General features: G+C 42.2%; 110 protein-coding genes, 10 tRNA genes and 2 other annotated features (1 of these 122 running past the window's edge). Of the genes, 17 read left to right on the top strand and 103 right to left on the bottom strand.

The features are described 5' to 3' along the window. From EAI95_RS04080 to EAI95_RS04195, 23 genes are all read right to left on the bottom strand, one after another. A protein-coding gene (locus EAI95_RS04080; protein WP_048715517.1) for an NTF2 fold immunity protein crosses the window boundary here: on the bottom strand, positions 1-101 show its 5' end (the start). It extends 298 nt beyond the left edge of the window; only the first 101 of its 399 coding nucleotides appear in the window; its start codon is at positions 99-101; the stop codon falls past the left edge of the window. Positions 102-179: 78 nt separating this feature from the next. Further along, positions 180-920, bottom strand: coding sequence for a hypothetical protein (locus EAI95_RS04085; protein ID WP_129822269.1), 741 nt, complete (start codon positions 918-920; stop codon positions 180-182). A 162-nt stretch (positions 921-1,082) separates the two neighbouring features. Continuing rightward, positions 1,083-1,778: an SMI1/KNR4 family protein gene (locus EAI95_RS04090; RefSeq protein WP_129822270.1), complete on the bottom strand. Its 696-nt coding sequence runs from the start codon at positions 1,776-1,778 to the stop codon at positions 1,083-1,085. Positions 1,779-1,805: 27 nt separating this feature from the next. Next, positions 1,806-2,369: a hypothetical protein gene (locus EAI95_RS04095; RefSeq protein WP_048715511.1), complete on the bottom strand. Its 564-nt coding sequence runs from the start codon at positions 2,367-2,369 to the stop codon at positions 1,806-1,808. A 54-nt stretch (positions 2,370-2,423) separates the two neighbouring features. Next, positions 2,424-2,708 (bottom strand): hypothetical protein, encoded by a 285-nt coding sequence (locus EAI95_RS04100; protein ID WP_061563717.1) that lies wholly within the window; start codon positions 2,706-2,708, stop codon positions 2,424-2,426. 98 nt (positions 2,709-2,806) lie between these two features. Further along, positions 2,807-3,247, bottom strand: coding sequence for a hypothetical protein (locus tag EAI95_RS04105; protein WP_048715509.1), 441 nt, complete (start codon positions 3,245-3,247; stop codon positions 2,807-2,809). Positions 3,248-3,260: 13 nt separating this feature from the next. Further along, positions 3,261-3,974 carry a hypothetical protein gene (locus EAI95_RS04110; RefSeq protein WP_129822271.1) on the bottom strand — a complete coding sequence of 238 codons (714 nt, stop codon included), beginning with the start codon at positions 3,972-3,974 and terminating at the stop codon, positions 3,261-3,263. 164 nt (positions 3,975-4,138) lie between these two features. After that, positions 4,139-4,528: an Imm50 family immunity protein gene (locus tag EAI95_RS04115; protein ID WP_129822272.1), complete on the bottom strand. Its 390-nt coding sequence runs from the start codon at positions 4,526-4,528 to the stop codon at positions 4,139-4,141. A 97-nt stretch (positions 4,529-4,625) separates the two neighbouring features. Continuing rightward, entirely contained in the window at positions 4,626-5,252 is a 627-nt protein-coding gene (locus EAI95_RS04120; protein WP_048715503.1) for a hypothetical protein, read from the bottom strand. A gap of 1 nt (position 5,253) precedes the next feature. Further along, the gene (locus tag EAI95_RS04125; RefSeq protein WP_048715501.1) at positions 5,254-5,781 is read right to left on the bottom strand and encodes an Imm26 family immunity protein; all 528 of its coding nucleotides are present in this window, start codon (positions 5,779-5,781) and stop codon (positions 5,254-5,256) included. Positions 5,782-5,790: 9 nt separating this feature from the next. Further along, on the bottom strand, positions 5,791-6,351 hold the full coding sequence (locus tag EAI95_RS04130; RefSeq protein ID WP_129822273.1) for an immunity protein: 561 nt from the start codon (positions 6,349-6,351) through the stop codon (positions 5,791-5,793). Further along, on the bottom strand, positions 6,348-6,755 hold the full coding sequence (locus EAI95_RS04135) for a hypothetical protein (protein ID WP_129822274.1): 408 nt from the start codon (positions 6,753-6,755) through the stop codon (positions 6,348-6,350). The genes EAI95_RS04130 and EAI95_RS04135 overlap by 4 nt, the downstream gene beginning before the upstream one ends. Before the next feature lie 334 nt (positions 6,756-7,089). Further along, positions 7,090-7,800 carry a hypothetical protein gene (locus EAI95_RS04145; protein ID WP_070673807.1) on the bottom strand — a complete coding sequence of 237 codons (711 nt, stop codon included), beginning with the start codon at positions 7,798-7,800 and terminating at the stop codon, positions 7,090-7,092. A gap of 107 nt (positions 7,801-7,907) precedes the next feature. Further along, entirely contained in the window at positions 7,908-8,402 is a 495-nt protein-coding gene (locus tag EAI95_RS04150) for a hypothetical protein (protein WP_129822275.1), read from the bottom strand. Between the two features lie 297 nt (positions 8,403-8,699). Beyond that, complete coding sequence (locus tag EAI95_RS04155; protein WP_173018602.1) at positions 8,700-9,515, bottom strand: pentapeptide repeat-containing protein; 816 nt, start codon at positions 9,513-9,515, stop codon at positions 8,700-8,702. 78 nt (positions 9,516-9,593) lie between these two features. Next, on the bottom strand, positions 9,594-9,965 hold the full coding sequence (locus EAI95_RS04160) for an Imm51 family immunity protein (protein WP_129822277.1): 372 nt from the start codon (positions 9,963-9,965) through the stop codon (positions 9,594-9,596). A 58-nt stretch (positions 9,966-10,023) separates the two neighbouring features. Then, positions 10,024-10,365, bottom strand: coding sequence for a hypothetical protein (locus EAI95_RS04165; RefSeq protein ID WP_129822278.1), 342 nt, complete (start codon positions 10,363-10,365; stop codon positions 10,024-10,026). A gap of 18 nt (positions 10,366-10,383) precedes the next feature. Beyond that, positions 10,384-10,803, bottom strand: a complete 420-nt coding sequence (locus tag EAI95_RS04170; RefSeq protein ID WP_129822279.1) for an SMI1/KNR4 family protein — start codon at positions 10,801-10,803, stop codon at positions 10,384-10,386. Between the two features lie 177 nt (positions 10,804-10,980). After that, positions 10,981-11,679 (bottom strand): 3-oxoacyl-ACP reductase, encoded by a 699-nt coding sequence (locus tag EAI95_RS04175; RefSeq protein WP_129822280.1) that lies wholly within the window; start codon positions 11,677-11,679, stop codon positions 10,981-10,983. Continuing rightward, on the bottom strand, positions 11,672-11,908 hold the full coding sequence (locus EAI95_RS04180) for a DUF2829 domain-containing protein (RefSeq protein WP_000141913.1): 237 nt from the start codon (positions 11,906-11,908) through the stop codon (positions 11,672-11,674). The genes EAI95_RS04175 and EAI95_RS04180 overlap by 8 nt, the downstream gene beginning before the upstream one ends. 100 nt (positions 11,909-12,008) lie before the next feature. Then, entirely contained in the window at positions 12,009-12,839 is an 831-nt protein-coding gene (locus EAI95_RS04185) for a hypothetical protein (protein WP_129822281.1), read from the bottom strand. Next, positions 12,817-13,635 carry a hypothetical protein gene (locus EAI95_RS04190; protein WP_129822282.1) on the bottom strand — a complete coding sequence of 273 codons (819 nt, stop codon included), beginning with the start codon at positions 13,633-13,635 and terminating at the stop codon, positions 12,817-12,819. Before EAI95_RS04190 ends, EAI95_RS04185 begins: the two co-directional genes overlap by 23 nt. Then, complete coding sequence (locus tag EAI95_RS04195; RefSeq protein WP_129822283.1) at positions 13,632-13,958, bottom strand: PadR family transcriptional regulator; 327 nt, start codon at positions 13,956-13,958, stop codon at positions 13,632-13,634. The genes EAI95_RS04190 and EAI95_RS04195 overlap by 4 nt, the downstream gene beginning before the upstream one ends. A 235-nt stretch (positions 13,959-14,193) precedes the next feature. Here EAI95_RS04195 and EAI95_RS04200 point away from each other — a divergent pair, with 235 nt between their 5' ends. Then, complete coding sequence (locus EAI95_RS04200; RefSeq protein ID WP_129822284.1) at positions 14,194-16,158, top strand: peptide ABC transporter substrate-binding protein; 1,965 nt, start codon at positions 14,194-14,196, stop codon at positions 16,156-16,158. Between the two features lie 322 nt (positions 16,159-16,480). Here EAI95_RS04200 and EAI95_RS04205 read toward each other — a convergent pair whose 3' ends face one another. The 3 genes from EAI95_RS04205 to EAI95_RS04215 all read right to left on the bottom strand — a co-directional run bounded on the left by EAI95_RS04205 (position 16,481) and on the right by EAI95_RS04215 (position 19,684). Beyond that, on the bottom strand, positions 16,481-18,490 hold the full coding sequence (locus EAI95_RS04205; protein WP_129822285.1) for an FtsX-like permease family protein: 2,010 nt from the start codon (positions 18,488-18,490) through the stop codon (positions 16,481-16,483). Continuing rightward, on the bottom strand, positions 18,483-19,250 hold the full coding sequence (locus EAI95_RS04210) for an ABC transporter ATP-binding protein (protein ID WP_129822286.1): 768 nt from the start codon (positions 19,248-19,250) through the stop codon (positions 18,483-18,485). The genes EAI95_RS04205 and EAI95_RS04210 overlap by 8 nt, the downstream gene beginning before the upstream one ends. Positions 19,251-19,426: 176 nt before the next feature. Continuing rightward, a complete protein-coding gene (locus EAI95_RS04215; protein ID WP_048789737.1) occupies positions 19,427-19,684 on the bottom strand; it encodes a SemiSWEET family transporter in 258 nt (85 codons plus the stop codon). 286 nt (positions 19,685-19,970) lie between these two features. On the opposite strand from EAI95_RS04215, the gene EAI95_RS04220 reads away from it, so the two are divergent. Further along, on the top strand, positions 19,971-20,234 hold the full coding sequence (locus EAI95_RS04220) for a SemiSWEET family transporter (protein ID WP_003012241.1): 264 nt from the start codon (positions 19,971-19,973) through the stop codon (positions 20,232-20,234). Positions 20,235-20,601: 367 nt separating this feature from the next. On the opposite strand, the gene EAI95_RS04225 is transcribed toward EAI95_RS04220, so the two are convergent. The 5 genes from EAI95_RS04225 to EAI95_RS04240 all read right to left on the bottom strand — a co-directional run bounded on the left by EAI95_RS04225 (position 20,602) and on the right by EAI95_RS04240 (position 25,292). Continuing rightward, positions 20,602-22,587: an ABC transporter permease gene (locus tag EAI95_RS04225; RefSeq protein ID WP_129822287.1), complete on the bottom strand. Its 1,986-nt coding sequence runs from the start codon at positions 22,585-22,587 to the stop codon at positions 20,602-20,604. Then, complete coding sequence (locus tag EAI95_RS04230) at positions 22,588-23,346, bottom strand: ABC transporter ATP-binding protein (RefSeq protein WP_125329676.1); 759 nt, start codon at positions 23,344-23,346, stop codon at positions 22,588-22,590. It lies immediately after the preceding gene. A gap of 15 nt (positions 23,347-23,361) precedes the next feature. After that, the gene (locus EAI95_RS10090; protein WP_257721762.1) at positions 23,362-23,490 is read right to left on the bottom strand and encodes a hypothetical protein; all 129 of its coding nucleotides are present in this window, start codon (positions 23,488-23,490) and stop codon (positions 23,362-23,364) included. A gap of 157 nt (positions 23,491-23,647) precedes the next feature. Next, positions 23,648-24,622, bottom strand: coding sequence for a sensor histidine kinase (locus EAI95_RS04235; RefSeq protein ID WP_129822288.1), 975 nt, complete (start codon positions 24,620-24,622; stop codon positions 23,648-23,650). Continuing rightward, positions 24,615-25,292, bottom strand: coding sequence for a response regulator transcription factor (locus EAI95_RS04240; RefSeq protein ID WP_006596753.1), 678 nt, complete (start codon positions 25,290-25,292; stop codon positions 24,615-24,617). The genes EAI95_RS04235 and EAI95_RS04240 overlap by 8 nt, the downstream gene beginning before the upstream one ends. Positions 25,293-25,475: 183 nt before the next feature. On the opposite strand from EAI95_RS04240, the gene EAI95_RS04245 reads away from it, so the two are divergent. Continuing rightward, positions 25,476-26,660 (top strand): DUF2974 domain-containing protein, encoded by a 1,185-nt coding sequence (locus EAI95_RS04245; protein ID WP_129822289.1) that lies wholly within the window; start codon positions 25,476-25,478, stop codon positions 26,658-26,660. A gap of 413 nt (positions 26,661-27,073) precedes the next feature. On the opposite strand, the gene EAI95_RS04250 is transcribed toward EAI95_RS04245, so the two are convergent. After that, the gene (locus tag EAI95_RS04250) at positions 27,074-28,342 is read right to left on the bottom strand and encodes a DUF6287 domain-containing protein (RefSeq protein ID WP_129822290.1); all 1,269 of its coding nucleotides are present in this window, start codon (positions 28,340-28,342) and stop codon (positions 27,074-27,076) included. 175 nt (positions 28,343-28,517) lie between these two features. On the opposite strand from EAI95_RS04250, the gene EAI95_RS04255 reads away from it, so the two are divergent. Together EAI95_RS04255 and EAI95_RS04260 are read left to right on the top strand one after the other, a co-directional pair. Continuing rightward, positions 28,518-29,039, top strand: a complete 522-nt coding sequence (locus EAI95_RS04255; protein ID WP_129822291.1) for a DUF2975 domain-containing protein — start codon at positions 28,518-28,520, stop codon at positions 29,037-29,039. 10 nt (positions 29,040-29,049) lie between these two features. Continuing rightward, the gene (locus EAI95_RS04260) at positions 29,050-29,256 is read left to right on the top strand and encodes a helix-turn-helix transcriptional regulator (RefSeq protein WP_003006064.1); all 207 of its coding nucleotides are present in this window, start codon (positions 29,050-29,052) and stop codon (positions 29,254-29,256) included. A gap of 216 nt (positions 29,257-29,472) precedes the next feature. On the opposite strand, the gene metG is transcribed toward EAI95_RS04260, so the two are convergent. The 16 genes from metG to EAI95_RS04345 all read right to left on the bottom strand — a co-directional run bounded on the left by metG (position 29,473) and on the right by EAI95_RS04345 (position 43,572). Further along, positions 29,473-31,464, bottom strand: a complete 1,992-nt coding sequence (metG, locus tag EAI95_RS04265; protein WP_129822292.1) for a methionine--tRNA ligase — start codon at positions 31,462-31,464, stop codon at positions 29,473-29,475. A 264-nt stretch (positions 31,465-31,728) separates the two neighbouring features. Continuing rightward, positions 31,729-32,421: a phosphoglycerate mutase gene (locus tag EAI95_RS04270; protein WP_003012031.1), complete on the bottom strand. Its 693-nt coding sequence runs from the start codon at positions 32,419-32,421 to the stop codon at positions 31,729-31,731. A gap of 259 nt (positions 32,422-32,680) precedes the next feature. Continuing rightward, positions 32,681-33,142 carry a Fur family transcriptional regulator gene (locus EAI95_RS04275; RefSeq protein ID WP_023022509.1) on the bottom strand — a complete coding sequence of 154 codons (462 nt, stop codon included), beginning with the start codon at positions 33,140-33,142 and terminating at the stop codon, positions 32,681-32,683. A gap of 277 nt (positions 33,143-33,419) precedes the next feature. Beyond that, on the bottom strand, positions 33,420-33,575 hold the full coding sequence (locus EAI95_RS09965) for a hypothetical protein (RefSeq protein WP_023022508.1): 156 nt from the start codon (positions 33,573-33,575) through the stop codon (positions 33,420-33,422). A gap of 119 nt (positions 33,576-33,694) precedes the next feature. Continuing rightward, complete coding sequence (locus tag EAI95_RS04285) at positions 33,695-33,970, bottom strand: HU family DNA-binding protein (RefSeq protein ID WP_006596762.1); 276 nt, start codon at positions 33,968-33,970, stop codon at positions 33,695-33,697. Between the two features lie 134 nt (positions 33,971-34,104). Further along, positions 34,105-34,938, bottom strand: coding sequence for a DegV family protein (locus EAI95_RS04290; RefSeq protein ID WP_129822293.1), 834 nt, complete (start codon positions 34,936-34,938; stop codon positions 34,105-34,107). Positions 34,939-35,021: 83 nt separating this feature from the next. Further along, on the bottom strand, positions 35,022-35,753 hold the full coding sequence (locus EAI95_RS04295; protein WP_129822294.1) for a metallophosphoesterase: 732 nt from the start codon (positions 35,751-35,753) through the stop codon (positions 35,022-35,024). 16 nt (positions 35,754-35,769) lie between these two features. Beyond that, on the bottom strand, positions 35,770-37,434 hold the full coding sequence (gene recN, locus EAI95_RS04300; protein ID WP_129822295.1) for a DNA repair protein RecN: 1,665 nt from the start codon (positions 37,432-37,434) through the stop codon (positions 35,770-35,772). Positions 37,435-37,441: 7 nt separating this feature from the next. Then, positions 37,442-37,873, bottom strand: a complete 432-nt coding sequence (locus EAI95_RS04305) for an arginine repressor (RefSeq protein WP_023022501.1) — start codon at positions 37,871-37,873, stop codon at positions 37,442-37,444. Continuing rightward, positions 37,866-38,681: a TlyA family RNA methyltransferase gene (locus tag EAI95_RS04310; RefSeq protein ID WP_023022499.1), complete on the bottom strand. Its 816-nt coding sequence runs from the start codon at positions 38,679-38,681 to the stop codon at positions 37,866-37,868. The genes EAI95_RS04305 and EAI95_RS04310 overlap by 8 nt, the downstream gene beginning before the upstream one ends. Then, positions 38,662-39,549 (bottom strand): polyprenyl synthetase family protein, encoded by an 888-nt coding sequence (locus EAI95_RS04315; RefSeq protein WP_023022497.1) that lies wholly within the window; start codon positions 39,547-39,549, stop codon positions 38,662-38,664. The genes EAI95_RS04310 and EAI95_RS04315 overlap by 20 nt, the downstream gene beginning before the upstream one ends. Continuing rightward, the gene (locus EAI95_RS04320) at positions 39,546-39,758 is read right to left on the bottom strand and encodes an exodeoxyribonuclease VII small subunit (RefSeq protein WP_023022495.1); all 213 of its coding nucleotides are present in this window, start codon (positions 39,756-39,758) and stop codon (positions 39,546-39,548) included. Before EAI95_RS04320 ends, EAI95_RS04315 begins: the two co-directional genes overlap by 4 nt. Next, complete coding sequence (xseA, locus tag EAI95_RS04325) at positions 39,736-41,076, bottom strand: exodeoxyribonuclease VII large subunit (protein ID WP_023022493.1); 1,341 nt, start codon at positions 41,074-41,076, stop codon at positions 39,736-39,738. The genes EAI95_RS04320 and xseA overlap by 23 nt, the downstream gene beginning before the upstream one ends. A gap of 124 nt (positions 41,077-41,200) precedes the next feature. Beyond that, a complete protein-coding gene (locus EAI95_RS04330; RefSeq protein ID WP_023022491.1) occupies positions 41,201-42,043 on the bottom strand; it encodes an NAD(P)H-hydrate dehydratase in 843 nt (280 codons plus the stop codon). A 133-nt stretch (positions 42,044-42,176) separates the two neighbouring features. Beyond that, on the bottom strand, positions 42,177-43,031 hold the full coding sequence (locus EAI95_RS04335) for a bifunctional methylenetetrahydrofolate dehydrogenase/methenyltetrahydrofolate cyclohydrolase (protein WP_023022489.1): 855 nt from the start codon (positions 43,029-43,031) through the stop codon (positions 42,177-42,179). Between the two features lie 310 nt (positions 43,032-43,341). After that, on the bottom strand, positions 43,342-43,572 hold the full coding sequence (locus tag EAI95_RS04345) for a DUF1797 family protein (RefSeq protein ID WP_006596773.1): 231 nt from the start codon (positions 43,570-43,572) through the stop codon (positions 43,342-43,344). Between the two features lie 229 nt (positions 43,573-43,801). On the opposite strand from EAI95_RS04345, the gene EAI95_RS04350 reads away from it, so the two are divergent. The 3 genes from EAI95_RS04350 to EAI95_RS04365 all read left to right on the top strand — a co-directional run bounded on the left by EAI95_RS04350 (position 43,802) and on the right by EAI95_RS04365 (position 47,149). Then, a complete protein-coding gene (locus tag EAI95_RS04350) occupies positions 43,802-46,069 on the top strand; it encodes an ATP-dependent Clp protease ATP-binding subunit (protein WP_129822296.1) in 2,268 nt (755 codons plus the stop codon). Positions 46,070-46,329: 260 nt separating this feature from the next. Continuing rightward, entirely contained in the window at positions 46,330-46,779 is a 450-nt protein-coding gene (locus tag EAI95_RS04360; RefSeq protein WP_006596775.1) for an NUDIX hydrolase, read from the top strand. Positions 46,780-46,846: 67 nt separating this feature from the next. After that, positions 46,847-47,149, top strand: coding sequence for a DUF1827 family protein (locus tag EAI95_RS04365; RefSeq protein ID WP_006596776.1), 303 nt, complete (start codon positions 46,847-46,849; stop codon positions 47,147-47,149). An 80-nt stretch (positions 47,150-47,229) separates the two neighbouring features. On the opposite strand, the gene EAI95_RS04370 is transcribed toward EAI95_RS04365, so the two are convergent. From EAI95_RS04370 to typA, 14 genes are all read right to left on the bottom strand, one after another. Continuing rightward, positions 47,230-47,664 (bottom strand): GNAT family N-acetyltransferase, encoded by a 435-nt coding sequence (locus tag EAI95_RS04370; protein WP_123159423.1) that lies wholly within the window; start codon positions 47,662-47,664, stop codon positions 47,230-47,232. A gap of 216 nt (positions 47,665-47,880) precedes the next feature. Continuing rightward, a complete protein-coding gene (gene ileS, locus EAI95_RS04375) occupies positions 47,881-50,673 on the bottom strand; it encodes an isoleucine--tRNA ligase (RefSeq protein ID WP_123159424.1) in 2,793 nt (930 codons plus the stop codon). A 51-nt stretch (positions 50,674-50,724) separates the two neighbouring features. Then, positions 50,725-50,941, bottom strand: a binding site (T-box leader). Then, positions 50,932-51,777, bottom strand: coding sequence for a DivIVA domain-containing protein (locus EAI95_RS04380; RefSeq protein ID WP_123159425.1), 846 nt, complete (start codon positions 51,775-51,777; stop codon positions 50,932-50,934). It overlaps the preceding feature by 10 nt. Before the next feature lie 9 nt (positions 51,778-51,786). Continuing rightward, a complete protein-coding gene (locus EAI95_RS04385) occupies positions 51,787-52,575 on the bottom strand; it encodes a YlmH/Sll1252 family protein (protein WP_129822297.1) in 789 nt (262 codons plus the stop codon). Then, on the bottom strand, positions 52,572-52,832 hold the full coding sequence (locus tag EAI95_RS04390) for a YggT family protein (protein ID WP_006596781.1): 261 nt from the start codon (positions 52,830-52,832) through the stop codon (positions 52,572-52,574). The genes EAI95_RS04385 and EAI95_RS04390 overlap by 4 nt, the downstream gene beginning before the upstream one ends. A 1-nt stretch (position 52,833) precedes the next feature. Continuing rightward, a complete protein-coding gene (locus EAI95_RS04395) occupies positions 52,834-53,463 on the bottom strand; it encodes a cell division protein SepF (protein ID WP_023022475.1) in 630 nt (209 codons plus the stop codon). Positions 53,464-53,472: 9 nt separating this feature from the next. Further along, positions 53,473-54,141: a YggS family pyridoxal phosphate-dependent enzyme gene (locus EAI95_RS04400; protein ID WP_042507438.1), complete on the bottom strand. Its 669-nt coding sequence runs from the start codon at positions 54,139-54,141 to the stop codon at positions 53,473-53,475. A gap of 2 nt (positions 54,142-54,143) precedes the next feature. Further along, entirely contained in the window at positions 54,144-55,421 is a 1,278-nt protein-coding gene (gene ftsZ / locus EAI95_RS04405; RefSeq protein ID WP_129822298.1) for a cell division protein FtsZ, read from the bottom strand. A gap of 15 nt (positions 55,422-55,436) precedes the next feature. Further along, positions 55,437-56,789 (bottom strand): cell division protein FtsA, encoded by a 1,353-nt coding sequence (gene ftsA / locus EAI95_RS04410; protein WP_023026449.1) that lies wholly within the window; start codon positions 56,787-56,789, stop codon positions 55,437-55,439. 140 nt (positions 56,790-56,929) lie between these two features. Beyond that, positions 56,930-58,147, bottom strand: a complete 1,218-nt coding sequence (locus tag EAI95_RS04415) for an FtsQ-type POTRA domain-containing protein (protein WP_023026448.1) — start codon at positions 58,145-58,147, stop codon at positions 56,930-56,932. Next, positions 58,144-59,214, bottom strand: a complete 1,071-nt coding sequence (locus EAI95_RS04420) for a UDP-N-acetylglucosamine--N-acetylmuramyl-(pentapeptide) pyrophosphoryl-undecaprenol N-acetylglucosamine transferase (protein WP_129822299.1) — start codon at positions 59,212-59,214, stop codon at positions 58,144-58,146. Before EAI95_RS04420 ends, EAI95_RS04415 begins: the two co-directional genes overlap by 4 nt. Position 59,215: 1 nt before the next feature. Beyond that, positions 59,216-60,568: a UDP-N-acetylmuramoyl-L-alanine--D-glutamate ligase gene (murD, locus tag EAI95_RS04425; protein ID WP_023022461.1), complete on the bottom strand. Its 1,353-nt coding sequence runs from the start codon at positions 60,566-60,568 to the stop codon at positions 59,216-59,218. A gap of 178 nt (positions 60,569-60,746) precedes the next feature. Next, on the bottom strand, positions 60,747-61,013 hold the full coding sequence (locus EAI95_RS04430) for a DUF3165 family protein (protein ID WP_023026447.1): 267 nt from the start codon (positions 61,011-61,013) through the stop codon (positions 60,747-60,749). 22 nt (positions 61,014-61,035) lie between these two features. Further along, positions 61,036-62,883 (bottom strand): translational GTPase TypA, encoded by a 1,848-nt coding sequence (gene typA, locus EAI95_RS04435; protein ID WP_129822300.1) that lies wholly within the window; start codon positions 62,881-62,883, stop codon positions 61,036-61,038. 237 nt (positions 62,884-63,120) lie between these two features. On the opposite strand from typA, the gene EAI95_RS04440 reads away from it, so the two are divergent. Then, positions 63,121-63,843 carry a 16S rRNA pseudouridine(516) synthase gene (locus tag EAI95_RS04440; RefSeq protein WP_129822301.1) on the top strand — a complete coding sequence of 241 codons (723 nt, stop codon included), beginning with the start codon at positions 63,121-63,123 and terminating at the stop codon, positions 63,841-63,843. Positions 63,844-63,881: 38 nt separating this feature from the next. On the opposite strand, the gene EAI95_RS04445 is transcribed toward EAI95_RS04440, so the two are convergent. From EAI95_RS04445 to EAI95_RS04460, 4 genes are all read right to left on the bottom strand, one after another. Further along, complete coding sequence (locus EAI95_RS04445) at positions 63,882-64,115, bottom strand: hypothetical protein (RefSeq protein WP_129822302.1); 234 nt, start codon at positions 64,113-64,115, stop codon at positions 63,882-63,884. Between the two features lie 75 nt (positions 64,116-64,190). Then, positions 64,191-64,535 carry a rhodanese-like domain-containing protein gene (locus EAI95_RS04450; protein ID WP_048715847.1) on the bottom strand — a complete coding sequence of 115 codons (345 nt, stop codon included), beginning with the start codon at positions 64,533-64,535 and terminating at the stop codon, positions 64,191-64,193. Between the two features lie 38 nt (positions 64,536-64,573). Beyond that, entirely contained in the window at positions 64,574-64,792 is a 219-nt protein-coding gene (locus EAI95_RS04455) for a YqgQ family protein (protein WP_006596794.1), read from the bottom strand. A gap of 123 nt (positions 64,793-64,915) precedes the next feature. Beyond that, positions 64,916-65,443 (bottom strand): Dps family protein, encoded by a 528-nt coding sequence (locus EAI95_RS04460; protein ID WP_006596795.1) that lies wholly within the window; start codon positions 65,441-65,443, stop codon positions 64,916-64,918. Positions 65,444-65,596: 153 nt separating this feature from the next. Between EAI95_RS04460 and EAI95_RS04465 the strand changes: the two genes are divergently transcribed. After that, entirely contained in the window at positions 65,597-66,256 is a 660-nt protein-coding gene (locus EAI95_RS04465) for an A24 family peptidase (protein WP_129822303.1), read from the top strand. 6 nt (positions 66,257-66,262) lie between these two features. Here the strand turns inward: EAI95_RS04465 and trpB are convergent, their stop codons facing one another. From trpB to rsmD, 13 genes are all read right to left on the bottom strand, one after another. After that, positions 66,263-67,450, bottom strand: a complete 1,188-nt coding sequence (trpB, locus tag EAI95_RS04470) for a tryptophan synthase subunit beta (protein WP_048715800.1) — start codon at positions 67,448-67,450, stop codon at positions 66,263-66,265. 120 nt (positions 67,451-67,570) lie between these two features. After that, positions 67,571-67,806 (bottom strand) — a binding site (T-box leader). Between the two features lie 77 nt (positions 67,807-67,883). Then, positions 67,884-68,417 (bottom strand): VanZ family protein, encoded by a 534-nt coding sequence (locus tag EAI95_RS04475; RefSeq protein ID WP_173018603.1) that lies wholly within the window; start codon positions 68,415-68,417, stop codon positions 67,884-67,886. Continuing rightward, positions 68,395-69,483 (bottom strand): 23S rRNA (adenine(2503)-C(2))-methyltransferase RlmN, encoded by a 1,089-nt coding sequence (rlmN, locus tag EAI95_RS04480; protein WP_006596799.1) that lies wholly within the window; start codon positions 69,481-69,483, stop codon positions 68,395-68,397. Before rlmN ends, EAI95_RS04475 begins: the two co-directional genes overlap by 23 nt. A gap of 18 nt (positions 69,484-69,501) precedes the next feature. Further along, positions 69,502-70,080: a YutD-like domain-containing protein gene (locus EAI95_RS04485; RefSeq protein ID WP_129822304.1), complete on the bottom strand. Its 579-nt coding sequence runs from the start codon at positions 70,078-70,080 to the stop codon at positions 69,502-69,504. 400 nt (positions 70,081-70,480) lie between these two features. Beyond that, positions 70,481-72,199: a sensor histidine kinase gene (locus EAI95_RS04490; protein WP_129822305.1), complete on the bottom strand. Its 1,719-nt coding sequence runs from the start codon at positions 72,197-72,199 to the stop codon at positions 70,481-70,483. After that, positions 72,196-72,930, bottom strand: coding sequence for a response regulator (locus EAI95_RS04495; protein WP_129822354.1), 735 nt, complete (start codon positions 72,928-72,930; stop codon positions 72,196-72,198). The genes EAI95_RS04490 and EAI95_RS04495 overlap by 4 nt, the downstream gene beginning before the upstream one ends. 58 nt (positions 72,931-72,988) lie before the next feature. Continuing rightward, entirely contained in the window at positions 72,989-74,110 is a 1,122-nt protein-coding gene (msrB, locus tag EAI95_RS04500) for a peptide-methionine (R)-S-oxide reductase MsrB (RefSeq protein ID WP_129822306.1), read from the bottom strand. Positions 74,111-74,122: 12 nt separating this feature from the next. After that, positions 74,123-74,683 (bottom strand): redoxin domain-containing protein, encoded by a 561-nt coding sequence (locus EAI95_RS04505; protein WP_129822307.1) that lies wholly within the window; start codon positions 74,681-74,683, stop codon positions 74,123-74,125. 65 nt (positions 74,684-74,748) lie between these two features. Further along, the gene (locus EAI95_RS04510) at positions 74,749-75,054 is read right to left on the bottom strand and encodes a hypothetical protein (RefSeq protein WP_129822308.1); all 306 of its coding nucleotides are present in this window, start codon (positions 75,052-75,054) and stop codon (positions 74,749-74,751) included. Positions 75,055-75,080: 26 nt separating this feature from the next. After that, on the bottom strand, positions 75,081-75,791 hold the full coding sequence (gene ccdA2 / locus EAI95_RS04515) for a thiol-disulfide oxidoreductase-associated membrane protein CcdA2 (RefSeq protein ID WP_129822309.1): 711 nt from the start codon (positions 75,789-75,791) through the stop codon (positions 75,081-75,083). Between the two features lie 162 nt (positions 75,792-75,953). Next, positions 75,954-76,988: a SepM family pheromone-processing serine protease gene (locus EAI95_RS04520; RefSeq protein WP_193775107.1), complete on the bottom strand. Its 1,035-nt coding sequence runs from the start codon at positions 76,986-76,988 to the stop codon at positions 75,954-75,956. A gap of 77 nt (positions 76,989-77,065) precedes the next feature. Continuing rightward, positions 77,066-77,539 (bottom strand): pantetheine-phosphate adenylyltransferase, encoded by a 474-nt coding sequence (gene coaD, locus EAI95_RS04525; RefSeq protein ID WP_129822311.1) that lies wholly within the window; start codon positions 77,537-77,539, stop codon positions 77,066-77,068. Continuing rightward, complete coding sequence (gene rsmD / locus EAI95_RS04530) at positions 77,529-78,068, bottom strand: 16S rRNA (guanine(966)-N(2))-methyltransferase RsmD (protein ID WP_129822312.1); 540 nt, start codon at positions 78,066-78,068, stop codon at positions 77,529-77,531. Before rsmD ends, coaD begins: the two co-directional genes overlap by 11 nt. 182 nt (positions 78,069-78,250) lie before the next feature. On the opposite strand from rsmD, the gene EAI95_RS04535 reads away from it, so the two are divergent. From EAI95_RS04535 to EAI95_RS04550, 4 genes are read left to right on the top strand one after another with little or no spacing between them, the layout of a single operon-like run. Then, entirely contained in the window at positions 78,251-78,928 is a 678-nt protein-coding gene (locus tag EAI95_RS04535) for an XRE family transcriptional regulator (RefSeq protein ID WP_129822313.1), read from the top strand. Positions 78,929-78,930: 2 nt separating this feature from the next. Then, positions 78,931-80,343 (top strand): Y-family DNA polymerase, encoded by a 1,413-nt coding sequence (locus EAI95_RS04540; protein WP_129822314.1) that lies wholly within the window; start codon positions 78,931-78,933, stop codon positions 80,341-80,343. Beyond that, positions 80,340-80,711, top strand: a complete 372-nt coding sequence (locus tag EAI95_RS04545) for a hypothetical protein (RefSeq protein ID WP_129822315.1) — start codon at positions 80,340-80,342, stop codon at positions 80,709-80,711. The genes EAI95_RS04540 and EAI95_RS04545 overlap by 4 nt, the downstream gene beginning before the upstream one ends. After that, positions 80,692-80,997: a DUF5960 family protein gene (locus tag EAI95_RS04550; protein ID WP_123160002.1), complete on the top strand. Its 306-nt coding sequence runs from the start codon at positions 80,692-80,694 to the stop codon at positions 80,995-80,997. Before EAI95_RS04545 ends, EAI95_RS04550 begins: the two co-directional genes overlap by 20 nt. A 20-nt stretch (positions 80,998-81,017) precedes the next feature. On the opposite strand, the gene EAI95_RS04555 is transcribed toward EAI95_RS04550, so the two are convergent. From EAI95_RS04555 to rlmD, 14 genes are all read right to left on the bottom strand, one after another. Beyond that, positions 81,018-82,607, bottom strand: a complete 1,590-nt coding sequence (locus tag EAI95_RS04555) for a hypothetical protein (protein WP_129822316.1) — start codon at positions 82,605-82,607, stop codon at positions 81,018-81,020. A gap of 77 nt (positions 82,608-82,684) precedes the next feature. Then, a complete protein-coding gene (locus tag EAI95_RS04560; RefSeq protein WP_129822317.1) occupies positions 82,685-83,905 on the bottom strand; it encodes a DNA cytosine methyltransferase in 1,221 nt (406 codons plus the stop codon). Positions 83,906-83,933: 28 nt separating this feature from the next. Further along, entirely contained in the window at positions 83,934-84,332 is a 399-nt protein-coding gene (locus EAI95_RS04565; protein ID WP_129822318.1) for a hypothetical protein, read from the bottom strand. Between the two features lies 1 nt (position 84,333). Further along, on the bottom strand, positions 84,334-86,226 hold the full coding sequence (locus tag EAI95_RS04570) for an ATP-binding protein (protein ID WP_129822319.1): 1,893 nt from the start codon (positions 86,224-86,226) through the stop codon (positions 84,334-84,336). Next, positions 86,216-87,274 (bottom strand): DNA cytosine methyltransferase, encoded by a 1,059-nt coding sequence (locus tag EAI95_RS04575; RefSeq protein WP_129822320.1) that lies wholly within the window; start codon positions 87,272-87,274, stop codon positions 86,216-86,218. Before EAI95_RS04575 ends, EAI95_RS04570 begins: the two co-directional genes overlap by 11 nt. 102 nt (positions 87,275-87,376) lie before the next feature. After that, positions 87,377-90,028 carry a valine--tRNA ligase gene (locus EAI95_RS04580; RefSeq protein WP_129822321.1) on the bottom strand — a complete coding sequence of 884 codons (2,652 nt, stop codon included), beginning with the start codon at positions 90,026-90,028 and terminating at the stop codon, positions 87,377-87,379. Between the two features lie 18 nt (positions 90,029-90,046). Beyond that, positions 90,047-91,378, bottom strand: coding sequence for a hypothetical protein (locus tag EAI95_RS04585; RefSeq protein WP_129822322.1), 1,332 nt, complete (start codon positions 91,376-91,378; stop codon positions 90,047-90,049). A gap of 46 nt (positions 91,379-91,424) precedes the next feature. Continuing rightward, on the bottom strand, positions 91,425-91,991 hold the full coding sequence (locus EAI95_RS04590; protein WP_193775103.1) for a GNAT family protein: 567 nt from the start codon (positions 91,989-91,991) through the stop codon (positions 91,425-91,427). 258 nt (positions 91,992-92,249) lie between these two features. After that, on the bottom strand, positions 92,250-92,597 hold the full coding sequence (locus tag EAI95_RS04595) for a helix-hairpin-helix domain-containing protein (RefSeq protein ID WP_129822323.1): 348 nt from the start codon (positions 92,595-92,597) through the stop codon (positions 92,250-92,252). Positions 92,598-92,778: 181 nt separating this feature from the next. Further along, positions 92,779-93,033, bottom strand: coding sequence for a DUF1912 family protein (locus EAI95_RS04600; protein WP_006596820.1), 255 nt, complete (start codon positions 93,031-93,033; stop codon positions 92,779-92,781). A gap of 2 nt (positions 93,034-93,035) precedes the next feature. Continuing rightward, a complete protein-coding gene (locus EAI95_RS04605; RefSeq protein ID WP_129822324.1) occupies positions 93,036-94,382 on the bottom strand; it encodes a DUF438 domain-containing protein in 1,347 nt (448 codons plus the stop codon). Next, positions 94,382-94,615 (bottom strand): DUF1858 domain-containing protein, encoded by a 234-nt coding sequence (locus tag EAI95_RS04610; protein ID WP_006596822.1) that lies wholly within the window; start codon positions 94,613-94,615, stop codon positions 94,382-94,384. The genes EAI95_RS04605 and EAI95_RS04610 overlap by 1 nt, the downstream gene beginning before the upstream one ends. 43 nt (positions 94,616-94,658) lie before the next feature. Then, positions 94,659-95,111, bottom strand: a complete 453-nt coding sequence (locus tag EAI95_RS04615; RefSeq protein WP_129822325.1) for a cytidine deaminase — start codon at positions 95,109-95,111, stop codon at positions 94,659-94,661. Positions 95,112-95,128: 17 nt separating this feature from the next. Next, positions 95,129-96,484 carry a 23S rRNA (uracil(1939)-C(5))-methyltransferase RlmD gene (gene rlmD / locus EAI95_RS04620; RefSeq protein WP_129822326.1) on the bottom strand — a complete coding sequence of 452 codons (1,356 nt, stop codon included), beginning with the start codon at positions 96,482-96,484 and terminating at the stop codon, positions 95,129-95,131. Positions 96,485-96,641: 157 nt separating this feature from the next. Between rlmD and recX the strand changes: the two genes are divergently transcribed. From recX to EAI95_RS04635, 3 genes are all read left to right on the top strand, one after another. Beyond that, on the top strand, positions 96,642-97,418 hold the full coding sequence (recX, locus tag EAI95_RS04625; protein WP_129822327.1) for a recombination regulator RecX: 777 nt from the start codon (positions 96,642-96,644) through the stop codon (positions 97,416-97,418). 87 nt (positions 97,419-97,505) lie between these two features. Continuing rightward, on the top strand, positions 97,506-98,039 hold the full coding sequence (locus EAI95_RS04630; protein WP_129822328.1) for a DUF402 domain-containing protein: 534 nt from the start codon (positions 97,506-97,508) through the stop codon (positions 98,037-98,039). Positions 98,040-98,138: 99 nt separating this feature from the next. Then, a complete protein-coding gene (locus tag EAI95_RS04635; protein ID WP_048690403.1) occupies positions 98,139-98,456 on the top strand; it encodes a DUF960 domain-containing protein in 318 nt (105 codons plus the stop codon). A 67-nt stretch (positions 98,457-98,523) separates the two neighbouring features. Here the strand turns inward: EAI95_RS04635 and EAI95_RS04640 are convergent. From EAI95_RS04640 to EAI95_RS04685, 10 genes are all read right to left on the bottom strand, one after another. Then, positions 98,524-98,597 (bottom strand) — tRNA-Pro (locus EAI95_RS04640). Between the two features lie 19 nt (positions 98,598-98,616). After that, a tRNA-Arg gene (locus tag EAI95_RS04645) sits at positions 98,617-98,690 on the bottom strand. 36 nt (positions 98,691-98,726) lie between these two features. Continuing rightward, a tRNA-Arg gene (locus EAI95_RS04650) sits at positions 98,727-98,800 on the bottom strand. A gap of 21 nt (positions 98,801-98,821) precedes the next feature. Next, positions 98,822-98,907, bottom strand: a tRNA-Leu gene (locus EAI95_RS04655). Between the two features lie 7 nt (positions 98,908-98,914). Further along, a tRNA-Gly gene (locus EAI95_RS04660) sits at positions 98,915-98,986 on the bottom strand. Between the two features lie 23 nt (positions 98,987-99,009). After that, positions 99,010-99,082, bottom strand: a tRNA-Thr gene (locus EAI95_RS04665). A 17-nt stretch (positions 99,083-99,099) separates the two neighbouring features. Continuing rightward, a tRNA-Leu gene (locus EAI95_RS04670) sits at positions 99,100-99,181 on the bottom strand. Between the two features lie 5 nt (positions 99,182-99,186). After that, positions 99,187-99,259 (bottom strand) — tRNA-Lys (locus EAI95_RS04675). A 31-nt stretch (positions 99,260-99,290) separates the two neighbouring features. After that, positions 99,291-99,363 (bottom strand) — tRNA-Asp (locus EAI95_RS04680). Between the two features lie 2 nt (positions 99,364-99,365). Continuing rightward, a tRNA-Val gene (locus EAI95_RS04685) sits at positions 99,366-99,438 on the bottom strand. Positions 99,439-99,642: the final 204 nt, after the last annotated feature.

Consider the following 99,642-nt stretch of genomic DNA (forward strand, 5'->3'; position numbering starts at 1 on the left):
TCGGCTTGCTTTCTTAGGCTTCTAGTGGCTTTTCTCTCCCAAGAATACATGGCCTGCATAAACTGGAGGAAGGTTTCTTTTGCTAGATTCGTATAGCTCATATTTCCTCCTACTTAAACAACGGGACTAATAGTTTATTCTGAAAACATAGGTTATAAAAAGCTGTATTGAAGTCGTTTTTAACCCTCTCGCATGCAAACATGTGGTAACTCGCTTCTAAGAAGATCCCTTTGCTTTTGATTTGTTCTTCCCGTTGTTAAAAATCGAAGATGTTTCAGACTCTTCAGGTAGCTAACTGTTGATGCGTAGTTAAAAATATACGTATCGACAAAATCTAAAAAACGGAGCTCACTAGATGGATGGATAAAATCCAATTCTGGTAATTTTTTATTTGACGTAAATGAAAGATAGAGTAACTGATTTAAATCCCTTATAAAATCAAAGTCCGGAAACTTTACACCATAATCAAAGTGCAGATAACGCATGCCAGTATGAAAAGAAATGTTCTCTATTGTTTCCAAATTTGTCATGGAAGATATCCCTAGAGCTTTCACACAATCATTCTGGGGTAAGATGATCTTTCTTACTTTTCTAGCCCCAACTATTAAAATCTTTTCTACTTGTTCATATTTTGAAAAGTCTAGCACATCAGATTTACTTCCCATCAAGTAAATCACCCTCGTATTGCTAGGTAAAGAAAGCTGGTTAAAATCTACATCTTTTAGCATATCCTCTGGGTTTTCGACAATGTATTTTTGTCTTAATAAGCGATTGATATTGATGAATTCTTTATAAGTCAATGTTTCATCCAATAATGGTGCAATCTCTTCAATAGAATGCAGAGGCTCCATTGCCATTAGATTCTCTCTTTCGGAAAATCCTTTTTTAATGATCTCTAAATATTTATCTAAACTGGTCATCATTCACCTCTTTGCATGAATAAAATGCTTCGTTTTCTATTTTCAACCTAAATCATTTTACAATGACACCCTGACTAGAAGACTAAATCATCGCTTGTCGCCAAAAGGTTAAAATCACGAATCTTCAGAGTATTTTTTCTAAATAAACTATATCCTGCTTGCTCAATCTCGATCAAAAATGACCTTGACTCTGGCTCTACCCGAAGCGTCTAGATATTGCTCTAGTTTCGTAATAGACTCCTCTGAATCAGACAATTGAACAAACAAATCCCCATTGATGGTCATGACATCCTTTGTCGGTAAAAGCATGAGATTTTCAACACTTGGATCATTCACTATCATTAAGGAAGGGGAATAAATACAGCTTCTGGAGAGGTCTAGATTTCCAAATCGTTCCCTAGCAGAAACAAAAATAGATTCCATCCCACCTTGGGCTTTCAGAACAAATTCCCTCTCAAAAAACGCTTCAAAACTGTCGTAGATCTCGATAACATCCATAGTAATCCCATCTAAATAATAAACTTGATGACTTTGAATGTTCCCATCCTTCAATCTATAAGCGAATTGATCTCCAATTGCAGACATACCAAAAAGATAGTAGTCTGATACATAATCTCTCCAGACGTCTTTCCATACCTCATCCGAATTCCAGGAATCTAGCGTAATAGCTTGAGTAGAATCCGTCCCAAACAAGCGATAATAGCCACCATAAAACTCCAAGCCATTGGTCATGGAGAGCAAATCCAGGTGAGCTTGAGGAAACTGTCTGGCTTTGAGTTTTTCTAGTTCAAAAGCTGAGGCCCCACTTTCTTGTATGACCAGATCCTCACAACATTTTAAAAAATTCTTCATTTTCATTTGCTTCTCATCTCTTCATCTTTGGCTTTAGCCAAGCATAAATTCAATAAAGTCTTTTCGATAGGCTTCAGGAAGTTGCTCCTCGATAATAGCCATGATTCCTGTTAAAAAACCTTCTTTATAGTCCGACAAGTCCTCATCAATGTAGATGTCATTCTCAAACTTGGTGATTTCTAGCTTTTTCATCTGACTATAAGTAGACAAGAAAGTAGATAAAGAGGGGCTTAAGCAATAGAGCTTGGAATTCCCAGGAATCTTGCCAAATACAGGACTAAGCTCGCTAGTTAGATCACAAAAAATTGGCTCATCCCCCATCATGTGAGCAAAAACCACATAACTCTCTTTCCAGCTAGCATCCTGCCATCCTTCTGATGCAGCTTCACATAGAGGGAGAGGAATTAGAGCAAGATCATAGGGAGCTCCTCTAAAATAAGCTTCTTCCTCAAAGCTCAAATGTTGGTAGAACTCTTTCAATTGACCAGACAAATCTGGCTTTTCGACATGGAGACAGTCACTAGTAAATACAAGCTCTCCTAAGCCCTTGTTTCTATGATAGACTTCTACGAATTCCTTTAACAAATTGAGTATCATTATTGGACTCCTCTCACATTTTTGGGATTATATTTGGCTATTTTCAACTGACGATTACGTATCATTCTGACCGCTAGCGACAGCCTGAGCCCATATTCGTTCAAATTCCTCTTGACTAATCTTGATGGAGTCTGATAGATCCAACTCATCTTTCCGACCATCATAGAGTAGAAACCCTACTTCTGGAACATAATCCTGTAGGCAAGAGGAAGCATAAGAGTGCCCATTCAAAACGTTAATTTGTCGACTTGCACGCTGACCAGTAAACTCTGTATAAATAACTCCTAGACCCGACATAAACTCACTATTGCCATAATAATAATATTCTTTTTCACACATTAGAATCTTCCTTTACCATTTGTCTCTCCAAGAATGGCATTCTTTCCTCTCTGTCTCTTTCATCGACTAATTCTATGTTCATTTTCAATTTATAGAATTTACCGGTTCTTAGCCTTATTCTCCAAGACTCTCACTTCTACTTTATCCTCCGCTAAATGGAGATCCAATACTTTTTCCTGGTCTTTAAAGAATAGCGTCAAGTCTCTGGTAGAAATTTCACTAAAATAAGAGGGCAAAAATTCATCCAGAGACTCCATTTGAAACAAGACATAAATCGGTGAAAATTCCCAAAAAACTAGGATAAACTGCCTGCTATTGCCAACTAGACTTTGAATTAACCTACTTAAATCTTGAGTAGTGTGGGCAACAGGAAACTCATAAAGGCAAGGAAGTGGAGAGTCTATAGGATTCAACTCCCCAGCATACCAAGCAATTTCTTTAGGTTTATCGGTCAGAAAATGGACATCCTTTATCCCCTTCAAACTCTTGATTCGTCTTTTCACTTTTAACAAGGATAATTTCTTTTTTAAGTCACTCATTGTTTGTGCTCCATCATTCTGAAACAGAAATTTTGCTCACAACCTCATTCTCTTTATCCAGCAGATACAGGAAGTTACTTTTTGCTTCCAGTTTACCAAGCTTAGCCCCATAATCCATCTCATGAGCAGCGCAGGATTGAATCAACTGACGGATTCTCTTATCCTTTTGCTCTATCTTCCAAAACAAATCCACCTTATCCAGCTGATGCTCCACTTGAATGGAAAAGATCGTGGATTGGATCTTCTTCCTTTTCCACTCCCAGCTATTTTCATAATCGTTTTTCTCTATTTCATTGACTACATCATCTATCAAGGAGTATGGAATAGAGAGCTCCTGAAACACGCGCTTTACCCCTTTTAACAAGGCCTCTAAGAGCAGCTTTTTCTGTTCCAATGGACTCGAGCTTTCATAGCTAGAAAAATCAAATAAGACCTGAACAGTATAGACGCCAAGTAGGTTCATGATAGCTGGATTGCTAATCGTATCTACACATTCTACGATGATTTTCCAACAATCCTGGGTTATAACTGGTTTGAAAAGCCGTTCTACCATAGAGGTCATACATTTGGATTCATATACGAACGCTCTTCGAAGGTCTTTCCAATTCTGTCGATAGTCCTTAATTCTAGCTTCCTCGTAAGTTAGCCCAGCTGAGTCCATCAGCTCCTCAATCCTCTGTTGATTTTCCACATAGGGCTTATCTAATTCAAAATACTGTAACTTCATATTCGTGGTCTCGTAGTTTTTTTCTTGTAGAAAGGTCTAGCCTTAGGTCAAGGTCTAATATTTGTGCTCTTCCTTCACTTTTTCCCATAGTCGTGGTGTCCCTCCTAGCAATGGAGGATTGTTTGATCATCCAGAATCTCCGCAAATAAGCTAAGAATACATCTTTAAGTATCAATCTTCACAGGACCAATCTCAGCAATTCTAACTAGGTCAGAAGAACCCGATAACATCACATCATTTTGGTTTATAAAATTGAATTCAACCTTATTCTCTAAAAAGAGCAGTTCCAGTTGTCCCTTAACCTTATGAATCCCCTTAGAATAAAAATGGATTTCATCTAAATAAAAAAACTCTAAATTAATTTTTATGGCATTAAATGCACTTTTCTGCCACTTTTCAGGGAAGTCAGTTGGTAAATCATATACATAAAGGACAAGATCTAATTTGTAATCGTAACATAATACAGTATCAAGAAATACATTATTCAAGTCCAAATCACCATCAAACAAATGAATAATCTTTTCCTTCCCCACTACTTTTTCAAACCATTTCACAGTATGAACTCCTTTTTAAAAATGAATATAAGTCTTCTTTTTAAGATTCATTGTTTCCCTCTTTAAGGAAGTGACAGTTTCTCTCTTTAAGTAGATTTTAGAATAGACTAACTCTTCTGCCGTCCTTTCCTTTTGTAACGTCATTGATTAAGTCCTTGACGATAGATATATCGAACTGACGAGAAAAGTCAACAATTTTCTGACGATTCTGTTCTGGATAAAGATATGATGCAGCCAAAATAAATAAAAATGGATTTGTGACTTGACCAATATGCTCAAGGTATTTAGGCTGAGTCACATGAGACATAATTTTGTTAAAATCGTCATCTTTCAGAACAATCTTTCTCTGATATATCGCTGCACAAGCTCCTGCAGCTTGAGATGAGTTATTCGATTCCAAAGACTCATAGACAAAAGATAAGTTCTCTGTTTCTAAATTTTCTAGATAAGCAATCGCTACTGCTAGAGAGCGATAGGTTACAGGGGTTGGAATGTCTCTCAGCAGTAATGACTTCAGATAGGGGACTTCTTCTGTGCAATCCGTTGCAGCCATGGCGTAGAGCAAGTACATTTGTGATTCCCACGATCTAGTCTTTTCCATCTCCCCTTCCAAGGCCTGATGCAAGAATGGTCCATATCCTTTTAGTCTGCCCTTTAAAATTTTTTTCGCTGCCTTTTTTACCAAGGGCGTTCGTCCTGAAGTCAACTCATCTACATAGTCCATCTCAAACTCCTTTATTTCCTCTGCTTGCCAGTTCTTCTTCCAAGATTCTGTTATAAACTATACTTCCGACACAGGCTTCCCAGTCCAGCTCCTCAACTTCTTCCCTAGAAAAAATCTTAGGTTCCCGCCTACCATCTAGCCAGACCTTCCCAAAGTGAAGACCATTTGGGTCTCCCCACTTAAAGGCTAAATCTTTAAAAGGGCTTGGATCAAAATCCGCTTGGTGACCAATTATCTGCCAAGACCATACTGGACTTCGATCAAACAAGGTGTAGGAATCTGCAATGATGGGCTTACCCATAAATTGAGCACGAATTAGCTCCTCAACTGTTATAGTAGGCCTTGCTTGAAAGATATCGAAAAATTGAATGACATGACCAACGTTCACTTTTCCAAGGATTTGACCAAATACAAACATTTCCTCCGAAAATTGATAGCAAAAAATATCACCAATTTTAATAAATCGAAGTTTTGTTCGTGGCTTTTCATTCCACTCTCGAATCTTTATCTGGGGCAATCTTTTCTCCATAATTAATTCCTACTGCTCTTTATTTAAGATATGAAAGAGATCATCTCTTAGAACGATTCCATCATCTTCTATCAAATAGGCCATGTGCTCCCAGAAGGGCAATTCTTGTTCAAGGGACTTTTCCAAGGCAAGTACTTGAGCCTTCAAGTTTGCTGCAATCTCTTCGACTTCATCTTGCTCAATCTCATAAAACTTTACTTTCAAAAGAAAGATACTTGATAGAAAGAGCGAATAAGAGGAAACAAAAGTATGTAAGGAAGAATTGACATAAACCCTCGCTTCTTGAAAAACTTCCCCTCCTTCTTGATTGCAAAGTAAAAAGATTTGCTCCTCTCCTCCAATCACAAAAAATCCTAAAAAACACTGGCCAAAAAGCCTATAACTCTCTTGATTTTTCCTTAGTTCGACTAGTTCGTCACCTGATTTAACAAAAGAAAATCCCATTTTAGAATAATCCTCTAAATATGCCAAAAGGTTGAAACGGACCTCATCCAGACGAAATGGTTTCTCTTCTGTAGATACCAGACAAAAGCCGTGCTCCTTCACTAATTCATCAATAGTAACTGTCATTTTTCTATCCGATCTCCTAGGTTCTTTTCACCCAATTTTTTTATCTTCCAAAGCTTAATAGCCGCATCTTTTCGGAGTCCTATAAAGAGGCTTGCTAAGGTTACTGCTTCCTCTTTTTTATAGACCTGAGAGCTGATACTGGCCCATCCATCTTGCAGGCATTCAATTTTTAAATAGAAATCTCGTTCTTGTCCAAGCTTCCCTGTTACGTCATCTATTTCATAAGAAGCAGATAGCAAAGAAACTGAGACAAAGTCTCCCGGTCTTCGATACATCCGCATAACGGATTCTTTCTGATTGATAGAGTGGATATCCTCTTTTGTTTCAGCCCTATCACTGTCCGATAGGATCACCCAATCCCCATCATCCTCTGATGAACAAAAACGCCATTCTTTCTCAACCATATCCTGCTCCATCTTCTAGTGCTTCTCTTGTTATCGACTACACTTAGTAGTACGCGACTTCCCCTAAACCATATTCTAAAATTTCAAGACTATTGAGGGAGAATTTAAGTCCTCTACCATGCTCCGAATCCTCTCTCAATCCAAATTCCAATCCGAAAATTTGGTCTCCATCTCTTTGTTCAGACAAGATAAAAATGGAAAGGAGTCTAGCGTGTAATAGACCTGGAAATTCCTCCTGAATTTTTGCCAAAGTTGTGGAATACCATACTGATGATTGATCCAGTAGATGATCGAGAATATCATAAAATAGAAAAAACTGTTCTTATTGAATTCCTCATGTAGCATAATATTCAAACTCCTCAAACAACTCAAGCATATTTATTTTCTCTATTGTTCGATACTTCTTCGGAATTTTTTTACAGTTTGTCTCAAACCATTCAAAATAAGCATTTTTCCATCTAGTAAACTGTTCCATTGCAACACGGCCTTTAGCCTTTTCTGGCACTTCCATTGCCCAAGACACATAGAGATCAAGATAAGCTGGTATTGTCATTCTATCTGGTTGCCAATCACTCAATCCTGCCTCATCTTCAAAAGCGATTTCAATGTATTCTAGCAAAGCTTCAAAATATACATCGATTGCTAGTGCAATATAGATTTTTCTTTCTGGGAAATCTAAATAAGCTAGCTGTTTAAAACCTATCTCATAACCCTTCGGAGTATTTCTAAAAAAGAAATACTTCAAAATAACATCTAAAGTTTTTGCAAGTGTTTCTGACTGAATAGTATGACCATCAACATAGTTTCTTAATAGTTCTTGCCACTCATCATTCATTTCTTGCGTAAATTTATGTTGCTCTGTGGGGAAACGTGCTAAATCAATAGCCAGAATAAACATATGTCCCAACATCTCTTCCTCTAGCAGATTTGTTAGAGCCAATTCTTCCATTTGTTTACTTATGGTTTTCAATGCTCTTGAGTAAATACAATTATGAGCAAACGTTGCACTATCATTATCAAAAGGGGATATTCCGTATTTTGCCATTTTTATTTTCCTTGAATTTCAGCTAAGACTTCTCAATAATCTTAATACCTCTATACTGCTTTTCTATTGAATTGATTTCCACAATCAGATTATCATTACAATAGAAATCAATCATCCAAACGTGTATTTACATTTGCCTCTATCCAATCTAATACTCTAGGATCGGACTCTTTATATTTTTTTCCATAGATAAGAGCAAAAACTTCTAGCGAATCATAAACTGGCTGTAGAGGATATTCCTCCTTATACTTCTTGCTTGGCATTTGTCTGCAATTCTCATCTCGATACATTAGGTTATAGTTTCCAACATTTCGAAGTAGTAACTGATCCTCTTCCTCAAGGATAGGCCTATAACCTAATTTTTCCCATAATCCCCATTTCATAAAATAAGTACTTGAATAAATCGCTTTTTTTGTGTCAAATTCAATACTATCTATATCTATATCTTCAAGATTTATTGCTTCCTTTGATAACACATAAGCGCACAATCCTTTAGTTTCGTAACTTAAATAGATTAAATGACAAGCAAAACATGGATCCGATTGATAAGGAGGTGTTAATAGGAAAACCTCTCCTTCAGTTAATTTGATTCTTTCTTTCATCAAAGGTTCCTCTCTCAGATTTTCTCAGTACTAGTTTCCATATCCATTCTTCTTGTATAAAACTAGACTTTTTCTTTCTCAATCGCCTAGCTTTAGACTAGGGGAAATCATGTCATTCTTTCAGCATGTATTATCTCTTAATGAACGAGCTAACTAAATCTATTTTCACTTCAGATAAGAAATAAGCTGGGCTATTCCACTATCATCACATGTTTCGACAATCAGACTTTTCAATTCCATAAATTCTCAGTCATATAAAAGAGGATTACCATTATCCACTTTGGTACCAAAGCCTTCCTAGTGGTTATCCCATTCAAGACCCAAGCACCTAGACACATCCTCAAAATAATCATCCCAGGCCCATTTGTAATCTTTGCGACTCATCAAGTAATCCACATACTTTTCATTCATCCAACTCTCTGTATGGATAGAAAGGGCTCGCCTTTTTCTATCATCTTGGATTGTTGCTATTTTTTCCTGAACCTTCTTTGATCGTTCACTCAGGTTTTTTATATAGAGAATATCTGGATCCGAAGGACGAATGGTCTCCGTCAAATCACACCTTGTAAACTCAACAAAACTGAGCTGAGCCTCTGATAGATCTGCATACAACTTTTCTACTTTCTTTGTTTTCGACCCAAAGGTACATTCAGACAGTTTTCCAACAATTTTATTCTGCTGAAATTCTGGTAGGGGAAAGAAAATATCGTGCATCCTACACTTTTTAAAGAGACAATCTCTCATCTCGCTGACATTCACCAAAAGAGGACGCTTCATCTGACAAGAAAGGAAGGTAGACGATAGAATGTGACTGTCATAAAATAAAGTTCCATTTAAATTGCAGCTTTTGAAAGTACAGTTTCGAATAACTGTATGATTTTTAAAGCCGATATCCCTCAAATCACAGTTTTCAAAAACGACATTCTCAAAGATACAATTTTCAAATATGACTCGTGAACTTTCTAGTATTCCGATACTTGTATCCTTAAAGTGCTGATTACGAATAAAACGAGTTCTGCTTGCTTCCTTTATTAGATTTTCAATCGATAGCTTCTCACTGCTGTTTAGGATGATCTGGCCATCCCTTATGATAATCCCATCTTTCTCAACCATATCCTGCTCCATCTTTTAAATGTTCTCTTTAATCGGTTGTCTCTTTTATAACTCCTAAAATTTGGAGAGTTTTTTAGGTTAATCCAACTCTGCTCGACTGAACAAGTCTTTCATAGCTTCGATATCATCGCAAAATTCTTTAAATCCTAAAGCGAATTTAGCCAAGGCGTCCACCTTGGAAGAATAGGCACAAAACATACTTCCTTCTGGATCAAAGTCGATATCTTTGCTTAATTCAGGCATTTTTTCCTCCCGAAATACCAAAGCTAGGGATGCCCAATCGTAGCCATTCCCTTCGGACCCTTCGTCTTCTCGAGTATCAAACACTTCCTGTCTGTATTTTCCATCAGGGTAATAAATGAGTGATCCTCGGACCTTTTGAGGATCCTCGTCAAAGACTAGTAAGGTAAAAGGGGCAATTATTTCATTTATTTTTTCGTAATCCATCATTTTTTAACTCCTTATGGAACGCGTTTATTGGTAACAGGACTCCATAAATCTAGTAGATCTACTCAGCATCAAAAGGCATAAAGCTATCATGCTGCTGATAATAATTTAAAGCCTTGACCAAGTCTTGGGGACTTGCATTTGGTTTTTCCTCAAGTGCGACTGCAAGAACATCAATCAACTGCTCTCCATAGTAGACTAGTTGCAGATCTTGCTCCGCTACATCCGTCGGGTAAACATCAGAGTCTTCCACGACATCCGGATAATCGGATACCCAGTAGAGTCTAGCTAGTTCCAGTTCTCCATCATCCTTGCCATAGAGGCAAAAATCATCTGAAGATAATTGGTCCGCTATGACCTGCTCGATTATCTGCTCTAGTGAAAGTTCTTGGTATTTTCGCATCCCTTCTCCTTTTTAATCTCACTCTTCAACAAAAGAGTTCAAAAATTCCTCAAAAGAAGCCCATTGACCGTAGATCTCAGCTGTTTCTTCTAAGACATAGAAATAAACCTTGCCATAATCCTCTGCCCTTAGAGAAAGAGCATAGTTGCCAGAACCAGGATCATAGGCGAAATGAAGAAGGTCTGCCGCCTTAAATCCCGCAGGAACCACCTCATCGTCAAACCAGGTAAGAGACTTCCTCATCTCCTCCAGTGAATCAAAGGAATTAAAAGGAAAGAGGTGACGGTCATCGTGGACACCCCTTACTTGGGGCTGGCCACCATTGTACTTGAGATAAAAATCCTTCATGGCTTCCGGCAATTTCTTTCCAAGAATCTCCTCAAATTGTAAAAAATCTTCGCTTGAAATCGCTGGATTTGTGTCTGTCAATACTAGCATTCCGTCTCCTTTTGAGTATCTCTTCCCAAAGGCTTTTTTTTATTTGACCTCCATATTACAGGTCCCTTTTAGGCTATCATACCATAAGATTCCCTTTCCATAAAGCTAAAATAGAAAATGAGCCCAGCGGTTCTACTAGACTCATTTCATTCTTATCTTTTTTGCTTATTTCAGCCCTTACTTCAAACTCCAACCACCATCAATCGTGAGGATCTGTCCTTGCATGGCAGATGCCTTCCCACTGGCCAAAAAGAGGCTGACTTCTGCCACTTCCTCTGGCTCAATCCAGCGCTTGATGGGCGTCTCACTGGCTACCCAGTCTGCTAGGCCTCCTGGTTCAAAGTCCGCTGCAGTCATGCCTGTTTTGACGGCTCCAGGAGCAATGCCAAAGACTTGAATGCCAGATTCTGCATAATCCAGGGCCAACTGCTTGGTAAAGCCCGCTAGGGCATGCTTGGAGGAGGTATAAGCGTGACCGCCTCCACCAGCTAGGCTAGAAGCAATGGAGCACATGTTGATGACGGTCCCTTGCTTCTTCTCCAACATCTGAGTCAGATAATGCCGTGTCAGCTCTACCGGAGTCACATAGTTGATCTCAAAGATCTCCTGAATCTCCTGAGCGCTTTGCTCAAGAAGGGGTTTGTAGTCATCCAATACCCCTGCCGTATTGCACAAGATGTCGACCTTAGGACACCAGTCAAAAATCGGCGTCAAATCCAAGGTCAAATCCCGCTGCAAGAAGTGAAACTCACCTGGCAACTGGGGATCAGCACCCTGGTCTACCCCATAAACCTGGTAGCCCTTTTCTAAAAAGAGACGAGCTTGAGCCAGACCAATCCCGGAGCTAACGCCTGTAATCAAGACCCCTTTAGTCATGAACTTCCACCCAGTCTGTCGCTAAGACATCACAAGGGGTTGGACTCCACATGGAAAATCCTTCGCCTTCACCAGATACGTTAATGAGAAAATAAGGCGTCACTTCAAGGGCAACCCCGTTTTGCTCGATGGTATCGAAAAGCTGGACATAGTTCTCAGCACCGCCCCAACCAGTTCGCACATATTTCTTTTTTGCCTTTAGTCCAGGCAAGATTTCTTCAAATGTCATCATCTTCTCCTTTGATCCATACTCCCTTTCATTATAACAAAAATCATGCTTGCCCGTTGTTTTCCAACAGCAAAAGGGGAGTTTCCTCCCCCTTTTCACTCTATTCACCATTTTCTGTCTTGTTCTTTTTCAAGGTGCGAATCGTGAACCAATAGTAAATCATCAATCCTATAACAATGATTACTGTAGGTAGGATCATAGTCATGGTAGAATTCTGAATCCCTTGTGCCAAAGTCCAGCGATGCAAGAATCCCACTACTAAAAAGGCTAAAATAGGAAAGACAAAAGCTCGGCCAATTTCTTCTTTCCATTGCCACAGAATGAGGACGCCACTAGCCCCTGTTATCAGGAGAGTATCCCATGGATTCGGTACCGTCAACCAGGCAAAAGCTGGCAAGAAACGGACCCCAACTATTTCACTGATAAAATAGATCCCCAGAACGAGAACGACTGCTACATAGATTGCTTTTTTTGACTTCTCTTCTGCAAAAATGAGGCGACGAAGGAGATAGAATAGTAACCCAACGGCTAAAATACCCAAAATACTATCCGTTAGATAGACGAGGGGCTTGAGAACCAGGACTGCTTGCGAAGCAAAATCACTTAAGAGGCGATAAAAAATCACAATTCCCGAGACAATCGCCCCATACTTCAGAACAGACCGCGTAGATTCTTTAGGCATATTTTCTATGATTTGGTCTGACATTCCCTTGGGATCCTGTCCAAAATAGTCCTTGGCTGTCAATCCATTACCGCTTGCTTGTGAAAAGTCTAGCGCCAGATTATAGATCTGCTCTCTTAAAGCTTTCTCTTCATATAAGAAGCCGGCAAAATTGAAATAATCCCAGAGATCTTGGAAATAAGCTTGGTCCTCCTGGCTAAAGGTTTGAACCAAAGACTGCGTTTCTTCATAATAAATAGCTGATGTCATGATGTTTCCCCTTCCTTTGGAGACGAAATACAATGAAGGACAAGACTAGTCCTATTAGAGGGAGTAGCCAGCGTAATAAATTAGCAGTTCCTGGATTCACAAAGCGAACACAGCATCCAGTTACAAAGAAAGTCACTCCCATGACCAGTAGGCTAACAGCAAGCCGTCCCTGATTTCTATAGGTCATGATCGTAAATCCAAGAAGAACCAGAAAAGCCAGAACAATCGCCCAACCATCTGGCAAAAGGATACTTCGATTCAGACTCAAATGGTCAGAAAACACGCGCTCTATCCTAGGAGACAGGATCAAACTAATCACACTGATAACAAGAGCCCAAGGCCACTTGATTTCCCCATAGCTCTGTTTGGACCAAAGCCACATCATAAATTGACTGTACACAAAGAAAATGAATAGATCTAGCAAATATGTTAAAGGAGCAATCACCAGTGGCAGCATCCAGGCAAAATCCATTACAAACCGCATGCCAACGAAAATCGTTCCAAGAATCAAGAATAACCCCACATAAGAACCTAGCCTGCGTCTAGGTAACTCCGAGAGAACTTGGTCCATCATGGCCCTTGGGTCCTTTCCGTAATAATCCATTGCACCAATCCCGTCTCGCTCAGCAACCTTTAAATCGCAAACCATATTGTAGAGCTGTTCACCCAGTAGCTCATCATCATAAAAATAGGACTTCACTCCAATATAAGCTATCATTTTTTTCATATAAGCTTGATTGTCCTTATTTAGGTGCATCAATTCGGCTGACATTTTTTCTGTATAATCTTCGATCATGCTTCCCCCTCCTTTTTCACGCGTTCTACTTTAATGACCAGATCCTGCCACTGGTTCCAAAATTCCTCTAAGCGCTCTCTTCCTTCCATGGTTAGAGAGAAATATTTGCGATCAGGTCCATCCGGAGAGGGCCTCATCTCTCCTACGATGACTCCCTGCTTCTCTAGTTTCTGAAGCAAGGGATAAATGGTCCCCGCAACGATCTTATCGAAGCCGGTTTCCTTGAGACTTTGGATCAATTCATAGCCATAAATAGATTTTTTTGAAATAATTTCTAAAACACAACCTTCCAGGACACCCTTGAGCAATTGCGACTCTTTCATCCTGCTCCCCCTTTCTATACCGCCTCTTTTTGGCTAGTTTGTTTTACATACTAGTCCTTTCACTATTAGTATACTCCTCCTTAACTAGTTTGTAAAGCATAATAGTTAAAAATACTGCATGAAACTTGATAAATCCGAGCATTATGACTAAATATACAATTAATTTCAAAAAAAATTTGCTTTTTACCGGAAAAGGTGTATAATAATACAAAATCTTTATTAAAGGAGATAAGTGATGAAAAAATCTAAACTAGCTTTCCTTGCAGGTGTCACGGTTGCTTCAGCCCTGTTCCTTGCTTCTTGTGGATCATCTGCAAAGTCTTCTCAGACAAACACTTTTTCATACGTGTATAGCACTGATCCAGACTCTTTGAACTACCTCCTTTCAAACCGTTCAACAACAAGTGATGTCACAACTAACTTAGTAGATGGACTTTTTGAAAACGACCAATACGGTAACTTGGTCCCTGCTTTAGCAGAAGATTGGTCTGTTTCTAAGGATGGATTGACTTATACTTACAAACTTCGTAAAGATGCAAAATGGTATGACTCAGAAGGGAACGAATATGCAGACGTCACTGCACAGGACTTCGTCACTTCTCTGAAATACGTAGCGGACAACAAGTCAGATGCCCTCTACTTGGTTCAAAACTCAGTAGCCGGCCTGGATGACTATGTCACTGGTAAAAATACGGACTTCTCTAAAGTTGGAGTAAAAGCCGTTGACGACCATACCCTTCAATACACCTTGGCTCAACCTGAGTCTTTCTGGAATTCTAAATTGACAACTTCGACCATGATGCCCGTCAATGAAAAATTCCTCAAGTCTGCAGGTAAAGACTTTGGTAGCGTCAAACCTTCTGGAATCCTCTACAACGGTCCTTACTACTTGAAATCCTTCACTTCAAAATCGTTAATGGAGTTCACTAAGAACGAGAACTACTACGACAAAGACAATGTGAAGATCGATGATATCAAATTGACCTACTTCGATGGTTCTGACCAAGACTACCTAGCTCGTAACTTTTCTGATGGAAACTTGACCACTGCGCGTCTCTTCCCAACGAGCTCAACCTTCAGTACCATTGAGAAAAAATTCAAGGACAATATCGTTTATTCACCGCAAGATGCGACTGTCTACTATGTCTACTTCAACGTAAACCGTCAAAACTACGGTCATACTGAGAAGACAACAGACGACCAGAAGAACCAAACCAAAACAGCTCTTCAAAACAAAAACTTCCGTCAAGCCATCAACTTTGCCCTTGATCGTACTTCTCTAAGTGCCCAATCAAACGGGAAAGATGGGGCTAGCAAAACCCTTCGTACGCTTCTTGTACCTCCAACATTTGTGCAAGTAGACAACAAAGACTTCGGTACTGTTGTTGAAGAAAAACTTGCTGCAACAGGAGATGATTGGAAGGATGTCAGCCTAGCTGATGCGCAAGATAGCATGTTCAATACGGACAAGGCTAAAGCACAATTTGCTAAAGCCAAAGAAGAGCTCCAAGCGCAAGGTGTTCAATTCCCAATCCACATCGACTACGTGGTTGACCAGTCTTCTGCTAGCATTGTGCAACAAGCTGATTCAATGAAAGACTCCATCGAAAAAACATTAGGAAAAGAAAATGTTGTCGTGGATGTTCAGAAATTGTCTACGGAAGATGCGGACAATGCAACCTACTTCGCTCAAAGTCCTGATCAAAAAGACTTTGATATGGATATCGCTGGTTGGGGACCTGACTTCCAAGATCCATCAACTTACTTGGATATCTTCAATCCAGTCGATGGTTCAGCCTTAGCAGGTATGGGAATCAATCCGGCAACTGACCAAGCCCTAATTGAAAAACTAGGTTTGAACGAGTACAAACAACTATTGGATGATGCCAATGCAGAACAATTGGATACCAAAACTCGTTATGAAAAATATGCTGTTGCTCAAGCTTGGTTGACAGACAATGCCTTTGCACTTCCTGTCTACTCTAAAGGTGCTGTTCCTTCTATCACGAAGATTAAACCATTTACAAAAGCCTTCTCCTTGATCGGTATCAAAGACGGTTCTAGCTACTACAAGTACATGGAACTACAAAGTGATACAGTCACAACTGCCGATTACGACAAAGCTTATAAGAATTGGTTGAAAGAAAAAGAAGAATCAAACAAAAAAGCACAAGAAGAACTTGCAAAACACGTGAAATAATCACGATAAAAACACCGGGGATGTAATCCTCGGTGTTTTAAAATGTAGACAACTTGTTCCTTTATATAGAACAAGTTAGGAACACATAAATAATTAAGATAATACATCCAATTAGCTCATTCAAGCATACACTGAAACTTTCCGCCGTGAGAAAAGTGCTAGAAACATTCTTGTTTCTAGCACTCGGGAGTTTTGAAACGTTAGGTTCAAAACTAAGTCATGGAACTTCCTAGAAGTTCGCTGATGTCCGTACTCACCTAAAGAAAGTTTCAAGGTGAGCTTTATCTACACCTATTTTCCTAAGCTTCCATCGTATCGAACGCTACCGCACAACAATCTTCCGATAACTTCTAGAAGTCAGAAGAAAGACGAGGACATAAGAGATGAAAAAGACAGCGCAGATGGAAAGAGTTGTTTGAAGGACCAGTCCCGCATTGGTCGCTCCTAAGATGGCAACGATCTTTGCAATCATCTTGTAGGCCACTCCTAGGTATAGGAAGGAGAAGAATAATGGAAGGAAGAAGACAGTGAGAATCTGTTTGCGAATGGTGGTGCCGGTTTGCTTTTGGTCCAATCCTACTTGTTGCAAGATCACAAAATTATCCCGATCCTCATGACCCTCTGAAATCTGTTTGTAGTAAATGACGAGTACTGTAGCTAATAGAAAGATGACCGATAGGAAAATCCCAATAAAGAGGAGAGTCCCTGCTGTTTCACGCCACTCCTTCTCTATGCTGTATCGTTCAAATCCACCAAAGAAAGTCGCACCATATTGACTCATTTTGTCTGTCGAATAAAGGTCTTTGATCAAGCCACTGATGAAATCTTGATTCTCTTTATCTTTTGCAGTAATAGCGAATTCCAAATTTTTATCAACTTTTAGTCCCAGTTGGTTCAAGTCAGGGAGGACAAGGTACAAACCCATTTGATGTTGAAACAGGTCGGATTGAGGGAGTTTTCCTTGGATAAAATTGGAGTCTAGTTTTTGTTTAATCGTGAAGGTCTTCCCATTGATTTCTAATTGCGAATCTAATTTTCCTGGATACTGATACCCATAGGCTAGGATTTCATTTTCCCCAAGCTCAACTTTTTGACCCGTCAGTTGCTCGTAAGTCGCCTGATCAAAAAAGTAGACTGTTCCCTCTGTCTTCATCTCCATCTCCTGACCAGCTTCTTGATAGGACTGTTCATAAACCTCTAAGCTCCTTCCATCAATCTTTCGAATTTCAGCCGACCAGTATGTTGTCTGTGCCACCTGATAATCTGATAGATTTGTCGCATCGGCTGTTTTCTTAATTTGAGCTTGAACATCCTTGATAACTGGTTCTGTCTCAGCATCTGAAGGCATATGCCCCACACTAATCATGTAATCAGAAGGGTAAACAGTATCTAGGTAGTTCTGTCCTCCAATAAAGATATTGAGGGACCCGGTTAAGGTGACCAAGACCATGGTGGAAAGAATACTAATGGTCGCAAGACCCGCTGCATTTTTTCGCATCCGTGCTATCAAGTTGGAGACAGATATAAAATTCTCTGGCTTGTAATAGTAGGATTTCCGACCTTTGAGAAATCTTAAGAAGGTAATAGATCCTGCGTTGAATAAAAGATAAGTCGCCAGAATGACTAAGATGACAGCAATAAAGAATCCTTGAACCGCTGCAACTGGACGCTCAACGGTTAGCGCTATATAAAACGCAATTCCTAAGAGCCCAAGTCCTAAAAGAGTTTGGACCAGCAAGAAGCGTCCCTTCTTCTCTCCTGCTTTTTTCTGTTGCATGAGGTGGAGGGAACTGTAGCGCAAGAGGCGGAAAGAATTCAACAAGAGAATGAGGCCAAAAGCTAAGGCTAACCCAAGTAAAGTGTTAAGAACAGCCCCTATCTGGAAGGTTGATTGAATGACGACTGGTAGCCCCATACATTTTAGGAGCAAGGCAAAAATCAGGCGATCAAATAAGAGCCCCAAACCCAGTCCTACTCCAACTGTGAGAACATAGAAGAAGAGCAATTCCCATAAGGTCATGATGAGGAGATGCTTCTTCTCCATTCCCAGAACACTGTACAAGCCCAGTTCTTTGGAACGATTTTTCATGACAAAGCCATTGGCATAAGCCACCAAAATGATGACGACCAGCTGGACGACGAAACTACCAAAACCAAGAACAGTTCTCGCCGCCCCCCCTCCGTAAGAATCCTCTAAATGAGGGGTAGATGACAAGGCGATAAAACTATAAAGGATCATGGTCGTTAAAATGACAGCCAGGGCAAAGGGGTAATAGAGTTTGCGATTTTGTTTGAGGTTGGAAAGAGCTAATTTACTTGTTAATTTAAACATCACGATCCTCCTTTCCCGCCATGATCGTCAAGGTATCCGAGATTTCTTGGAACATCTGACGCTCTGTTTTTTCCCCACGGAAAATCTGGTTGTAAAGAATCCCGTCCTTGATAAAGAGCACGCGCTTGGCCCGAGCTGCTGCTGCGGTTGAGTGGGTCACCATGAGAATAGTTTGCCCCATGCTATTGATGTCTTCAAAGACGTCGAGCAACGCAGCAGATGATTTGGAATCTAGCGCCCCTGTTGGCTCATCCGCAAGGAGGATTTCTGGCGAGGTGATGATAGCCCGTGCTACGGCTACCCGTTGTTTTTGCCCACCAGAGATTTCGTAGGGATATTTTTCAAGCAGTTGGTGGATGCCCAATTCCCGACTGACGCTATCGACCTTACTCATCATTTCCTTGACCGGTCTGCGAGAAAGGACCAGAGGGAGAAGGATATTGTCCTTGACAGACAAGGTATCAAGCAAATTGAAATCTTGAAAGACAAAGCCTAGTTTTTCCCTACGGAAGCTCGACGCGTCCTTGTTCTTGATGGTCGAGGTGTCCATGCCATTGAGGTAGACCCGTCCTTCGGTCGGCTGATCCAGCATGGCTAGGATATTGAGAAGGGTCGATTTACCGGATCCTGATTCCCCCATGATAGCGACATACTCCCCCTTCTCCACGGTAAAATGGATATCCTTTAAGGCTTCAACCTGAGTTCCTTGAAAGCGGGTTTTGTAAATTTTTTTCACATGTTGTACATCTAATAAGGCCATTTTCATTCTCCATTTCTATCCGGTTATATGATTGACATCCATAAAACTTTTTTACACCTCTATTGTAACGATTTGGAGAGAGATCTACAATAAGCTAACCTTTCATTTTGAGCCTGATTTCTTACATTTCTGTAAGGTATAAAAAAACTAGCTTCCTTGCGGGAGCTAGTTCCTTCTTATAAAGCTGTGATGGCTGTGATCAAACCAAAGATGATCCCTGGTGCATTGGCTGCAGCAAGTGGGATATCACGTTCTTTTTTAAAGAGTCCGTAATAGACCCAAAGGCTACAGTTGATAGCGGCAACTAAAGGTTGAACAAAGTTTCCTTTGTGACCTGAGAGGTTATCCATGATTTGTGGGAAGTAAGATACATACATCATGACAGACATAAAGGTCGCAACCCAACCAAGAATTTTCATTTGTTTATCATTCATTTTGAAACTACCATTTCCTTTTCTTTTTTAAAGTATGCACTATTCTAGCGCTTGCCCTCTTAAAATTCAAGTGCTTTTTTCAAATGTTACCGAACTGTAAAGTGTCACAATCTTGTGATTTTGCAGGAAGATGGATTTCTCTTCGAGAGAGTCTTCTCTCTAGTAATTATTTTAGACACTTTGTCTAATTTTTTTGCAAATGTGATCGTTTTCATTTTGCGTAGCATGCAAATTAATTGCATTTTCTTCCTACTTATGCTATTTTGATACACAGAGGTAAAATTTTATGAATAAACAAAAAATCAACCAAATCGTTGGCTCGATCGGTGCCTTTATTGGGATTATCGTTTTCATTGCCTACATCCCACAAATTATTGCTAATTTACAGGGAAATAAGGCCCAACCTTTCCAACCCTTGTCAGCTGCTATTTCTTGCTTGATCTGGGTTATTTATGGTTGGACAAAGGAACCTAAAAAAGACTGGATTTTGATTATTCCGAATTCGGCAGGTGTCATCCTAGGGGGATTGACTTTCCTTACATCACTTTAATAGAAAGCGAACAAAGACTGAACTCTACGGGTTCAGTCTTTTTTGTGTATCCCTTTGAAAAACAAAAACAATCGCAGTCGGTTTTCGTACAAAAAAGCCCGCTATGAGCAAGCTAAAAAAATTGACAATTCTTTTCTTTGAATAACCTATGCTGGATTATTGTGCAAAAATATCCAAATAATATCTGATTATTATTAGAGTATATTGAAACTTTCCGCTGTGAGAAAAGTGCCTGAAATAATCATGTTTCAGGCACTCGGAATTATTGAGACTTTAGGCTCAATAATTAGTCATGGAACTTCTTCGAAGTTCGCTGACGTCCGTACTCACCTAAGGAAAGTTTCTAATTTAATTTGAGTTTCTTTTCCTAAATCTGCACAATCTTACGATAACTCCGAGAGGTGATCCAAAAGACGATTAGGTAGGTGATGAGAAAGACAGCACAGACGCTGAAGGTGACGACGAGGACTTGGCCACTATTGATGACACCGAGCACTTTGAGAATGAGGCGAATCATATGGTAGGCAAAGGCCAGGTGGACAAAGGCAAAGATGAGGGGAAGGAAGAAGACGGTCCGCACTTGACGGTTGATGGTCCGTTTGACCTCGTGTTCATCGAGTCCCACCTGTTGGAGAATGACGAAGCGGTCACGGTCTTCATAGCCTTCAGAAATTTGCTTGTAGTAGATGACGATGACCGTTCCGACCATAAAGATCAATGACAAGAAAATACCGATAAAGAAGATACCACCAAAGAGGCTATTCAATTCTGCCACATCATTGGCCCGGTTCCCCCCATAGACAAATGTTCCTTGGCCCTGTTGGCTACTCAATTCATCGATCATCTTGTCATAACTAGCTGCCAGCTTGAGTTGCTGGTCTTCACCGACATTGACATTGAATCCACCATAGATATTGGTATAGATGGCAAGATTTGGAAATTGGGCGATAAAGGCTGAGAGATCTGGCACGATTAGGTAATTGAAATCCTCCGTCAGCATGTTATACATGTTGGGCAAGTGATCCGTGATAAAATCCTTGGTCACTTCTTCCTTTACTTGGAAGTCTTGGCCATTGATAGTAAACTGCTTTTGGCCTTTGAGAGCCTCGTTATGAGCAAAGAGGATAACTTGGTTGCCAGTCAGATCGGCCTCTTCTCCTGTCATCTGCTCATAGCTAGCTGCGTCAAAGACCATAAAGACGGTTTTGGGAGTGACGCTGCGTTCGTCAGCTGGATAGACCGTAAAGTCTGTGCCCTTTTGGGATTTGATTCCAAAGTTGGCATAGGTCATCAGGTCACGATTCTTGATCTCAAGCTGGTGCTCAGAAGCAAATTCATCAAATTTCTGATTGATTTGCTCCAGGTCTACCCCTTTTCCTTGGACAGAGAAATCATGAGGAGCCATAATTTTCTTGACCATTTCGCCACCAACATAGATGTTGGTCGCAGCAGAGATGGTCACTAGCACCATGGTCGAGAGGATGGCAATAGTCGCAAGTCCCACTGCATTTTTCTTCATGCGATAGATGAGATTAGAGACCGAGATCATATTGTTGGGTTGGTAATAATAGCCCTTCTTTTTCTTAAGCAGGTGCAAGAAGACGGTGATCCCAGCATTAAAGAGCAGGTAGGTTCCGATCATGACCAAGACAACCGCTAGAAAGAAAATCACAATCGCAGACAATGGGTCTTTGACTGACAAAGCCAGGTAGTAGCCAAAACCAAGAGAAACTAAACCCAGGATGGTTTGGGGCCACAAGAAGCGGGATTTCTTTTCACCACTGGCCTTCTCACGCGTCAACTGCAGGGCATTCAAACGGAGAATCCGCCAAGCGTTGAGAAAGACCAAGAGGGCAAAGATGAGACCAAAGGTGACAAAGACCAAGACCACAATCCCAGGTTGGAAGGTGGATACTAGCTGGACCTTCATCTTCATGAGTTTCAAGAGAAAGGCAAAGATCAGCTTGTCAAAGAGAGCCCCAATCAAGACACCAGCTGAGATAGTCACAAAGCCAAACATCAAGAGTTCCTTGAAGATCATGCTGATGAGATGGCGTTTTTCAAGGCCAAGCATGCTGTAGATCCCCAGCTCCTTGGAGCGGTTTTTCATGACGAAGCTATTGGCATAGAGCACAATGATGGCCCCCGCAGCGTTGACCACAAACAGTCCCAAGCCTAGGGTGAAGAGTATAGAAGAGCCCCCACGAAGCTCGTGAATATGGGGATTAAAGGTCAGGGAGTCAAAGAGGTAGGCGATTGTCACTGCGAGAATGACTGCAATCGCAAAGGGATAATAGAGCTTGCGGTTCTTGATCAGATTGGAGCAAGCTAATTTAGTGGTTAATCGAAACATCTACTCCACCTCACTTGCCATGACCGTCAGGGTATCCGAGATTTCTTGGAACATCTGACGCTCTGTCTTTTCTCCGCGGAAGATCTGGTTGTAGAGAATTCCATCCTTGATAAAAAGCACGCGCTTGGCCCGAGCTGCCGCTGCGGTTGAGTGGGTCACCATGAGAATGGTTTGCCCCATGGTGTTGATATCTTCAAAGACATCTAGCAAAGCAGCCGAGGACTTGGAATCCAGCGCCCCTGTTGGCTCATCGGCAAGGAGGATTTCAGGTGAGGTGATGACGGCCCGTGCTACAGCCACCCGTTGTTTTTGACCACCAGAGATTTCGTAAGGGTATTTTTCTAAGAGCTGGTGAATGCCCAACTCTCGACTGACGCTATCGACCTTAGTCATCATTTCCTTGACTGGTCTGCGAGAAAGGACCAAGGGCAGAAGGATATTGTCCTTAACTGACAAGGTGTCGAGCAGATTGAAGTCTTGAAAGACAAAGCCTAGTTTTTCGCGACGGAAGCTCGAAGCGTCCTTGTTCTTGATGGTTGAGGTGTCTATATTATTTAGGTAGACCCGCCCTTCCGTCGGCTGATCCAGCATGGCTAGGATATTGAGAAGGGTCGATTTCCCGGATCCTGATTCCCCCATGATGGCGACGTACTCCCCTTTTTCAACAGTGAAGTGAATATCCTTTAGGGCTTCAACCTGCGTCCCTTGAAAGCGGGTTTTGTAAATTTTTTTGATATGTTGAACGTCTAGTAATGACATGCTTTTCTCCTTTAACTAGTAGATCAAGAAAAATTCTTGGGTTTGTTGTAGGACTTGGCGACCAAATTCCACCTTTTCCAAATCGGTTTTCTTATTTGGTTTTTTAATCTTTTTGGGTTCTTTCATCCATTTCAAGAGTTTCATTTTCTTGACCTCCTTCATTTGATGAGACTATTGTATAAAAAATAAAAGGTGGTCACCATAACCTAACCTTTCATTTTTAAAATTAAATCTTACATTTTTGTCATTTTCAAATAAAAGAGAAGCTTAGGGAGAGAATCATTATTACCGACGAATTCCCCTAATCCATGACCAACTTCTTCTCTTCAAAACGTATAGCAACAGTCGTCCCTTGGCCGACTTGAGACGTCATCTGGAGTTGGTGTCCTAGCTGATCGGCAATCTTTTTAGACAGATAGAGGCCTAGTCCCGAAGATTGCTGGGTCAAATGCCCATTGTAGCCGGAGAATCCCCGCTCAAAGACACGGAGTATATCGCTATCCTTAATTCCAATCCCACTATCTTTCATATAAAGGGTCTGGTCTTTGAAATAGATCTCAATCCCGCCAGTGCTGGTATACTTAAGGCTATTAGACAGCAATTGCTCGATGATGACCAAGAGCCACTTGCGATCGGTAATGACGGCGACATCTAAGTCATGCAGATCCACCGTCAAGCCCTTTTGAATAAAGAAGATGGCATACTTTCGCACGACTTCTTTGATCAGCTCTTCGAGTGGAACACGCTTAAGCACCAAATCATCGTGAAAACTTTCGAGTCTCAGATACTGGAGGACCACATTAGCATAGGAATCAATCTTAAAGAGCTCCTGCTCCATTTGTTGTCTCAGGTCGCTGTCTTCTATATTTTTAACCAAGAGTTGACTGGCCGCAATGGGCGTCTTAATCTGGTGAACCCAGAGGGTATAGTAATCCATCAGATCATTGTAGGTCTCTAGACTCACCGTTGTCTGCTCACGTTGGGCTTGCTGACTGGTTGCTAGTTTCTGACTCAAGACCAGTTCTAGAGGGGTCTCAGGTGGTCCCTCCCCATAGAGCACTTCCTTACGACAGGCCTGATATCCAGCCACTGCATCCCAAATGACCAGAAGAAGACTCAAAAAAGCCAAAATTCCTGTCAGGTAAAGGAGAAAATTGCGGTAGCCTTCGAATATATAGGCAAACAAGACCAGGGATGAAAGGAGTAAACCAATCAAATAGAGATAGCGACGGTGAGAAATCAGATAGTGTTTGACAAATAAGAATCGATTATCCATTGCTCAACCCGTATCCTATCCCTTTTTTCGTTTCGATAAAATGTTCCAGTCCTGCTTCTTCGAGTTTCTTCCGAAGTCTAGCTACATTGACCGAGAGGGTGTTATCATCAATAAAGAAATCACTGTTCCACAATTCCTTCATTAAATCATCCCGAGCCACTACACTTCCAGCTTTTTCAAAAAGGATGCGAAGAATTTGAAATTCATTTTTGGTCAAATTAACCACCTCTCCCTCGTAGACCAGATCCATGGATTTGAGATTGAGGATGGCGCCCCGGTGTTCTAACAAATCTTGATCAGTTCCAAACTCATAAGAGCGGCGAAGGAGACCCTGAATTTTTGCCAGAAGGACATTGGGATCAAATGGCTTGGTCACATAGTCATCTCCTCCCATATTGATAGCCATGACGATGTCCATAGCTTGATCTCGTGAGGATAAAAACATGATAGGGACCTTAGATACCTTACGAATCTCCTGGCACCAATGGTAGCCATTATAAAGAGGAAGGCCAATATCCATCAGAATCAGATGAGGATTGGTCTGGACGAAGGTGCCCAATACATCCATAAAGTCATCAACTGCAATAACTTCAAAGCCCCACTGCTCCATGATTTTCTTCACTTGTTGGCGAATGGTTTCATCATCTTCGACAAGAAGAATTTTATGCATGCTCTTTCCTGCTCTTTCTTACTAGAGTATTACCCTTTCATTATATCAAATTATCCAAGGAGCATACATATTTTTCGCCATCTCAACTTACAGGTAACTCCTTTCGTCAATTTCCTATTTTTATGGAGGGGCCTTTCAGGTATTTTATGCTATACTGAACATACAGATACAAAGGAGAATCTCATGTCCACGATTTTTGATTATCTAGACTATGTCGCCTATGATTCCATCTACGATCGCCCTTTTAAGGAACTCGATGTTCTGGCACTGACAGAGCTGACCTATCTTCCTTTTGATCGGATCGTGCCCCAAGGGGATACGACCAATATTGAAGTCCGCTTATCTGATGCAGTAGAGCTAGTCGATCGAACCACAGATTTCATCGTGACAGACCAACACCTGCAATTAGTCGATGACTTAGCTAGTTCAAAGCGTTTTAAAAACATCAAACTCCTCAACTATGTCAACGAATATGACCCCGATGTTCAGAAGCAGTTTGCGGCTATGACCTATCGTCTTACCATGGATGTTTATTTAGTTGTCTTCAGAGGGACGGATGACACCTTGATCGGCTGGAAGGAAGACTTCCATATGACCTATATGGACCATGTCCCAGCTCAGAGGCGCGCAGCCAGCTACCTACAAAACGTCATGAAGGAATTTCCTAAAGGGCGCTTCTTAGTAGCCGGTCACTCCAAAGGGGGCAATCTCGCAACCTATGCCTGCTCCTACCTTCCTGATCAGCTGTCCGAACAAGTCCATGCCATTTACTGTTACGACGCTCCAGGTCTCAACAAGTCCATTATCAAAACAGAGGGATACCAACGAATCGCACACCTCATTCATCGCTTTGTCCCACAAGGATCCATCGTCGGCATGATGCTGGAAGTCCCAGAGCCTACTACGATTGTTAAAAGTCGAGCCTTTGGTGGCTTTGCCCAGCATGACGCCTTTACTTGGATGGTTGAAAAGGATGGATTTGTGACACTAGATCAAACCAATCCCGATAGCCAGCAGACCGTCGAGACCCTAAAACAGTGGGTTCGCGAAACATCGGCGGATGAGCGCAAGAAGTTCTTTGATACCTTTTTTGGCATTTTTCTGGACGCAGGCATCACTTCAATTAATGATTTGAGGAACTTGAAAAATTTCTCCAAGATCAAAGACATCTTTCAAAGTGCTCAAGACCTAGATCCTACAGAAAGGGAAATGCTGGAACGTCTAGCCAAGCAACTCATCGACACCCGTGTCCAAGCTTGGAAAAAATGGCAAACAGTTCCCCGTATCCTGGTTCAAATGGCTGCATTTTTCAAGCGAAAACAAGCAGTCGAGTCCTCCTCACCTCTGCTTCTTGAGCACAAAGATTGACAATTTCAACTCTATTTTATGAAATGGAACAATATCGTTTACATCGAATGGTGTAAACGAATTTTTTATAGAAAGAGAATGAATTAAAGCAAAACAAAGCCCAGGAAAGCATATTTCCTGGGTTTTGAATGTAGACCAAACTGCTTTTTACATAAAATAGCTAAATGATTCTTCAAAAGAATGACTTCTATTTTTAAATTTATTTAAGTAGAATTAAAACTTTCCGCAGTGAGAAAAGTGCCTGAAACACAGTTGTTTCAGGCACTCGGAATTATTGAGACCTTAGGCTCAATAATTAGTCATGGAACTTCGAAGAAGTTCGCTGACGTCCGTACTCACCTAAGGAAAGTTTTAAAGAAGCTTTTTCTTCAATCTTAAACCCAGGAAAACATATTTCCTGGGTTTTTCGCTTCTTATTGACGATAGAAGTATTGATCCGCTGGATAGTTTCCAGCTGATTGGGTAACAACTAAGCGAGGTTTGCTCTTATCTGACTGGTCTCCATCAGGATTTTCAAAACCAATCTTAAAGAGGCCAACAGCTACTCCTGTTTCTCCCACACGTAGGTCTACATAAGGGACTTTACTTGTCTTATCAGAGTTCGGGACTGCTTTTAATCTTCCTTGGCCTTTCACAGTTCCATCTTCTTGGATGACCATCTCTTGGCCTTTGGCATTGCGCCATGTCCCTGCCAGACTTGAGAAGTCTCCACTATTGATAGCCGCAATATCGAGGTCTGCTTCCTTCTTAGGCTCTGGGTAGGCTTCCCACCACTTGTCCTGGTAGGCTTGGAAGGAGGCTTGATGGTAGAAGATACGTCTCAACGGTGAAACGACGCCATCAGGACCTTGAACATTTTCAGGAATCAAGGTGATAACCAATTCTTGACCAGGACTTGCTCCGGTTGTCCCAGCTTGGACAAAGTAAACCTGATAGGTCGCGCCTGCTTTCTTAGGTTTCTTATCTTTATTGAGGACAAATTGGACATTGGTGGCTCCACTCCAGAAGCTCCATCCATTGTCCTTATCAGAGTAGATAGAAGGAAAGACAGTAGTCCGGTGATTGTAATAATCTTCTGGACTATATCCATACAACTTAAAGCCTGAATCTGCAATCTGTTGTTCAATAGATTCATTAGAATAACTTCCTGAGAAGGTTGTCAAATCTCCATCCAGTACTGCGTCATCTGGATTCGTCGACTTGAAGAAATCCTTCCGATTGGCAAAGACCATTTCGTGATCCGGATCTTTGTCTGACATGGTGACCGTAATGAGGGGATCCTTATCTGATTGGTATTTAAAGATACGCACAGTGACGGTAAAATCAGTATTCCCATCAGACTTTTTCATCTGACTAGTAGAAACTTTATTGGCTCCTTCTACTTTGAAATTCGTTGAGAAAGTTGCTGATACAGGACCATCTTCTGTCTCATAATCAATCTTCCAAGATTTCCCATCTTTTTGAATCTTGGCCTTATCACGCGCGCTAGAGACATATTCACCAGACAAATCGATGGCTTTTTCCTTAGATGAGGACGAGGTCTTCGAGGTCTGGTTGAACTCTTTTTGATGATCCAGTTGGATATTGGAGCTAGAGTAGAGATAGACTCCACCAATTAGAACCACTGCACTCACAAAAGCGATGATCATCCAAAGATATTTCTTATCTAACTTTTTGATCATTTCAATACCTCCTTGGAATGGTAGTTACCTATTAGTATACCTCAAATTCTATTTAAAGCAAACTTTGACCGAATTTCATAAACTTTTTATCGTTTTTCGATACTTTTTTATTGACTATTTTTTTATAAGGAGTATACTATAAGTAAATAATAAATAAACTTTCAGGAGGCTTGCGATGAAAAACTCGAAAACCCTAAAAAATATCATTGAAGTCTTAACGGCTTTCATTTACTTCTGTGGCTTTATGACCGTGGTAGCACTGGTCATCCACCTTCTTTCACGGATGGGTGTGTTTAAGGATCTCGTTCAATCTGGGCGCTTGTCCTTTGAGGTGAATGGCATCCAGCTTTTCCCAAAACATCTGCAACCCCTATGGCAGTTGCTCTTCCCACTAGCCTCAAGTGCTATTTATATTCTTCTTCTCATCACCATTCGTAGCTTCCTCCAAAATCTCTACCAAGAAAAGATCTTTTCTCACTCCAACATTGATCTTTGCAACCGAGCTTGGAAGATCTTATTGGTCTTGTCCTTTATGTCTGGTACACTTGAAACCAGTGGCGACGTTTATCTCCTTCCCTTTACCTTCCAATTGACCTTTAATACGGGACTCCTCCTCGCTGTCCCAATTGTCTGGGTGCTTGGCAAGATTTTAGAGAGAGGGATTGCGATCGCCGAAGAAAACGAGCTGACTATTTAAGGAGGGTACCATGATTATCGTCAATCTAGATGTCATGCTAGCCAAGCGAAAGATGAAATCCAACGAACTAGCTGACAAAATCGGCATCACTACCGCCAACCTCTCCATCCTCAAGACAGGCAAGGCCAAAGCCATCCGCTTCACCACCCTTGAAGCCATCTGCAAAGAACTGGACTGCCAACCAGGAGATATTCTGGAATACAGGCCAGATGAATAGGAAATATCTTAAGAAAAGTAATTGGAGACTTTCCTTAGGTGAGGACGGACGGTAGCGAATCCCTCTGGGATTCCATACCTAAAATTTGAGCCTACTGTCTCAAAACTTCCGAGAGTCTGAAATGAAATCTTTCAGGCTCTTTTCTCACTGATGAAAACTATAGCGATACAACAAAAGCACTCCCACGGGGAGTGCTTTTAGTATACAATCATCAGTTTAGCCAATGATGCTTCCATTTGGTACAGATGGATCAACGGTCAAGACCGTTAATTGATCCCCGTGTTCTGCGGAAAGAATCATGCCTTGGCTGACATATTTTTTCATCATCTTGCGTGGTTTGAGGTTAGCCACGATTTGAAGTTTTTTGCCGACCAATTCTTGTTCATTTGGATAGAATTGAGCGATACCAGAGAGGATTTGACGGTCTTCGCCATCTCCTGCATCTAGGCGGAAGCGAAGCAATTTGTCAGATCCTTCGACGCGTTCAACTTCTTTGACCTCTGCTACACGGATTTCGACCTTGTCAAAGTCTTCAAATTTGATCTCATCTTTTTCAGACTTGAGTTCCACTTCTTCTGGAATCCATTCTTTTTCTTCTGTTTTACCAGCAGTCATTTGAAATTGGATGTAGGCAATTTCTTCATCCATATCCAGGCGAGGGAAGATTGGAGTTCCTTTGGCAACTACTGTGACATTTTCAGGGAAGCCTGCTAGGGTCAAGTTCTCAAGATCGAAGTCCAAGCCCAAGCCAAGTTGTTCCATAATGGCATTTGAGGTGTTCATCATGAATGGTTGGATGAGGTGAGCTACGACACGAAGGCTAGCTGCCAAGTGAGCCATGACCGCTGCCAATTGTTCCTTGTCACCATCTTCTTTAGCAAGGACCCATGGAGCTGTCTCGTCGATGTATTTATTGGTGCGAGAGATGATATTCCACACTGCTTCCAAAGCGCGTGGGTAATCAACCGCATTCATTTGCTTATGGTATTCAGCAATGTTTTCTTCAACTACCTTAGCCAAATCTGCATCAAACGCAGTGACATTTTCGACATAGGCTGGAACTTGACCACCAAAGTACTTGTTGATCATCGCTACCGTCCGGTTAAGGAGGTTACCAAGGTCATTGGCCAATTCATAGTTGATGCGGGCTACATAGTCTTCTGGTGTGAAGGTACCATCTGAACCAACTGGCAGACTACGCATGAGGTAGTAACGGAGCGGATCCAAGCCAAAGCGTTCTACCAACATTTCTGGGTAGATGACATTTCCTTTAGACTTAGACATCTTACCGTCTTTCATGACAAACCAACCATGGGCAATCAAGCGGTCTGGCAATTTGATATCGAGCATCATGAGAAGGATTGGCCAGTAGATAGAGTGGAAACGAAGAATGTCTTTTCCAACCATGTGGAAGACCGTTCCGTTCCAGAACTTGTCAAAGTTGCCATGCTCATCTTGGCCATAACCAAGTGCCGTCACATAGTTGAGAAGGGCGTCAATCCATACATAGACCACGTGTTTTGGATTGGATGGAACTGGGACTCCCCAGGTAAAGGTTGTCCGAGATACCGCCAAGTCTTCCAAACCTGGCTCGATGAAGTTTTTCAACATTTCGTTCAGACGGCCATCTGGAGTGATGAAATCAGGTTGGGATTTAAAAAATTCGACCAAGCGGTCTTGGTATTTGCTGAGGCGAAGGAAATAAGATTCTTCAGAAACCCATTCTACTTCATGGCCTGACGGGGCTACCCCACCGACGACCTTACCATTCTCATCACGGTAAACCTCAGCCAATTGGCTTTCTGTAAAGAACTCTTCATCAGAGACTGAATACCAACCAGAGTATTCACCCAGGTAGATGTCATCTTGAGCCAGTAAGCGTTCGAAGACTTGGGCCACCACTTTTTCATGGTAATCGTCAGTCGTACGGATGAATTTATCGTATGAGATATCGAGTAATTGCCAGAGTTCTTTCACTCCAACCGCCATCCCATCTACATAAGCTTGTGGCGTAATCCCAGCTTCTTCTGCTTTTTGCTGGATCTTTTGCCCGTGCTCATCGAGACCAGTCAGGTAGAAAACATCGTAGTTCATCATGCGTTTGTAACGCGCCAAGACGTCACAGGCAATGGTTGTATAAGCTGAACCAATATGCAATTTACCAGATGGGTAATAGATAGGGGTTGTGATGTAGAATGATTTTGTCATTTTCTTTTCCTTTCAAGGCTAATGAAACCTTATGTACTAACACTTCATTATATCATTTTTAGGAGGGCCTGAAAACCAAAAATCAGCTAGAGGACTAGACAAGATAAACAAAAAAGCTGACCGAAGTCAGCTTTCTATTGTTGATAACGAATCCTGCTAGACTTGCCTCGCTTTGGCATTTCTAGGCTCGGGATAAAAATATCCACTGGATAAGCCTCGCTTTTTCGTTTTCAGGCTCGGGATAAAAATATCCACTGGATATTTTTATTTTCCAAGATAGTATTCTTTTACTACGTTCAATTTTTCGTCAAATTCGAATACCAATGGTGGGAAGTTAGGAATTTCCACATCCATGATTTCGTCGTCTGACAATTGTTTGATGTGTTTTACAAGGGCACGAATTGAGTTACCGTGTGCTCCTACGAATACGTTTTTACCATCTTTAAGAGCTGGAGCGATTTTATCTTCCCAGAATGGAAGGGCACGTTCCAAAGTCACTTTCAAGTTTTCAGCATCTGGAATCACTGAATCGTCAAGTGAAGCGTAACGACGGTCAGTGTGAGCTGAGTGCTCATCATCGCGATCCATTGCAGGAGGCAATACATCGTATGAACGACGCCAGATGTGAACTTGCTCATCACCAAATTGTTCAGCAGCTTCAGCTTTGTTTTTACCAGTCAATCCACCGTAGTGACGTTCGTTCAAGCGCCATGATTTTTCAACTGGAACCCACAATTGGTCAGAAGCTTCAAGAGCCAAGTTAGTTGTTTTAATCGCACGTTTCAATACTGAAGTATAAGCTTGGTCAAATTCGATACCAGCTTCTTTGATCAATTTACCAGCGTCGATCGCTTGTTGTGTACCTTTTTCAGACAAATCAACATCAGCCCAACCAGTGAAAAGGTTAGCTTTATTCCATTCAGACTCACCGTGGCGAGCAAAAACCAATTTTACCATTAGATGGATCTCCTTTTTATTCTCCGAGGTTTCCCCCCGTTTATCTATTTTATTCTACTAGATTTTCAGTAAAAAATCTAGTGGCGACCATAGAAAAGTGCAATTTCTCACAAAAAAAGTCTGAACGGAGATTTAGTGAAATTATATCAATTCTTTTTCATGGACATTTACATTTTTCACTCATCAGCTTCTAAATCTTTCCTCTCTATCTTTTTCCGCAAACCATACCAAACAAAAAAACCTCTAACAAGAGGTTTGCTTATAATTGCTTCTTCTGACACTCTGGACAGATTCCATAAACGGTGGTTTGGCACTTGGTAATGATGTAGCCACTTTTTTCTCTCGCTTCTGCTCTCACGTCTGGAACTTCGATGTCAACATCGTCAATCTTCCCACAAGACTCGCAAATCAGATTCAAATGATCGTGTCCCATAAAATCAAAGTAGGTCGTGGTATCATTGCGTACTTTTATCTCAGAGACAAAGCCTTCATCAATGAGGACCTTGAGATTGTTATAAACGGTTGCCAGGCTCATATTGGGAAAGGCTGGTTTTAAATCTTGGTAGATGGCATCCGCACTTGGATGTTCCTGGCTTTTGACAAGATAGGAAAGGACCGCTCGACGCGTCTCTGTAATCCGTACAGATTTTTCACGCAAGTGTTGCAATACATCTTCTACTTTTTGTTGTTGAACGGAATCAAGTGTTAAACAAGCTAGCATGGTCTTCCCCCTTTCTGTCTCTTCTTTAAAACTATTATATCACGAATGCCAAATTTTGCCTAATTAGAATGTTTGTAAATAAGAAAAGAGGCTTGGACAAAAGTCCTAGCCTCTCAATTATCTTTAGATTGTCGAGCAAGACGCAGTGGTTGAGCGGGCTCTACTACGCTGATTTCATCAGCTTTTACAGCCCTACTCAACTGTGCGGAGGTGGGACGACGAAATCGAATTCTAACGAATGACCGATTTCTGTCCCACTCTCTTTTGTATTCTATTCTTAACTTCCCCAATTAAGGATCCATCTCATGGTTCCTAGTAAAAATTTAACAAAGAGGAACATAAAGAAGAGTTCCACAATAAACCAGAGACCTTTCAATAGATAAATAATTGGTTTAATCATGAGTAGAACAAAGATTCCAAAAATCCATCTCATGGCCCACCCTCCATTTCTCACTTTTTTCTATTATACTCCTATTTATAGGCCCTGTCTAGAAAGGACTCCAATACAAAAAGTTCCCTCTAGCAAGCTAGAAGGAACTTTCGTAATCACAATTATTTAACTGCGTCTTTAAGAGCTTTACCAGCTTTGAATGCTGGAACTTTAGAAGCAGCGATTTTGATTTCTTTACCAGTTTGTGGGTTGCGACCTTTACGAGCTGCACGTTCACGAACTTCGAAGTTACCGAAACCGATCAATTGAACTTTTTCACCTTTTGAAAGGTATTCTGAAACAGCTGCAAATACAGCGTCAACTGCTGCTGCTGAGTCTTTTTTAGTCAATTCTGTAGCTTCTGCCACTTTTGCGATCAAATCTTGTTTGTTAGCCATTTAACAAATCCTCCAAATTTTTTTAGGTTTTACCCTTAACATCTCTATCATATCTAAAAAATGCTTTTAGGTCAAGTACTAAACCTGTTTTTATAAACTTTTATGTAGGAATAAATTCCTTTATTGACGGGCTTCTATGCAAATCGGACAAGAACTGCCCAAGCATCTTCACCAGTGTGGGTTTGAATGATCGAACCTGTTTCCAAAACAGAGATTGGAGTTGCAACCAAAGGCTGTAATTGCGCCTTCATTTCGTTAGCAAAGTCAGGTCCACCAGCATAGGAAATTCCTATCTCAGCGATTTCTTTACCGGATAAGTCTTGCATCAACTCGTCCAACCATTTTTTAAAGGTTTTCTGTCCGCGTCCTTTGACAATCGGTTGCAGTTCATCGTTCTTCATTTCCATGACGACCCGAATATTCAAAAGTGAACTCAATAAACCAGTTACGCGTCCAATCCGGCCTCCTTTAACCAGGTTTTCCAAAGTAGAAACCCCAATATAGAGTCTAGTATTTTGCTTGACCTCTTCAATGCGAGCTACAATTTCCTCTACGCTAGCACCTTCTTGAGCCAGTTTCGCCGCTTCGACCACTTGGAATTTCATGGCTTGGTCCGTAAAGCTACTATCGATAACTGTTACATCTGCATTGGCTAAGGTAGCTCCTTGACGTGCAGCTTCCACTGTACCAGATAAGGCATGAGACATATGGATTGCAATAATTTGCGCCCCTTCTTGAGCCAATCCTTCGAAGATTTCCGCAAACACACCTACTGGAGGTTGGCTAGTCTTTGGAAGGTTTTTACTGGATTTCATCAACTGAAGGAACTCACCTTCGGTTAATTCCGCATCTGAGTAGAGAACACCGTCCACCATAACAGAGAGGGGAACGATGGTAATTCCGTATTTTTCAACAACTTCAGGCTCAATCGTTACGGATGAGTCTGTAACAATTTTTACTTGTGACATAACATTCCTACAATCTTTTCTTAGATATATCCATTCTATTATATCAAATTTTCTAGGCTTTTGTGGGACAAAGTCCTTTTTGCTTAATCATCGATGGCTGCAAATCCATCATTAACCAAAGCAACATCGGCCCTCATTCCATTTTCATCAAAGAGAATACCATGGAGGACACCACCATAAACAGCTCCACCATCCATGCCAATCTTCCCATCTTCGGTCACCCAGAGTTCTTTGGTTCCAATCTTTTGATCCAAGAGATAGTGGACAGGGGTATGGCCAAAAACAATGGTCTTTCCTGTCTGATTGCTTGCTTCATGGAAGGGCTGGCGAATCCAGACCTTTTGGTAATCTGTCGTTTCATGCCAATCAGTTAGAGTCAAGTCAATCCCAGCATGAACGAAAATATAGTGTTCTGTTTCATAAACAAAAGGAAGCGAACGGATGAAAGTGACGAGGTCCCCACAAGTCTCTTGCACGCGCCGAGCATCCTCTACTCCATCTACTGGAGCCGTGAGGGGACGACCAAGCAGAGAGTTGATCGTGGTATCACCACCATTTCGTCGGTAATGGTCATAGCGTTCAATCGGGTTATCGATCCAGGCTAAAAACATGTATTCGTGGTTACCAGAGAGGCAGATTGCCCCTTGATGGTCGACAAAATCTTTGACCAGTTCGATAACTCTACGACTATCTTCCCCACGGTCTATCAAATCTCCGAGAAAAACCAGCCGGGACTGACCATCCCAATGGGTCATCAGTTCCTCCAACATGCCTGCTTTTCCATGAATATCTCCCACTACGAAATAGCTTCCCATATCGGTTCCTTTCTTCTTAGGTTGGCCGTTTTAGCAATTGCTCCGCCTGCAGGCGGGCTGCTTCTGTCACATCTTCACCAGCAAGCATCTTGGCTACTTCTTCTACCCGCTCTTCATGACTGAGCAAGCGAACAGTCGAAACTGTTGAAAATTCATCACTCACCTTTTCGATAAAGAATTGGTAATCGGCTACTGCAATTACCTGAGGCAAATGAGAGATGGCTAGCACCTGACCAAAACGTCCAATTTTATAGATCTTAGAAGCAATGGCTTGAGCGACCCGACCAGATACCCCTGTATCCACCTCGTCAAAGACGATACTGGTCTTGCCTTCTTTTCGAGAAAAGGCGGACTTGATGGCCAACATAAGACGGGACAATTCACCACCTGAGGCTACTTTTACCAAAGGCTTAAAGTCCTCTCCAGGGTTGGTCGAAATATAAAATTCAACTGTTTCGTTTCCTTCCCGATTAAACTTAGATGGAGTAAAACGCACTTGGAAACGGGCTTTTTCCATGTAGAGATCCGCCAATTCCTGCTGAATTTCTGCTTCCAGCTCTTGAGCTAAGGCATGGCGCCCTTGACTCAGTTCCTTGGCCAAGGCAACCAGCTGGCCTTCCATAGACTTGAGTTCCTTCTCTAAGTCTTCAGAAGAGGTTCCAGCTCCTGTTAACAGGCTATATTCCTTACTGATTTGCTCCAAATAATCAAGGACATCTTTTACCTGACCGCCGTACTTACGCGTAATTGAGTGGATCAGGTCTAATCGAGCTTCTACCTGCATCAAACGGTTGCCGTCAAAGTCCAAGCCATCTACCAGATCCTCCAAGCGTTTGGTCAGATCTTCCAGAGTATAGTAGGTCTCAGCCATTTGATCAGACAAGATCTTGTAGTCCGGATCATACTCCTCGATGCTTTGCAGATCATTCATGGCCGATCGAACATTGCTAAGACTGGAGAAGTCTTCTGCATCCAGCATAGCGTAGGCATTGCTTAGGGTATCCGCAATCATCTTATGATTGAGTAGGCGTTGCCGTTCCTGCTCTAACTGGACATCTTCATCCAGGGACAAGGCAGCTGCCTCGATTTCCGAAATTTGGTATTCCAGCATTTCGATTCGAGCTTGGTTTTCCTGGTTGTTTTTTTGGATCTGCAAGACCTGCTTGCGCAAGGACTTATAATTCTCAAAGGTCTCTCTGTAGGCCTTCTTGGTTGCAAAAAAAGCATCCTCCCCAAAGCTATCCAGCATAGCGATATGCAATGGAGCCCGCATCAGTTCTTCCTGATCGTGCTGACCATGAATATCTACCAAATGCTGACCAACGGCCTTGAGGACAGAGAGGTTGACCATCTGCCCATTGATCCGACTGACACTCCGGCCATTCTGGAAAATTTCTCTGCGAATAATCAACTCCTCTGCCCATTCTAAGCCCTGCTCCTCAAATAACTGCTGAAGAGCACGGTTTTCATCAATCGCAAAGAGGCCTTCAATCTCAGCCTTAGGAGCACCGTGGCGGATGACATCAGTCGTCGCCCGGCTCCCCAGCATCATATTCATAGCATCGATAATGATGGATTTTCCTGCACCAGTTTCACCGGTTAAAACCGTCATCCCCGTCTCAAAATTCAGAGCGATTTCTTCAATGATGGCAAAGTTTTTAATTGAAATTTCTAATAGCATCTCTCTCCTACCATTCCATCAATCGTTGTTCGATAAACTGTGCCTTTTCTTCCGAGCGGGCCACAATGAAAATACTATTGTCGTCTGAAATCATACTAAAGATGATGTCATCGAAATCTTCCTGTAGATGGCGCTTGACTAAATAGGCTGTCCCTGGGACAAGCTTGAGGGTCAGAAAACTCCCCATGCGTTCAAAAGATTGAAGATTATTTTCTGCTAATTTTCCACTATGTTGGACACGTGGCAATTCATAGACATAGGCTGAACCTTTTAATGGCGTTTTAATAATGCCCAACTCTTTAATATCACGGGAAACAGTCGCTTGTGTCGCAGAAATTCCCGCTTCCCTCAGATGTTCGACAATTGCATCCTGAGTGCCGACTTTATTTTCTCGGATAAAGCGTCGTATTTTTTCTAATCGGTTTTGTTTACTATTCATGTTTAAAATCAGTGTGGGCTTTGTCGACGACAGCTACAAACTCTTGCTGATCGAGACGATTTTGCCCGGTATTTTTTTCTAAATAAAGTAAAAATTCAATATTGCCATGGCCCCCTTGAATCGGAGAATAATCCACTCCCAAGACGGAGAAGCCATGTTCTATCGCAAAGCCTTGAACCTGTTCCAAGACGGACAGATGGACCTTGGCATCCTTGATAATCCCATTTTTTCCAATCTGCTCCCGACCAGCTTCAAACTGGGGTTTGACTAGAGCGACCACCTGGCCTCCTTCTTGCAAAATCCCATGAAGAGCAGGCAAGATAAGGTTGAGGGAAATAAAACTAACATCAATACTAGCAAAACTTGGTCTTTGCTCAAAATCTTCAGACGTCGCATAACGAAAGTTGAACTGCTCCATCGAGATGACACGAGGATCCTGACGGAGTTTCCAAGCCAACTGATTGGTCCCTACATCCACTGCATAGACCAAGGCAGCTCCATTTTGGAGCATGACATCCGTAAAGCCCCCTGTTGAGGCACCAATATCTAGCGTGATCTTGTCCTGCAAGTCAATCTCAAAAAGGGCCAAGGCCTTTTCTAACTTGAGACCACCGCGACTGACATATTTGAGTTTTTCACCCTTGAGTTTTAATTCAGTCGCTTCATCAATTTTTTCACCTGGTTTATCGAAGCGCTCGCCATTATGGACCGCAACGACCAAACCAGCCATCACACCGCGTTTGGCCTGCTCCCGGGTTTCAAATAGTCCCTGCTTGTAGGCCAGTACGTCAACTCTTTCCTTGACCATGAATTCTCAGTCTTTCTATTATGTTCTTGATTCCAGTCCCTTCGAAGGAAACTTGATTAGAAATGCGATCGAGCAAGTCCTCACAGGCATCCAACTCTCGATCCAAATAAGCCTGAGCTCCATCTAGACCAAGTAGCGCAGGATAGGTCGACTTTTCTGCCTGCAGGTCCTTCTGAGGGGTTTTTCCTAAAGAGGCAAAATCGGCTGTCACATCCAAAATATCATCCCGAATCTGAAAGGCCAAGCCTAAATGGAGGCCAATTTCCTCTAAGAGAGTCGCAACAGCTGGCTCAAGCTCTAAGAGGATCCCCGTAGCTTGGAAAGGATATGCTAGCAGTCGTCCCGTCTTATTGGCATGGATGACTTGCAACTGGTCCAAGTTCAGGCTCGCTCCTTCCCCTTCCATATCCAAGACTTGGCCTGCCACCATCCCAGCTGTCCCTGAAGCATCCGATAATAAGGCAATCAGTTGCACCCGAATAGAAGCTGGAAGGTCCGCTTCTGCCACACAGCCAAAGGCATCCAAGAAAAGCGAGTCTCCTGCTAAGATGGCTAGGTCTTCCCCAAATTTTTTGTGGTTGGTCAATTGACCACGACGGTAATCATCATTATCCATCGCTGGCAGATCATCATGAATCAAGCTTCCTGTATGAATCATTTCAAGAGCGGCTGCCACCTGAAAATGAGCCTCAAGGATTGGAGCATGAAAGGCCTCCAGCAACTCCAATAAGAGCAAAGGACGAATCCGTTTGCCCCCTGCATGGACTGAATAAAGGATGGATTCTACCAAGCGGGGAGCGATTTGTTTGGCCTCATAGAAGCCTTCAATCGCTTTTTCAACCCCTTGCAGTTTTTCTTCTAGAATCATACCAGTTCCGTTTCTGAACCATCTGCTTGCATCACCTTGACCAAGGTCTTTTCAGCCTGATCTAGCGTTTCTTGCAACTCTTTTGATAGCTTCATTCCTTTCTGAAACTCTGAGATGGCCTCTTCGAGGGGCACTTGCCCACTTTCCAATTTTTGGACAATAGCTTCCAAATCAGCTAAATTTTCTTCAAATTTCTTTTCTTTCGACATGCTTTACCTCTACTTCTACTTGCCCATCCCGCATGACTAGCGTCAAGGCATCCTTTTCTTTGATTGTATCTACACTATCCAGAACATGATCTCCAACCTGCACCAAGGCGTAGCCTCTAGCCACGATGCGACTGGTATCTAACATCAAGAGAGCCTCTGATAGGCGCTTGGCATCTGCTGCTTTTGTCTGGTAGAGCTCCTTGATTTTCAAGGTCATCAATCGCTCCATTTGGAGAATCTGGTCTCGATAGCGCTCAAGTTGATGCTGGGGCGCTTGAGAAGCCAATCGATGGCGGAGTTCTTGTAACTGGTGGCTATTTCTGGTAACTGACTCTGACACAGCCTGTTTCAGTCGCAACTGAATCTGATCTATTTTTTGCAGATAAGAATCATACAGCCGCTCTGGTTGACGGAAGATGACCGATTGGCTTAGTTTTTGCAGTCGCTCCCGATTATATACTAGGCGGTTGCGCATAGCAGTTGCCATCCGCCCTTCCTGCTTCTGCAAATGATTGAGTAGGTCCAACTTGGTCACAGGCGTCGCTAGCTCAGCCGCAGCTGTAGGAGTGGCTGCCCGCCGATCTGCTACAAAGTCTGCCAGAGTGGTGTCTGTCTCATGTCCCACACTGGAAATAATGGGAATTCTAGACTCAAAAATAGCCCGCACAACTGGCTCTTCATTAAAGGCCCATAGGTCCTCGATGGACCCACCACCACGACCGATGATCAAGACATCTAGGTCCATCCGAGCATTGGCCTTCTGGATATTGGCAACAATTTCTTGAGCTGCCCCCTCTCCTTGTACCTTGGTTGGAAAAAGGAGAATCTCCACGCCAGGAAAACGCCGAGTGACAGTCGTAATAATATCGCGAATAACAGCCCCACTCTGACTGGTAATGACCCCAATTTTATTGGAGAACTGGGGAATGGCCTGTTTGAACTTCTCTTGAAAGAGACCTTCTTCCTGAAGTTTCTTTTTCAACTGCTCGAACTGAATGGCTAAAGCGCCCACACCATCTGGCTCCGCCTTTTCGATGACAATGGAATAACTACCACTTGGCTCATAAAGTTGGATTCGACCAATAACATTGATCTTCATGCCTTCTTCTAGCTCAAAACCAAAACTCTTATAGATCCCCGCCCAAACAGTCGCCTGAATCACAGCCTTTTCATCCTTTAGAGAGAAATACTGATGGTTTGGGCGCTTACGGAAGTTAGAAACTTGGCCCGTCAAATAGACCCGCTCCAAATAGGGGTCCTTATCAAATTTTAACTTGAGGTATTTGGTCAGACTGGATACCGATAAATACTCTGACATGGTTCCCCTTTCATACGGAAAATTCTAGTATAAATTATACCAAAAATAAGCGGAAAAAGCTGATTCTACCTACGGAAAAAGCCCCAGATTTCATGATCTGAAGCTCCTATTCTATCGACTTTTCCTATTGGCTAATTTTTTTCATCCATTTGGGAATTTCTTTACTAATCGCTGTCGGCAAAACCACGTAGACTTCCTCGCTCAAGTCTTCAGAAATAGCCGAATGAAGGTGAGTAGCCACCACCACGCGCTCATAGAGTCCAACCTGTGGAAATTGGCCTGCAAATCCTGCAATCATGCCTGCCAAGGTATCGCCCATACCTCCAGTTGCCTGGTAAGGTCCCCCAACTGTTAGTTGGTAATAGTCTGGTTGTCCTTGTTGCCAAATCTTGGTCTGAGGTCCCTTTTGAACTAAGATAGATCCTTCTGGAAGTTTTCCCACAGCCATTTGTGTCCTATCTTCTCCTTGTTCCCCAATTGCTAGACCTGACATCGCCTCCCATTCTTTCTGATGAGGAGTAAAAACCAACTGAGCTTGAGGAAGAGGCAACGCTAAGCGAGTATAGATACTAATTGCTCCGCCATCTAGAATCAACACTTGGTGAGACTGAACCCTGTCAAAAACTAACTGTACAAGGTGTGTCCCTAGATCATTGTCCTTGAGGCCTGGCCCCAATAAAATAACGCCTGCTTTTGCGATTTGATCAGCCAATAATTCTTGGTCAGTCACAGCAAATGCCATGGCTTCGGGTAGCTGACTATGGAGTGCATAGATGTTCTCCTGATCTGTCGCAACCGTTACCAGACCCGCTCCACTCTCCACAGCTGCCAAAGCAGACATCATAATCGCTCCCCCATATGGGTAGGTTCCTCCAATCAAGAGAAGACGACCATAGTCACCCTTGTAGGAGTCTGACTGACGACTAACAATAACTTGTTGCAGCAATGTTTGGTCAACTCTTAACATAAGCTTTCCTTCTTTCTTCCTCTATTTTATCACGTTTAGACTAAAAAAAGGCAGGAAAGTAAGTTCCAACCTTCAAAATTTTTTCTAATCTGTCTATCGCTCCAAACACTGTCCCGACTTCATCCAAGCTGGTTTATTTTTTCAAAGCCCGAACAGCTGCTTCATAGGTCTGAGTCATAAGCATGGTAATGGTCATAGGACCCACTCCACCAGGAACAGGCGTAATATGGCTAGCAAGTGGTGCCACGGTATCGTAGTCGACATCTCCACAGAGCTTCCCATTTTCATCGCGATTCATACCAACATCAATGACGACAGCTCCCTCTTTGACAAAGTCAGCTGTGACAAATTTGGCACGGCCGATAGCCACCACCAGGATATCTGCCTTTCTTGCAATCTTTGCTAGATGATGGGTCCGTGAATGGGTCAAGGTTACCGTAGCATTCTTAGCTAATAGAAGCTGGGCCATGGGTTTTCCAACAATATTGGAGCGACCAATAACGACTGCACTTTTTCCCTCAACATCGATATCGTATTCCCGGAACATTTCCATAATCCCCGCAGGAGTTGAGGGAACCATGACTGGATTTCCCGCCCAAAGATGGCCCATATTAAGGGGGTGGAAGCCGTCGACATCCTTATTGGGATCAATGGCTAGCAAGACAGCCTCATCGTCGATATGTGCTGGTAGAGGCAACTGGACCAAAATTCCATGCCAGAGCGGTTCCTGATTGTAGCGGTCAATAAGTGCCAAGAGTTCCTCTTGTGTAGTAGCCTCTGGTAAGCGGACCACCTCGCTACGAAAACCAGCAGCAAGAGCAGAGCGTTCTTTATTTCGTACGTAGACCTGACTAGCTGGGTTTTCTCCCACTAAAATCACAACTAAACCAGGTACCTCCCCTGTTTCCTCTTTTAAACGTGCTGTCTTTTCAGCTAATTCTCCCTGTAATTTTACTGCCAAGGCCTTCCCATCAATCACATGTGTCATCTCAATCTCTTTTCTATTCAATATCTTCTCTATTATATCAGATTTGTGAACCTGCTCCTAACACTTCTTGATTAGACAAGGTTATAGGAAGAAACTATAACAGTTTTATTCCAACAAAAAAGAGAGTGGGACAGAAATCGGTCATTCGTTAGAATTCGATTTCGTCGTCCCACCTCCGCACAGTTGAGTAGGGCTATAAAAGCTGATGAAATTAGCGTAGTAGAGCCCACTCAACCACTGCGTCTTGCTCGACAATCCAAAGACAATTTAGAGGCTAGGACTTTTGTCCCAGCCTCTTGATTGATACTTCTTAGTACAACAATTCGTAGATTTCCATTGCGATTAAGTCAATGCTATCGAATGTATAGGTCTCACGAGCTTCTACATCACGAAGAGTAAATACTGATCCATTTTCTTCATCATAGTTGTAAGCTACTTCAGCAACTACAACCCCTTCACGTTCAAAATTACGTTTTAAGTTTCCACCGTCTTTCGTCATCGCTTCCAAACGGCTGATAATTCGTACCAAATGTGATTCCATTTTGATTCTCCTATTTACTTTCTACTCTCCTATTTTATCATAAAAGAAGGAGGAAATTCCAATAAAAATCAACTTTTCCGCTTTTTTCCTCTTTATTCCATGCCTAAAACCGAACTCCATACTAAATTCTTGCAAACTTTTAGAATACTGTTATAATGAAACTATAAAAGTTTGACTATTTCTGACCAATAGTTTCTACACTTTTTACCCTAGAGAAAGAGGTAAGAGAATGCTTTGTCAAAACTGTAAAATCAACGATTCAACCATTCATCTTTATACGAATGTGAATGGTCACCAACAACAAGTAGACCTTTGCCAGAACTGCTATCAAATTATGAAAACCGATCCTAACAATAGTCTCCTAGCGGGATTAAACCAACAAAATCGCGGAGGGCGGGATCCTTTTGAAGATTTCTTCAATCAACTGGGCAACTTCCAAGCTCCCCAAGAACCTCAAACGCCACCGACCCAATCAGGAGGAGGCTACGGGGGTGGAAATGGCTACGGTTCAAATCAGAACGGTCGAGCTACTGGACCAAATAGACCTCAAGCCAAACAACAACCGAAAGGACTCCTAGAAGAGTTTGGAATTAATGTTACTGAAATCGCTCGCCGTGGGGACATTGATCCAGTCATTGGCCGTGACGACGAAATTCTCCGAGTGATTGAAATTTTAAACCGCCGAACCAAAAACAACCCTGTTCTGATTGGAGAACCTGGTGTCGGAAAAACAGCTGTCGTAGAGGGCCTGGCCCAGAAGATTGTCGATGGCGATGTCCCTTATAAATTACAAGACAAGGAAGTTATTCGGTTAGACGTTGTTAGCCTGGTTCAAGGGACTGGGATTCGTGGACAATTTGAAGAACGGATGCAACAATTAATGGAAGAAATCCGTCGCCGTGAAGATGTCATTTTGTTTATCGATGAAATCCATGAAATTGTAGGAGCAGGATCTGCAGGTGATGGCAACATGGATGCAGGAAATATCCTCAAACCGGCTCTCGCTCGTGGTGAATTGCAATTAGTTGGTGCCACAACACTCAATGAGTATCGTATTATCGAAAAAGATGCTGCTCTTGAACGCCGGATGCAACCCGTCAAGGTGGATGAACCAACGGTTGAAGAAACCATTACCATCCTTAAAGGCATTCAAAAGAAATACGAAGACTACCACCACGTCCACTACACAGATGGTGCTATTGAAGCTGCAGCTCTCCTCTCCAATCGCTATATCCAAGACCGCTTCTTGCCCGACAAAGCCATTGACCTCTTGGACGAAGCAGGCTCTAAGATGAATTTGACTCTCAATTTTGTTGATCCCAAAGTCATTGACCAGCGCTTAATTGAAGCCGAAAATCTCAAAGCCCAAGCGACGCGGGATGAAGACTTCGAAAAAGCAGCCTACTTCCGTGACCAAATCGCTAAGTACAAAGAAATGCAAGGGCAACAGGTCACCGACCAAGATACGCCCGTCATTAGCGAAAAGACCATTGAGCACATCGTTGAACAAAAGACCAATATTCCAGTTGGAGATTTGAAAGAAAAAGAACAGTCTCAATTGATTAATTTGGCTGCTGATTTAAAAGCTCATGTCATCGGCCAAGATGAGGCTGTTGAAAAAATTGCTAAGGCTATCCGTCGTAATCGGGTAGGACTTGGAACGCCAAACCGTCCAATCGGTAGCTTCCTCTTTGTTGGACCAACTGGTGTCGGGAAGACCGAGTTGTCCAAGCAATTGGCCATCGAACTCTTCGGTTCTGCTGATAGTATGATTCGCTTTGATATGAGCGAATACATGGAGAAACACGCCGTTGCCAAATTGGTCGGTGCCCCTCCGGGTTATGTCGGCTATGAAGAAGCTGGCCAGCTGACTGAAAAGGTACGTCGCAACCCATACTCTCTCATTCTCTTGGACGAGGTAGAAAAGGCCCATCCTGAAGTCATGCATATGTTCCTCCAAGTCTTAGATGATGGTCGCTTGACAGATGGACAAGGCAGAACGGTGAGTTTCAAGGATACCATTATCATCATGACTTCCAATGCGGGAACTGGAAAAGCGGAGGCTAACGTCGGTTTTGGGGCAGCTCGTGAAGGTCGTACCAATTCGATCCTAGGTGAACTGGGGAACTTCTTTAGTCCAGAATTCATGAACCGCTTTGACGGCATCATTGAATTCAAAGCCTTGTCTAAGGAAAACCTCCTTCAAATCGTCACTCTCATGCTCGATGATGTCAATCAACGCCTGGCCCACAATGATATCCACCTCGATGTTACCGATAAGGTCAAGGAAAAATTGGTTGATTTGGGCTACGATCCGAAAATGGGAGCTCGTCCTCTTCGACGCACCATTCAAGACTATATCGAAGATGCCATTACAGATTACTACCTAGAAAATCCTAGTGAAAAAGATCTGAAGGCTGTCATGACCAGCAATGGAAAGATTTGCATTAAAGGAAAGAACAAACCAGCTAATGCGACAGAAAAAGTAACTGAATAATTGCATTTAAAAGAGGCTAGGACAGAAGTCCTAGCCTCTCAATTGTCTTTGGATTGTCGAGCAAGACGCAGTGGTTGAGTGGGCTCTACTACGCTGATTTCATCAGCTTTTACAGCCCTACTCAACTGTGCGGAGGTGGGACGACGAAATCGAATTCTAACGAATGACCGATTTCTGTCCCACTCTCTTATTTTTATCTCCTACTGCTTTTTATGTCCTTCTATGTTATAATGATAAAAAAATAAGAAGCGAGTTTTAATATGACTGTTGCAACTTTTGGGACAAAAGAAGAAAATGTTGACTATGTCAATCGTTATGGAGTCTATGCGGTGATTCCAAATCCAGCCAAGGATAAAATCATCCTAGTCCAAGCACCAAATGGAGCTTGGTTCCTACCAGGTGGTGAAATCGAGGCAGGAGAAGATCATTTTTTGGCACTCGAGCGCGAACTGATCGAAGAGTTGGGTTTCACTGCGACCATCGGCGAGTATTATGGCCAAGCAGACGAGTACTTCTATTCTAGTCACCGCGACACCCACTACTATAATCCTGCCTATATCTATGAAGTAACTGACTTTGTAGAAGCTCAAAAACCGCTAGAGGATTTCAATAACATTGCCTGGTTCCCCATCGATGAAGCCATTGACAGATTAAAAAGAGGAAGTCATAAGTGGGGCATCAAAATGTGGAAATCTGCCCAAAAATTGTAAGCGACTTCTTTCACAAAATAAAAAAAAGTGCTATAATAAATGGAGAAAGAGCTTAGGAGGATCTCACATGAAGCTTATGAACACAACAAATAGTCATGCTACTCTGGTCAAAAGTCAATTAGAAAGTACCGATGCTACCCTTGTTGAGGTCTATTCAGCTGGTAACACCGACGTTATCTTTACCAAAGCTCCTACACATTACGAATTGCTGATTAGTAACAAACACCGTGCCATTCGTGAAACAGAAGTTGAAAAAATTCGTGAGTTCTTTTTAAAACGCAAGATTGATCTTCAAATCATTGACCAATCTGCTATAAAGACCCTCTACTCTGATAAACTGATCGAAATTTCTTTCCCAATTGCTAAGTAAGGTATTTCTACCTTACTTTTTTCTTTGCTATCTTTTTCAAAAAACATCCGTTCACCTCGATAATGAGATGAACGGATGTTTTATTTCTGATAGATCATTTTTACGTGAGGGGTAGAAGCCAAGATAAAAGGCTCGCTCACCCTTTGAAAACCTAGCTTTTCATACAAGCCAACTACCTGTTCTTGGGCCTCAATTTCAATGGTCCGCCCAGGAAAGCTCTGTTCACACAGATCCAAAATCTGCTCCACCATAGCCCTTCCCAGTCCTTGGCCACGACTGTCTTTGGCTACAGCAACTCGGCCAAAATGAATCGTAGTCCCCGTCTCAAAGATCCGTGCATAGGCATCTACATTTCCCTTTTCGTCTTGATGAAAAAGGTGAAGAGCTCTAAGATCAATAGCATCAAGATCATTGTAGATTCTTGTCTGTTCCACGACAAAGGTTTCCAAACGCAATTGAACGATCTCGTAAAACTCTTTTAGTTCTAGTTCTTTAAATTCTTTCCGGTACCACATCAGTTCCTCTTTATTGAAAAAGTCGAGGCTGGGACAAAAGTCCTAGCCTCTTTTTTGTCTTTGGATTGTCGAGCAAGACGCAGTGGTTGAGTGGGCTCTACTACGCTGATTACATCAGCTTTTATAGCCCTACTCAACTGTGCGGAGGTGGGACGACGAAATCGAATTCTAACGAATGACCGATTTCTGTCCCACTCTCTATTTTTTCACTTCTTATTATTTGGCTTCAAATCCTTCTGCTACTGCGTCTGCAAAGTTTTCTTCTACGATGCTTGCACAGTGGTCACAGATGGTTGCGTTGTAGCTACGTTCTGCTGTACTTGGATCGATGCGGCGGCAGCGGTCACAAACCTCGCCAGCTGCACGTTCAACAGTGAAAGCAACATCCTCGAAGGCCACTGCGCCTTCTGGAGCTGGACCTTCTGCAATGGTCAACTCTGAAACAATCAAGAGTTGTGCAACATTGCTATCTACTGCCCCAAGAAGAGTCTTCACTACTTCGTTTGGATAAACCGTCAAGTGAGCTTCAAGAGATTTACCGATCACTTTTTCGTTCCGTGCTTCTTCTAAAGCTTTTTGAGCTTGGCCACGGAAGTCCATGAAGGCTGACCAGGCATCCAAGATTTCTTCTTGGTTAGCAAATGTTTGAGCTTCTGGTAATTCTGACAATTGAACGAAGTCTTCCGCTTCAAACTCAAGATAAGACCAGATTTCCTCTGCAGTGTGAGGAAGAATTGGTGTCAAAAGTTTGGTGATTTTCACAAGAATGTCATAGAAGACTGTTTGCATTTGACGGCGTTCAAGTGATTTCGCACCTTCGATGTAGACAACATCTTTGGCAAAATCTAGGTAGAAGGCAGACAAATCAACATTGATAAAGTTCACCAAAGCCTTGTAGATGGTCAAGAATTCGAAGTTTGCGTAGGCATCACGAATGGTCTTGACAAGTTGGTTAAAGCGGATAGTCATGTACTTATCAACGGAACGAAGCTCTTCATAAGCTACTGCATCCTCAGCTGGGTTAAAGTCAGATGTGTTCGCAATCAAGAAACGAAGGGTGTTACGGATCTTACGGTAAGTCTCAGAAACTTGGCTCAAGATATCCATAGAGATACGTACGTCGTTGCTTGAATCCACACTGGTTACCCAGAGACGCAAGATTTCAGCACCAAATTGTTTTTCAACATCACTTGGAGCAATCGTGTTTCCAAGAGATTTGGACATCTTTTCACCTTTACCATCCAAGGCAAAACCTTGTGACAAGATTTGTTTGTAAGGTGCTACGCCATGGTTTGCCACAGATGTAATGAGCGAGGAGTTGAACCAACCACGGTACTGGTCAGAACCTTCTAGGTAAAGATCAGCTGGGTATTTGAGTTCTGGACGGTTGACAACTACTCCATTCCATGATGAACCGGAGTCGAACCATACGTCCATGATATCTGTTTCTTTCTTGAACTCTCCATTTGGAGAACCTGGATGCGTAAATCCTTCTGGCAAGAGGTCTTTGGCATCACGTTCCCACCAGATGAGAGAGCCATGCTCTTCAAAGAGTTGAGCCACATGCTCAATCGTTTCAGCTGTCATGATTGGTGTGCCATCTTCAGCATAGAAGATTGGAAGTGGGACACCCCAAGCACGTTGACGAGAGATAACCCAGTCACCACGGTCACGAATCATATTGTAAAGACGGACTTTACCCCACTCTGAGTGGAATTTCACTTTTTCAATTTCATCCAAGATTTCTTGACGGAATTTTGAAACTGAGGCAAACCATTGTGGAACTGCACGCCAGATGATTGGCTTCTTCGTACGCCAGTCAAATGGGTAGGAGTGAGAGATTTCTTCTTGAGCAAGAAGCAAATCACCAAGTTTTTCAATAACCGTTGGCACAACCTTGTCATAGAATTGACCTTCAAACTCAGGACCAGCATTGGCCATCATGATCCCGCGTTCGTTAACAGTCACGGCAACTTCTAGACCATTAGCAACACCGACATTGTAGTCATCCTCACCAAAACCAGGGGCTGTATGGACGATACCAGTACCTGAGTCTGTTGTAACGTGATCACCAAGTATCACGAGTTCATCTACTGCTGTATCCCATGGGTGTTCTGTCACGATGTTGTTGAGGTCTTGTCCACGGTAAGTTGCCAAAACTTGAACATCAGCCCAACCAAACTTCTCAGACAAACTGTTCAACAATTCTGCAGCTACCACAAACTTACGGGTTTCACCAGCTGGTTGCACCAAGACGTAATCAATATCCGCACCAACAGTCAAACCACGAGAAGCTGTGATGGTGAATGGTGTTGTTGTCCAGACAACGATGTATGTGTCTGTATCTAGGACACCTTTACCATCTTTAACCTTGTTGGCATAGTAAAGGGAAGTTGAAACTAAGTCATGGTATTCAATTTCCGCTTCAGCAAGAGCTGACTCAGATGACCAAGACCAGTAAACAGGCTTCGCTCCACGGTAGATATAGCCTTTATTAGCCATTTCACCGAAGACACGGATTTGCGCTGCTTCATAGTCAGGTGTCAATGTTACATACGGATTTTCCCAGTCACCTGAAACACCCAAACGCTTGAAATCTTCGCGTTGTTTATCTACTTGAGAAAGAGCATATTCACGGCAAAGTTTTAAGTACTCAACCAAGTCCATCTCTTTGCGTTTGACACCTTGTTTTGCCAAAACTTGCTCGATTGGCAATCCGTGTGTATCCCAACCTGGGATGTATGGTGCGTAGAATCCTGACATAGATTTCGAACGAACAATGATATCTTTTGAAATCTTGTTCATGGCATGTCCTACGTGGATATTCCCGTTAGCATACGGAGGGCCATCATGCAAAGTGAAATGAGGTTTCCCTTGGTTCAATTCTTGACGGCGTTGATAAAGCTTTGCCTCATCCCATTCTTTTTGCCATACTGGTTCTTTTGTGGGAAGACCTGCCCGCATCGGGAACTCTGTCTTACCTAAATTTAGTGTCTCTTTGAGTTTCATGGAGTCTCCTATAAAAAATTATGATACAAAATAAAAGACCACGACCTCGCCAAAAAGGACGACAAGTCGTGGTACCACCTTCATTCAAGAAAGAGAGTAGTCTCTTTCTCCTCTTTTGTCGCTAACGCTGACCAGCGTTAGTGGTTACTCATTTCACCACTAAGATTTGTAAAAGGATCTACCTTAACAAAGGGAGTACAGGTCTTCCACCATCACCTGCTCGCTAAAACTATTTGATAAGGTCACTGTTTTTACAGATTATAAAATTGAAACAGTTTCCCGTTGTTCTTCCCCTTCTGGAGCGTCGATATCATCAACTTCAGGAGTTTCTACAACAATTTCTTCAATAGAATCTTGAACTACTTGATTTTTTTCTGCTTCTTCCAAAGCTACTTGAACTTTTTCATTCAATCCTTCAAAAGCTTGAGTCGCAGACAATTCACGGTTTACAGCTTCAATATGTTTTTGCAATTCTTCAATTTCAGCACGTGAGAATTGACGAGTTAAATCAATTGCTTCATCATCGTAGTTATGATGAACCGTTTCTTCCAAAGCTTTTTCGACTACTTCACGGAAAGCCTCATCACTTGTTTGAATATACATAGCAGTTGGGCGAAGAATTTCATCCCATTCTGGTGTATCAATGATGCTCAATTGACTTTCAATAGTTGATTTCAAACGTTGGTGGAAGACACGTGTCTTATTCTTCAATTCTTCCGTTTCTACTGCAACTTTCTTGGCATTGTCTGTAGCATGACGGAGAATCTCATTCGCTTTCGCTTTTGCTTCTTCGACTAAGTGGTGAGCATCTTGCTCAGCTTGACGAATAATCGTTTCTGAACGCTCATTTGCCGCGTGCTTCACACGTTCCGCAGTATCTTGAGCGATCAATACTGATTGACTCAAAGAGTCTTTCATTTCATCAAAGTAATTCAAGCGTTCTTCCAACGCACTAATTTTTGTTTCCAATTCATGTTTTTCACGAACTAATTTTTCATAGTCTCGGTAGACCATGTCTTGAAACTCTTCAACTTCTTTAGCATCGTAGCCTCTAAATTTTACATAAAAGCGTTTATCTTTGATTTCTAAAGCTGTAAGTGCCATAGTTACTCCTTATTTTCTACTGGAAAATACTTCAACTGTTATTTTGTATTTCCCGCTTTTTGATTGGCCGTTTTCTGATAGAAATTTAAAGCGGCCATATTTTCGAACACTAATTAAATCTGCTACTTGAATCATCCGACTAGGATTATCAATTGGCGCATAGTTTACCTTTACTTGGCCAGACTGAATCAATTGAACAGCAACAGACCGAGCAAGCTTAAAAGTCGAGGCTACTAGCTTATCAAGCCGTACACTAGTAACCAATAGGTCTTTGATCTTGGATGGTTCTTCTACAAAAATCCTGTCTCGACAGTCGATCTCACGAATCTTCACAGAGGCTTTTGCAATTTTTCTAAGATTATCTTTGAAGTAGGAAGAGAAACGTGCATCCACATAAATATGAATTTTCCCCTGTCCAACCACGATATCTCCAAAAGACTTTCTTTCCAAGCCTAGCTGATGGAGAAGCGAGCCCAAAACTTGAGAATGACTTAATCGATAGAATTTATCCGGATAGAGAACTTCTAATAAGGCAATCTCAAAATCAGATGCATCCAACACATAGTAGCTAGGAGCAAGAATCACCCGTGCATATTCTGTTGGATAAATTTCTGAACTTGAGAATACCTGCAAACCGTGGTGGGCACCAATTTGTTGTAAAATATCAACCTGATGTGGATTTAAAAAAGAGGTCAGTTCAAAACTATACTGTTGCTCCACCCGAGCCACTAATTCTAGGACTCGATCGATAAATACGTGATCTTCTTGACTATAGTGTTGATAAAATCCCTTGGTCATATAAATTGTACCAAAAATTGAAGGACAAATCGTTCCACTACGGACAGAGCGAGCAAGGCAAACATGACCGTAAAGTCTAACCCACCAAATTGCAAAGGAATCTTTCTAAATAGGCTCAAAAATGGTTCGACGATCCGTTGAACCATTTTAGCTAAAGCCGATTCTGATGCATTTGGAAACCAACTAAGCAACGCATAGATGATTAATACTAGCTCAAAAACCTGAAAGAAATTTCTAACTAATTGTAGGACAAACATATTAACGATTTCGTTTCATATCAAAGTCATATTCAGCAATTTCGACATCATTTGGAAGGCGAATATCTTCAATATTCACAACAACATTGATTGGTGTTAGTAAGTACATAGTACTTGCAACACGACGTAGATTCCCGGCTAATACATAGCGAGCACCATCCAAATAATCCAAACATCTTCTCGCCTGAACTTCAGTCATGTATTGGAAGTCAATGAGAATACTTTCGTTTGCCAACAACAAGTCAACAATTTCAGTTGCTTCTTCGTATTTACGAGGATAGCGGACATCAATTGTAATCTTTTCATCTGCAGCAGAACGATTTCTTGCCAACTCTTGTTGACGTTGATGAAGTCGAGTAATATTTTCAGAAGATGATTTTTGAGATGAAGCTGATTCAACCACTGCTGTAGAAGCTACTTGTGGACGACTTGCTGCAACAGGAGTAGGTTTCTGCTCCTTGGCAGCTCCCACAGCTTTTGGACGTGGTTTTGATGATGGTTGTACTGGTTTAGGGGATGATACAGGTTGGCTAGCACCGACTGCTTGAGCAGGCGCTTCTTGCACATCGTACTCATCTCCATCTTCAGTAAAATAATCAATCAATCGATCAAATCTATCTTTAAATGACATAATTCTTTCCTATTTGAAAAATGAGGTCCCAATTCGCACAAAAGTCGCACCGTTAGCAATTGCTACATCATAATCACGACTCATTCCCATGCTTAACTCTGTAAAGGGCATATTTTTCAACTGTTTCTTTTGTAATTCTTTTTGAAGTTGGTGAGTTGCTGCAAATATGGCTTGCAACTCGTCCTGACTTGCCTCAAAAGGAGCCATCGTCATTAAGCCAACAATTTGTAAGTTATCCAAGTTTTCCATTTCTGGAAGAAGAGCATCGAGCTCTTCCGGAGCAAATCCATGCTTGCTTTCTTCTCCAGAAATATTAACTTGTATAAAACATTTAATTGGGTGACTCGCCCTTTTTTGAATTTCTTGGGCAAGCTTCATAGAATCTAAAGCATGGAAGTAATCTACATAATTGATAACTTCTTTTACTTTACGACGTTGGAGACTACCGATCAAATGCCAGGTAAGTCCCTCACCTTTTAGAGCTTGGTATTTTTCTAGAAATTTATCAACACGGTTTTCACCGATATGACGGACTCCTGTATCTACCAGAGCCTTAGCTTGGTCGATACCGACATACTTAGTAACAGCAATTACATTCACCTGATCAGTGCGGTTTGCTGTTTCCATTGCTTGTGCAACCTGCGAGAATATACGCTCTTTATTTTCAATCAGATTCATTCTTAACGGTTACGGAAAAATGGTGGTGTTTCCAACTCATCATCTTCTGAAGAAGAATCCACATAGCGCTCAACTTGACGACCAGTGCTAGTATCAGACTGACGTACAATGTTTTCACGACGAATGTCCCAATCTCCAAACGCAGATCCACGAGGTTTTTCTTGTTTAGCACGTGATTGAGGAGTAGGCATGTCGATTTCTTCCTTCAAATCGAATTCGCGATCAAATTGTGGAGTTTGTGGACGTTGTTCACGTGGTCCAGTTTGATAATAACGTGCTGAACTTGGTGCATGAGATGCAATTCCACTAACTTTTTCAACTTTGTCCTGACGAACACCAGTTGCGACAACCGTTACACGAATCTCATCTTTCATTGATTCATCAATAGATGTACCGAGCCAAATGTTTACGCCATGACCAGCTGCTTGGTTAACAATTTCAGAAGCTTCTTCTGCTTCAATCAAGGTCATATTCAAACCACCAGTAACGTTGACGATCACATCTTCAGCACCGTCAATGGTTGTTTCAAGGAGTGGTGAGTAGATGGCTTTACGAGCTGCTTCAATCACACGCTCTTCACCATTACCAACACCGATACCCATCAAGGCATTTCCTTTGTTTTCCATAACAGTCTTCACGTCAGCGAAGTCAAGGTTAATCAATCCTGGGCTTGTGATCAAGTCAGTGATCCCTTGAACCCCTTGGCGAAGGACATTATCTGCTTCACTCAATGCTTCAAGAAGTGGTGTTTTCTTATCAACAATTTCTAACAAGTTGTTGTTAGAAATGATCAACAAGGTATCCACATGCTCGCGAAGTTCATTGATCCCTTCGATTGCATAGTTGCTACGTTTGGTTCCTTCAAATCCGAAAGGACGAGTCACAACGGCTACTGTCAAAGCACCAACAGCTTTAGCAATACGAGCGATAACTGGTGCAGCACCTGTACCAGATCCTCCACCCATTCCCGCTGTGATGAAGACCATGTCTGCACCTTGCAAAGCTTCCGTCAATACTTCTTCACTTTCTTCTGCGGCTTTACGACCAACCTCAGGTTGACCTCCAGCACCCAAACCACGAGTCAACTTAGGACCCAATTGGATAACTGTTTCTGCTTTTGCACTTGAAAGTGCTTGTACGTCTGTGTTTGCTGCGATGAATTCTACACCAGCAACTCCTTCGTCAATCATACGGTTGATGGCATTACCGCCACCGCCACCGACACCGATTACTTTAATAACTGCACCTTGTGCCGCTGCTGTGTCAAATGAAAATGTCATAAATACTTACACTCCTTAATCAAACATATTACCGATTAAATTCTTCATTCGGTCTGTAAAGGTAGTTTTTTCTTCTTGTTTTTGTTCTTCAACTGGATGTTGTTGCTCGACGTTTACTACAGGTTCAATTTCGTCCGGTACATAAGCTGGAACTACTGGTTGCTGTGTTGGGCGTTCGAACTGAATTGGTTGCTGACGAAGACGTTGGTCCCCATGTACAGCAGCCTGAGCAAGAATATCTACATCTGTTAGATTTCCTGCATATTCAGACAAGCTAATCACGTGGGCAAAAGCTGGATTGCGGATACCAATTTGATTTGGAACGTACAATTTCACATTTACACCAAAGACTTCTTGTGCCAACTCTTCAATACCAGGGAGAATAGCGCCACCACCGATGATGACAATTCCTCCAGGCAAATCAAGCAAATGTCTTCTTTCAAGATCTTGTTTGATTTGGTCGAAGATGTGTTTAATCCGAGCTGAAATAATTTCTGCCAAATATTTTTCAGATACTTGAACAGGTTCTACTTCACCAATCACTTCAACATGGAAGACTTCATCACCAACTGCAGGAACATAAGCTGCTCCATAGTTGAACTTCAAACTTTCTGCTAATTTTTGAGAAGTTTTCAATACTTTAGAAATATCCTTAGTAACGTAGTCGCCACCTTCTTGATAGATATTTGTAAATTGAAGTTCTTGATTACGAACAGAAGCTACTGTCGTTTGTCCTCCACCTAAATCAATGACAGTCGCACCAAACTCACGTTCTCCTTCGTTTAATACAGACTTAATCATTGCAAGCGGTGAAATAATGATGTTTTCAACTTGTAAACCAGCACGTTCAACTGTTTTCCGTAAATTATGGAGGACAGTTCTTGGACCAGTATACAAGAGTCCACGCATTTCCAAACGAATCCCCATCATACCACGTGGGTCACGAATTCCTTGGAAACCATCGACTGTGAATTCTTCTGGAATAAAGGTAATGACTTCACGGTCAGGCGTCATACTCTTCGTCAAAGCAGACCGTACAACATTTTCCACGTCTGCATCCGTAATTTCTTTTGAATCACTGGTTACAGGAATCATTCCTTGAGTTGCTTCAATTTGAAGAAGGTTCGCTGGCAATCCAACGTTGACAAGATTGATTGAAATTCCTGCTTTTTCTTCTGCCTGACTTACTGCATTTTTAATCGCATTCGAAGCAGCCTCAATATCAACAATAATTCCATCTTTGACGCCAGCACTTTTCGCATTGCTGACTCCAATTACATTCATTTCTCCATTGACATGTTCTGCCACCAATACTTTTATTGAACTAGTACCGATATCTAAACCTGTAAAAAAGCCGTTTCTAGCCATTACACCAGTCCTCTCTCTTTTGTTTTCCTATACGTCAGTTAATAGCTCCATTTAGTTAGAACTATCCAAATTTTATTATAACACAAATATGCCCATAGTGGGCATATTTTCTTCATTTATTTCAGATAATTTATGAGGGCTTACTCAGCGGGAACTTCTTCGTGTTGCTCGGTTACGACTGCACTCTCATCAGAATCTGTCGAGTTGGCGTCCGCTTCCTCCGTTTTGTTCCCTTCCCCTTGCTCTTCTTCTTTCTTTTCCTGAGCTAAAGTAGCCATTGTTTCTGCATTATAACTGTATATACCCGCTTCCATGTCAATGACACTGTCATCTTCAATCAGTTTACGAATCTTATCGTAATAAGGCAATTTACGCTTGATCTGAGATACAGGCACTAAAACCTTGGTGCCATCCTTCATGGTTAGCGTCACCAAATCCTTAGTCACCTTGCTCGGTGTCAAGTCCACTGACTCAATTTTATCTCGTACAGTAGATGGTATTTTCCCCAGTTGTTTGACAAATTGTCGGACCAATTCTCGATCAGAAAAACGAACGCTTAGGTAAGACTTGGGAAGCTGATCCGTAGCAACCGGTGTCTCCACGACTTCTCCATTCTCTAAAATGGGATAGTGGTCTTCCTCATTCACATAGTAACCAAAAACCTGGTATTCCTCAACCTGAACCTTAAAAGTCGTAGGGAAAGCATAGGTCATTGATATATCCTTGACCCAGGGACTCGCCGCCTTCATATTAGCAAGATAACGATCCCGATTTAAGAAAGTTGTCAAGGTATAATCCCGATCTTGGATACGACTTTTTTCGAACAACAGGGTCTGATCCGTATTTTTATTCCCTGAAAATTCGATCACTTTTTGCTTCGCTAGGGGCGTTAAAAGATAGGTAGAAAAGAGAGCAATCAGGGTACTGATAACCAAAACTGGAATAGCTCTGTAGATGTGACGTCTCGCAATTTGGCCTTCCTTTTTAGCCTCCTTCGCTAGTACCTCTTCTTCGAACATAGCTTCTGAAGCTTCTGTTAGGTAGATGATTTTTTCTTCTTCAGACTCTTCTTCTATTTCTTCAGGAAGAGTTTCTTGCAATTCCTCCTCAGCTACATTGGCCACATTCTCATCTTCCTCTTCATCTATAGTCTCGGCATCTTGCTCTACGGCATCTAGATCTTCAGAGGGAGTTTTTTGATTCAGAAGTTCCTGTCTTTCCTTCTCTTCTTGTGCTTTCTTTTCTTTTTCTTCTTGCTCTTCTAATTGTTTTTTCTTTTGATACTCCTGGTTTCGTCTCTGCCACTCAGAGAGCTTAGTGACTTCCTTAGGAGTTTTTTGGTTCTTCTTATCCGTCATTTTTTCCTTTTATTAATTTCTTGATGGACCAGACTGTAAAATTCATCCAAGGAAAGCAGCTCATTCGAAGACTTCATCGCTTGATGATAGCTTTCTGCCCCTTGGAACATTTTATCCATCGTATTTTGCAAACGATCCATGCTCAATTCTGGTTCAGCGATGGTTTCTGCATAACCTTTCTCAACGAAATATTGAGCGTTTTCGATCTGATCTCCCCGACTAGCTTCTTTTCCTAGAGGAACGATGATATGTAGCTTATTCATGGCTAAGAGTTCAAAAATCGTATTGGCACCGCCACGAGTCACCACTAGGTCTGCCTTTTGGAGCAATGGAAGATAGTGATCCGTCACGTAATCCACGCGATAAAGATGAGGAGCTTGCTCATTTAAAGAGAAGTCCCCTGTCAAATTAATGACATTGTAGCTTGCCAACAAGGCTTCTCGATTATTTGTAACAAACTCATTGAACACTCGTGCACCAGCAGAGCCCCCCACAAAGAGAAGGGTTGGCAACTGTGGATCAAATTGAGCAAATACTGCTTCTAATTCTACTGGGGTTGGAACTTGCCCCTGATGAACCTTGGTCACAGCTCCTACATGTTGGGCTTTGACTAGGCTTTTCGGTTGCTCAAAGGTCGTGAACATTTTCGTCGCAAACTTATAAGCAATTTTATTGGCCAAGCCCATGGAACGGTCTGATTCGTGTACCAATACAGGAACGAAACAAAGTCGTGCAGCCACTACCGGAGGAACCGAAACGAAGCCTCCTTTAGAAAACAAGACCTGTGGCCGTACACACAGCATGATCCAAATCGATTGGAGAATCCCCCAGAAGACCTTGAAGATATCCAACATGTTTTGCCAAGAGAAATAACGGCGCAGCTTACCCGTCGCAATCGAGTGGAATTGAATGTCCAAGCCAGATTTCAAAATCTCTTGGTGTTCAATCCCTTTCTTGTCTCCAATATAATGAACTTCCCAACCGTCCTCGATAAAGCGAGGGATAAGGAGAAGGTTCAAGGTGACGTGGCCAACTGTACCTCCCCCTGTGAATACTATTTTTTTCATATTATTTTTTCAACTCTTCTACTGTTTTAAGGAATTCATCGCCCCGCACTTCAAAATTCGCATACATGTCCCAGCTGGCATTGGCTGGACTAAGCAAGACAATATCGCCTGCATCAGCGAATTCAAAGGCTTTGCGCGTTGCGTCTGCCACATCCGTCGCATCTAGATAGGCCACACCTGCTTGATCCGCTGCCCGTTTCACCCGTTCAGCAGACTCTCCAAGGATGACCATTTTTTTAAGACCGGTAATATCTGGCACCAATTCATCAAATTCATTGCCTCGGTCCAAGCCACCAGCGATTAAGATGACATGAGCGTTATCAAATCCAGACAAGGCTTTTTGGGTTGCTAAGATATTGGTAGACTTACTATCATTGTAGAATTTCACCCCTTCAATTTCAGCCACATACTGCAAGCGGTGCTTCACCCCGCCAAAGGCTGATAAGGTTTCTTGGATCGTTTGATTGTCAATGCCACGAAGTTTGGCCACTGCAATGGTAGCTAAAGCATTTTCTACATTGTGACTACCTGGTACTCCGATTTGATCTGCTCGCATAACGGCTTCACCTCGGAAGTAAAGGACACCATCCTCTAAATAAGCTCCGTCCACCTTTTTTTGAGTTGAAAATGGCACCACAGTAGCCTGCGTTTGCTTAGCCAAATCTTTAGCGAGATCTTGGTTAAAGTTCAGTACCACAAAATCCTTGGCAGTCATATTCTTTTGAATAGCCCATTTTGCAGCTACATAACCTTCGAAGGATCCATGATAATCCAAGTGGGTTGGCATGAGATTAGTAATCACTGCGATTTCTGGATGGAAGGCTTCAATTCCCATCAATTGGAAAGAAGATAATTCCATCACCAATGTGTCTTTAGCTGTCGCTGTTTGAGCGACTTGACTAGCTGGAAAACCAATATTCCCAGACAAAAGACCATTTTGTCCAGCGGCAGTTAACACTTCCCCAATCATGGTAGTGGTGGTTGTCTTTCCATTTGAACCAGTGATGCCGATGATCGGCGCTTCTGAAATGAGGTAAGCCAATTCAACCTCAGTCAAAACAGGGATGCCTTTTTCAAGGGCCCGTTGGACCATGGGATTCGTGTATGGAATTCCAGGATTCTTCACCATCACCGCAAAGTCTTCATCCAAGAGTTCCAGAGGATGTCCTCCTGTCACGACTTTGATTCCTTCTTCCAGCAAACTCTGGGCTGCAGGATTTTCTTCAAAGGCTTTTCCATCATTCACCGTTACGATGGCTCCTAAGCGATCTAGTAAACGTGCTGCAGATTCTCCGGATTTCGCCAATCCTAAAACAAGGACTTTTTTATTTTTAAATGTTTCAATGATGTTCATAGCTTTTTTACTCCAATTTGTTCACCTTCTATTTTACCCTTTTTTAGACAATTTAAAAAGCCTTAAGACAGCAAAAGAAGCAACACCTTACAAAAATGACCTCTTCCCCTTCTTTCATAAAAAAGTCGCCATGATTTTACATCACAACGACTCTATTTCTGGAGTAAAAATCTCCAGTTTATTCTGATTTATCCAAGCGTTTAGAAGACTTGGTTGGCAACCGCGAGATATCAACAAGGGCCAGGTAGCCTACAAAAGCAAGGAAGGCACCAACAAAAAATTCTGAAGGTAATTGGAAGATTTGGAAAATTGCTAAGCAAAGCAGAATCACCAAAGAGACCAATAATACGACCAGGGTTACTACATTCAGAGTTCCTCTAATACTCTTTGGAGCTGCAAAAAGATAAAAAAGGAGGATCAAAATACCTATAATTAAATAAACCATTTTGTCACTCCTTTCTTATTTCTTATTCAGCTGCAGCTGATTTTTTCTTTTTGTTTGCTTTTTCGCGCTCTGCTTTGTTGAGGATTTGCTTACGCAAACGAATAGATTCTGGCGTTACTTCCATGTACTCATCGTCATTCAAGAACTCAAGTGATTCTTCAAGAGTCAAGATACGAGGAGTCTTGATAACCGCTGTTTGGTCCTTAGTAGCTGAACGGACATTGGTCATTTGTTTAGCCTTGGTGATGTTAACGGTCAAGTCATTTTCACGAGAGTTTTCACCGATAATCATTCCTTCGTAAACCTCAGTACCTGGGTTGACAAAGATCGTACCACGTTCTTCGATAGACATGATAGAGTAGGTTGTTGCCTTACCAGTATCGATAGAAACAAGGGCACCACGGTGACGACCACCGATTTCCCCTGGAATCAATGGCAAGTATTGGTCAAAGGTATGGTTCATGATCCCGTAACCACGAGTCATTGACAAGAATTCAGTTGAGTATCCAATCAAACCACGCGCAGGAACAAGGAAGACCAAACGAGTTTGACCGTTACCTGTTGCAACCATATCCAACATTTCACCCTTACGTTCAGAAAGGCTTTGGATGACAGACCCTTGGTATTCTTCTGGTGTGTCGATTTGCACACGTTCAAACGGCTCACATTTCACACCATCGATTTCTTTAATGATAACCTCTGGACGAGATACTTGAAGCTCGTATCCTTCACGACGCATGGTTTCGATCAAGATAGACAAGTGCAATTCCCCACGTCCTGAAACGGTCCATTTATCTGGTGAGTCTGTTGGTTCTACACGAAGAGAAACGTCTGTTTGCAATTCTGCTTGAAGGCGCTCTTCAACCTTACGAGATGTCACCCATTTTCCTTCACGACCTGCAAAAGGTGAGTTGTTGACCAAGAAGGTCATTTGAAGGGTTGGCTCATCGATATGAAGAACTGGAAGAGCTTCAACTGCATCTGTTGGAGTAATGGTTTCCCCAACGAAGATATCTTCCATACCTGATACGGCAATCAAGTCACCTGCTTTAGCTTCTTGGATTTCACGACGTTCCAAACCAAAGAAACCAAAGAGTTTCGTAACACGGAAGTTCTTCGTTGTGCCGTCTAGTTTAGAAAGGGTTACTTGGTCCCCAACTTTTACTGTACCACGGAAGATACGTCCGATACCGATACGTCCTACGAAGTCATTGTAGTCAAGAAGAGACACTTGGAATTGAAGGGGCTCATCTGAGTTATCAACTGGAGCTGGAATGTGGTCGATAATAGTGTCAAAGATTGGCGCCATGGTCTTTTCTTGATCTGCTGGATCATCTGACAAGGAAGATGTTCCGTTGATCGCTGACGCATAAACGACTGGGAAGTCAAGTTGGTCATCATCCGCACCAAGCTCGATGAAGAGTTCCAAGACTTCGTCTACTACTTCTGCTGGACGAGCAGATGGCTTATCGATTTTGTTAACTACAACGATCGGCACAAGGTCTTGTTCCAAGGCTTTTTTCAATACGAAACGAGTCTGTGGCATGGTTCCTTCGTAGGCATCTACGACCAAAACAACACCGTCAACCATTTTCATGATCCGCTCAACTTCTCCACCGAAGTCCGCGTGTCCTGGTGTGTCCATGATGTTGATACGAGTTCCATTGTAGGCAACTGCTGTATTTTTCGCAAGGATGGTGATTCCACGCTCTTTTTCGATATCGTTTGAGTCCATAGCACGCTCTGCCAACTCTGTACGTGCGTCAAGAGTTTCAGATTGTTTCAACAATTCGTCAACGAGGGTTGTTTTCCCATGGTCGACGTGGGCGATAATCGCGATATTACGGATATCTTCTCTTAATTTTGTCATGATTTCCTCTATTGTATTCAAAAATTTATTTTCTAACTGAACGATTATACCACAATTTTAAGCAAATGGCATAACTCAGACAAGTGTAAATGTTTTCATGCTTTCTTTCGAAAACCTTCTTTCTCATTCCCACTCCTAACCACTCTATTCATGAAAATCTTTCACCTCTTTATCCCTTTTCTTCATCCTTTTTCCGAATACTTGTGCTTCTCTCCATTTCATGCTATCCTGTCTTTTATGAGATTAGATCAATTACTGGCCCACTACCAAATTCCCCGCAAAGAAATCAAACAGAGCCTAGCCAAAAAGCAGATCCTAGTCGACGGACTTGCTGCAACAAAATTATCCCAAAATGTGGATACAGGTCTCCAAGAAGTTCGCTGGAAGGATCAGGTCCTTACCGACTGTTCCCATCACTATTTTCTTCTTCATAAACCTCAAGGACTAGTGACGGCTACCAAGGATGCCCAACATCCTACAGTGTTGGACCTCCTCCGAGCAGAAGACCGGACCCCCAAGACCTATCCTATCGGTCGACTGGATCGGGATACGACCGTACTCCTCCTACTCACAGACAATGGACCTCTAGGTTTCCAACTCCTTCATCCCCAATACCATATCGAAAAAAAATACGAGGTAACAGTCAACGGCCCTCTCGAACCCGCTCATATAGAAGAATTTCAAGAAGGAATCACCTTCTTAGATGGGAAAACATGCAAGCCCGCCAAACTAAAAATCCTTAACTCCAGTCCCAAAGAAAGCCAGGCCCTGGTCACCCTGTCTGAAGGGAAATTTCATCAGGTGAAAAAGATGTTTTTATCTGTCGGTGTCAAGGTAACTAGCCTCAAGCGAATCAAATTTGGAGATTTTTCATTAGACCCCGACCTAACAACAGGTGATTACCGCCCCTTGAACCAAGATGAATTACAGATTATTAAAAACTATTTAGAAAACAATTGATAAAACAAAAAAAGCTTTAGTTTTAAAGCTTTTTTGTTTTAGTTAATCCCTGAAAGTTGTGAGATAATTACGATAAACATAACTACAGAAAGCACAATTCCTAAAATAGAGAGAATTTTTTCTGTGGTATAGTCTAGTCCGGATTCTCTTTGATTTGAACTAGCCAAGACCAATCCTAGGATACCCAAAATCGGACCTAATAATGGGAATACAAAAGCAAGGATGATAGATAGGATCCCCATAACAAGTGAGGCGTTATTCTTTTCTTGCAATTTCTAGAAACTCCTTAAAATTAATATCATTTTATGATGGCGCATCAAGCGTCTTTAGCAAAATGTTCCTTGATTTTAATTAGTCTTGACTTTCCCATCCCATGAATCCAAACCATAGGACAAGATATAGATATCTTTATAGCCCTGTTTTTTCAAGAAGAGAGCCGCATTGGTCACACGGGACCCACGACTGTTCTCATAGAGCAAGACTGGTTTATCTTTGCGAAGAGCAGACAGACTCACTTTTAACTGGTTGGAAGGAATATTCCGAGCTCCCAAAATATGCTTAGCGTGGAACTCATTTGGATCACGCAAGTCCACTAATTGGCCTTTGCGGATCAATTCTTCAAACTCTGCATTGTCCACAATTTTTGCAGCACGACGGATACGGAAGTAATTGTAGCCCATCCAGCCAAACATCCCTAAAACAATCAACCATACTAAAATATTTGTTAAACTCACTTTTCTTTTTCCTCTTCTAAATAGCGTAATTCCTGTGCGTGTTCTCTACGTAAGACGGCTTCTGCTTCTAGATAATCCAATTTTTCCATCAGCCCAGCGTCATAGATCCTTTTCAATTCAATCTTCATTAATTCGATGTCGTAAAGTCGTTTTCCGACATAAATAATGATTCCAAATTTTTTCAGAAATTGTTGAACATCGTACAGGGTTTTCATGTGCTTATTCTATCAAATCTTTCAAGTATTTTCAAGATGGCTCCTATTTTATTTACAGGAAACATCTCATCCAAACAAAAATGAGCCTCCCAAGCAAGGAAGGCTCGTTTGTTTATTTTCAGATTACAAACCTGGTGCTTGACCTAATTCAGCGGCAATCATCCAGATATGTTTTTCCAATTCAGCTTTTGCACCAACAAAGATATCGTTGGTCACGTCATCTCCTTCAGCATCTGTGATATCCAAGGCTTTTTGATAAAGACTTACCAAGTAGCGGAAGATAGAAAGAACACGTCCCAAATTTTCTTCCATAGAGCGTTCGAATGAACCTTTTTCTTCTTGGATGTTGCTGTGTTCCAAGAACTCAACCATGCTAGCGTATGGGGCACCACCCAAGGTAATCAAGCGTTCACTCACTTCATCAAGAGTCGCATCCAAGCTTTCCATGTACTCATCCATTTTTGGATGCCATACGAGGAAACCACGGCCACGCATATACCAGTGCACTTGGTGCAAGGCAATATGAGCGACATAAAGATCTGCCACCACTTGGTTGAGAACCGCTTTTGTATCAGTTAAACTCTTGCTTACTTCACTGATTGTTGCAAATGTTGCTACGTCTTTTGCTGCTTCTTTTTTAATTGTTGTCATAACTAAATTCTCCTTTTTTAGAATTATTCTAATTTAGTTATATTATAATCCTTCTAATTAAGAAATGCAAGAGAAAATGCTTAAATAAGAAAAGTTAGAAAATTGTTTCAGTTCTAATCGTTATTCGTCATCTTTTTTACGAATTATATAAGTATGATTAACTTTTATTTTTTTACAGTCGGTGCCTGCATCGCCTCCTTTTTAGGGCTCGTCATTGACCGCTTTCCAGAAAGCTCCATCATCTGTCCGAGAAGCCACTGCGATCGTTGCCAACAGACCTTAAGACCTCTGGACCTGATTCCCATTCTCTCACAAGTACTTTTTCGATTCCGTTGTCGCTACTGCCAGAGTCCTCTTCCTTATTGGTATGCCCTTTTTGAAGGCTGGAGTGGCCTCCTTTTTTTGCTATGCTATCAGGGCTTTCTTCCCATTCCTCATCTCCTGCTTCTGCTTGGCAGTTGTATTTTGGCTATCTATGATTTGCGCTCCATGGAGTACCCTCTCCTTCTCTGGCTAATACTCCACACTCTTTGCCTACTTTGCACCGGTCCTACCCTCTTAATGGGAGTCTTTCTCTTCTTAGGAATTCTATCTTGTCTTTACTCCATTGGCATTGGAGCAGGGGACTTTCTCTTACTGGCTACTTTTTCTTTGACCCTCTCAGCTACCCAAGTCCTCCTAGTCATGCAAGGGGCTTCCCTCATTGGTCTCCTGGTCTTTCTCTTTAAAAAAGAAAAAGACCGGATTCCTTTCGTTCCCTGTCTTTTTCTGAGTTATCATGCTTTACTCTTTTTTACAATTTTTAGCAGATAAGATTGTTTAGTTTGTTGCTTTCGCTTCTAGATAATCTGCAATAGCAGCTACGTCCTTGTCTCCACGTCCAGAAACATTGATGATGATGATCTTGTCTTTGTCCAATTGTGGAGCACGTTTGACCGCTTCTGCAATCGCGTGTGAACTTTCGATGGCTGGGAGGATCCCTTCTGTCTTACTGAGAAGAAGAAGCGCTTGAACTGCTTCATCATCTGTCGCTGCTACATATTCGACACGACCAGAGTCTTTAAAGAAGGCATGCTCTGGACCAACCCCTGGGTAGTCCAAACCAGCAGAGATTGAGTACACTGGTGCTACTTTCCCATCTTCGCCAAAGACAGCATAGGTCTTCATGCCATCGACAACTCCAACAGTCCCCTTGGTCATGGTCGCTGCGTGCTGATCAGTATCCAAACCATGGCCTGCCGCTTCAACTCCGACCAATTTGACCTCTTCATCACCTACATATTGGGAGAAGGCACCAATGGCATTGGATCCCCCACCAACACAGGCAATGACATAATCCGGCAAACGCCCTTCTTTTTCCAAGATTTGGCGTTTAGATTCTTCACTGATCACCTTTTGGAATTCATGCACAATGGTTGGGTAGGGGTGAGGTCCAACGGCAGAACCCAAGACATAAAAAGCATCCAGATCCGCCATCCATGCTCCAAACGCAGCATCAACAGCGTCTTTCAAGGTCTTTGTACCTGTTTCAACCGCATGGACGGTTGCCCCCATCATTTCCATGCGGAAGACATTGAGACGTTGGCGTTCCACGTCTTCTGCTCCCATGTAGACATCACAGGCCATGCCGAACTTAGCTGCTGCAGCCGCTGTAGCCACACCGTGTTGACCGGCTCCTGTTTCGGCAATCACGCGCGTTTTGCCCATGCGTTTGGCCAAGAGGATTTGCCCCAAGACGTTATTCAATTTATGCGAACCTAGGTGATTCAAATCTTCGCGCTTCAAATAAATTTTTGCCCCACCTAAATGCTCTGTCAAACTTTCCGCAAAGTAGAGTGGTGTTTCCCGACCAGAGTAATCTTTCAAATAATGTTTGTATTCTGCGATAAATTCTGGGTCATTTTTGTACTGTTCAAAAGTTGCCTCTAATTGATCCAGCAAGTTTTGAATGGGTTCTGGTACGAAAGATCCACCAAATTGTCCGAAATAGCCTTTTGTTTCTGTCATGATTGTGTCCTCTTTTCTATATTTTCAATCCTGTTTATGATTTTTTCTCTCGCTGGCCCTTTGAGCTGCAGTCTCACTGGATTCCTTTGAGATACAAAAAACCTCACACAGAAAAATCTGTGTGAGGACGATTCGATACCGCGGTGCCACCTCTATTGTAGGAAGCTATTCTTTCTCCTACATCTCTGACCTGTCTAACAACAGGGTGCACGATAAGGTGTGCTCACCGAATTTTTATTGTTTCAAATTCATCATCATAAACGCATCAGCCCATTTCAAGATTCACCACTGCTTGTTCGCAATCACCACAAGCTCCCTGGAAGTGAGAAAAATCCCTACTTTTCTGATGTCTTGAAGCTATTATAGCTTCCTGCCTACAATTTGTCAACCCAAAATTTGAAACCGTCTTCAATCGTTCGGATTTTGTACCAAACTAAGATAGGTTGTCCTTACTTATAGAAGCTTGCAGCCATTTAAAACACAGATAGGCTAGGTAGCCTCCCAGGGTATTGGTCCACAGATCATCTATCTCAAACACCCGATTGAAATCAAATAAAAGGTCTAGGACAATCTGACTGAGCTCAATCCACAAACTCATCCCTAGACTAAAGCAAAGGACGCGTTTCCGAGTGCCTAGCCAAGGCCAGAGCCACAGCAGTTGAAAGACCAAAGGAGATAAGAGAAAAATATTGGCTATATTCTGTACAAACACCTTGATCAGCTGGAGCAGACTGGTCACTTGACCTAGGTTGATGAGAGAATTAAAGGGAATCAGTAATACGACTACGCGACCAAAATGTTGAATCCCAGGTGTTTCCATCCCTGGTTCAGGCTGCTGGGGAAGAAAACACATGAGGCAGAGCAGGACAAAATAGAAGAAACTGCCACCTAGTAGCAGTTGTCTTCCTTTTTTTGTTAATTGCCCTTGTTCTATCAGCCTGTTGTTACGGTTGAGCTTCTTCAACAATGGCTTTCTCCCGGTCTCTCTTCATCGTATTAGAACGCAATTGTCCACAAGCGGCATCGATATCCGTACCATGCTCTTGACGAACCACGCAGTTGACTCCGTTTTTCTTCAAGGTGTCATAGAAGGCCATCACGCGCTCTCTTGGACTCCGGCTATATTGATCATGCTCACTAACTGGGTTGTAAGGGATCAAGTTGACATAAGATAGCTTCTTGATCTTTTTGAGGAGTTCTGCCAATTCCAAGGCTTGCTCAACACCATCATTGACTTCGTTGAGCATGATATACTCGAAGGTCACCCGACGGTTGGTCGTTTCGATATAGTACTCAATGGCCGCAAATAATTTCTCAATCGGGAAGGCCCGGTTGATTTTCATGATGCTAGAACGCAAGTCATTGTTTGGAGCATGCAGGGATACTGCCAAATTGACCTGAACCCCTTCATTGGCAAAATCACGAATCTTATGAGCCAAGCCAGACGTTGAAACGGTAATGTGGCGGGCACCGATAGCCAACCCCTTGTCATCATTGACCGTACGGACAAAGCTCAAGACATTCTTGTAGTTGTCAAACGGCTCACCAATTCCCATCACAACGATGTGGCTGACGCGTTCATCTTGTCCACGTTCGTCAAAGTATTTTTGAACCAACATGATTTGGGCAACGATTTCCCCACTGTTCAAATCGCGTTGCTTCTTGATCAAACCAGATGCACAGAAGGTACAGCCGATGTTGCACCCTACCTGAGTGGTGACACAGACTGACAAGCCGTAGTGTTGACGCATCAATACTGTCTCGATCAACATGCCATCTGGCAATTCAAAGAGGTATTTGACAGTCCCATCTGCCGACTCTTGCACGATTCGTTGTTTCAAAGGATTAATCACGAACTGGTCGTTCAAGGTTTCAATCAAGTCCTTCGATAGGTTGGTCATTTCTTCAAATGACTGGACGCGTTTGCGATAGAGCCATTCCCAGATTTGGGTCGCTCGGAATTTCTTTTCACCATTTTCTTCTGCCCACTCGATTAGCTCTTGTCGAGTCAGGCCATAAATTGAAGGTTTCATCTTATCTCTTTTCTCTCTTTACTTTTGACGGATGACAAAGTGACGGTCTTGCTCACCTTGTGCATCTTTTTTTCTAGACCGCTGACGGTTCTTTTTCTTTGGCTGAGAAGTCTTTTGTTTTTGCTCTTGTTCACGTTCTCGTGGCTGATTTTTAGAACGATTTCGGCGATTTTGACGACCGCCACGCTTAGCAGAACGGTTGCCCTCTTCTTGTTGTTTTGGAGAAGATTTTTTGTCAAAGGATGCTCGACGGGGTTCTGTATTTTCTAGGACAAAATAAGCACAGCCATAGCTACAGTATTCTAGTAAATAATCTTCCAGGCGACTGATTTTCTCTGCATCTGTGACTGGACGTTCCTCTTTATAGAAGCCACGTAGACGCAACTGCTCATTGCTCCAATCACCGACAATGTAATCAAATTTGGTTAAAATCTCTGAAAAACGCTGACCAAAGACCGTCGCATCAAAGGCATCATTTTGGTTCTCAACTAGCTCAAATGTCAATTGTTCTGCTAGCACTTGATTGCCAACCAGACGAAATTCCGGTCCAGGATATTTATTATAATTAAATAATTCAGGGGATATTTCTTTGCGCATAGTCTTCCTTTATTCATACCTTTAGTTGTAACACTTTATTTTATCATAAATCCCTAACTTTAGATAGAATTTCAACGGAAAAGAGAGATTCTGTAAAAAGTCTGACGATTTAATTTACCTTTTCTTCCTGTCCCACCTGGTTAATTTCACCTAACCTCCGTACTCACCTAAGGAAAGTTTTTTAGAAGACTCTATTTTCATTTTGAACGTAAAAAGGAGGCTGGGACAAAGGTCCTAGCCTCTCAATTGTCTTTGGATTGTCGAGCAAGACGCAGTTGTTGAGTGGGCTCTACTACGCTGATTTCATCAGCTTTTACAGCCCTACTCAACTGTGCGGGGGTGGGAAAATTGAAAAGATTTGGGTAACCTTTTCAACTTTTTTATTTTATGAAGTTCTTTTTCACTCCCATGAATGTTCATCGCCAGATGAAAGGGGTAAATGAAGAGTGATTTTCGTATAGCTATTAGGCTTAGAATCAATCTCCATATGATAGCTAGCCCCAAACTGTAACCGCAAGCGTTGATCCACATTTTGCAAACCAACGCCTCCTAGCCTAAGAAGGGTTTGGTCTGTCGACTCAGACAAGGCAAAGCCTCGTCCATTATCGTAAATCGTCAGGACCACTTGTTCTTCTCTGATTTCCGAAGTGACTCGTATCATGCCCGGCCGATCCATCTCCTTGATGCCATGATAGATGGCATTCTCCACTAAGGGTTGTAGGACCAGTTTAGGAAGCTGATAGTCTCCCAACCTTCCCTCTTCTAAAATTTCATAATTCAACTTATCCCCATAGCGTTGTTTCTGAATAAAGAGATACTGGCGCACATGGTCTATTTCGTCCTGAAGCCTAATTTGTTCTTGTCCTTGATTGAGAGCAAGGCGGAAATATTTGGCTAGGGACTTAGTCAGGTCAACCACGCGCTGACCATCATTAAACTCAGCCATCCAGACAATGGTATCCAAGGTGTTATAGAGGAAATGTGGATTGATCTGAGCTGAAAGAGCTCGCAGTTCATAACGTCTTGCGTTTTGTTCCTCTTCTTTAACCAATTGCATAAGGTTTTCAATTTGATCCAACATACGATTAAAGGCTTGAGCAAGATCTACCAGTTCGGGCGATCCCTTGGTAGTCGCCCGCAAGTGGGAATCACCAGCTCCTATTTTCAGAATGACTGCCTGCAAGTCTTGTAGGGGTTTAATCCACAAGCGCAGAATGAACCAGATTCCCAGCCAGCACATGATGAGGACGAGAGCTCCTAAGCCTATAAAGGAATAGAGCATCTGTGACTGAAGCATCTGGAGACCTTCCAGAGAAGCCACTCCAATTAAGGTCCAATCACTCTCTGGTATAGCAATTTGGTAGACAAAGTTCTGCCCCTTTTGGGCATAGCCATCCTTGACAGCAATATAGGGTTGCATGGCCTGCATTTCCCGACTGGAAGAATAGACTGTCTTTTTAGGATGGTAGACAAATTCATGCTTCTGATTGACGATGAAACTAAAGCCTTTTTTTCCTAGTTGGAGATGATCCAGATAAGCCTCTAGACTTTGATAACCAATATCTAGGCGCAAAACTCCTAGATTTTGACCAGAAGCATCCACCACTTCCTGAGTGATAGAAATCACCCACTTGTCCTTCTCTGAAGACAAGGATTCCTTCCGGGCCGGCGTCAAGACAGGAATGGCCCTCTCCTTGATAGCTTCCTGATACCAGCTTTCGTTCATCATATCCGATGAGGTCTTCATGCTAATTTGAGAATCCGTAGCAACAAGGCGTCCATCCTTGGTCACCAAGACAGCCGAAACCAGATCTGGGTCTGTCTCAATAATGGTTTGCATCAGACTTTGAACGGCTTCTGGGCTCACCTCCTTGTCTTGAGCAAACTGACGAACGGTCTCTTCTTTACTAAGGACCGAGGTGGTCTGCTTCAATTTTTTCAGATAGGAGGTGATAAACTGACTACTCTGGTCGATACTATTGCGGGTTGTCCGCTCTGTCAGTTGGCCAATGGTTGCTGAGCTAGTTTGATAGTATAGACTACCGACCAAACCCAAGAGTAAGAGAATGAAGACAAATACATAGACAATCAGCTGAATCAGCAAAGGGTATCGTTTCATTCATGCTCTCCTTTTTTGTATTGTCTTGGGGTTACACCGACTACTTGTTTAAAGCGTTGAGAAAAATAGTTCATATCCTCAAAGCCAACCTGATCTGCAATCTCATAAATCTTGAGATCGGTCGTCAAGAGTAAAAGTTTGGCCTTTTTCATCCGTTCTTGGATCAAGTATTCTTGAAAAGGGAGGCCCAATTTTTTCTTGATTAAGACACTCAGATAAGAGGGACTAAAACCCAGTTGAGAAGCCAAGTCCTTGAGGGTCAATTGGGAATCCGATAAGCGGGAATGAATAGCCTCTTCCAACTCTGTCGAAGGCCTCTGATCCACCAAGGTTTCAACCTGGGCTTTCTTTCGTTCCTCGTCTAGCTTATTCTTGACTTTCCCCAGCATCTCTTCAATATCCGCTTTTGAAAAGGGCTTGAGGAGATAGTCATCTGCTCCGAGTCTAATGGCTTTCCGAGCAAACTCAAAATCATCATAGCCTGTTAGAAAGATGATATGGCAGGACGGAGCTTTCTCTCGGACCAGTTGGGCCAAATCTAAGCCATTCATCTGTGGCATATTGATATCCGTCAAGAGAAGATCAGCCGGTTGTGCTTGAAATTTTTCCCAAGCTATTCGCCCATTCTCCGCTTGGTCAATGACTTTCATCCCAAACTGTTCATAATTCACTAGAGAAGTAAGTCCCTGCCGAACCAGCTCTTCGTCTTCTACAATCATGATTGAATACATGTGTTTCACCTACTTCCCCTTATTATACTCATTATATCAAAGTAGGTCGCAAAAAGTCTCAGACATAGTCCAACAAATAGCCGTAGCCCTTTTCTGCCATCTCTGCTTTAGGAATGAATTTGATTGACAAACTATTGATGCAGTAGCGAAGCCCACCTTTTTCCTTAGGTCCATCAGTAAAGACGTGGCCTAGATGGGAATTTCCTACTCGACTCCGAACCTCTGTCCGAGTCATATTGAAACTTTTATCTTCCTTGTAGGTTGCCACATCGGGACTGATCGGCCTGCTAAAGCTTGTCCAACCACAACCAGAATCAAATTTATCTTTTGAGGAGAAGAGGGGCTCTCCTGTTACGACATCCACATAGATGCCCGCTTCAAACTTATCCCAATAGCGGTTAGAAAAAGCACGCTCTGTATCATTCTCTTGCGTCACTGCATATTCTTCGGGCGATAACTTCTTCTTGATTTCTTCATCGTTTGGTTTTGGATAGCGACTAGCGTCAATAACCGGATAAGAAGCTTGATTCACATCAATGTGACAATAGCCATTCGGATGTTTCTGTAGATAGTCCTGATGGTAGTCTTCTGCCTTGATATAATTAGCAAGTTCTTCTTTTTCTACAGCTAAAGTCTTATCATATTTCTTCGCCACCTCTTCAAATACTTGGTTTATGGTTGGCAAATCTGCTTGATCGGTGTAATAAACTCCTGTCCGATATTGACTACCCTGATCATTTCCCTGACGGTTTTTTGATGTTGGATCAATAATCCGGAAATAGTGTAGAAGCAATTCTTTCAGAGAAACCTTCTTGACATTATAGGTGATGTGTACCGTTTCAGCATGCCCTGTTTGGTTGACCAGTTCATACTTGGTGGTATCCCCTTTTCCATTGGCATAACCTGATTCGGCATCAATGACGCCTGGAACACGGGAAAAATACTCTTCCACACCCCAGAAGCAACCACCAGCTAGATAGATTTCTCGTTGGTCTTCTGGATTGACTTTTTCTTCCTTCTTTTTGTTTGCTACTGGTGTCTGACTCATGGATGCTTTTTTGATCTGCTCAGTCGTCGCATCTGATGTATCCAAAGTCATGGATCCTTTGATAAGGAAAAAGAGTCCAAAACAAAGCAGGCCCACTAAAAGAACGGAAATGAGTTTCCATTTTGTTTCCATTTTATGTCCTCCTTACTTCATTTCTTTTAGAGTCTGGACGATGTCTTCCTTACTCATATAGCCGATATGGGTCTTGGCGAGAGTTCCATCGCTCGCAATAAAGAGAGCAGATGGATAAGAGCGAATCCCATACTCTTTGAGTAAGTCGCCCTTACTATCCATCAAGACTGGGAAATCCTTGTAATCCAAAGACTGGTACCAGTTTTTGAAATCTGCTTCCGATTTTTCACCATTAAAGGTTGGAGCTACAACGGATAAGACCACATAATCTTTCCCCTCCTCTGCCTTTGCTAAATCATTTGTGTCACCTAATGTTGAAAGACAGATTGAGCACCAGGAAGCCCAAAACTTGAGATAGACTTTCTTCCCTTTGTAATCTGATAAGCGGTAGGTCTTGCCGTCTACTCCTTGCAGGCTAAAATCCTGAACCTTCTTGCCAACTTGCTCTGAACCTCCCGTTTTGGCTGTCTGCTTAGTCTCGCTTTTATTGGATGACTCCATCCCCTGGCCGGAGCAGGCCCCTAACAATCCTACACAGAAAAGTCCTGTCGCTATTAAGGCTATTTTTTTCATGTCTTCCTCCTCTTCAAATAGGGAGAAAGTCGCCCAAGCAGACGACTTCCTCTTCCTATTGTCCTTTATTGGTCTGATTTCATGTCAGATGAGTCACTCATGTCGTCCTTCATCTCTGAATCGCTCGATTTCATCTCATCTTTTTTCATATCGTCCTTCATTTCAGAACTGCTGTCAGACATCATAGATGAATCTTTCATATCTTCTTTTTTCATTTTATCATCGGACATGGATGAATCCTTCATATCGTCCTTCTTCATCATACTACTATCGTCCGTTTTTTTCATATCTGAATCAGATTTTTGTCCAGAACAAGCTGCTAAAGTGACGATGCTAAGTGTAGCAATGGTAAGTGCAAGAATTTTTTTCATGATTTTTCTCCTTTAATCATTCAAGATTAGTGAAACAGGGATGCTAGGCTGTTGAGATTGCCCAGCATGAGCAAGATGCCCATCAAGACGATGAGAGCACCACCGATTTTTTTCAAGGTCCCCATATGGGGCTTGAGTTTTGCAAAATGTTGTAGACCCCAGCTAGAAGCTAGAGCCAAGACTAAGAAGGGTAGCGCCAAGCCTAATGTATAGACCAGCATCAGGAGAGCGCCTTGTAAAGCCCCATCTCCTCCAGAAGCGACAATGGCTAAAACAGAGCTCAATACAGGTCCGACACAAGGAGTCCACCCAAAACTAAAGGTCACTCCAATTAGAAAGGCATTGAAAAATTCGTTGCGTTTTTCGTCCTTCTTCAGTTGGATACTCTTTTGTTTTTGGAGTTGCTGAAGATTAATGAGGCCCATCTGATGGATTCCCAATAAGATGACAATCCCTCCTAGTAGGTAACGGAACCAGGGAGCATAGAGTACCTGACCCAGGGCACCCGCACCATAACCTAGGATGAGAAATACGGTTGATAGACCAGCAATAAAACAGAGGGTCTTGACCAAACCATACCAAGAAATATCTCTTCCAAAAATATGCACCGTTTTTTCATGCTCAGAATCCAATAAAATCCCTACATAGACTGGCATCAGTGGTAAAATACACGGGGAGAAAAATGATAGAACTCCCGCTAAGAATACTGAAATGGAAAACAAACTGGTTTGAATCATTTCAACTACCTCCCTTACTTTCTGACACTAGTATAAAGAAAAAATCTCTCTAAAAATAGAGAGATTGATATGCAAAAACTTGAATTTGATTGGGAGATGAATATTCCGATCTACCAACATCAGCTCATACTTTCAAGTACAAACTATGTCGAGCAAGCTACTTTAATTCTTTTTCAAATAATCAATAGCATCCTGCAAGGTTTTGACAGGGACAATTTTCATCTTGGTCTTAATTTTCTTAGCTGTTTCTACCGCTTCGTCGTAGTTGCTCTTAGCATTAGGATTGTTCTTTTTAACTTCCTCTGTCACCGGATTATCAGGGGCAAAGAAGATTTCAGCACCAGCGCGATCAGCTGCCACGACTTTCTTATCCACTCCACCGATGTCTCCGACAGTCCCATCATGGTTAATGGTCCCTGTCCCCGCGATGTGGCGTCCCTGACGAAGGTCTGGATCCGCTACTTGGGTATAGATGGACAGACTAAACATCATCCCTGCACTTGGCCCACCGATGCCAGCTGTCGCAAACTCAATTGGCACGTCGCTCTTCACTTCTGTCCGGTCGATCAAGCTGATCCCAATCCCATTCTTGCCATTGACCAACTTAATAATCTTTCCTTCAGCTGTCTTGGTCTGGCCATCTTCTGTGTAGGTTACTGTGACCTTGTCCCCAATTTTTTGGGAACCAACATACTCGATGAGTTCTTTTGAGCTCTTGAAAGTTTTGTCATTCACAGCCGTAACCGTGTCCGCAATATTTAGAACACCCTTAAAGGTAGAGTCTTCTGCTACTTGCATGACATAGACACCTAGGAATTCCATCTCTGTCTCTTTTCCGGCCGTTTTCAATCCTTGGTATTTGGCAGTATTTTGAGAGGTTTCCATATAAAATTGATTGATCCGGAAAAATTCCTCACTGGAACTACCGCCCGTCATTTCTTTTTCAGAGTGGATATCTGTAAAAGGAGTCACCCAGGCATAGACTATATCCGAGAAGGTCGCTTGCTTGACGGCAACAGTGACAAAATCATACGAACCGGATGCTTCATCATTTTTCTGGTTGACGCGCATCACTTGGCGAATATCTTCTGAACTCCCTGGCATTTCCAGATAGTAGGGTAGGGGAACAAAGAAAGCTAGCAAGGCCAAAATCAGAAGCAAGGTCCCAATAATCGGCCAACGATAGGTTCTCCACACACTATCTTTTTTGCGTACAGGTTCAAATGGGCTTTCTGCTAGCTGAGCCCTTTGTTTCTCAAATTCATTCATTCCTTTTATTTCATCTCCTTTATAACACTCTCTGGGACATAGGCACTGACATCTTGCTGAAAGGTCAGCAACTCGCGAATTCTCGTCGAGCTCAAGGCCTGGTACTGGGGCTGGGCACAGAGATAGATAGTCTCAAGCTCTGGAGCCAGCTGGTGATTGAAGTAGTCCATGTTACTTTCATAGAGGAAGTCTTGGCTATTGCGCAAGCCTCGAACCAAGCTCGTCACCCCATACCGTCTAGCCACCTCTACTGCCAACTCTGCCTCTGAGGTGATGACTCTTACATTGGACAAATGAGCCACAGCCTCTGTCACTATGGCCTCTCTTTGCTCAATGGTAAAATAGCCCTTCTTCTCATGATTAAAGAAGATGCCTACATACAAGTGATCAAACAAGCGACTAGCTCGCTCTATCAAATCCAAGTGTCCCAAGGTCATTGGGTCAAATGAACCTGTAAATAATCCGATTTTATCTGACATAAACCGTCACCTTACTAATTCCGTAGATTTTTTCTTTCCAGATTCCTAGACAAGCAATCTCCTCAGGCAAGTCCACTGCCTTGTCTGTCTCACAGACGACCATGACCTCTTCTCCCAGCAAGTCTCGTTCAGCCAAGGTTTCAATATCGGCTACGATCTGCTCCTTGGCATAGGGGGGATCCAGGAAGACAAGGTCAAAGGTCCCCTGCAATTGGCTGAGAGCTTGGTGAGCCTCCATCTTCAACAATTGAAACTTGTGGCTTTCCTTGGTCATTTGGATATTGCTGGCAATAATTGCTTGGGCTCTGCGATCTTTCTCGACCAAGACAGCCTGCTCCATCCCCCGCGATACCGCTTCGATGGACAAGCCTCCTGAGCCAGCATATAAATCCAAGACCCGCCCCCCATCAAAATAAGGACCGATCATATTAAACATAGCCCCTCTCACCTTATCTGAAGTGGGCCTCGTTGTCTTTCCTTCGAGCGTCTTAAGAGGACGCCCTCCATAGGTACCTGATACAATCTTCATAGAGATTATTATATCAAAATTTGGATAAAAGATACAAAAACACCCACCCTCCCCAATCTGATATCTGCTCAACCAAATCCCTTTCGCTATCAAAGAAAAATCCTATCACTTTTCTCTTGAAGTCCGAATTTATTTTTGCTATACTGTATGTAACTTTTAAAACGTTACATAGGAGAATGCAGATGTTTGATGCAAAAAAATTAAAAGACCGGCGACTTGATCTCGGCCTAACCCAAGCCCAGGTCTACGAATCCTTAGAGATTAGTCGCAAGACCTACTCTAGTTGGGAGAATGGCTTAGCAGAGCCACACGATAAAAACCTCAGGAGGTTGGCCAAGCGCCTCTCCGTTAAAGAGGACTACTTTGTCGACAAGAGCTCAGCGCTTTTCACCTACCCTTTACTAACCCCACCTCATCAGAAAAAGGTCGATCTCTTGGCCAGCCAACTCTTAGCAGAGCAAGAAAAGGTGGTCTCTTTGGTCCCTTACCGTGTCCTCTCTATCGACTTGGCAGCTGGACATGGTCATACCTTTTATGACAATGAGACCGACTACGAGACCGTTTATTTTGACCAAGAGATCCAACACGACTTTGCCTCTTGGGTCTCTGGAGATTCGATGGAGCCAAGCTATCCAAACGGTTCCGTTGCCTTGATGAAACAAACCGGATTTGACTATGATGGAGCGGTCTACGCCCTCATGTGGAACGGGAAGACCTATATCAAAAAAGTCTATCGGGAAGAGGAGGGCCTCCGCCTAGAGTCTATCAACCCAGCCTATGATGACCTTTTTGCTCCCTACGAAGATGAACCAAAAATCGTCGGTATCGTGGTTGGCCACTTCCTCCCTCTGGAGGTCTAGACATGCTTTTTGATTATTCACGTGAGCCAAAGTCTGATATTGCTTTTGTGGATATGAAAAGTTTCTATGCCAGTTGTGAGTGCGTCCGCCTCGGCCTCAATCCCTTGACGACGTCTCTTTGTGTCATGAGTCGGAGCGACAATTCTGCTGGCCTCATCTTGGCCAGTTCCCCCGTTTTTAAGCAGGTCTTTGGGAAGAAAAATGTCGGGCGCAGCTACGATCTGCCCTTTGATCTCAAGACTAGGAAATTCAATTACTACCTGGCCCGTAAGCAAGGTCTACCTACAGATCCAGCCTTTGTCCACTATATCGAAAGTTGGGCCAAGCGCACCTTTATCGTTCCTCCTCGCATGAATGCCTATATCCAGGTCAACATGGAAATCCAGCAAGTCTTTCAAGAATTTGCTGCTCCAGATGACATCTACCCCTATTCCATTGATGAGGGTTTTATCGATTTAACCAGCTCTCTCAACTACTTTATTCCTGATCCTCAGCTAGACCGACGCTCCAAGCTAGATCTTCTTTCTGCTCGGATCCAAAAGCGCATTTGGCAGCAAACTGGGATCTATGCTACTGTCGGGATGAGCAATGCCAATCCGCTCCTGGCCAAACTGGCTCTAGACAACGAAGCCAAGCACCAGAAAACCATGCGAGCTAACTGGTCTTACGAAGAGGTCCCCAGCCGTGTCTGGCAGATAAAAAAACTAACTGATTTCTGGGGGATTGGCCATCGAACAGAAAAACGCCTGAACAAACTAGGCATTCACTCCATCTATGAGCTGGCCCAAGCCAATCCAGACCAGCTCAAAAAAGAATTTGGAGTCATGGGCGTCCAGCTCTGGTTTCATGCCCATGGGATCGATGAAAGCAATGTCCATCGCCCCTATCGGCCAAAGTCTCACGGTCTAGGAAATTCGCAAATCCTTCCCCGTGACTACCACTGCCAAAGCGATATTGAATTAGTCTTTCGGGAGATGGCCGAGCAGGTCGCTATCCGCTTGCGTCGGGAAAAGAAAAAGACCCAATTGGTCTCCATCCATGCTAGCTACTCCAAACAGGAACAGCTCCCCTCCATTCACTGCCAGCGAAAGATTGAACCGACCAACTCTACCGCTCAATTAGCCAAGGAAGTCATCCAGCTCTTTCGTTCCCACTACCAGGGAGGAGCCATCCGGCAGATTGGAGTCTTTTATGGGAAGCTCGTAGAGGAGAGCTTCCAGCTGATCTCCTTATTTGATGATCCTGAGCAAACTCAAAAAGAAGAAGCCCTCCAAGAGACCATTGACCACATCCGTGACCGATTTGGCTTTGCTTCTCTACAGAAGGGCTCTGCCCTATTAGAAAATTCGCGCGCTCTGGCTCGAAGCAAATTGACCGGAGGCCACTCTGCAGGAGGTTTAGATGGCTTAGCATGATCGATCGTTCTTATCTCCCCTATCAGTCGGCACGGGACTTCCAAGACCGGGGCATGGCCAAGTGGGCTGGCTTCTTCCTTTCTGAGCATTCGACGGCCTTACAAACAAACCACCTCTCCCTAGAAGAGCTTCGCCTCCTCTCAAACGAAGAAATCCGTCACCTCCTCGAGCAGGCTTACCAGCAAAAGACCTACCTCTCCCTCTCTAGCCTCCAGGACAATCAAGTCACCGTCTACTACGGCCAGGTCTATACCTTAAGCCCTTCCGAGGTCCTTATTAAAAATGGCCAGCACTACCACTCTCTCCTTCTTTCGACTATTTTTTCTATTGAACCAGGAGATTCTAGCTATGAAACCAGCCCTGAATAAACACGAACTCCAATTCGATTATTTTTCAGACAATTACCAGCAGTTCGAGCATGATTTTTACCGCTTGGCAACGACTGCGACCCCCTTGGTCTTTTTAGAAGATGACCTGCTCCGTTCCATGTCAACAGGCCAGCGCAACTATTTCAGACTCCACCATACCCAGAGTCGCGATCATCGTGACCACTACTTTCACTTTCGCGTCTCCACCCATCCCCAATCTCCACTGACACGGATTTATACCTACCTAGGCCACAGCCCCACCACAGAATACAAAGCAACCTCCTAGAAAACTAGGAGGTTCTTTTATCATGTTGATGAAGAGGATTTCGCAACCCAACCAATCGCGTCTGCAGGTGGATTGTCCACATCAATCCAGATGAAGTCAATCCCAATTTCACCGTTTTTGAATTTGGAAAGACGGATACCATTGATTTCTAGTTGAGATAGTTTCTTACCCGTTAAGATCTCTCTATCTTTTAACTGAAAGACACCACGAAGAATCCAATTGCCAAGGATTTCTTGCTTATCAGTTGATTGAATGGCCTTCCCAGCTTCTTGATTGATATAGGCAGTAATCACATCACCTGATGATAAAAATCGTAGTTTAAAGGTCCGTTCTTCTTTTGGAAGCGCAAGCTTACTAGTACCTGGCTCAAACCTACCTATCCCTTTACCAAAAAAGTCTGGACGCTCCTCATGGAAATGTTTGGAGTCCGGAAGAGGGATATACACTTCACTAACCGGACGATACACCAGCTGTTCAATTTCTTTAATGAGTTTTTCATTACCTGTCTCGTGTACAAAGCGAATCAAGTCCTCACGAATGGACTTCATCTGAGCTTTTTCTTCCTTGGTAGACCATTTTTTCAAGAGGATTTCTTCCAAAGAGAAGGTTACAAAAGCAAGTTCTTCTGGAGCCAGACTGTCTTTAAATTTGTCCTGAATCTTTAAAATTCGTGGCAAGCGATCTTTCTTAGCTAGTTTAGATCCACCATTAAAGGCATTAAAACCAGAATTTTCTTCTACATTTCCATGTTTGTCTGTAATCACCCACGACACCGTCTCAAAAATCTCCGAATCACTTTTTTCCGAAGTCAATAAATGAAGGTGTTCAAAAAGATAAAAGGGATCTTCGACATAATCCACATCCCAGGTGTCAACTACAATCTCCTTATTCCTAAAGGTCATATGGAGCTGACTATCTGCTGCCGTGTATTTGTAATCATGCTGGCCATCTGTAAAACGGAAATTTGTCGGATTGTTCTTGGTCGTTGATCCTAAAATTTTGAGATTGTCTAGATCAACCGGCAGATAAGTTGTCTCTCCTACATGGATCTGAGGCTTGTGTCCTTTCGAAGTCGGCATCAAGACATGATAGACGGCTTCTACATGACTAGAATCAGAATGAAATCCCTTTATGAGAGCCTTAGACGATTCAATCCGTTGATTTCGCAAGGTCACAATCTCACGGGCCAGTTTTTCATAGCGAGCACGATTTTCTTTATCAGCTGTCTCCTTGTCCGGTGAAATCTCAGCATGAAATCGGATTTCACTCAACAGCTCATTCCAAGACTGTGAATCTTTCTTGAACTGCGCAATCTTTTGATCCCCTGAGTCCAAACCAAAGGATTTAATCCCAACCAAATACTTATGTTGCTCATCAACGACAAGCGAAGCATCATAAGAAGTATTGGCAATATCCTCACCAACAGCATGAAAAGCCTTCTGAAAAACAGTTTCCTGAAATTTAGAGTTGACGATAGGAGCGACATAGCTCTCTCGATCATCAGAATCTTCACCTTCTGCTTTCTGAGAAAAGGCCTCACTCAGACTGGCAAAGTTGGTAATGAGAGTCTTATATTTCTCTTTTTGTTCTTGTTTTAGGTGTTCCCACATAAATCAATCCTCACTTCTTATTTAAGTATATCAAAAGAAGACTAGTTTTTCACTAGTCCCCTTACTTATATAATTCGTTAAATAATGCTATAAAACTCTAAATTTCCACGTTTTTTTACCAATCTGAAATAATCTTCATCAGATAAAATGGCAAGACCATCCTCATAGGAGGCAATCTTCTTCTCTGCTTCCTCATAAGTGGAGACAAAATCTTTCACATAAGACTGGCCTTCAAACTGGCCATTCATCTTGGTATAGATAATGGCGAATTTTCCTGAACGATCCAGTTGAGACGGCCCATTGCTCTCATTAAGGGCAAAAGCAATCCGCTCTGCGATGCGTTTAATTACGGGAACGACCACACTATTTCCAGCCTGTTTATAAAGTTGGCCATTTGAAACACCTTCTGGGATTTTAAAGGATTTAGGATAGCCTTGGACATTGAAAGTTTCCTTTGGTGTTAACTTCCGAATCTCCCCACTGTCTGTCAGGATCAGAGGGACATTGTGCCCGCCAGTTCCCATATTAGCAGTTAAAGTAGGAACAACACCGTTTTTATTCTCCCGAACATATTGACGACGCCATTGGTAAACTGTATCTTGACTAGTCACTTCAAACTTCAACTGGTCGTAGAAATTTTGCTTCCCTTCTCGATAATAGTAGGCCTCATCTGGCTTAGCACCAAAATCAATAACATCACTCAAAGTCGTTGTCAGCTTGATTTCCTCTGGGAAGTTAAACAAGTCGTAGGCTTCTTTGGTATCAAAACCAACAATGTAGATCCGCTCACGGTTTTGTGGGATATTTCCGTAGTCTTTCCCGTTGAGAACCTTCCATTTGATGAAGTAGTTGTTCTCGGTCAAGGCTTCACGAATAACCTTAAAGGTATTCCCATGGTCATGACCGACCATGTTCTTGACATTTTCGATGAAAATCGCACGAGGTTTACATCCCTCAATCATGCGAAGCAATTCGAAGAAAAGATCGCCACGATCATCATCAAAGCCCTTGCGATAACCCGCAATACTAAAGGCCTGGCAAGGGAATCCTCCCATAATCACATCCACGCGCTCAGCCGGAATATCCTCTGGCTGAACAGCGTGAATATCACGACCATCCAAATAGGTATCTGGATAGTTTAACTGATAAGTCTGACGCGCATACTTATCAAACTCATTGGCATACACCACTCTGAACTCGTTGGTCTGTTCAAATCCCAACTCAATTCCCCCAACACCTGAGAAGAAAGCTGCAATATTGTACTTCTCAGGTCGGTTCGAACTTACAGAATTTGTCATGTAGTAACCTGCTTTCTATTCCAAAATATCAGCTTCCATTACATGAAAGTAATAATACAATTAATAATAGGGGTAAATAAATCACTATTTCTGATACCGAGAATAATGAACTATAAAATTTAACAATATTTTTATACTGTGTAACATTCATTGATAAATCAGATTCTTCCGTTACATTATCAATTATGTCGTTATACAGTTTTCTAAAAAGACGTTCCTGCCATAAATAATACGAATCTAATAGCCAAAAAAATATGATTGGAATTAGATAAATAAATATATTATTTCTAAACTCATCATTTTGTAAAAAAACAAATAAGCCGACTAATATTGTGATAGTCCATCCTTTAATGGCAAATGAATTTTGAGCCATACGAGAAATAGTTGACTGAACTATATCTATATGCTTTAATTTTGATTCTTTCATTTTATTTTTCCTCTAATAAAATACTTAATTTACTTTCAGAAATAATCTGGCCACCTAAATCTTCAAAATATGCTTTATTTGCTTCATAAGTTTTGCTCTCCTTATCATACAATTCACATACTGTTCTAATTAATCCAAACAATACATGGAAATGATTTTCAGTTGTATAAACTTCATCTTGATTCGGAGAAATATAGACAGTTGGATATACTTGATCTATATTTAAAGGCGCTTCTGGTTTTTCAGTTCCAGCTTTAATAATCCCATGTTCGGTTCTGACAATCCAACCAGCACCAATTTCTTGTAAAACACCAGGACTTTTACATGTTTTATTTGAGTAAATATATAATACGTATATTTGTTTCTGTGAGTAGCTTTGAATAAAGAATTCTCTAAGATAATCAAAAACATTTGACCCATATGGTACGCCTGATCTATTCTCTGGATCACTTGTGTATATAATCTCATTATTTTTGAAACCATTTAATAAAAGTAAACCATATATGATATTATTTAATTTTTGGTCACTTCTAGTATGACTTAATAATATTTTCCTTGTATCTTGATCTGTTGCAATTTTTTTAATACCCATCTCTGTTAAAACTTTATTAGCAACGTTTATATCTAAATTACCACTCTGTTTAACAGAATCTATGTAAGCAATGGTGGATTCTACACTTTCTTTAAGTTGTTTTTCCGCATCAATTTTTTTCTTTCTTTTACTTTCGTCACTGTTTTTTTTCTTTGCTTTGATAGCTTTTTCTTTCAATCGAAGTACTTGGGTAAGTATTTTTCCGGATTCTTCTATGAACTTTTGATAGCGAATATCATCACTTTTGTATCCTTGCCTATTACTCAAAGCCATATCCGGTAACGAAGTTTCCTCAAACTCATCAACATATAATTGACCAACAACATATACTTCATTCAATCGATTCTGTCCAATTTCATTTAAAACATTAAATTGACCTAACTTCTCGTGAGAATATATTGCTAAAAAGTTGTCGGGGAAATCTGTTGACTCTTTAGCTTTTAAACCACGTGTTGTATGATACGTCCCAATCCATCCTTTGATTTTTAAAACTCTATCAACTTCTTCCCCATCTTTATTTATTATTGAATAGGCGATTTCTCTCTCTTTTTCTTCCCGGAGATTTTCTTTTGCATATTTGGGAGCATCTTCTTTAAATTTATCTATAATATTGTATGTATCATTGCCGATGATCAAAAGGGAATCCAAACTTGTTGCTAGCGAATCAACAAAACTATCAGCAACTAATGTTCTCTTATCTTTTCCCTTAATGTGGATAATAAAAGGATTTTTCTTATCTGAACTCAATTGTGGGAAAAATTTAGATAAGTTTTTTTTCACAGTTATAGAAGTTGCTGGGATTTGAAATTCTGATTTTAGCATTTCAATTCTAGTTCCAGATACTGATATATTATTAAAATGTATATCAGTATCCTTAATTGGTAATAACTTACCATCTTTTGGAACACTTCTCGTTAACGTAAAACCAGACAGCTCTCCATTAGATTTTGTCATTACTCTAACTTCACTTGAAATTGCTAGGGCCGCCAACTTTCCAATTCCTTTTCTGCCCATTTTAGGTCTCTTGAATTTTCTACTTTTTGATTCAGCTTCTGTATTTCTTGTTGATTTTGCGACTTCAAGATATTTATTAACTGTCTCTTCATAAGTCATACCATGTCCATCATCTTCTATAATAATAGAGTCTCCAGATAGATCAAGCCATACATTTTCTGCATCAGCATCATAACTGTTTGCAATAAGTTCTGCTAATACATAATAAATATTAGTATAAAGACTGGGTCCTAAAAGCTCCAAGATTTCAGGACTAATATGTATAGGGTACTCTTTGCTAGAATTCATCAAGTTCCTCCAAATGGTTTATAATACTTTTACCAATGATCTCACCTAATTTAGGTGGCACTGCATTTCCAATTTGTAACGCTACTTGGGATATTGGGTAATTCCTACTCTGTTTAGGGTCAACAAACTCATAATTTAATGGAAATGTCTGCAAAAGTGCCCCTTCACGTAGACTTAAAGCTCTATCTTGTTCTGGATGACCAAACCTACCATTACCGATTCCAGGGAACTGAGTTGTAATAGTATTAGCAGGCTTGTCCCATTCCAATCGACCATAAACTGACCCAAACGATTTCCCACTGTCTTTTTTATATGCTTCCAAAAGAAGGTCGTCATCCCAATCTCTCCAAGTCCCTCCTGGTTTAGATTGTCTTATTCTTTTTAAGTTTAAGTCTGATAAATTTCTACTTCTATGTAGTGGATCATTTTCATAAATTTCTCCCGCTCTTATTTTAGGTAGTTTCCCTATAGCATCTCTAAGAGTAGGGTGAGTATCTGAATTGAACTCTGGTTCAATTAACGAAATATCTTCGAATTTTGACGCAAGTAAAAGTAGCCGTTTTCTTGTTTGAGGCACTCCGTAATCCGGAGCATATACCACCTTGTAAGTGACCTTGTAGCCATTCTTTTCTAATAAAGTAAGAAAACGATGAAATACTTCTCTTTTTTGCATCTGAGGAACATTTTCCATTGATACAATATCTGGTTTTACAAGTTCAACTTGTCTACCAAAACAATCCAAAAGGTCTATCTTCTTTTTTGTGTTTTCATTATTCTGATATTTATGGCTGTACGTTGAAAATGGTTGACAAGGAGCACAACCAATCAATACTTTTATATCAGTATCTGACGGATACAATCCCAAAATTTCGTCATCTTCAATTTCCTTTATATCTTTTAAAATAAATTTAGCATCATTATTGTACTCGTAGGCAAATTTACTTTTTTCATCAATATCATACCCAGCTACAACATTGATACCCGCCTGCTGAATACCGTACGTTAGACCGCCTACACCACAAAATAAATCAACTGCATTTATTTTCATACCGGCCTCCTATTACTTTTCGTTTTTACCTTTCATTCTACCATAAATCAACTAAAAAAGCAGATGCTGATATTAATTTTCAGAATCTGCTTAAAGTTTTTTTTATTTAACTAACTTCTTCATCTCATCAATACGTGCGACGGTCGCATCGTATTTCGCTTGGTAGTCGGCTTGTTTATCGCGTTCTTTTTGGACGACTTCTGGTTTGGCATTGGCTACGAAGCGTTCGTTAGAAAGCTTCTTACCGACCATGTCCAGTTCTTTTTGCCATTTAGCGAGTTCCTTGTCGAGACGAGCGAGTTCTTCTTCGACATTGAGGAGGTCTGCTAGTGGCAAGTAGATTTCTGCTCCTGTGATGACACTTGACATAGCGAGTTCAGGTGCAGGGATGTTTGATGCGATTTCCAAGTGTTCTGGATTTGTGAAGCGTTTGATGTAGTTGACATTGCTGTTAAAGAAGGCTTCCAAGTCGCTGTCGCTTGTCTTAACAAGAATCGTGATAGACTTGCTTGGAGCAACGTTTACTTCCGCACGCGCATTCCGAACAGCACGGATCAAGTCTTTGAGGCTTTCCACACCTGTGTGAGCAGCAAGATCTTCAAAGGCTGGGTTGACAGTTGGGTATTCTGCTGTAACGATCGAACCTTCTGAGATTTGCCCAAAGATTTCCTCTGTCACGAATGGCATGATTGGGTGAAGAAGACGAAGGATCTTGTCCAATGTGTAAAGGAGAACAGAACGTGTGATAACTTTCTCTTCTTCGTTATCGCTATAAAGGACTTCCTTAGTCAACTCAACGTACCAATCCGCAAACTCGTCCCAGATGAAGTTATAGAGGATGTGTCCAGCAACACCAAATTCAAACTTATCAAAGTTGGCCGTTGCTTTGCCGATCGTTTCATTGAGATTGTGGAGAATCCAGCGGTCTGTGACGTTTCCAGCTTCTTTGTTGACAACTTTTTCGACATTGGCCGTTGCTTGCTCAAGGGTCAAGCCTTCATTGTTCATGAGGATGTAGCGAGAGATGTTCCAGATCTTGTTAATGAAGTTCCAAGACGCATCCATTTTCTCGTAAGAGAAGCGCACGTCTTGCCCTGGCGCAGAACCGTTTGACAGGAACCAACGAAGGGCATCAGCACCGTATTTCTCAATAACATCCATTGGGTCAATCCCGTTCCCGAGAGATTTAGACATCTTGCGTCCTTGCTCGTCACGAATAAGACCGTGAATCAGGACGTTTTGGAATGGCTGACGACCCGTGAATTCCAAAGATTGGAAGATCATACGAGACACCCAGAAAAAGATGATGTCGTAACCTGTTACCAAGGTTGAAGTTGGGAAGTACCGTTTGAAGTCTTCTGAGTCCACATCCGGCCAGCCCATAGTTGAGAATGGCCAAAGGGCAGAACTGAACCAAGTATCCAAGACGTCTTCGTCCTGAGTCCATCCGTCGCCTTCTGGAGCTTCTTCACCGACGTACATTTCACCCTCAGCATTGTACCAAGCTGGGATTTGGTGACCCCACCAGAGCTGACGAGAGATGACCCAGTCGTGGACGTTTTCCATCCATTGAAGGAAGGTATCGTTGAAACGAGGTGGGTAGAATTCGACCTTGTCCTCTGTGTCTTGGTTGGCAATAGCATTTTGAGCCAATTGGTCCATCTTAACGAACCATTGCGTTGACAAGCGTGGCTCAACCACTACACCTGTACGCTCTGAGTGACCAACACTGTGGACACGTTTTTCGATTTTAACAAGGACACCGATTTCTTCCAACTTGGCAACGACTGCCTTACGAGCTTCAAAACGGTCCATGCCTGCAAATTCAAAGGCCAAGTCATTCATGGTTCCATCGTCGTTCATAACGTTGACTTGTGGCAAATTGTGACGTTGACCAACCAAGAAGTCGTTTGGATCGTGGGCAGGTGTGATTTTCACAACACCCGTACCAAATTCAGGATCTGCGTGCTCGTCTCCAACGATTGGGATGAGTTTGTTAGCGATTGGAAGAACGACATGTTTACCAATCAAATCCTTGTAGCGTGGATCTTCTGGATTGACCGCAACGGCCACGTCTCCAAACATAGTCTCAGGACGAGTGGTTGCCACTTCAAGGGCGCGTGAGCCATCTTCCAGCATGTAGTTCATGTGGTAGAAGGCACCTTCGACATCCTTGTGAATCACCTCGATATCAGAAAGGGCTGTGCGAGCTGCTGGATCCCAGTTGATGATAAACTCACCACGGTAGATCCAACCTTTCTTGTAAAGGTCGACAAAGACCTTACGAACGGCTTTTGACAAACCTTCGTCAAGAGTGAAACGCTCACGAGAGTAGTCTACAGAGAGCCCCATCTTGCCCCATTGTTCCTTGATAGTAGTGGCATATTCGTCTTTCCATTCCCAAACTTTGTCGAGGAATTTCTCACGACCCAGGTCGTAACGGGTAATGCCCTCACCACGCAAGCGCTCCTCAACCTTAGCCTGAGTCGCAATCCCCGCGTGGTCCATCCCTGGAAGCCAAAGCGTATCAAAACCTTGCATGCGTTTTTGACGGATGATGATATCCTGTAAAGTCGTATCCCAAGCGTGACCAAGGTGGAGTTTACCTGTAACGTTTGGAGGTGGAATCACGATTGAATAAGGCTTAGCCTTTTGATCGCCTGAAGGCTTGAAAACATCCGCATCAAGCCATTTTTGGTAACGACCAGCCTCAACCTCGGCTGGATTGTATTTAGGTGAAAGTTCTTTAGACATGTGTGTTCTCCTATCTTTTTATAACGGCCTAACTAGACCTTCTTCTATTCCTTTTTTTAAACTGCTAAAACAAACTCTTGTCATTGCTTCAGATTCCATTCCTTCAGAATATTTTTCTTCAGATTTCTTAGCAAAATTACGAAAATACCTCTCAACATGGTCACTTAAATAAACTGATTTATACTGCTCAAAATTATCAAACGAAGCAATGTAACCAATATAAACTTGAATTAACAAAGATTCGTCAAAATAAGCATCATTAACAAAATGATAATTTGTTTTTTTATCTAAAAGAAATTTATTCAACTCTGTAATTAAGTTATATTGTTGTTCATTTAAATCAAAATATTTCTCATTTAATAATACCCTCTTATCAGGTTTATTAAAATCATACCTAGTGTTTGCTGTTATTTGTGAAACCAACTTTCCAATCAAAACAACAATCATATCTGTTATTTGTAATCCGACATAGTCTCTAGAATTACAAGACTCTTCAATTTTATTAATTTTTAAACGACTAAATATGTCACTAGGTATTCCTTCATCTAAGAAAAGGATCCATTCAATGTTATCATCAGGATATCTTTGCTCGGTCACCCACAAATCAAATGCCCACTTTACCTTATTCCAATCGAAAGATAGTTTTAAGTCCGGTTCAAACAACTTAATTTTATGGTCATTAATTACCCTATCCATTGAAATAATGAGTTGTTGGTAAATAACTAATTGCCGAGCCATCCTCATATTTCCTTGATTATTATTAATTATCCTATTCAAATCCTGCTTTATTAGTTTCAACAAAGGTCTTGTTGGCAATGTTTTATCCAATAAAGCTTCAATAACTTTTCTTGAAGCCTCAATTTCAGCATATTTGGTTAAAACATATTTAGCAATAAACGGTGAAAAATCTGTCTCTTCATCTAAAAAATAAAAGAAGTTAGTTAATCTTGATGAGGTAATAATTGACATTTTGCTAATCATAAACAATAAATTATCAACTTCGAATTTATTTAGCATCTTAAAGATGGCTAAATAAAACTGAACTTCATTATTTTTCATAGAAGCAATTCCATACTCAAAGTTTGATTTCAACAAATCTAAACCTTTAAGTTCTTTATTCTTATTTTTTAATGATTGCCAAAGTTGTTTTCTGCTTGATAAATAAGTTTCAACAATTTGATTATACTCCTGTTCAATTAATTCATAGACTACTTTATCAATTTGAATCACATTAGCAACATAGGAATGCATATTATCGTTAGCATAAGATAATTTATTTTGTTTATCAAATGGCTGTGTAATTTTAAAAGAATTTTGTGGACCTTTTTCGTCCATAAATAGATAATTCATTCTCTCTCTTTTTTCCTCAACTGTTCGATTTTCTCAAACAGTTCAACTAACAGTTTAAACTCTCCCACTCACTCTTCAGCAAGCCATACCTCAAATCATCACAGCGATTGCCCTGAGCATCTTTGCGGTCTCGGATACAAGCTTCAAGGGTAAAGCCAAGCTTCTCGGCAACTCGTTGACTTTGGACATTGTAACCAAAGCAGACCAGTTCTATCTTGTGAAGATCCAGTTCTTTGAAAGCTAGATCAATCAAAGCACGCGCCGCTTCGGGCACATAACCTCGTCCCCAATAGTCTGGGTGCAAGGTATAGCCAATCTCCAACACATCGTCTTCGTGGCGGTGATTGAAATCGACTGAGCCTATGATTTTATCCGTCCCTTTGACTACAATGCCGTAACCCGCTGGGAGATTATCCTTTTGGTTACGCTCAGGAAGGATATGCTCTAGGTAATAAATCTCATCTTCCAAGGTTTTGACGGGTGGAAAGCCTGCTGGGTAAGAAACTTCTGGGAGACTAGCGTAGGCATAGATATCCTCGGCATCCGCTACGGTACGGACTCGCAAGACCAGTCGCTCGGTCTCTATTTGTCCTGGTAACTCTACTCTTGTCATCTTCTTCCCTCGCTTTCTACAAAAAATCGCCCCTGTCATCAATCTGACAGGGACGAATGTGTTTAATCCGCGGTACCACCCAATTTCGGGCAAGGCCCGCAACTTTGTTTATTTCATTTTCATCCATTAGCAACCAGTTTTGACACATTTGTGGACTTCTCAGCACCGCCACTTTCTGTAAAATGTGGGATTCAAAACACCTCTAACAGCTTCATTTTATCAAGTTTTCCTGGAAATAGCAAGAAATCACAAAAGCAATTATTTGAATTTGACTCCAAGCTCTTGCAATTTTTTGATGGTTGCTGGGCCGATTCCTTTAAGGGCCAACAACTCTTTTTCTGTCCAGTTTGCGAAGTCCGCAACAGAGCGAATACCTTCATCATAGAATGTTTGCGCACGATCAAGGGCTACACCTTCCAAGCTTGCAGCGAATTCTTCCACTGAAGAAGCTGCTTGTTTCACTTCTTTCGCTACTGCTTTTGCTGCTTTCTCAACTTTCTTAGGTGCCTCTTTAACAGCTGCTTCTACAGTTGCGACAGCTTTTTTCAAAAGGTGTCTATTTTGATGTTTGTATTGTTTCGCACGGTTAACGTTCTTCTTTGCCATTTTTCCTCCTACGTATCCAGTGATCAATCCCTAAGGCAACAAGGTTTCATCACCAATATTACTTTCGATAATTCGTTGACGTCTGCTCAACTTTTTTATTGTAACACAATCCCTCGAAAAATCAAGTCATTGCACTATTTTCAGCCAAATCCAGCTAGTCAAAGGCCTTCACAGAGAGCCTTTAATAGGTTCTCTCTCCAAACAAGCCATCTGGAAGATCGTGGAAACCTTTCCCTTCGTGGTAGTTGGCAAACTTCCCTTGCAAGAATTGATAGGCATCCAAGCGACTCTCGTAGCGGATCATGGCTTCCTTGGCCCGCTCGTCCTGATCCTCTTCATAGACCTTCTTGCTTTCTGTCAGGGCCATCTCATTGATCATGACCTGGGTCTTGATCCAAGCCTCAAATTCTTTCATAAATTCTTTTTCGTAACTCATTCTTACTCCAATCCTCTATAAAATTCACTATCGATCTCCCGATAGGGTTGGATATCCTGGACATATTCCAAGACACCTTGAAATTCTCCAGCTTCATCGCGCACTGCTGCATAGGTCACATGGACAAATTTCCCACGTGATTCTGATTTAAACCACATTTCGTACTTGTCTTTTTTCCCTTCGCGAAGCCCCTGCATGATGGCTTTGACCTTCTCCAAGTATTTCGGAGGGTGACACAGTTCGACATTGCGTCCTACCTGCGACGGCGTCCGTTTGAAGATCATTTCCTCAAAAGGCGCTGCATCATTGTAATATTGGAAAATATCATCCTTATTGACAAAGGTGATCTCCATCGGTAAATGATTCAAGATCAAGTTAGCCTGCTCCACAGAGAGAAAGCCATGCCCAAAAGCTTGTTGCTGTTGGCGATCGAAACTCTCTTCCTTTTTCTTAGGCGTGAAGGTAATGGTCAATTGTCCCTCAGGAGTCTCAATGACCTGACGCTGCTCGCCTCCTTCTGAAGAAGGAAGGGCCTCCCCTGAACCTTCTGACTCTCTTGCTCCTTCTTCCTTGAAGTCCACGCGTTTCGGCACCCATTTCTCACTCGGAATGATAATAGCATAACCATAAGCCTCGCTTTCTTCCGCGATGGAGAGCCAATCATCCTGAGTAAAGGCCTCCAGCAAAATCATCAAGAGGATCGATTCTTCCTTGAAGATCATAGCCTCAAACTCTTGCGCAAAGGCTTCAAAGTGTTCCTTGACTTCTGAGATAGGAGAATCAGGCAGGCCTTTGGCCAGGTCCAAAGCTTTCGCAAAAAGTTCTCGAATCTGGTCATCTACTCCCCACATGACTTTGGGAGGGGAATCATGCCCATAGCGCTCCATAATAGGAAACATCAACTCTTCCTTCCGACGGTAATGGCGATCAAATTGACCCACCAAGCCTAGCTGACGCAAGAGGCCTTTCTGAATCTCTTGGATCATCTCAGGATCCTCCGTCGTCTCATAATTATCCAGCAAGCGGCGGACCCGCATCATAGCGGCCCGAAGGGCTAGATTCTCCTGTTTAAAAATCTGAACCGGGTGACCTGGATGGTCTGTATCTGCCACTTCGACCCCTTGTACAGCATTCTTAAAGAGATTGGCATGGACATCGCACAGCTCCATAACATCCTCAAAGGTGATGCCTGCATCGGAGTTCATCAGTTCATGCTCCATGAGGGAAATCTCAATCGCAGACACCCCGCTAAAGGTCGCATCAAAGCGCTCTTGGACCGACTCAGGAGAAGCTCCATGATGCAGGTCTAATAAGATATCTCTTAAGACATGAATTCGTTCATCACTCATTAGTCTAGCCCCACTACTTCATAGCCATTGGCCTCTAGTGTTCGTACAATCTTCTCCATAGGAGTACCTTCTAATTTTGATCCTTGTTTCAAGGAAACCTTGCGCCCAACTGTATTGCGCATGATCGGATTGGCTAAGGGTTTAAAGCCCAACTCCACCAACAAATCTAACACTTCCGGATGTTGATCAATGACTTGAGCAACTGGAATCGATACATCAATTTTATTGTCCATCTCTCACTCTCACATTTCTTCTCTCATCTAAGCTCTTGGGAAACTAAGACTCCTCCTGGGAAAGCTCTTCGGCTCTCTGATTGGCCCGTTCTTCTCCCCACCAAAAGGGCATCAACTCTCCCAGAGTAATAGTCTTCCGACTCTCATAATCGACCATAAACTCCAACTGGCTATTGGCTGAATCAAGTTCCATTAAGAACTCTCGACAAGCCCCACAAGGCATTCCAGAGCCACCGCCATAAGGTGGTCGATCTCGGAAGGCTAAAATTCGTTTTACCTTGGTTTGACCAGATGCTTGGTACATATTAAAGAGAGCCGCTCGTTCCGCACACAAATGGAAGACTCCACAAGTCCCTTCCATACAAAAGCCTGTAAAAATTTGTCCGTCCTCTGCCTCAATAGCCGCAACCACGTGTTGTGCATAGACAAAATCAGATACTTCATGGGGACGGTAGAGGGCCTTGGCCTTTTCATACATGATTTCCCAAATATCCATTGTTGATTCCTGTTCTATTAAGCTTTCTTGACTAACTTCACCACAGCCTCTGTCCGAGCTGTATGGGGAAACATATCTACTGACTGGATGTAGACAACATCATATACCTTGGTCAAGTCTACAAGATCTCGTGCCAAGGTCGAAACATTACAAGAAACGTAGACCATCTTTTGAGGAGCATAGCGCAACAAGGTATCAATCAATTGAACTCCCAACCCTGTTCGAGGTGGATCCACAATGACTGCATCTGCTCGATAGCCTTCTTTGTACCAGCGAGGGATGATTTCCTCAGCCGTCCCAGCTTCATAGTGGGTGTTATCAAAGCCCATCTGCTTCGCATTGTATTTGGCATCTTCAATCGCTTCAGGGATAATATCCATCCCCCGTACACTCTTGACCTTGTCCGCAAAGGCGAAACCAATGGTCCCAACCCCGCAGTAGGCATCAATCAAATGGTCCTCTGGTGATACATCTAAGGCCTTCACAGCCTCACTATAGAGGACTTCGGTTTGTTCAGGATTTAACTGGTAAAAGGCCCGAGGAGACAAGGAAAATTCATAATCCAAGACCCCTTCTCGAATGGTCTCCTGTCCCCAAATAATCTGCGTCTTCTCCCCATAAATCTCGCTGGATTTAGAAGTGTTCAGATTGACTGCCACCGTCACAATTTCAGGGTATTTTTCTACCAAATCCGCAACCAAGTCTGTTAAATTGATTTGTCGACTCGTCACCACGATCATTTGGACCTGTCCAGTCTTGCGAGCCCGACGCACCATGATGGTTCGAACCCCCAATTGCTTCCGATCATCTGAAATTGGAATCTGGTAGTAGGTTAATAACTCCGCTACATGATTAGCAATTTCCTGAATGACCGGATCCTGGACCAGACAGTCCCTTAATTCCACCAAATAATGGGAATTTTGAGCGTATAAACCAGCCTTGACCTGCCCCTTAAATTTACGCGTCTGAAATTGGAGCTTAGCCCGATAATACTGAGGTTTTTCCATCCCAAGCGTCGGATGGATCAGATAATTTTCATAGCCTGTAGGAGCATATTTTTTCAAGGCCTGCTGCAATAAGTCTGTTTTGAACTCCAACTGCTTGCTGTACTTCAGATGCATGATTTGGCAGCCCCCACAGGTCTCATAAATATCACAGGTTGGCGTTACCCGATACTTGGAAGCCTTGTTGACGGACAATAGCTTGGCTTCTGCAAAATTCTTCCGAATCGCCGTAATTTGGCAAAAGACATCTTCACCCTTTAAAGCCCCAGGCACGAAGACCAAGGTCTTCTTGTAAAAGCCAATCCCTTCTCCGTTAATTCCCATTCGCTTGATTTTCAAAGGAATTCTTTGTTTAACTTTTAAATCCATATGTCTATTATACCATGTAGTTTCTCATTCGTTTAGAATATGATAGAATTGAAAAGAAAAACAAGGAATCATGGACCATTTCTCAAAAATACTACGAATAATAAAAGAGAAAGACCGATCATTTACCATCATAAAACTCAAACGAAACAGGAATCTTATGAAAATTACCAAATTAGAAAAGAAAAAACGTCTCTACCTTCTAGAGCTGGATCAAGCCGAATCCCTCTACATTACAGAAGACACCATCGTCCGCTTCATGCTCTCACGAGAAAAGGAAATTAGCCAGGAAGAACTCAAGGAAATCCAAGCCTTTGCTCAGCTTTCCCACGCTAAGAATTTAGCCCTTTATCACCTTTCTTTTAAAGCCCGTACAGCTCGTGAAGTTCGCGACTACTTAGCCAAGCATGAAATCGACGAATCCACTATTGAAACTGTCATTAACACCCTAAAAGAGGACAAATGGATCGATGACTTAGCCTATACTCGGGCTATCTTTCAATCCAATCATCTCTCGGGTGACAAGGGGCCCTATCTCCTCAAGCAAAAGCTCATTCAAAAAGGAGTCTCTTCCCACTATATAGATCAGATCACCTCAGAATTTGATTTTCCCGAGGTAGCTCAACGAACTGCCCAAAAATTAGCCAAACAATACGCTAAAAGACTTCCACCACGAGCCTTAAAAGATAAAATCACACAAAATCTTATCAATAAAGGCTTCAGTTATGAAGTTGCCAAGCAAGCCTATCACCAGTTGGATATTGAGCTAGATGAAGAACAAACACTCGACCTGATTATGAAGGAACTGGAAAAGCAACATCAAAAATATTCTAGAAAATATGAAGGCTATGAGCTCAAACAACGCCTCACTCAAGCACTAGCGCGCAAAGGCTACGACTACTCTGACATTTCTACAGCTCTTCGCGAATTCCTTTAAATAAAAATTCACATGAAAATCCCTTATTTTCATGAAAATATGATACAATATAGAGGATGTACTTAGATTGTAGAAAGTTGGTAAGTTATGAAACTACCTAAAGAAGGCGACTTTATTACAATTCAAAGTTATAAACATGATGGAAGTCTCCACCGAACGTGGCGGGACACCATGGTACTAAAAACTACGGAAAACGCACTGATCGGCGTCAATGATCATACTCTCGTTACAGAGAGCGATGGTAGAAGATGGATTACCAGAGAGCCAGCAATCGTTTACTTTCATAAGAAGTATTGGTTCAATATCATCGCTATGATACGAGAAAATGAAGTGTCCTACTATTGTAATCTAGCCAGTCCATTTTATATGGATCAAGAGGCACTAAAGTATATTGATTATGATCTTGATGTCAAAGTTTTTCCTGGTGGTGATAAGAAACTGCTGGACGTAGAAGAATACGAACAGCACAAACGTAAAATGAACTATTCAGATGACATTGACTTTATCCTAAAAGAAAATGTCAAAATCCTTGTAGATTGGATCAACAATCAATTAGGTCCTTTCTCTGAGGAATACATCAAAATTTGGTACAACCGTTATGTTGAACTGCGAAATAAATAAAGTTGAAAAGAGCGAAAGCTCTTTTTTTCGAACTTAATACTTGCAATATACACTTAAAACAAGTACTATGTACTTAACAAAAAGAGGAAGGGAGATACTATGGCGTTTACGAATACTCGAGGTCGCTATGCTAGTTTTGGTGTAATGACCAGTTTACCAGATGATATTATTGATAGTTTCTGGTATGTCATTGACAACTACCTCAAACATGTCTATCCCTTAAACTCTGTTCTAAAATTTGAACTCATCAATCGAAAAGGAAAAACAACTTTACGATTCAGTCAAAAAGACTTCCCCTTAGAAATTGCAGTTGATTTCCTAATTCCCTTCGACCCCTATTATCCAAGACAAGTCAGAATTGTCGATAATAAGGGGCGAGAAACCATCATGCTGATTGACGAGTACCAACTCTTATAAAAGAAAAAGGCCACTTGGCCTTTTTTTCATTGCAAAATAAAAAAGGTCATCTGACCTTTCTACACTATCGGGAAGACAGGATTCGAACCTGCGACACCTTGGTCCCAAACCAAGTACTCTACCAAGCTGAGCTACTTCCCGAACTAAAGCTTACGCTTTATGCACCCTAGAGGAGTCGAACCTCTAACCGCCTGATTCGTAGTCAGGTACTCTATCCAGTTGAGCTAAGGGTGCTCGTTCTTATTCAATTCTTACATAGTCTTGCGACCATGCACCCTAGAGGAGTCGAACCTCTAACCGCCTGATTCGTAGTCAGGTACTCTATCCAGTTGAGCTAAGGGTGCTTCTTCTCCAACCTAAGTCTATGCCGAGGACCGGAATCGAACCGGTACGATCGTTACCAATCGCAGGATTTTAAGTCCTGTGCGTCTGCCAGTTCCGCCACCCCGGCCTCCTCAAGCGAACGACGGGATTCGAACCCGCGACCCCCACCTTGGCAAGGTGGTGTTCTACCACTGAACTACGTTCGCATCTGTTTCTTTATATAAAAAAATGCCGGCTACATGACTTGAACACGCGACCCTCTGATTACAAATCAGATGCTCTACCAACTGAGCTAAGCCGGCTCATTATTATTCTTTTATGCGGGTTAAGGGACTTGAACCCCCACGCCGTAAAGCGCCAGATCCTAAATCTGGTGCGTCTGCCAATTCCGCCAAACCCGCTATAATGACCCGTACTGGGCTCGAACCAGTGACCCATTGATTAAAAGTCAATTGCTCTACCAACTGAGCTAACGAGTCGTATCATTATCTGCTAGAAACTAAGTTCCTACGGTCCCGACGGGAATCGAACCCGCGATCTTCGCCGTGACAGGGCGACGTGATAACCGCTACACTACGGGACCTATGGGAGTTAACGGGATCGAACCGCTGACCCTCTGCTTGTAAGGCAGATGCTCTCCCAGCTGAGCTAAACTCCCAAATGGTCGTTTAACTCACTGGACCCCTGTCGTGCACTGACTTACGTCAGTTTCGACAAAGTCGAACTTACGTTCTCCTTAGCTGAGCTAAACTCCCAAAAAAGGAAGTCTTTTAACTTCCTATCTTGCTAAGCGACTACCATATCTCACAGGGGGCAACCCCCAACTACTTCCGGCGTTCTAGGGCTTAACTTCTGTGTTCGG

The sequence above is a fragment of the Streptococcus sp. bf_0095 genome (genome assembly GCF_004166885.1).
Lineage (GTDB): Bacteria > Bacillota > Bacilli > Lactobacillales > Streptococcaceae > Streptococcus.

Bases quoted from the DNA above. Each gene is read 5' to 3' on its own strand.
- EAI95_RS04085 (WP_129822269.1), bottom strand. From the start codon at position 920: ATGACCAGTTTAGATAAATATTTAGAGATCATTAAAAAAGGATTTTCC.
- EAI95_RS04090 (WP_129822270.1), bottom strand. From the start codon at position 1,778: ATGAAAATGAAGAATTTTTTAAAATGTTGTGAGGATCTGGTCATACAA.
- EAI95_RS04095 (WP_048715511.1), bottom strand. From the start codon at position 2,369: ATGATACTCAATTTGTTAAAGGAATTCGTAGAAGTCTATCATAGAAAC.
- EAI95_RS04100 (WP_061563717.1), bottom strand. From the start codon at position 2,708: ATGTGTGAAAAAGAATATTATTATTATGGCAATAGTGAGTTTATGTCG.
- EAI95_RS04105 (WP_048715509.1), bottom strand. From the start codon at position 3,247: ATGAGTGACTTAAAAAAGAAATTATCCTTGTTAAAAGTGAAAAGACGA.
- EAI95_RS04110 (WP_129822271.1), bottom strand. From the start codon at position 3,974: ATGAAGTTACAGTATTTTGAATTAGATAAGCCCTATGTGGAAAATCAA.
- EAI95_RS04120 (WP_048715503.1), bottom strand. From the start codon at position 5,252: ATGGACTATGTAGATGAGTTGACTTCAGGACGAACGCCCTTGGTAAAA.
- EAI95_RS04125 (WP_048715501.1), bottom strand. From the start codon at position 5,781: ATGGAGAAAAGATTGCCCCAGATAAAGATTCGAGAGTGGAATGAAAAG.
- EAI95_RS04130 (WP_129822273.1), bottom strand. From the start codon at position 6,351: ATGACAGTTACTATTGATGAATTAGTGAAGGAGCACGGCTTTTGTCTG.
- EAI95_RS04135 (WP_129822274.1), bottom strand. From the start codon at position 6,755: ATGGTTGAGAAAGAATGGCGTTTTTGTTCATCAGAGGATGATGGGGAT.
- EAI95_RS04145 (WP_070673807.1), bottom strand. From the start codon at position 7,800: ATGGCAAAATACGGAATATCCCCTTTTGATAATGATAGTGCAACGTTT.
- EAI95_RS04150 (WP_129822275.1), bottom strand. From the start codon at position 8,402: ATGAAAGAAAGAATCAAATTAACTGAAGGAGAGGTTTTCCTATTAACA.
- EAI95_RS04155 (WP_173018602.1), bottom strand. From the start codon at position 9,515: ATGGTTGAGAAAGATGGGATTATCATAAGGGATGGCCAGATCATCCTA.
- EAI95_RS04160 (WP_129822277.1), bottom strand. From the start codon at position 9,965: ATGATGGATTACGAAAAAATAAATGAAATAATTGCCCCTTTTACCTTA.
- EAI95_RS04165 (WP_129822278.1), bottom strand. From the start codon at position 10,365: ATGCGAAAATACCAAGAACTTTCACTAGAGCAGATAATCGAGCAGGTC.
- EAI95_RS04170 (WP_129822279.1), bottom strand. From the start codon at position 10,803: ATGCTAGTATTGACAGACACAAATCCAGCGATTTCAAGCGAAGATTTT.
- EAI95_RS04175 (WP_129822280.1), bottom strand. From the start codon at position 11,679: ATGACTAAAGGGGTCTTGATTACAGGCGTTAGCTCCGGGATTGGTCTG.
- EAI95_RS04180 (WP_000141913.1), bottom strand. From the start codon at position 11,908: ATGACATTTGAAGAAATCTTGCCTGGACTAAAGGCAAAAAAGAAATAT.
- EAI95_RS04185 (WP_129822281.1), bottom strand. From the start codon at position 12,839: ATGACATCAGCTATTTATTATGAAGAAACGCAGTCTTTGGTTCAAACC.
- EAI95_RS04190 (WP_129822282.1), bottom strand. From the start codon at position 13,635: ATGATCGAAGATTATACAGAAAAAATGTCAGCCGAATTGATGCACCTA.
- EAI95_RS04195 (WP_129822283.1), bottom strand. From the start codon at position 13,958: ATGAAAGAGTCGCAATTGCTCAAGGGTGTCCTGGAAGGTTGTGTTTTA.
- EAI95_RS04200 (WP_129822284.1), top strand. From the start codon at position 14,194: ATGAAAAAATCTAAACTAGCTTTCCTTGCAGGTGTCACGGTTGCTTCA.
- EAI95_RS04205 (WP_129822285.1), bottom strand. From the start codon at position 18,490: ATGTTTAAATTAACAAGTAAATTAGCTCTTTCCAACCTCAAACAAAAT.
- EAI95_RS04210 (WP_129822286.1), bottom strand. From the start codon at position 19,250: ATGGCCTTATTAGATGTACAACATGTGAAAAAAATTTACAAAACCCGC.
- EAI95_RS04215 (WP_048789737.1), bottom strand. From the start codon at position 19,684: ATGAATGATAAACAAATGAAAATTCTTGGTTGGGTTGCGACCTTTATG.
- EAI95_RS04220 (WP_003012241.1), top strand. From the start codon at position 19,971: ATGAATAAACAAAAAATCAACCAAATCGTTGGCTCGATCGGTGCCTTT.
- EAI95_RS04225 (WP_129822287.1), bottom strand. From the start codon at position 22,587: ATGTTTCGATTAACCACTAAATTAGCTTGCTCCAATCTGATCAAGAAC.
- EAI95_RS04230 (WP_125329676.1), bottom strand. From the start codon at position 23,346: ATGTCATTACTAGACGTTCAACATATCAAAAAAATTTACAAAACCCGC.
- EAI95_RS10090 (WP_257721762.1), bottom strand. From the start codon at position 23,490: ATGAAACTCTTGAAATGGATGAAAGAACCCAAAAAGATTAAAAAACCA.
- EAI95_RS04235 (WP_129822288.1), bottom strand. From the start codon at position 24,622: ATGGATAATCGATTCTTATTTGTCAAACACTATCTGATTTCTCACCGT.
- EAI95_RS04240 (WP_006596753.1), bottom strand. From the start codon at position 25,292: ATGCATAAAATTCTTCTTGTCGAAGATGATGAAACCATTCGCCAACAA.
- EAI95_RS04245 (WP_129822289.1), top strand. From the start codon at position 25,476: ATGTCCACGATTTTTGATTATCTAGACTATGTCGCCTATGATTCCATC.
- EAI95_RS04250 (WP_129822290.1), bottom strand. From the start codon at position 28,342: ATGATCAAAAAGTTAGATAAGAAATATCTTTGGATGATCATCGCTTTT.
- EAI95_RS04255 (WP_129822291.1), top strand. From the start codon at position 28,518: ATGAAAAACTCGAAAACCCTAAAAAATATCATTGAAGTCTTAACGGCT.
- EAI95_RS04260 (WP_003006064.1), top strand. From the start codon at position 29,050: ATGATTATCGTCAATCTAGATGTCATGCTAGCCAAGCGAAAGATGAAA.
- metG (WP_129822292.1), bottom strand. From the start codon at position 31,464: ATGACAAAATCATTCTACATCACAACCCCTATCTATTACCCATCTGGT.
- EAI95_RS04270 (WP_003012031.1), bottom strand. From the start codon at position 32,421: ATGGTAAAATTGGTTTTTGCTCGCCACGGTGAGTCTGAATGGAATAAA.
- EAI95_RS04275 (WP_023022509.1), bottom strand. From the start codon at position 33,142: ATGCTAGCTTGTTTAACACTTGATTCCGTTCAACAACAAAAAGTAGAA.
- EAI95_RS09965 (WP_023022508.1), bottom strand. From the start codon at position 33,575: ATGAGATGGATTTTTGGAATCTTTGTTCTACTCATGATTAAACCAATT.
- EAI95_RS04285 (WP_006596762.1), bottom strand. From the start codon at position 33,970: ATGGCTAACAAACAAGATTTGATCGCAAAAGTGGCAGAAGCTACAGAA.
- EAI95_RS04290 (WP_129822293.1), bottom strand. From the start codon at position 34,938: ATGTCACAAGTAAAAATTGTTACAGACTCATCCGTAACGATTGAGCCT.
- EAI95_RS04295 (WP_129822294.1), bottom strand. From the start codon at position 35,753: ATGGGAAGCTATTTCGTAGTGGGAGATATTCATGGAAAAGCAGGCATG.
- recN (WP_129822295.1), bottom strand. From the start codon at position 37,434: ATGCTATTAGAAATTTCAATTAAAAACTTTGCCATCATTGAAGAAATC.
- EAI95_RS04305 (WP_023022501.1), bottom strand. From the start codon at position 37,873: ATGAATAGTAAACAAAACCGATTAGAAAAAATACGACGCTTTATCCGA.
- EAI95_RS04310 (WP_023022499.1), bottom strand. From the start codon at position 38,681: ATGGTCAAGGAAAGAGTTGACGTACTGGCCTACAAGCAGGGACTATTT.
- EAI95_RS04315 (WP_023022497.1), bottom strand. From the start codon at position 39,549: ATGATTCTAGAAGAAAAACTGCAAGGGGTTGAAAAAGCGATTGAAGGC.
- EAI95_RS04320 (WP_023022495.1), bottom strand. From the start codon at position 39,758: ATGTCGAAAGAAAAGAAATTTGAAGAAAATTTAGCTGATTTGGAAGCT.
- xseA (WP_023022493.1), bottom strand. From the start codon at position 41,076: ATGTCAGAGTATTTATCGGTATCCAGTCTGACCAAATACCTCAAGTTA.
- EAI95_RS04330 (WP_023022491.1), bottom strand. From the start codon at position 42,043: ATGTTAAGAGTTGACCAAACATTGCTGCAACAAGTTATTGTTAGTCGT.
- EAI95_RS04335 (WP_023022489.1), bottom strand. From the start codon at position 43,031: ATGACACATGTGATTGATGGGAAGGCCTTGGCAGTAAAATTACAGGGA.
- EAI95_RS04345 (WP_006596773.1), bottom strand. From the start codon at position 43,572: ATGGAATCACATTTGGTACGAATTATCAGCCGTTTGGAAGCGATGACG.
- EAI95_RS04350 (WP_129822296.1), top strand. From the start codon at position 43,802: ATGCTTTGTCAAAACTGTAAAATCAACGATTCAACCATTCATCTTTAT.
- EAI95_RS04360 (WP_006596775.1), top strand. From the start codon at position 46,330: ATGACTGTTGCAACTTTTGGGACAAAAGAAGAAAATGTTGACTATGTC.
- EAI95_RS04365 (WP_006596776.1), top strand. From the start codon at position 46,847: ATGAAGCTTATGAACACAACAAATAGTCATGCTACTCTGGTCAAAAGT.
- EAI95_RS04370 (WP_123159423.1), bottom strand. From the start codon at position 47,664: ATGTGGTACCGGAAAGAATTTAAAGAACTAGAACTAAAAGAGTTTTAC.
- ileS (WP_123159424.1), bottom strand. From the start codon at position 50,673: ATGAAACTCAAAGAGACACTAAATTTAGGTAAGACAGAGTTCCCGATG.
- EAI95_RS04380 (WP_123159425.1), bottom strand. From the start codon at position 51,777: ATGGCACTTACAGCTTTAGAAATCAAAGATAAACGCTTTTATGTAAAA.
- EAI95_RS04385 (WP_129822297.1), bottom strand. From the start codon at position 52,575: ATGACCAAGGGATTTTATCAACACTATAGTCAAGAAGATCACGTATTT.
- EAI95_RS04390 (WP_006596781.1), bottom strand. From the start codon at position 52,832: ATGTTTGTCCTACAATTAGTTAGAAATTTCTTTCAGGTTTTTGAGCTA.
- EAI95_RS04395 (WP_023022475.1), bottom strand. From the start codon at position 53,463: ATGTCATTTAAAGATAGATTTGATCGATTGATTGATTATTTTACTGAA.
- EAI95_RS04400 (WP_042507438.1), bottom strand. From the start codon at position 54,141: ATGAATCTGATTGAAAATAAAGAGCGTATATTCTCGCAGGTTGCACAA.
- ftsZ (WP_129822298.1), bottom strand. From the start codon at position 55,421: ATGACATTTTCATTTGACACAGCAGCGGCACAAGGTGCAGTTATTAAA.
- ftsA (WP_023026449.1), bottom strand. From the start codon at position 56,789: ATGGCTAGAAACGGCTTTTTTACAGGTTTAGATATCGGTACTAGTTCA.
- EAI95_RS04415 (WP_023026448.1), bottom strand. From the start codon at position 58,147: ATGACGGATAAGAAGAACCAAAAAACTCCTAAGGAAGTCACTAAGCTC.
- EAI95_RS04420 (WP_129822299.1), bottom strand. From the start codon at position 59,214: ATGAAAAAAATAGTATTCACAGGGGGAGGTACAGTTGGCCACGTCACC.
- murD (WP_023022461.1), bottom strand. From the start codon at position 60,568: ATGAACATCATTGAAACATTTAAAAATAAAAAAGTCCTTGTTTTAGGA.
- EAI95_RS04430 (WP_023026447.1), bottom strand. From the start codon at position 61,013: ATGGTTTATTTAATTATAGGTATTTTGATCCTCCTTTTTTATCTTTTT.
- typA (WP_129822300.1), bottom strand. From the start codon at position 62,883: ATGACAAAATTAAGAGAAGATATCCGTAATATCGCGATTATCGCCCAC.
- EAI95_RS04440 (WP_129822301.1), top strand. From the start codon at position 63,121: ATGAGATTAGATCAATTACTGGCCCACTACCAAATTCCCCGCAAAGAA.
- EAI95_RS04450 (WP_048715847.1), bottom strand. From the start codon at position 64,535: ATGTTTGGCTGGATGGGCTACAATTACTTCCGTATCCGTCGTGCTGCA.
- EAI95_RS04455 (WP_006596794.1), bottom strand. From the start codon at position 64,792: ATGAAAACCCTGTACGATGTTCAACAATTTCTGAAAAAATTTGGAATC.
- EAI95_RS04460 (WP_006596795.1), bottom strand. From the start codon at position 65,443: ATGACAACAATTAAAAAAGAAGCAGCAAAAGACGTAGCAACATTTGCA.
- EAI95_RS04465 (WP_129822303.1), top strand. From the start codon at position 65,597: ATGATTAACTTTTATTTTTTTACAGTCGGTGCCTGCATCGCCTCCTTT.
- trpB (WP_048715800.1), bottom strand. From the start codon at position 67,450: ATGACAGAAACAAAAGGCTATTTCGGACAATTTGGTGGATCTTTCGTA.
- rlmN (WP_006596799.1), bottom strand. From the start codon at position 69,483: ATGAAACCTTCAATTTATGGCCTGACTCGACAAGAGCTAATCGAGTGG.
- EAI95_RS04485 (WP_129822304.1), bottom strand. From the start codon at position 70,080: ATGCGCAAAGAAATATCCCCTGAATTATTTAATTATAATAAATATCCT.
- EAI95_RS04490 (WP_129822305.1), bottom strand. From the start codon at position 72,199: ATGAAACGATACCCTTTGCTGATTCAGCTGATTGTCTATGTATTTGTC.
- EAI95_RS04495 (WP_129822354.1), bottom strand. From the start codon at position 72,930: ATGTATTCAATCATGATTGTAGAAGACGAAGAGCTGGTTCGGCAGGGA.
- msrB (WP_129822306.1), bottom strand. From the start codon at position 74,110: ATGGAAACAAAATGGAAACTCATTTCCGTTCTTTTAGTGGGCCTGCTT.
- EAI95_RS04505 (WP_129822307.1), bottom strand. From the start codon at position 74,683: ATGAAAAAAATAGCCTTAATAGCGACAGGACTTTTCTGTGTAGGATTG.
- EAI95_RS04510 (WP_129822308.1), bottom strand. From the start codon at position 75,054: ATGAAAAAAATTCTTGCACTTACCATTGCTACACTTAGCATCGTCACT.
- ccdA2 (WP_129822309.1), bottom strand. From the start codon at position 75,791: ATGATTCAAACCAGTTTGTTTTCCATTTCAGTATTCTTAGCGGGAGTT.
- coaD (WP_129822311.1), bottom strand. From the start codon at position 77,539: ATGTCAGATAAAATCGGATTATTTACAGGTTCATTTGACCCAATGACC.
- rsmD (WP_129822312.1), bottom strand. From the start codon at position 78,068: ATGAAGATTGTATCAGGTACCTATGGAGGGCGTCCTCTTAAGACGCTC.
- EAI95_RS04535 (WP_129822313.1), top strand. From the start codon at position 78,251: ATGTTTGATGCAAAAAAATTAAAAGACCGGCGACTTGATCTCGGCCTA.
- EAI95_RS04540 (WP_129822314.1), top strand. From the start codon at position 78,931: ATGCTTTTTGATTATTCACGTGAGCCAAAGTCTGATATTGCTTTTGTG.
- EAI95_RS04545 (WP_129822315.1), top strand. From the start codon at position 80,340: ATGATCGATCGTTCTTATCTCCCCTATCAGTCGGCACGGGACTTCCAA.
- EAI95_RS04550 (WP_123160002.1), top strand. From the start codon at position 80,692: ATGAAACCAGCCCTGAATAAACACGAACTCCAATTCGATTATTTTTCA.
- EAI95_RS04555 (WP_129822316.1), bottom strand. From the start codon at position 82,607: ATGTGGGAACACCTAAAACAAGAACAAAAAGAGAAATATAAGACTCTC.
- EAI95_RS04560 (WP_129822317.1), bottom strand. From the start codon at position 83,905: ATGACAAATTCTGTAAGTTCGAACCGACCTGAGAAGTACAATATTGCA.
- EAI95_RS04565 (WP_129822318.1), bottom strand. From the start codon at position 84,332: ATGAAAGAATCAAAATTAAAGCATATAGATATAGTTCAGTCAACTATT.
- EAI95_RS04570 (WP_129822319.1), bottom strand. From the start codon at position 86,226: ATGAATTCTAGCAAAGAGTACCCTATACATATTAGTCCTGAAATCTTG.
- EAI95_RS04575 (WP_129822320.1), bottom strand. From the start codon at position 87,274: ATGAAAATAAATGCAGTTGATTTATTTTGTGGTGTAGGCGGTCTAACG.
- EAI95_RS04580 (WP_129822321.1), bottom strand. From the start codon at position 90,028: ATGTCTAAAGAACTTTCACCTAAATACAATCCAGCCGAGGTTGAGGCT.
- EAI95_RS04585 (WP_129822322.1), bottom strand. From the start codon at position 91,378: ATGAATTATCTATTTATGGACGAAAAAGGTCCACAAAATTCTTTTAAA.
- EAI95_RS04590 (WP_193775103.1), bottom strand. From the start codon at position 91,991: ATGACAAGAGTAGAGTTACCAGGACAAATAGAGACCGAGCGACTGGTC.
- EAI95_RS04595 (WP_129822323.1), bottom strand. From the start codon at position 92,597: ATGGCAAAGAAGAACGTTAACCGTGCGAAACAATACAAACATCAAAAT.
- EAI95_RS04600 (WP_006596820.1), bottom strand. From the start codon at position 93,033: ATGAGTTACGAAAAAGAATTTATGAAAGAATTTGAGGCTTGGATCAAG.
- EAI95_RS04605 (WP_129822324.1), bottom strand. From the start codon at position 94,382: ATGAGTGATGAACGAATTCATGTCTTAAGAGATATCTTATTAGACCTG.
- EAI95_RS04610 (WP_006596822.1), bottom strand. From the start codon at position 94,615: ATGGACAATAAAATTGATGTATCGATTCCAGTTGCTCAAGTCATTGAT.
- EAI95_RS04615 (WP_129822325.1), bottom strand. From the start codon at position 95,111: ATGGATATTTGGGAAATCATGTATGAAAAGGCCAAGGCCCTCTACCGT.
- rlmD (WP_129822326.1), bottom strand. From the start codon at position 96,484: ATGGATTTAAAAGTTAAACAAAGAATTCCTTTGAAAATCAAGCGAATG.
- recX (WP_129822327.1), top strand. From the start codon at position 96,642: ATGAAAATTACCAAATTAGAAAAGAAAAAACGTCTCTACCTTCTAGAG.
- EAI95_RS04630 (WP_129822328.1), top strand. From the start codon at position 97,506: ATGAAACTACCTAAAGAAGGCGACTTTATTACAATTCAAAGTTATAAA.
- EAI95_RS04635 (WP_048690403.1), top strand. From the start codon at position 98,139: ATGGCGTTTACGAATACTCGAGGTCGCTATGCTAGTTTTGGTGTAATG.